At 72.7% G+C, this 114,392-nt stretch carries 106 protein-coding genes, 1 pseudogene and 1 riboswitch (2 of these 108 only partly in view); of the genes and pseudogenes, 79 read left to right on the plus strand and 28 right to left on the minus strand.

Annotated elements, in window-relative coordinates; genetic code table 11:
- On the minus strand, positions 1 to 1,495 hold the 5' portion of the coding sequence (locus tag OG553_RS27910) for an ATP-binding protein (RefSeq protein ID WP_405981604.1). The gene continues 665 nt to the left of window position 1, outside the view; only the first 1,495 of its 2,160 coding nucleotides appear in the window; its start codon is at positions 1,493 to 1,495; its stop codon lies beyond the left edge, outside the window.
- 180 nt (positions 1,496 to 1,675) lie between these two features.
- Between OG553_RS27910 and OG553_RS27915 the strand changes: the two genes are divergently transcribed.
- The 14 genes from OG553_RS27915 to nusB all read left to right on the plus strand — a co-directional run bounded on the left by OG553_RS27915 (position 1,676) and on the right by nusB (position 14,782).
- Positions 1,676 to 2,104: a DUF948 domain-containing protein gene (locus OG553_RS27915; RefSeq protein ID WP_405983158.1), complete on the plus strand. Its 429-nt coding sequence runs from the start codon at positions 1,676 to 1,678 to the stop codon at positions 2,102 to 2,104.
- An 8-nt stretch (positions 2,105 to 2,112) separates the two neighbouring features.
- Positions 2,113 to 2,466, plus strand: a complete 354-nt coding sequence (locus OG553_RS27920; RefSeq protein ID WP_405981605.1) for a DUF6167 family protein — start codon at positions 2,113 to 2,115, stop codon at positions 2,464 to 2,466.
- On the plus strand, positions 2,466 to 5,135 hold the full coding sequence (gene alaS / locus OG553_RS27925) for an alanine--tRNA ligase (protein WP_405981606.1): 2,670 nt from the start codon (positions 2,466 to 2,468) through the stop codon (positions 5,133 to 5,135). Before OG553_RS27920 ends, alaS begins: the two co-directional genes overlap by 1 nt.
- A 2-nt stretch (positions 5,136 to 5,137) precedes the next feature.
- The gene (gene ruvX, locus OG553_RS27930; RefSeq protein ID WP_359121373.1) at positions 5,138 to 5,608 is read left to right on the plus strand and encodes a Holliday junction resolvase RuvX; all 471 of its coding nucleotides are present in this window, start codon (positions 5,138 to 5,140) and stop codon (positions 5,606 to 5,608) included.
- 128 nt (positions 5,609 to 5,736) lie between these two features.
- On the plus strand, positions 5,737 to 7,497 hold the full coding sequence (mltG, locus tag OG553_RS27935) for an endolytic transglycosylase MltG (RefSeq protein WP_405981607.1): 1,761 nt from the start codon (positions 5,737 to 5,739) through the stop codon (positions 7,495 to 7,497).
- Positions 7,498 to 7,504: 7 nt separating this feature from the next.
- Positions 7,505 to 8,332, plus strand: a complete 828-nt coding sequence (locus OG553_RS27940; protein ID WP_405981608.1) for a shikimate dehydrogenase — start codon at positions 7,505 to 7,507, stop codon at positions 8,330 to 8,332.
- Between the two features lie 188 nt (positions 8,333 to 8,520).
- Positions 8,521 to 9,705 (plus strand): chorismate synthase, encoded by a 1,185-nt coding sequence (aroC, locus tag OG553_RS27945; RefSeq protein WP_405981609.1) that lies wholly within the window; start codon positions 8,521 to 8,523, stop codon positions 9,703 to 9,705.
- On the plus strand, positions 9,702 to 10,220 hold the full coding sequence (locus OG553_RS27950) for a shikimate kinase (RefSeq protein WP_405981610.1): 519 nt from the start codon (positions 9,702 to 9,704) through the stop codon (positions 10,218 to 10,220). The genes aroC and OG553_RS27950 overlap by 4 nt, the downstream gene beginning before the upstream one ends.
- The gene (gene aroB / locus OG553_RS27955; protein WP_401248782.1) at positions 10,217 to 11,308 is read left to right on the plus strand and encodes a 3-dehydroquinate synthase; all 1,092 of its coding nucleotides are present in this window, start codon (positions 10,217 to 10,219) and stop codon (positions 11,306 to 11,308) included. The genes OG553_RS27950 and aroB overlap by 4 nt, the downstream gene beginning before the upstream one ends.
- Positions 11,305 to 11,745: a type II 3-dehydroquinate dehydratase gene (gene aroQ, locus OG553_RS27960; protein WP_405981611.1), complete on the plus strand. Its 441-nt coding sequence runs from the start codon at positions 11,305 to 11,307 to the stop codon at positions 11,743 to 11,745. The genes aroB and aroQ overlap by 4 nt, the downstream gene beginning before the upstream one ends.
- Before the next feature lie 46 nt (positions 11,746 to 11,791).
- A complete protein-coding gene (locus OG553_RS27965) occupies positions 11,792 to 12,526 on the plus strand; it encodes an AAA family ATPase (RefSeq protein WP_405981612.1) in 735 nt (244 codons plus the stop codon).
- A gap of 86 nt (positions 12,527 to 12,612) precedes the next feature.
- The gene (locus OG553_RS27970; protein ID WP_405981613.1) at positions 12,613 to 13,722 is read left to right on the plus strand and encodes an aminopeptidase P family protein; all 1,110 of its coding nucleotides are present in this window, start codon (positions 12,613 to 12,615) and stop codon (positions 13,720 to 13,722) included.
- Between the two features lie 59 nt (positions 13,723 to 13,781).
- Positions 13,782 to 14,348 carry an elongation factor P gene (gene efp / locus OG553_RS27975; protein WP_007263034.1) on the plus strand — a complete coding sequence of 189 codons (567 nt, stop codon included), beginning with the start codon at positions 13,782 to 13,784 and terminating at the stop codon, positions 14,346 to 14,348.
- Positions 14,349 to 14,350: 2 nt separating this feature from the next.
- The gene (nusB, locus tag OG553_RS27980) at positions 14,351 to 14,782 is read left to right on the plus strand and encodes a transcription antitermination factor NusB (protein ID WP_405981614.1); all 432 of its coding nucleotides are present in this window, start codon (positions 14,351 to 14,353) and stop codon (positions 14,780 to 14,782) included.
- A gap of 193 nt (positions 14,783 to 14,975) precedes the next feature.
- On the opposite strand, the gene bldD is transcribed toward nusB, so the two are convergent.
- Positions 14,976 to 15,476, minus strand: a complete 501-nt coding sequence (gene bldD, locus OG553_RS27985) for a transcriptional regulator BldD (RefSeq protein WP_007263032.1) — start codon at positions 15,474 to 15,476, stop codon at positions 14,976 to 14,978.
- 249 nt (positions 15,477 to 15,725) lie between these two features.
- Here bldD and pyrR point away from each other — a divergent pair, with 249 nt between their 5' ends.
- The 14 genes from pyrR to OG553_RS28055 all read left to right on the plus strand — a co-directional run bounded on the left by pyrR (position 15,726) and on the right by OG553_RS28055 (position 32,194).
- Entirely contained in the window at positions 15,726 to 16,313 is a 588-nt protein-coding gene (gene pyrR, locus OG553_RS27990; protein WP_405981615.1) for a bifunctional pyr operon transcriptional regulator/uracil phosphoribosyltransferase PyrR, read from the plus strand.
- A gap of 104 nt (positions 16,314 to 16,417) precedes the next feature.
- Positions 16,418 to 17,407, plus strand: a complete 990-nt coding sequence (locus tag OG553_RS27995) for an aspartate carbamoyltransferase catalytic subunit (RefSeq protein WP_405981616.1) — start codon at positions 16,418 to 16,420, stop codon at positions 17,405 to 17,407.
- Positions 17,408 to 17,409: 2 nt separating this feature from the next.
- A complete protein-coding gene (locus OG553_RS28000; RefSeq protein ID WP_405981617.1) occupies positions 17,410 to 18,696 on the plus strand; it encodes a dihydroorotase in 1,287 nt (428 codons plus the stop codon).
- Positions 18,693 to 19,274: a hypothetical protein gene (locus OG553_RS28005; protein WP_405981618.1), complete on the plus strand. Its 582-nt coding sequence runs from the start codon at positions 18,693 to 18,695 to the stop codon at positions 19,272 to 19,274. Before OG553_RS28000 ends, OG553_RS28005 begins: the two co-directional genes overlap by 4 nt.
- Entirely contained in the window at positions 19,271 to 20,413 is a 1,143-nt protein-coding gene (gene carA / locus OG553_RS28010) for a glutamine-hydrolyzing carbamoyl-phosphate synthase small subunit (RefSeq protein WP_405981619.1), read from the plus strand. Before OG553_RS28005 ends, carA begins: the two co-directional genes overlap by 4 nt.
- Positions 20,406 to 23,714: a carbamoyl-phosphate synthase large subunit gene (carB, locus tag OG553_RS28015; RefSeq protein ID WP_405981620.1), complete on the plus strand. Its 3,309-nt coding sequence runs from the start codon at positions 20,406 to 20,408 to the stop codon at positions 23,712 to 23,714. The genes carA and carB overlap by 8 nt, the downstream gene beginning before the upstream one ends.
- A 91-nt stretch (positions 23,715 to 23,805) precedes the next feature.
- The gene (locus OG553_RS28020; RefSeq protein ID WP_405981621.1) at positions 23,806 to 24,915 is read left to right on the plus strand and encodes a quinone-dependent dihydroorotate dehydrogenase; all 1,110 of its coding nucleotides are present in this window, start codon (positions 23,806 to 23,808) and stop codon (positions 24,913 to 24,915) included.
- 5 nt (positions 24,916 to 24,920) lie between these two features.
- Positions 24,921 to 25,763 (plus strand): orotidine-5'-phosphate decarboxylase, encoded by an 843-nt coding sequence (gene pyrF, locus OG553_RS28025; protein ID WP_405981622.1) that lies wholly within the window; start codon positions 24,921 to 24,923, stop codon positions 25,761 to 25,763.
- Positions 25,764 to 26,045: 282 nt separating this feature from the next.
- The gene (locus OG553_RS28030; RefSeq protein ID WP_030234009.1) at positions 26,046 to 26,369 is read left to right on the plus strand and encodes an integration host factor; all 324 of its coding nucleotides are present in this window, start codon (positions 26,046 to 26,048) and stop codon (positions 26,367 to 26,369) included.
- Between the two features lie 61 nt (positions 26,370 to 26,430).
- Positions 26,431 to 26,994, plus strand: coding sequence for a guanylate kinase (gmk, locus tag OG553_RS28035; RefSeq protein WP_405981623.1), 564 nt, complete (start codon positions 26,431 to 26,433; stop codon positions 26,992 to 26,994).
- Between the two features lie 28 nt (positions 26,995 to 27,022).
- Positions 27,023 to 27,295, plus strand: coding sequence for a DNA-directed RNA polymerase subunit omega (rpoZ, locus tag OG553_RS28040; protein WP_004948662.1), 273 nt, complete (start codon positions 27,023 to 27,025; stop codon positions 27,293 to 27,295).
- A gap of 90 nt (positions 27,296 to 27,385) precedes the next feature.
- Entirely contained in the window at positions 27,386 to 28,612 is a 1,227-nt protein-coding gene (coaBC, locus tag OG553_RS28045; protein ID WP_405981624.1) for a bifunctional phosphopantothenoylcysteine decarboxylase/phosphopantothenate--cysteine ligase CoaBC, read from the plus strand.
- 194 nt (positions 28,613 to 28,806) lie between these two features.
- A complete protein-coding gene (metK, locus tag OG553_RS28050) occupies positions 28,807 to 30,015 on the plus strand; it encodes a methionine adenosyltransferase (RefSeq protein ID WP_125817760.1) in 1,209 nt (402 codons plus the stop codon).
- Between the two features lie 79 nt (positions 30,016 to 30,094).
- Entirely contained in the window at positions 30,095 to 32,194 is a 2,100-nt protein-coding gene (locus OG553_RS28055; RefSeq protein ID WP_405981625.1) for a primosomal protein N', read from the plus strand.
- 495 nt (positions 32,195 to 32,689) lie between these two features.
- On the opposite strand, the gene OG553_RS28060 is transcribed toward OG553_RS28055, so the two are convergent.
- A complete protein-coding gene (locus OG553_RS28060) occupies positions 32,690 to 33,202 on the minus strand; it encodes a hypothetical protein (RefSeq protein ID WP_405981626.1) in 513 nt (170 codons plus the stop codon).
- A 247-nt stretch (positions 33,203 to 33,449) separates the two neighbouring features.
- Between OG553_RS28060 and fmt the strand changes: the two genes are divergently transcribed.
- Positions 33,450 to 34,394: a methionyl-tRNA formyltransferase gene (gene fmt / locus OG553_RS28065; RefSeq protein WP_405981627.1), complete on the plus strand. Its 945-nt coding sequence runs from the start codon at positions 33,450 to 33,452 to the stop codon at positions 34,392 to 34,394.
- A 52-nt stretch (positions 34,395 to 34,446) separates the two neighbouring features.
- The gene (locus OG553_RS28070; RefSeq protein ID WP_405981628.1) at positions 34,447 to 35,913 is read left to right on the plus strand and encodes an RsmB/NOP family class I SAM-dependent RNA methyltransferase; all 1,467 of its coding nucleotides are present in this window, start codon (positions 34,447 to 34,449) and stop codon (positions 35,911 to 35,913) included.
- A gap of 4 nt (positions 35,914 to 35,917) precedes the next feature.
- On the opposite strand, the pseudogene OG553_RS28075 reads toward OG553_RS28070, so the two are convergent.
- Positions 35,918 to 36,992: pseudogene (locus OG553_RS28075) on the minus strand (amidohydrolase family protein).
- Between the two features lie 16 nt (positions 36,993 to 37,008).
- Positions 37,009 to 38,262 carry an MFS transporter gene (locus tag OG553_RS28080; RefSeq protein WP_405981629.1) on the minus strand — a complete coding sequence of 418 codons (1,254 nt, stop codon included), beginning with the start codon at positions 38,260 to 38,262 and terminating at the stop codon, positions 37,009 to 37,011.
- Positions 38,263 to 38,396: 134 nt separating this feature from the next.
- Between OG553_RS28080 and rpe the strand changes: the two genes are divergently transcribed.
- From rpe to OG553_RS28105, 5 genes are all read left to right on the plus strand, one after another.
- Complete coding sequence (gene rpe / locus OG553_RS28085; protein WP_405981630.1) at positions 38,397 to 39,083, plus strand: ribulose-phosphate 3-epimerase; 687 nt, start codon at positions 38,397 to 38,399, stop codon at positions 39,081 to 39,083.
- Between the two features lie 138 nt (positions 39,084 to 39,221).
- Positions 39,222 to 40,235, plus strand: coding sequence for a sugar-binding transcriptional regulator (locus OG553_RS28090; RefSeq protein WP_042800630.1), 1,014 nt, complete (start codon positions 39,222 to 39,224; stop codon positions 40,233 to 40,235).
- A gap of 127 nt (positions 40,236 to 40,362) precedes the next feature.
- Positions 40,363 to 40,581, plus strand: a complete 219-nt coding sequence (locus OG553_RS28095) for a CarD family transcriptional regulator (RefSeq protein ID WP_405981631.1) — start codon at positions 40,363 to 40,365, stop codon at positions 40,579 to 40,581.
- 49 nt (positions 40,582 to 40,630) lie between these two features.
- Entirely contained in the window at positions 40,631 to 41,071 is a 441-nt protein-coding gene (locus OG553_RS28100; protein ID WP_405981632.1) for a ribonuclease domain-containing protein, read from the plus strand.
- Positions 41,068 to 41,448 carry a barstar family protein gene (locus OG553_RS28105; protein ID WP_405981633.1) on the plus strand — a complete coding sequence of 127 codons (381 nt, stop codon included), beginning with the start codon at positions 41,068 to 41,070 and terminating at the stop codon, positions 41,446 to 41,448. Before OG553_RS28100 ends, OG553_RS28105 begins: the two co-directional genes overlap by 4 nt.
- 18 nt (positions 41,449 to 41,466) lie before the next feature.
- On the opposite strand, the gene OG553_RS28110 is transcribed toward OG553_RS28105, so the two are convergent.
- The 6 genes from OG553_RS28110 to OG553_RS28135 form a co-directional block, all read right to left on the minus strand.
- The gene (locus tag OG553_RS28110; protein ID WP_405981634.1) at positions 41,467 to 42,186 is read right to left on the minus strand and encodes a DUF4232 domain-containing protein; all 720 of its coding nucleotides are present in this window, start codon (positions 42,184 to 42,186) and stop codon (positions 41,467 to 41,469) included.
- A gap of 186 nt (positions 42,187 to 42,372) precedes the next feature.
- Positions 42,373 to 42,852 (minus strand): group II truncated hemoglobin, encoded by a 480-nt coding sequence (locus tag OG553_RS28115; RefSeq protein ID WP_405981635.1) that lies wholly within the window; start codon positions 42,850 to 42,852, stop codon positions 42,373 to 42,375.
- Positions 42,849 to 43,178, minus strand: coding sequence for a putative quinol monooxygenase (locus OG553_RS28120; RefSeq protein WP_405981636.1), 330 nt, complete (start codon positions 43,176 to 43,178; stop codon positions 42,849 to 42,851). The genes OG553_RS28115 and OG553_RS28120 overlap by 4 nt, the downstream gene beginning before the upstream one ends.
- A 77-nt stretch (positions 43,179 to 43,255) precedes the next feature.
- Positions 43,256 to 43,747, minus strand: a complete 492-nt coding sequence (locus OG553_RS28125; RefSeq protein WP_405981637.1) for a hypothetical protein — start codon at positions 43,745 to 43,747, stop codon at positions 43,256 to 43,258.
- Between the two features lie 55 nt (positions 43,748 to 43,802).
- A complete protein-coding gene (locus OG553_RS28130; RefSeq protein ID WP_405983159.1) occupies positions 43,803 to 45,446 on the minus strand; it encodes an FAD-dependent oxidoreductase in 1,644 nt (547 codons plus the stop codon).
- A 158-nt stretch (positions 45,447 to 45,604) separates the two neighbouring features.
- The gene (locus tag OG553_RS28135; RefSeq protein ID WP_405983160.1) at positions 45,605 to 45,871 is read right to left on the minus strand and encodes a UBP-type zinc finger domain-containing protein; all 267 of its coding nucleotides are present in this window, start codon (positions 45,869 to 45,871) and stop codon (positions 45,605 to 45,607) included.
- Between the two features lie 283 nt (positions 45,872 to 46,154).
- Here OG553_RS28135 and OG553_RS28140 point away from each other — a divergent pair, with 283 nt between their 5' ends.
- The 26 genes from OG553_RS28140 to OG553_RS28265 all read left to right on the plus strand — a co-directional run bounded on the left by OG553_RS28140 (position 46,155) and on the right by OG553_RS28265 (position 71,737).
- A complete protein-coding gene (locus OG553_RS28140; RefSeq protein WP_405981638.1) occupies positions 46,155 to 46,979 on the plus strand; it encodes a type 1 glutamine amidotransferase domain-containing protein in 825 nt (274 codons plus the stop codon).
- A 19-nt stretch (positions 46,980 to 46,998) separates the two neighbouring features.
- The gene (locus tag OG553_RS28145) at positions 46,999 to 48,642 is read left to right on the plus strand and encodes a thiamine pyrophosphate-binding protein (RefSeq protein ID WP_405981639.1); all 1,644 of its coding nucleotides are present in this window, start codon (positions 46,999 to 47,001) and stop codon (positions 48,640 to 48,642) included.
- 66 nt (positions 48,643 to 48,708) lie between these two features.
- Positions 48,709 to 49,140, plus strand: coding sequence for a nuclear transport factor 2 family protein (locus OG553_RS28150; RefSeq protein WP_405981640.1), 432 nt, complete (start codon positions 48,709 to 48,711; stop codon positions 49,138 to 49,140).
- A gap of 13 nt (positions 49,141 to 49,153) precedes the next feature.
- Positions 49,154 to 49,609: a nuclear transport factor 2 family protein gene (locus OG553_RS28155; RefSeq protein ID WP_405981641.1), complete on the plus strand. Its 456-nt coding sequence runs from the start codon at positions 49,154 to 49,156 to the stop codon at positions 49,607 to 49,609.
- Positions 49,610 to 49,625: 16 nt separating this feature from the next.
- Positions 49,626 to 49,997: a nuclear transport factor 2 family protein gene (locus tag OG553_RS28160; protein WP_007262997.1), complete on the plus strand. Its 372-nt coding sequence runs from the start codon at positions 49,626 to 49,628 to the stop codon at positions 49,995 to 49,997.
- A gap of 13 nt (positions 49,998 to 50,010) precedes the next feature.
- Positions 50,011 to 51,615: a GMC family oxidoreductase gene (locus OG553_RS28165; protein ID WP_405981642.1), complete on the plus strand. Its 1,605-nt coding sequence runs from the start codon at positions 50,011 to 50,013 to the stop codon at positions 51,613 to 51,615.
- Positions 51,608 to 52,219, plus strand: a complete 612-nt coding sequence (locus tag OG553_RS28170) for a DJ-1/PfpI family protein (RefSeq protein WP_405981643.1) — start codon at positions 51,608 to 51,610, stop codon at positions 52,217 to 52,219. Before OG553_RS28165 ends, OG553_RS28170 begins: the two co-directional genes overlap by 8 nt.
- Positions 52,219 to 52,650, plus strand: coding sequence for a VOC family protein (locus tag OG553_RS28175; protein WP_405981644.1), 432 nt, complete (start codon positions 52,219 to 52,221; stop codon positions 52,648 to 52,650). Before OG553_RS28170 ends, OG553_RS28175 begins: the two co-directional genes overlap by 1 nt.
- A gap of 1 nt (position 52,651) precedes the next feature.
- Positions 52,652 to 54,475: an AGE family epimerase/isomerase gene (locus OG553_RS28180; protein WP_405981645.1), complete on the plus strand. Its 1,824-nt coding sequence runs from the start codon at positions 52,652 to 52,654 to the stop codon at positions 54,473 to 54,475.
- Between the two features lie 40 nt (positions 54,476 to 54,515).
- The gene (locus OG553_RS28185) at positions 54,516 to 54,854 is read left to right on the plus strand and encodes an STAS domain-containing protein (protein ID WP_405981646.1); all 339 of its coding nucleotides are present in this window, start codon (positions 54,516 to 54,518) and stop codon (positions 54,852 to 54,854) included.
- The gene (glgX, locus tag OG553_RS28190; protein ID WP_405981647.1) at positions 54,851 to 56,995 is read left to right on the plus strand and encodes a glycogen debranching protein GlgX; all 2,145 of its coding nucleotides are present in this window, start codon (positions 54,851 to 54,853) and stop codon (positions 56,993 to 56,995) included. Before OG553_RS28185 ends, glgX begins: the two co-directional genes overlap by 4 nt.
- A gap of 27 nt (positions 56,996 to 57,022) precedes the next feature.
- Positions 57,023 to 57,334 (plus strand): STAS domain-containing protein, encoded by a 312-nt coding sequence (locus tag OG553_RS28195; RefSeq protein ID WP_362468245.1) that lies wholly within the window; start codon positions 57,023 to 57,025, stop codon positions 57,332 to 57,334.
- Positions 57,335 to 57,375: 41 nt separating this feature from the next.
- On the plus strand, positions 57,376 to 57,837 hold the full coding sequence (locus OG553_RS28200) for an ATP-binding protein (RefSeq protein WP_405983161.1): 462 nt from the start codon (positions 57,376 to 57,378) through the stop codon (positions 57,835 to 57,837).
- Entirely contained in the window at positions 57,819 to 59,078 is a 1,260-nt protein-coding gene (locus OG553_RS28205; protein WP_405981648.1) for a PP2C family protein-serine/threonine phosphatase, read from the plus strand. Before OG553_RS28200 ends, OG553_RS28205 begins: the two co-directional genes overlap by 19 nt.
- Positions 59,078 to 59,824 carry an AAA family ATPase gene (locus tag OG553_RS28210; protein ID WP_405981649.1) on the plus strand — a complete coding sequence of 249 codons (747 nt, stop codon included), beginning with the start codon at positions 59,078 to 59,080 and terminating at the stop codon, positions 59,822 to 59,824. The genes OG553_RS28205 and OG553_RS28210 overlap by 1 nt, the downstream gene beginning before the upstream one ends.
- A gap of 69 nt (positions 59,825 to 59,893) precedes the next feature.
- The gene (locus OG553_RS28215; protein ID WP_405981650.1) at positions 59,894 to 60,634 is read left to right on the plus strand and encodes a type 1 glutamine amidotransferase domain-containing protein; all 741 of its coding nucleotides are present in this window, start codon (positions 59,894 to 59,896) and stop codon (positions 60,632 to 60,634) included.
- Between the two features lie 26 nt (positions 60,635 to 60,660).
- Positions 60,661 to 62,145: an aldehyde dehydrogenase family protein gene (locus OG553_RS28220; protein WP_405981651.1), complete on the plus strand. Its 1,485-nt coding sequence runs from the start codon at positions 60,661 to 60,663 to the stop codon at positions 62,143 to 62,145.
- A 26-nt stretch (positions 62,146 to 62,171) separates the two neighbouring features.
- The gene (locus OG553_RS28225; protein ID WP_405981652.1) at positions 62,172 to 62,792 is read left to right on the plus strand and encodes an NADPH-dependent F420 reductase; all 621 of its coding nucleotides are present in this window, start codon (positions 62,172 to 62,174) and stop codon (positions 62,790 to 62,792) included.
- Positions 62,783 to 63,283 carry a (2Fe-2S)-binding protein gene (locus OG553_RS28230; protein ID WP_405981653.1) on the plus strand — a complete coding sequence of 167 codons (501 nt, stop codon included), beginning with the start codon at positions 62,783 to 62,785 and terminating at the stop codon, positions 63,281 to 63,283. The genes OG553_RS28225 and OG553_RS28230 overlap by 10 nt, the downstream gene beginning before the upstream one ends.
- Positions 63,284 to 63,288: 5 nt before the next feature.
- Positions 63,289 to 65,700, plus strand: a complete 2,412-nt coding sequence (locus tag OG553_RS28235; protein ID WP_405981654.1) for a xanthine dehydrogenase family protein molybdopterin-binding subunit — start codon at positions 63,289 to 63,291, stop codon at positions 65,698 to 65,700.
- On the plus strand, positions 65,697 to 66,518 hold the full coding sequence (locus tag OG553_RS28240) for an FAD binding domain-containing protein (protein WP_405981655.1): 822 nt from the start codon (positions 65,697 to 65,699) through the stop codon (positions 66,516 to 66,518). Before OG553_RS28235 ends, OG553_RS28240 begins: the two co-directional genes overlap by 4 nt.
- Before the next feature lie 38 nt (positions 66,519 to 66,556).
- Positions 66,557 to 67,819: an MFS transporter gene (locus tag OG553_RS28245; RefSeq protein WP_405981656.1), complete on the plus strand. Its 1,263-nt coding sequence runs from the start codon at positions 66,557 to 66,559 to the stop codon at positions 67,817 to 67,819.
- Positions 67,816 to 69,291 carry an ATP-binding protein gene (locus tag OG553_RS28250; RefSeq protein WP_405981657.1) on the plus strand — a complete coding sequence of 492 codons (1,476 nt, stop codon included), beginning with the start codon at positions 67,816 to 67,818 and terminating at the stop codon, positions 69,289 to 69,291. The genes OG553_RS28245 and OG553_RS28250 overlap by 4 nt, the downstream gene beginning before the upstream one ends.
- 13 nt (positions 69,292 to 69,304) lie before the next feature.
- On the plus strand, positions 69,305 to 69,646 hold the full coding sequence (locus tag OG553_RS28255) for a nuclear transport factor 2 family protein (RefSeq protein WP_266578305.1): 342 nt from the start codon (positions 69,305 to 69,307) through the stop codon (positions 69,644 to 69,646).
- 82 nt (positions 69,647 to 69,728) lie between these two features.
- Positions 69,729 to 70,373: a TMEM175 family protein gene (locus OG553_RS28260; RefSeq protein ID WP_405981658.1), complete on the plus strand. Its 645-nt coding sequence runs from the start codon at positions 69,729 to 69,731 to the stop codon at positions 70,371 to 70,373.
- A 122-nt stretch (positions 70,374 to 70,495) separates the two neighbouring features.
- On the plus strand, positions 70,496 to 71,737 hold the full coding sequence (locus OG553_RS28265; RefSeq protein WP_405981659.1) for an IS701 family transposase: 1,242 nt from the start codon (positions 70,496 to 70,498) through the stop codon (positions 71,735 to 71,737).
- Between the two features lie 86 nt (positions 71,738 to 71,823).
- Here the strand turns inward: OG553_RS28265 and OG553_RS28270 are convergent, their stop codons facing one another.
- Complete coding sequence (locus tag OG553_RS28270) at positions 71,824 to 72,189, minus strand: hypothetical protein (RefSeq protein ID WP_405981660.1); 366 nt, start codon at positions 72,187 to 72,189, stop codon at positions 71,824 to 71,826.
- Positions 72,190 to 72,428: 239 nt separating this feature from the next.
- Between OG553_RS28270 and OG553_RS28275 the strand changes: the two genes are divergently transcribed.
- A complete protein-coding gene (locus tag OG553_RS28275) occupies positions 72,429 to 73,871 on the plus strand; it encodes a GuaB1 family IMP dehydrogenase-related protein (protein WP_405981661.1) in 1,443 nt (480 codons plus the stop codon).
- Between the two features lie 403 nt (positions 73,872 to 74,274).
- On the opposite strand, the gene OG553_RS28280 is transcribed toward OG553_RS28275, so the two are convergent.
- The 6 genes from OG553_RS28280 to OG553_RS28305 all read right to left on the minus strand — a co-directional run bounded on the left by OG553_RS28280 (position 74,275) and on the right by OG553_RS28305 (position 80,764).
- Entirely contained in the window at positions 74,275 to 75,483 is a 1,209-nt protein-coding gene (locus tag OG553_RS28280) for a sensor histidine kinase (protein ID WP_405981662.1), read from the minus strand.
- Complete coding sequence (locus OG553_RS28285) at positions 75,480 to 77,219, minus strand: cation acetate symporter (protein WP_405981663.1); 1,740 nt, start codon at positions 77,217 to 77,219, stop codon at positions 75,480 to 75,482. Before OG553_RS28285 ends, OG553_RS28280 begins: the two co-directional genes overlap by 4 nt.
- An 84-nt stretch (positions 77,220 to 77,303) precedes the next feature.
- On the minus strand, positions 77,304 to 77,579 hold the full coding sequence (locus OG553_RS28290; protein WP_405981664.1) for a hypothetical protein: 276 nt from the start codon (positions 77,577 to 77,579) through the stop codon (positions 77,304 to 77,306).
- A gap of 175 nt (positions 77,580 to 77,754) precedes the next feature.
- Positions 77,755 to 78,564 carry a LytR/AlgR family response regulator transcription factor gene (locus OG553_RS28295; protein WP_405981665.1) on the minus strand — a complete coding sequence of 270 codons (810 nt, stop codon included), beginning with the start codon at positions 78,562 to 78,564 and terminating at the stop codon, positions 77,755 to 77,757.
- 94 nt (positions 78,565 to 78,658) lie between these two features.
- Positions 78,659 to 79,606 (minus strand): SCO0930 family lipoprotein, encoded by a 948-nt coding sequence (locus tag OG553_RS28300; RefSeq protein WP_405981666.1) that lies wholly within the window; start codon positions 79,604 to 79,606, stop codon positions 78,659 to 78,661.
- A 141-nt stretch (positions 79,607 to 79,747) separates the two neighbouring features.
- Positions 79,748 to 80,764: a GDSL-type esterase/lipase family protein gene (locus tag OG553_RS28305; RefSeq protein ID WP_405981667.1), complete on the minus strand. Its 1,017-nt coding sequence runs from the start codon at positions 80,762 to 80,764 to the stop codon at positions 79,748 to 79,750.
- Positions 80,765 to 81,271: 507 nt separating this feature from the next.
- Here OG553_RS28305 and OG553_RS28310 point away from each other — a divergent pair.
- The 3 genes from OG553_RS28310 to OG553_RS28320 all read left to right on the plus strand — a co-directional run bounded on the left by OG553_RS28310 (position 81,272) and on the right by OG553_RS28320 (position 87,910).
- Positions 81,272 to 82,744, plus strand: coding sequence for an amino acid permease (locus OG553_RS28310; protein ID WP_405981668.1), 1,473 nt, complete (start codon positions 81,272 to 81,274; stop codon positions 82,742 to 82,744).
- Between the two features lie 10 nt (positions 82,745 to 82,754).
- A complete protein-coding gene (locus OG553_RS28315; protein WP_007262967.1) occupies positions 82,755 to 83,210 on the plus strand; it encodes an Lrp/AsnC family transcriptional regulator in 456 nt (151 codons plus the stop codon).
- A 101-nt stretch (positions 83,211 to 83,311) separates the two neighbouring features.
- A complete protein-coding gene (locus OG553_RS28320; RefSeq protein WP_405981669.1) occupies positions 83,312 to 87,910 on the plus strand; it encodes a hypothetical protein in 4,599 nt (1,532 codons plus the stop codon).
- Between the two features lie 9 nt (positions 87,911 to 87,919).
- Here OG553_RS28320 and OG553_RS28325 read toward each other — a convergent pair whose 3' ends face one another.
- Positions 87,920 to 88,234: a WhiB family transcriptional regulator gene (locus tag OG553_RS28325; RefSeq protein ID WP_405981670.1), complete on the minus strand. Its 315-nt coding sequence runs from the start codon at positions 88,232 to 88,234 to the stop codon at positions 87,920 to 87,922.
- A gap of 226 nt (positions 88,235 to 88,460) precedes the next feature.
- A complete protein-coding gene (locus OG553_RS28330; RefSeq protein ID WP_405981671.1) occupies positions 88,461 to 89,156 on the minus strand; it encodes a GNAT family N-acetyltransferase in 696 nt (231 codons plus the stop codon).
- A 279-nt stretch (positions 89,157 to 89,435) separates the two neighbouring features.
- Here OG553_RS28330 and OG553_RS28335 point away from each other — a divergent pair, with 279 nt between their 5' ends.
- Together OG553_RS28335 and OG553_RS28340 are read left to right on the plus strand one after the other, a co-directional pair.
- The gene (locus OG553_RS28335; RefSeq protein ID WP_405981672.1) at positions 89,436 to 90,236 is read left to right on the plus strand and encodes a carbon-nitrogen hydrolase family protein; all 801 of its coding nucleotides are present in this window, start codon (positions 89,436 to 89,438) and stop codon (positions 90,234 to 90,236) included.
- Positions 90,237 to 90,299: 63 nt separating this feature from the next.
- A complete protein-coding gene (locus OG553_RS28340) occupies positions 90,300 to 91,997 on the plus strand; it encodes an NAD(P)/FAD-dependent oxidoreductase (protein WP_125818232.1) in 1,698 nt (565 codons plus the stop codon).
- 451 nt (positions 91,998 to 92,448) lie between these two features.
- Here OG553_RS28340 and OG553_RS28345 read toward each other — a convergent pair whose 3' ends face one another.
- From OG553_RS28345 to OG553_RS28355, 3 genes are all read right to left on the minus strand, one after another.
- Positions 92,449 to 93,126 (minus strand): DUF5995 family protein, encoded by a 678-nt coding sequence (locus tag OG553_RS28345; RefSeq protein WP_405981673.1) that lies wholly within the window; start codon positions 93,124 to 93,126, stop codon positions 92,449 to 92,451.
- A 76-nt stretch (positions 93,127 to 93,202) separates the two neighbouring features.
- A complete protein-coding gene (locus OG553_RS28350) occupies positions 93,203 to 94,615 on the minus strand; it encodes a uracil-xanthine permease family protein (protein WP_405983162.1) in 1,413 nt (470 codons plus the stop codon).
- Positions 94,616 to 94,718: 103 nt separating this feature from the next.
- Positions 94,719 to 95,933, minus strand: coding sequence for an MFS transporter (locus OG553_RS28355; protein WP_405981674.1), 1,215 nt, complete (start codon positions 95,931 to 95,933; stop codon positions 94,719 to 94,721).
- Between the two features lie 56 nt (positions 95,934 to 95,989).
- On the opposite strand from OG553_RS28355, the gene OG553_RS28360 reads away from it, so the two are divergent.
- Positions 95,990 to 97,156 carry an ROK family transcriptional regulator gene (locus OG553_RS28360; RefSeq protein ID WP_405981675.1) on the plus strand — a complete coding sequence of 389 codons (1,167 nt, stop codon included), beginning with the start codon at positions 95,990 to 95,992 and terminating at the stop codon, positions 97,154 to 97,156.
- Positions 97,157 to 97,165: 9 nt separating this feature from the next.
- Here the strand turns inward: OG553_RS28360 and OG553_RS28365 are convergent, their stop codons facing one another.
- Together OG553_RS28365 and OG553_RS28370 are read right to left on the minus strand one after the other, a co-directional pair.
- Positions 97,166 to 97,903 (minus strand): SDR family oxidoreductase, encoded by a 738-nt coding sequence (locus tag OG553_RS28365; protein WP_405981676.1) that lies wholly within the window; start codon positions 97,901 to 97,903, stop codon positions 97,166 to 97,168.
- A gap of 160 nt (positions 97,904 to 98,063) precedes the next feature.
- Positions 98,064 to 100,409, minus strand: coding sequence for a chitinase C-terminal domain-containing protein (locus tag OG553_RS28370; RefSeq protein ID WP_405981677.1), 2,346 nt, complete (start codon positions 100,407 to 100,409; stop codon positions 98,064 to 98,066).
- A 298-nt stretch (positions 100,410 to 100,707) separates the two neighbouring features.
- Positions 100,708 to 100,837: riboswitch (FMN riboswitch) on the plus strand.
- A gap of 151 nt (positions 100,838 to 100,988) precedes the next feature.
- Between OG553_RS28370 and ribD the strand changes: the two genes are divergently transcribed.
- The 10 genes from ribD (at position 100,989) to OG553_RS28420 (ending at position 109,707) form a co-directional block, all read left to right on the plus strand.
- Positions 100,989 to 102,119, plus strand: a complete 1,131-nt coding sequence (gene ribD, locus OG553_RS28375; RefSeq protein WP_405981678.1) for a bifunctional diaminohydroxyphosphoribosylaminopyrimidine deaminase/5-amino-6-(5-phosphoribosylamino)uracil reductase RibD — start codon at positions 100,989 to 100,991, stop codon at positions 102,117 to 102,119.
- The gene (locus tag OG553_RS28380; protein ID WP_405981679.1) at positions 102,120 to 102,743 is read left to right on the plus strand and encodes a riboflavin synthase; all 624 of its coding nucleotides are present in this window, start codon (positions 102,120 to 102,122) and stop codon (positions 102,741 to 102,743) included.
- Positions 102,740 to 103,393 (plus strand): nicotinamide riboside transporter PnuC, encoded by a 654-nt coding sequence (locus tag OG553_RS28385; protein WP_405981680.1) that lies wholly within the window; start codon positions 102,740 to 102,742, stop codon positions 103,391 to 103,393. The genes OG553_RS28380 and OG553_RS28385 overlap by 4 nt, the downstream gene beginning before the upstream one ends.
- On the plus strand, positions 103,390 to 104,685 hold the full coding sequence (locus OG553_RS28390; protein ID WP_405981681.1) for a bifunctional 3,4-dihydroxy-2-butanone-4-phosphate synthase/GTP cyclohydrolase II: 1,296 nt from the start codon (positions 103,390 to 103,392) through the stop codon (positions 104,683 to 104,685). The genes OG553_RS28385 and OG553_RS28390 overlap by 4 nt, the downstream gene beginning before the upstream one ends.
- A 63-nt stretch (positions 104,686 to 104,748) precedes the next feature.
- On the plus strand, positions 104,749 to 105,234 hold the full coding sequence (ribH, locus tag OG553_RS28395; protein WP_007262951.1) for a 6,7-dimethyl-8-ribityllumazine synthase: 486 nt from the start codon (positions 104,749 to 104,751) through the stop codon (positions 105,232 to 105,234).
- 58 nt (positions 105,235 to 105,292) lie between these two features.
- Positions 105,293 to 105,574 (plus strand): phosphoribosyl-ATP diphosphatase, encoded by a 282-nt coding sequence (locus tag OG553_RS28400; RefSeq protein WP_362467458.1) that lies wholly within the window; start codon positions 105,293 to 105,295, stop codon positions 105,572 to 105,574.
- A 98-nt stretch (positions 105,575 to 105,672) separates the two neighbouring features.
- Complete coding sequence (gene hisG, locus OG553_RS28405) at positions 105,673 to 106,521, plus strand: ATP phosphoribosyltransferase (protein ID WP_405981682.1); 849 nt, start codon at positions 105,673 to 105,675, stop codon at positions 106,519 to 106,521.
- A 117-nt stretch (positions 106,522 to 106,638) separates the two neighbouring features.
- Positions 106,639 to 107,103, plus strand: a complete 465-nt coding sequence (locus OG553_RS28410; RefSeq protein WP_405981683.1) for a PH domain-containing protein — start codon at positions 106,639 to 106,641, stop codon at positions 107,101 to 107,103.
- 199 nt (positions 107,104 to 107,302) lie between these two features.
- A complete protein-coding gene (locus OG553_RS28415; protein WP_405981684.1) occupies positions 107,303 to 108,670 on the plus strand; it encodes a hemolysin family protein in 1,368 nt (455 codons plus the stop codon).
- Complete coding sequence (locus OG553_RS28420; protein ID WP_405981685.1) at positions 108,667 to 109,707, plus strand: hemolysin family protein; 1,041 nt, start codon at positions 108,667 to 108,669, stop codon at positions 109,705 to 109,707. The genes OG553_RS28415 and OG553_RS28420 overlap by 4 nt, the downstream gene beginning before the upstream one ends.
- 11 nt (positions 109,708 to 109,718) lie before the next feature.
- Here OG553_RS28420 and OG553_RS28425 read toward each other — a convergent pair whose 3' ends face one another.
- The 3 genes from OG553_RS28425 to OG553_RS28435 form a co-directional block, all read right to left on the minus strand.
- Positions 109,719 to 111,092: an FAD-dependent oxidoreductase gene (locus OG553_RS28425; RefSeq protein WP_405981686.1), complete on the minus strand. Its 1,374-nt coding sequence runs from the start codon at positions 111,090 to 111,092 to the stop codon at positions 109,719 to 109,721.
- Between the two features lie 221 nt (positions 111,093 to 111,313).
- Positions 111,314 to 113,242: an AAA family ATPase gene (locus tag OG553_RS28430; RefSeq protein WP_405983163.1), complete on the minus strand. Its 1,929-nt coding sequence runs from the start codon at positions 113,240 to 113,242 to the stop codon at positions 111,314 to 111,316.
- A gap of 354 nt (positions 113,243 to 113,596) precedes the next feature.
- Positions 113,597 to 114,232 (minus strand): uridine kinase, encoded by a 636-nt coding sequence (locus OG553_RS28435; protein ID WP_405981687.1) that lies wholly within the window; start codon positions 114,230 to 114,232, stop codon positions 113,597 to 113,599.
- A gap of 113 nt (positions 114,233 to 114,345) precedes the next feature.
- Between OG553_RS28435 and OG553_RS28440 the strand changes: the two genes are divergently transcribed.
- Positions 114,346 to 114,392, plus strand: partial view of a peptidase C39 family protein gene (locus tag OG553_RS28440; protein WP_405981688.1) — the 5' portion only. The gene runs 1,387 nt beyond the window's last position; 47 of the gene's 1,434 nt are visible here — the first part of the coding sequence; the start codon lies at positions 114,346 to 114,348; its stop codon lies off the right edge, out of view.

Consider the following 114,392-nt stretch of genomic DNA (forward strand, 5'->3'; position numbering starts at 1 on the left):
GACACCCCAGCCGGTGCACCGCGTACGCGGCCGCCACCCGGTTCCCGGTCCGCTCCGCGCCGTCCCGGCACTCGTGCAGCGCCCCCGTCGAGGCCACCGCGTCACCCTGGAGCGCCGCCACGTACCCCAGCACCCACAGCGCCTTCAGCCGCGAGTCCTCGTACTCCTCGGCCTCCCCCGCCTGCTCGGGGCAGGGCTCCAGGCTGCGCGCCAGCCAGTGCCGGCCCTCGGTCAGCCGGCCGCAGCCCGCCCAGTAGAACCACAGGGTGCCCGCCAGGTACTGCCCCAGGTGCTGCTCCCCGGGCTCCTCCAGGCAGCACTCCAGGGCGAGCCGCAGGTTCGCCAGCTCCGCCTCCACCAGTGCGGCCACTTCCTGCTGGCGCGGACCGAACCAGTCCAGCTCGCACCACGTGGCCAGCCCCACGTACCAGTCCCGGTGCCGCCGCCGCAGCCGCCCGGCGTCGCCCAGCGACTCCAGCCACCCCGCCCCGTACAGCCGTACGGTCTCCAGCATCCGGTAGCGAACCCCCGCCGGCGTCTCCTCCCGGACCAGCACCGACTGCGTGAGCAGCTCCCCGACCAGGTCGAGCACCCCCTCCGCCGGGAGGTCGGGACCCGCGCACACGTACTCGGCGGCGTCCAGGTCGAACCGCCCCGCGAACACCGACAGCCGGGCCCACAGCAGCCGCTGCGCGGGGGTGCACAGCTCGTGGCTCCACCCGATCGCCGTCCGCAGCTCCCGGTGCCGGGGGAGAGCCCCGCGCGCACCGCCGGTCAGCAGCGCGAACCGGTCCTCCAGCCGCGCCAGCACCTGCTCCGGGGACAGCGTCCGCAGCCGGGCCGCGGCCAGCTCCAGGGCCAGCGGGATCCCGTCGAGCCGGGCGCACAGCTCGGTCAGGGCGGGCCGGTTCGCCGCCGTCACCGCGAAGGCCGGGTCGGCGGCCGCCGCCCGTTCGGCCAGCAGCGCCAGGGCCTCGGCCGGGGCGGGCGGGGCCAGCGGGAACAGCGACTCCCCGTCCAGGCCGAGCGGGCACCGGCCGGCCGCGAGCACGCACAGGCCGGGGGAGCGGAGCAGCAGCCCGTGCAGCAGGGCGGCCGTCTCCTCGACCAGCTGCTCGTACCCGTCGAGGACCAGCAGCAGCCGGCGTCCGGCCAGGTGCTCGGCCAGCACCGTACGGGGCGGGCGGACGGTGTGGTCGGTGAGGTGGAGCGCCTCGGCCAGGGTGAACTCCAGCAGCGCGGGATCGCGCACGCCGGACAGCCCGGCCAGCCAGACGCCGTCGCAGTAGCGTTCCTGCGGCTCCCCGGCGGCCGCCCGGGCCGCGGCCAGCGCCAGCCGGGACTTCCCCACCCCGCCCACCCCGGTCACCGTGACCAGCCGGGAGGAGTCCAGGAGCCGCGCCACCCCGGCGAGTTCGGCACCCCGCCCGACGAAGGAACTCAGCTCCGAGGGAAGATTGCCCGACGGCGCACGTCGGGTGGGTCGCTGTCGCATGGGACACGGAGAGTACTGTTCCGGACGCGCCGCGTACAAGGCGGGTCCGCGGGAGCGCGCACCGGACCCGGAATTCCGGTACTGCGGCGGATCTCCGGCGCGATAGGGTCGGAGGAAGACTTTTCTCCGCGGCAGACCCGCGGAGAAACCGTGGGCAAGCAGATCAGGGAGCGGTGCAACGTGTCCGGTGGAGAGGTGGCCGGCATCCTCGTGGCCGTCTTCTGGGCCATCCTGGTGTCCTTCCTCGCCGTGGTGCTGGCGCGGCTCGCGCAGGTGCTCCGCGCGACCACCAAGCTCGTGGCCGACGTCACCGAGCAGGCCGTCCCGCTGCTGGCGGACGCCTCGACGACCGTCCGCTCCGCGCGCACCCAGCTCGACCGGGTCGACGCCATCGCGAGCGACGTCCAGGAGGTCGCCTCCAACGCCTCCGCGCTGTCCTCCACCGTGGCCACCACCTTCGGCGGACCCCTGGTCAAGGTCGCGGCCTTCGGCTACGGCGTGCGCAAGGCGCTGGGCCGCACCGAGGACGCCCCGCAGAAGACCACCCGGCGAACCGTGATCGTCGGCCGTACGGTGCCGCCGGCCCGGCGCCGGAAGCAGAAGGGCTGAGACCGCCGATGTTCCGCCGAGCCTTCTGGTTCACCGCAGGCGCCGCCGCCGGCGTGTGGGCCACCACCAAGGTCAACCGCCAGCTCAAGAAGCTGACCCCGGAGAGCCTCGCCGCCCAGGCCGCCGACAAGGCCGTGGAGGCCGGGCACCGCCTCAAGGAATTCGCCCTCGACGTCAAGGCGGGAATGACGCAGCGCGAGGGCGAGCTGAACGACGCACTGGGGTTGCACCAGGACCCCGAAAGGCCCGACAACGTCACCGCCCTCCCCGGGCCGCGGCGGCTGCGGGCCATCGAGCACCACCAGAACGACCAGAACACCCACCGTTCGAATTTTTCGTACAACCGGAATGAGGACCACTGATGGAGTCGGCTGAAATCCGCCGCCGCTGGCTGAGCTTCTTCGAGGAGCGCGGTCACACCGTTGTCCCTTCGGCGTCGCTCATCGCGGACGACCCGACTCTGCTGCTGGTCAACGCGGGCATGGTCCCGTTCAAGCCGTACTTCCTCGGTGAGACCAAGCCCCCGGCCCCCCGCGCCACCAGCGTGCAGAAGTGCGTCCGTACGCCGGACATCGAAGAGGTCGGCAAGACCACCCGCCACGGCACGTTCTTCCAGATGTGCGGCAACTTCTCCTTCGGGGACTACTTCAAGGAAGGCGCCATCAAGTACGCCTGGGAGCTGCTCACCAGCTCCGTGGCGGACGGCGGCTACGGCCTGGAGCCCGAGAAGCTCTGGATCACGGTCTACCTCGACGACGACGAGGCCGAGACGATCTGGCGCGACGTGATCGGCGTTCCCGCCGAGCGGATCCAGCGCCTGGGCAAGAAGGACAACTTCTGGTCCATGGGCGTCCCCGGCCCCTGCGGCCCCTGCTCCGAGATCAACTACGACCGCGGCCCCGAGTTCGGCGTCGAGGGCGGCCCCGCCGTCAACGACGAGCGCTACGTGGAGATCTGGAACCTGGTCTTCATGCAGTACGAGCGCGGCGCCGGTGACGGGAAGGAAGACTTCCCGATCCTCGGCGACCTGCCGTCGAAGAACATCGACACCGGTCTCGGCCTCGAACGCCTCGCGATGATCCTGCAGGGCGTGCAGAACATGTACGAGACCGACACCCTGCGCGTGGTCATGGACAAGGCCACCGAGCTGACCGGCGTGCAGTACGGCGCCGCGAAGGGCACTGACGTCTCGATGCGCGTGGTCGCCGACCACATGCGCACCTCCGTCATGCTCATCGGCGACGGCGTCACCCCCGGCAACGAGGGCCGCGGCTACGTGCTGCGCCGCATCATGCGCCGCGCCGTCCGCAACATGCGCCTCATGGGCGCCACCGGTCCGGTCGTGCAGGACCTCATCGACGTCGTGATCGACACGATGGGGCAGCAGTACCCCGAGCTGATCACCGACCGCAAGCGCATCGAGACCGTCGCCCTCGCCGAAGAGGCCGCCTTCCTGAAGGCCATCAAGGGCGGCACCAACATCCTCGACACCGCCGTGACCGAGACCAAGGCCTCCGGCGGCACGGTCCTCGCCGGCGACAAGGCGTTCCTGCTCCACGACACCTGGGGCTTCCCGATCGACCTCACCCTCGAGATGGCCGCCGAGCAGGGCCTGACCGTGGACGAGCCCGGCTTCCGCCGCCTGATGCAGGAGCAGCGCGACCGCGCCAAGGCCGACGCCAAGGCCAAGAAGACCGGCCACGCCGACATGTCGGCCTACCGGGAGATCGCCGACGGCTCCGGCGCCACCGAGTTCACCGGCTACGCGACCACCCAGGGCGAGTCCACCATCGTCGGCCTCCTGGTCAACGGCGTCTCCGCGCCCGCCGCCTCCGAGGGCGACGAGGTCGAGGTCGTCCTCGACCGCACCCCCTTCTACGCCGAGGGCGGCGGCCAGCTCGCCGACCAGGGCCGCATCAAGCTCGACACCGGTGCCGTCATCGAGGTCCGCGACGTCCAGCAGCCGGTTCCAGGCGTCTCCGTGCACAAGGGATCCGTGCAGGTCGGCGAGGTGACGGTGGGCGCCTCCGCGTACGCCGCCATCGACGTCAAGCGCCGCCGGGCCATCGCCCGCGCCCACTCGGCCACCCACCTGACCCACCAGGCGCTGCGCGACGCCCTCGGCCCGACGGCCGCCCAGGCCGGCTCCGAGAACAGCCCCGGCCGCTTCCGCTTCGACTTCGGCTCGCCGAACGCCGTCCCCGGCTCGGTCCTCACCGACGTCGAGCAGAAGATCAACGACGTGCTCTCCCGCGAGCTCGACGTCACCGCCGAGGTCATGAGCATCGACGAGGCGAAGAAGCAGGGCGCCATCGCCGAGTTCGGCGAGAAGTACGGCGAGCGGGTCCGCGTCGTCACCATCGGCGACTTCTCCAAGGAGCTGTGCGGCGGCACGCACGTCGGCAACACCTCCCAGCTGGGTCTGGTGAAGCTGCTCGGCGAGTCCTCCATCGGCTCCGGCGTGCGCCGCGTCGAGGCCCTGGTCGGCGTGGACGCGTACAACTTCCTCGCCAAGGAGCACACGGTCGTCGCCCAGCTCCAGGAGCTCGTCAAGGGCCGCCCGGAGGAGCTGCCGGAGAAGATCGCCACCATGCTCGGCAAGCTGAAGGACGCCGAGAAGGAGATCGAGAAGTTCCGCGCGGAGAAGGTCCTCCAGGCCGCCGCCGGTCTCGCCTCGAACGCCCAGGACATCCGCGGCGTCGCCCTCGTCGTCGGCCAGGTGCCGGACGGCACGGGCGCCGACGACCTGCGCAAGCTGGTCCTCGACGTCCGCGGCCGCATCCAGGGCGACCGCCCGGCCGTCGTCGCGCTGTTCACCGTGGCGAACGACCGCCCGCTGACCGTCATCGCCACCAACGAGGCCGCCCGCGAGCGCGGCCTCAAGGCCGGCGACCTGGTCCGCACCGCCGCCAAGACCCTCGGCGGCGGCGGTGGCGGCAAGCCGGACGTGGCCCAGGGCGGCGGCCAGAACCCGGGCGCCGTGCCCGAGGCCATCGCCGCCGTCGAGCGCCTCGTGGCAGAGACGGCCTGACGATGAGCCTGCGCCGCGGCCGCCGACTGGCCATCGATGTCGGAGACGCCCGGATCGGGGTCGCGTCCTGCGACCCCGACGGGGTGCTCGCCACGCCGGTGGAGACCGTTCCGGGACGGGACATCCCCTTCGCCCATCGGCGGCTGCGGCAGCTCGTCGAGGAGTACGAGCCCCTCGAAGTCGTGGTCGGCCTCCCCCGCTCGCTCAGCGGGCGGGAGGGGCCGGCCGCGGCCAAGGTGCGCGCATTCGCGAACGAACTGGCCAAGGGGATCAAGCCGGTGACGGTGCGTCTGGTGGACGAGCGGATGACCACGGTCACCGCCGCCCAGGGCCTGCGGGCCTCCGGCCGCAACGCGAAGAAGGGCAGGTCGGTCATCGACCAGGCGGCCGCTGTGGTTATCCTCCAGAACGCTCTTGAGACCGAACGGGTATCAGGTAATCCGCCCGGCGAGTGCGTCGAAGTGGTTGTCTGATCGCGATACGGTAACGTTCCGCGCGATGAGACGGCATTCGAACAGCCGTCGCTCACCACCAAAGAGGCGGAACCGGGTGTCGCGGCCGAAAGAAGCCGAGGCCTTCGTCTCGCGGCTCTAGGGGACCGATGACTGACTATGGCCGGGGCCACGGCTCCGAACCGTGGAACCCCCAGGACCCCCTCTACGGGGACCAGGGGTGGACCGCGCACCAGACGCAGCAGGCGCAGGTGCCCTACGGCGGGGACCCGCAGCAGCAGTACCCGCAGGAGCCGCAGTACCAGCAGCAGTTCGCGGGCCAGTATCCGCAGCAGTACGACGAGCAGGCCTACGCGCAGCAGCTCCAGTACCAGCAGATGGCCCAGCAGCAGATGGCCGCCCAGCAGATGGCGGCCCAGCAGATGGCCGGCCAGCCGATGGCCCCTCAGCCCATGGCCCCGCAGCCCGTGTACGACGACGGCAGCAACGGCCAGGGCTGGGACACCGGCCAGGCCCAGTACGCGGCCGCCGCCGTACAGGTCGACCCGTACGCGGGCGCCGACCCGTACGCGCAGCAGGCCGTCGGGGCCTACCCCGGCGAGGCGCCCGACCTGTACACCACGGCCGAGGCCTACCCGCCGCCGCAGCCGCCCGGCCTGCGCCACCTGGAACCGGAACCGGTCGAGGAGCCGCTGGAGGAGGAGCCCGAGGAGGCGCTCCTGCCCGTCGGCGGAGGCTCCGGCGACGGCGACGAGTCGCGCGGACGCCGGGCCGGCGGCCGGGCCAAGGGCGGCAAGGGCGGCAAGGGCGGCAAACAGAAGAAACGCAGCGGCACCGCGTGCCTGATCGCCGCCGTGGTGATCATCGGCGTCGTCGGCGGTGGCGGCTACTACGGCTACAACTACCTCCACGACCGGTTCGCCCCGGCCGAGGACTTCGCCGGCGAGGGCACCGAGGAGATCGTCGAGGTCGAGATCCCCAAGGACGCCGGACTCGGCGCCATGGGCCGCATCCTCAAGCAGGCCGGCGTCGTCGCCAGCGCGCAGGCGTTCGTCGACGCGGCCAAGGCCAAGCCCGGGGGCCAGTCGATCCAGCCCGGCGTCTACCCGCTGAAGAAGAAGATGTCGGCGGCCGCCGCCGTCGCCGTGATGATCGACCCCACCAAGCTGAACGTCATCACCATCGGCGAGGGCTGGCGCAACACCAAGATCTACGAGGCGATCGACAAGAAGCTCGGCAAGCCGGAGGGCACCACGAAGGACATCGCCCAGCGCGAGTCCAAGAACCTCGGCCTGCCGGCCTGGGCCGGCAACAACACCAAGATCATCGACCCGCTGGAAGGCTTCCTGCTCCCGGCGCGCTACGACCTGAAGAAGGACAGCACGCCCGAGTCGCTGCTGCGCCAGATGGTCAAGAGCGCGGCGGACAAGTACGCGGAGATGGGCGTCGAGGCCAAGGCCAAGGAACTGAACCTGGAGAACCCGCTCCAGGTGATCACCGTCGCCAGCCTCGTCAACGCCGAGGGCAAGAACCACGACGACTTCCGCAAGATGTCCGAGGTGGTCTACAACCGCCTCAAGAAGACCAACGACGTCACGAACCAGAAGATCGAGTTCGACTCGACGTACAACTACGTCAAGAACCAGAGCGAGATCAACTTCAACCTCAAGGAAGCCCAGAAGTTCGACAACCCCTACAACACGCACTTCGTGAGGGGGCTGCCGCCCGGTCCGATCGGGAACCCGGGCACGGACGCCGTGAGCGCTACGCTCAACCCCGACCACGGCGGCTGGATGTTCTTCGTGTCGGTCGACGGCAACAAGACGACCTTCACCAAGACCTACGACGAGCACCTGAAGCTCGTCGCGGAGTTCCAGGAGCGCCAGGCGCAGAAGAAGAACGGCGGGTAGGCAAGACATGTCACGGATACGGGCCGCGGTGCTGGGTTCGCCCATCGAGCACTCCCTCTCACCGGTGCTGCACCGCGCCGCGTACCGGGAGCTCGGCCTCGACGACTGGTCCTACGGCCGGTTCGAGATCGACGAGGCCGCCCTGCCCGCGTTCGTCGCCGGCCTCGGCCCCGAATGGGCCGGCCTGTCGCTGACCATGCCGCTGAAGCGGGCGATCATCCCGCTGCTCGACGGGATCAGCGACACCGCCGCCGCGGTGGAGGCCGTCAACACGGTGGTGTTCACCGAGGACGGCCGCCGCGTCGGCGACAACACCGACATCCCCGGGCTCGTCGCCGCCCTACACGAGCGCGGCGTCGAGAAGGTGCCCGCCGCCGCGGTCCTCGGCGCGGGGGCCACCGCCTCCTCGGCGCTCGCCGCCCTCGCCCGGATCTGCACCGGCGAGGTCACCGCGTACGTCCGCTCGGCCGCCCGCGCCGACGAGATGCGCCAGTGGGGCGAGCGGCTCGGCGTGGACGTCCGTACGGCCGACTGGTCGGAGGCGGCCCGCGCGCTGGAGGCGCCGCTGGTCATCGCCACCACCCCGGCCGGCGCCACGGACGAGCTCGCCGACGCCGTACCGGACGCCCCCGGCACCCTCTTCGACGTCCTCTACGACCCCTGGCCCACCGCACTTGCCGCCTCCTGGTCCGGGCGCGGCGGCACCCTCCTCGGCGGCCTCGACCTGCTCGTCCACCAGGCCGTGCTCCAGGTCGAGCAGATGACCGGCCGCACCCCCGGCCCGCTGGCCGCCATGCGGGCCGCCGGCGAGGCCGCCCTGCGCGCCCGCCACTGACGCGCCCGCGCGTAGGGAGCCGATAGCCGTACCCGGCACCATCGCGTACGCCCGGGCCGCCCGGGTCGTCCGTCAGCTGGACCGAGATCCGCGGGACGGCCCGGACGTGGGAGGATTCGGGTACGGCCGTCCGGTCCGCGCAGCCGGACGGGTCGTCGCAGTGCCAGGCGCGAGCATGAGGAGCATCGTTGAGCAGGTTGCGTTGGCTGACCGCAGGAGAGTCGCACGGACCGGCACTGGTCGCGACGCTGGAGGGTCTTCCCGCCGGCGTCCCGGTCACCACCGAGCTGGTGGCCGACCACCTGGCGAGGCGCCGGCTCGGCTATGGCCGCGGTGCCCGCATGAAGTTCGAGCAGGACGAGATCACCTTCCTCGGCGGCGTCCGCCACGGGCTGTCCCAGGGTTCCCCGGTCGCGATCATGGTCGGCAACACCGAGTGGCCCAAGTGGGAGACGGTCATGTCGGCCGACCCGGTCGACCCCTCGCTGCTCAAGGAAACCGGCCGCAACGCGCCGCTGACCCGTCCCCGCCCCGGCCACGCCGACCTCGCGGGCATGCAGAAGTACGGCTTCGACGAGGCCCGGCCGATCCTGGAGCGCGCCAGCGCCCGTGAGACCGCCGCCCGCGTCGCCCTCGGCGCCGTCGCCCGCTCCTTCATCAAGGAGGTCGCGGGCATCGAGATCGTCTCGCACGTGGTGGAGCTGGCCTCGGCCAAGGCCCCCTACGGCGTCTACCCGACCCCCGCCGACGTCGAGAAGCTCGACGCCGACCCGGTGCGCTGCCTCGACGCCGACGCGTCGAAGGCGATGGTCGCGGAGATCGACCAGGCCCACAAGGACGGCGACACCCTCGGCGGCGTCGTCGAGGTCCTCGCGTACGGCGTGCCCGTCGGCCTCGGCTCCCACGTCCACTGGGACCGCCGCCTCGACGCCCGCCTCGCCGCCGCGCTCATGGGCATCCAGGCCATCAAGGGCGTCGAGGTCGGCGACGGCTTCGAGCTGGCCCGCGTGCCCGGCTCCAAGGCGCACGACGAGATCGTCTCCACCCCCGAGGGCATCAAGCGGACCTCCGGCCGCGCCGGCGGCACCGAGGGCGGCCTGACCACCGGCGAGCTGCTGCGCGTCCGCGCCGCGATGAAGCCCATCGCGACCGTGCCGCGCGCCCTGGCCACCGTCGACGTCGCCACCGGCGAGGCCACGGTCGCCCACCACCAGCGCTCCGACGTCTGCGCCGTGCCCGCCGCGGGCATCGTCGCCGAGGCCATGGTCGCGCTGGTGCTGGCCGACGCCGTGGTCGAGAAGTTCGGCGGCGACTCGGTCGCCGAGACCCGCCGCAACGTGCGGTCCTACCTCGACAACCTGCAGATCCGGTGACGGGCGGCCCCCTGGTCGTACTCGTCGGACCCATGGGTTGCGGCAAGTCCACGGTGGGCGGCGTGCTCGCCCGCCGGCTCGGGGTCCCCTACCGGGACACCGACGCGGACATCGTCGCGGCCCAGGGCCGGGAGATCTCCGACATCTTCGTCGACGAGGGCGAGCCGTACTTCCGTGAGCTGGAGCGCGCGGCCGTCGCGGCCGCCGTCGCCGAGCACACCGGAGTCCTCGCCCTCGGCGGCGGTGCCGTCCTGGACGGGGGCACCCGCGCCCTGCTGGCCGGCCTGCCCGTCGCCTACCTGTCGATGGACGTCGAAGAGGCCGTGCGCAGGGTCGGGCTCGGCGCCGCCCGCCCGCTGCTCGCCGTCAACCCGCGCCGCCAGTGGCGCGAGCTGATGGACGCCAGGCGCCACCTGTACACCGAAGTCGCGCGCGTCGTCGTGGCCACCGACGACCGCACCCCCGAAGAGGTCGCCCAGGCGGTCCTCGACGCTCTGGAGTTGAAGGACGTATGACAGACCAGGTGACGCGGATCAACGTCGGCGCCAGCGCCGGACACGACGCGTACGACGTGCTGGTCGGCCGGCAGCTGCTCGGCGAACTCGGCACCCTGATCGGTACGAAGGCCCAGCGGGTCGCCGTGATCCACCCCGAGGCGCTGGCCGAGACCGGCGAGGCGCTGCGCGCGGACCTGGCGGACCAGGGCTACGAGGCGATCGCCATCCAGGTGCCGAACGCCGAGGAGGCCAAGACCGTCGAGGTGGCCGCGTACTGCTGGAAGGCGCTCGGCCAGTCCAACTTCACCCGCACCGACGTCATCGTCGGCGTGGGCGGCGGCGCCACCACCGACCTGGCGGGCTTCGTCGCGGCCAGCTGGCTGCGCGGAGTGCGCTGGATCGCCGTCCCGACCACCGTCCTCGCCATGGTGGACGCGGCCGTCGGCGGCAAGACCGGCATCAACACCGCCGAGGGCAAGAACCTCGTCGGCGCCTTCCACCCGCCGGCCGGGGTGCTCTGCGACCTCGCCGCGCTGGAGTCGCTGCCGGTCAACGACTACGTCAGCGGCCTCGCCGAGATCATCAAGGCCGGGTTCATCTCCGACCCGGTGATCCTCGACCTGATCGAGGAGGACCCGGCGGCGGCCCGCACGCCCGCCGGCCCGCACACGGCCGAGCTGATCGTCCGCTCCATCCAGGTCAAGGCCGACGTGGTCTCCAGCGACCTGAAGGAGTCGGGGCTGCGGGAGATCCTCAACTACGGCCACACCCTCGCGCACGCCATCGAGAAGAACGAGCGCTACAAGTGGCGGCACGGCGCGGCCGTGTCCGTCGGCATGGTCTTCGCGGCCGAGCTCGGCCGGCTGGCCGGGCGGCTCGACGACGCCACCGCCGACCGCCACAAGGCCGTCCTGGCCTCGGTGGGCCTGCCGCTGACCTACCGCGGCGACCAGTGGACCAAGCTGCTCCAGACCATGCAGGTCGACAAGAAGTCCCGCGGCAACCTGCTGCGCTTCATCGTCCTGGACGGCCTGGCGAAGCCCACCGTGCTGGAGGGCCCCGACCCGGCGCACCTGGTCGCGGCGTACGGCGAGGTCTCCGCGTGAGCCGCCGGGTGCTGGTCCTGAACGGCCCGAACCTGGGCCGGCTCGGGTCCCGCGAGCCCGACGTGTACGGGGCCACCTCGTACGCGGGCCTCGTGGAGAGCTGCACCGCCCTGGGCGCCGAGCTCGGCTTCGACGTGGAGGTCCGCGAGACCAACGACGAGGGCGAGCTGGTGCGCTGGCTGCACGAGGCGGCGGACGGCAAGGTCCCGGTCGTCATCAACCCGGGCGCCTTCACGCACTACTCGTACGCCATGCGGGACGCGGCCGCGCAGCGCACCGCGCCGCTGATCGAGGTGCACATCTCCAACCCGTACGCCCGGGAGGAGTTCCGGCACACCTCGGTCATCGCGGCCGTGGCGACCGGCACCGTCGCGGGCTTCGGCCTGGGCTCCTACCGCCTGGCGCTGCGTGCGCTGGCGGAAGAGGTCACGGCCTGAGATAACGTTCTCGCATCAGTCGCCTGAACGAGACGGAGTGGCGCGGATGCAGCACGGAGTGGGGGGCTGGGGTCCGCCGGGACAGCACCCGGCGGTTCCCCCGCAGCCGCCGATACCCCCTGCGCAGGGCTGGCCGGTGGCGCCGGTCCCCGACGCGACGGGGCACATCCCGCTGCCTCCCGCCGCGGCCCCCGCGCCCGTGCCGCCCCCGCCCGGTACCGGCGGGGCCGTGCTCGCCGTACTGCTCATCGGCCCGGCCGGCGCGGGCAAGACCACCGTGGCCCGGCACTGGGCGGCCAGCCGCCCGGTGCCGACCGCGCACATCAGCCTGGACGACGTCCGCGAATGGGTCTGCTCGGGCTTCGCCGACCCGCAGGCCGGCTGGAACGAGCACTCCGAGGCCCAGTACCGCCTCGCCCGCCGCACGTGCGGCTTCGCCGCCCGCAACTTCCTGGCCAACGGGATCTCCTGCATCCTCGACGACGCGGTCTTCCCGGACCGGCCCGTGGTGGGCCTCGGCGGCTGGAAGCGCCACGTGGGGCCGGCCCTGCTGCCCGTCGTGCTGCTGCCCGGCCTGGACGTGGTCCTCGACCGCAACGCGGCCCGCTCCGGCAACCGCCGCCTCTCCGACGAGGAGGTCGCCCGCATCCACGGCCGGATGGCGGGCTGGTACGGCTCCGGGCTGCCGATCATCGACAACACCCACCTCGACGTCGAGGGAACCGCGCGGGCCCTGGACGAGGCCCTCGCACGCGCACTGACGAGCCCGCCCCGCTGGTAGCGCCCCCGCGGGACGCCGGCCCGCCCGGCCCCCGTCCGGACGCGCTCGCCGGGCCGGATGCGCGGGGCGCTCGTAGGCTCGAAGACATGTCAGACGTGTACGCGGCCCGCAGGGGCCTGCTCCGCGAGCGCTGCGCCGCCGCGGGCAACTCCGCCGCCCTGGTCACGCGTCCGGCGAACGTCCGCTACCTCGCCGGGGCGTCCCCGCTGGGCGCCGTCCTGCTGGTCGGGCCCGCCGAGGACGTGCTGTTCTGCCCCGGGGCGCCCACCGGCGAGGCTGACGAGGGCCGGCTCGACGAGGGGCTGCGGGTGTCCGTACTGCCCACCCCCGGCGCCGACCCGGCCGTCGCCGCCGCGGACCTGGCCGCCTCCGCTCACCGGGCCGAATCCCTCGCCGTCGAGGAGCACCACCTCACGGTCGGCCGGCACCGGGCCGTGCGCTCGGTCGCGCCCCGGCTGCGGCTGGCCGACCTCGGCACGGCCGTGGAGCAGCAGCGGCTGGTCAAGGACGAGGAGGAGATCGCCTGCCTGCGGATCGCCGCCGAGATCGCCGACCAGGCCCTCGGCGAACTGCTGGAGTCGATCCTGGTGGGCCGGACCGAACGCCACCTTGCCCTGGAACTGGAGCGCCGGCTCGTGGACCACGGCGCGGACGGCCCGGCGTTCCCGACCTCCGTCGGCACCGGCCCGCACTCGGGCCGCTCCCGGCACCGGCCCTCCGACCGGCGGGTGGAGGAGGGGGACTTCCTCTCCGTCTGCCTCGGCGCCAACTACCGGGGCTACCGCTGCGAGATCGGCCGTACGTTCGTGATCGGCACCACTCCGGCCGACTGGCAGATCGAGCTGTACGACCTGGTCTTCGCCGCCCAGCGGGCGGGCCGGCAGGCCCTGGTGCCCGGTGCCGCGTACCGGGAGGTGGACCACGCGGCGCGTTCCGTACTGGACTCCGCGGGGCACGGTGAGGCCCTCGCGGGATGGATGGGACACGGGGTCGGTCTCGAAATCGACGAGGACCCGCAGCTTGCACCTACGGCAATGGGTAAACTGGACGCTTGCGTGCCGGTCACCGTCGAACCGGGGGTTCACCTCCCGGGCCGGGGAGGTGTCCGGATCGATGACACGCTCGTCGTGCGCCCCGAGGCGGACGGCGGTCCCGAGCTACTCACCATTACGACCAAGGAGCTGCTCGCGCTCTAGTCCGCACCGCCGGACCGTGCGCGCATCCCTGGTCTTCCAGTGCAGGAGATTCCGCAACCGTGGCTTCCACGAACGACCTCAAGAACGGCATGGTGCTCAAGCTCGACGGTGACCAGCTCTGGTCCGTCGTCGAGTTCCAGCACGTCAAGCCCGGCAAGGGCCCGGCCTTCGTGCGCACCAAGCTCAAGCACGTGCTCTCCGGCAAGGTCGTCGACAAGACCTTCAACGCCGGCACGAAGGTCGACACCGCCACGATCGACCGCCGTGACATGCAGTTCTCGTACATGGACGGCGACTACTTCGTCTTCATGGACATGAGCACCTACGACCAGCTGATGGTCGACCGCAAGGCCGTCGGCGACGCCGCCAACTTCCTCATCGAGGGCTTCACCGCCTCCGTGGCCCAGCACGAGGGCGAGGTGCTCTACGTCGAGCTCCCGGCCGCCGTCGAGCTGACCATCGAGCACACCGACCCGGGCGTCCAGGGCGACCGCTCCACCGGCGGCACCAAGCCCGCCAAGCTGGAGACCGGCCACGAGATCCAGGTCCCGCTCTTCGTCACCACCGGCGAGAAGATCAAGGTCGACACCCGCACCAGCGCCTACCTCGGCCGGGTGAACAGCTAACCGTGGCTGCCCGGAGCAACGCGCGCAAGCGCGCCTTCCAGATCCTCTTCGAGGCCGACCAGCGCGGCGTGCCCGTGCGCGAGGTCCTCGCGGACTGGATCCGCCACTCGCGGTCGGACGACCGGCAGCCGCCGGTCAACGCCTTCACGATGGACCTCGTCGAGGGCTACGCCGACAAGGTGAAGCGCATCGACGACCTGATCGTCACCTACGCCGTGGACTGGGAGCTCGACCGCATGCCGGTCGCCGACCGGAACATCCTGCGGCTGGGTGCCTACGAGCTGATCTGGGTCGACGAGACCCCGGACATCGTGGCGATCGACGAGGCCGTGCAACTGGCCAAGGAGTTCTCCACGGAAGACTCGCCCGCGTTCGTGAACGGCCTGCTGGCCCGGTTCAAGGACCTGAAGCCGAGTCTGCGCCGGGGCGAATAGCCCGGAGCCGGACGGCTGAGCGGAGGGCCCGCGGCGCATGCGCGCCACGGGCCCTCCGCCGTTCTCCGGCCGGCGTGCGGTCCCCGAGGGGGCTGCTGCCGGCCGAGCGACGAAAAACCGGCGGGTGCCGGCGCCCTGGGGCGCCGGCACCCGCCGGTAACGTTTCTGCTGAGCCGGGACGGCTCTCCTGGGACTAGATGTCCTCGTGGGCCACGGCGCGACGCGCGTCGGCGTCCAGGACGCCCCAGCTGATGAGCTGCTCGGTCAGGACCGAGGGGGACTGGTCGTAGATGACGGCCAGGGTGCGCAGGTCGTCCTGGCGGATCGACAGCACCTTGCCGTTGTAGTCGCCGCGCTGGCTCTGGATCGTCGCGGCGTAACGCTGGAGCGGGCCGGCCTTCTCGGCGGGGACGCCCGCCAGGCGCTCCAGGTCGAGGCGCAGCTTCGGCGGCGGCTCGGCCGCACCGCCGGGGGTCGTGCCCGGCAGCAGTTCCTGGACCGGAACCCCGTAGAAGTCCGCCAGCTCGGCGAGGCGCTGGACGGTCACGGCGCGGTCCCCGCGCTCGTAGGAACCGACCACCACGGCCTTCCAACGGCCCTGGGACTTCTCCTCGACACCGTGGAGGGAAAGGCCCTGCTGGGTGCGGATGGCGCGGAGCTTGGCCCCGAGCTGTTTGGCGTATTCGCTGGACATAACGCTCCCGGACGCTGTGACGCTGTGACTACATGGAGACCATGCGGCTCCGCCGCGCGGCTGGTAACTCACTGTGAGGTTACGCAGCGTTACTTGGATGCGTCAAGCCGAATGCTCTTCCACGCCCTCTTACGAGGGGCGCCGCCGGGCCCCGGTGCGAGGACACCCGCCCGCCCCTGGTACCGTGGACGGCGTACATCAGACGTCCTTTAAGGTCCGTCCCGTGAGGCGGAGAAGGAGGTCCTTTTCATGGACAGCAAGACTTCCCAGGTCTCGGCCGACGCCGAAATGCGCCCCGTTCTGGAGGCGCAGGACATCGCCCGGGTCCTGACCCGCATCGCCCACGAGATCGTCGAACGCGCCAAGGGCGCCGACGACGTGGTGCTCCTCGGCATCCCCACCCGCGGTGTGTACCTGGCCCGCCGGCTGGCCGCCAAGCTGGAGGAGATCACCGGGACGAAGATCCCGGTCGGCTCCCTCGACATCACCATGTACCGCGACGACCTGCGCCTGAAGCCCGCGCGGGCGATCGGCCGCACCGAGATCCCCGCCGACGGCATCGACGGCCGCCTGGTGATCCTCCTCGACGACGTCCTCTTCTCCGGCCGCACCATCCGCGCCGCCCTCGACGCGCTCGGCGACATCGGCCGCCCCCGCGCCGTCCAGCTCGCGGTCCTCGTCGACCGCGGCCACCGCGAACTCCCGATCCGCGCCGACTACGTGGGCAAGAACCTGCCCACCTCGCTGCGCGAGACCGTCAAGGTCCAGCTCCAGGAGGAGGACGGTCGCGACGCCGTGCTGCTCGGCCAGCGGACCGCCCAGGCCGCAGGGCAGTAACCCCCGCGCGTACGGGACCCCCGGAGGGGCCCGTACCGGGCCCTGCCCTGCCCGCACACCCGTCAGCCCCGCCTGCCTGCCCTCCCGACATACGGAGCTCCCAGATGAAGCGCCACCTCATCTCGGCCGCCGACCTCACGCGCGACGACGCCGTCCTGATCCTCGACACCGCCGAGGAGATGGCCCGGGTCGCCGACCGGCCGATCAAGAAGCTGCCCACCCTGCGCGGCCTCACCATCTGCAACCTGTTCTTCGAGGACTCGACCCGTACCCGGATCTCCTTCGAAGCCGCCGAGAAGCGCCTCTCCGCCGACGTCATCAACTTCGCCGCCAAGGGCTCCAGCGTCTCCAAGGGCGAGTCCCTCAAGGACACCGCGCAGACCCTGGAGGCCATGGGCGTGGACGCCGTGGTCATCCGCCACCACGCCTCCGGCGCCCCCTACCGGCTCGCCACCTCCGGCTGGATCGACGCCCCGGTGATCAACGCCGGCGACGGCACCCACGAGCACCCCACGCAGGCCCTCCTCGACGCCTTCACCATGCGCCGCCGCCTGGTCGGCCGGGACACCGGACTCGGCAAGGACCTCGACGGCCGCCGCATCACCATCGTCGGCGACGTCCTGCACAGCCGGGTCGCCCGCTCCAACGTCCACCTGCTGCACACCCTCGGCGCCGAGGTCACCCTGGTGGCCCCGCCCACCCTGGTGCCGGTCGGCGTGGAGAACTGGCCCTGCGAGATCTCGTACAGCCTCGACGAGGTGCTGCCGAAGTCCGACGCGGTCATGATGCTGCGTGTGCAGCGAGAGCGGATGAACGCCGCCTTCTTCCCGACCGAGCGCGAGTACTCCCGCCGCTACGGCCTGGACGCCGCCCGCATGGCCAGGATGCCCGAGCACGCCATCGTCATGCACCCCGGCCCCATGGTCCGCGGCATGGAGATCACCGCCGAGGTGGCCGACTCCGACCGCTGCACGGTCGTCGAGCAGGTCGCCAACGGCGTCTCGATCCGCATGGCCGTCCTCTACCTGCTGCTCGGAGGCTCCGAGCCCGCCGTCACCACCAGCACCCCCGCCCGCACCGAGGAGAACAAGTAACCATGAGCAAGATCCTTATCCGCGGCGCGAAGGTCCTCGGCGGCGACGTGCAGGACGTCCTGATCGACGGCGAGACCATCGCCGAGGTCGGCACCGGCCTGTCCGCCGAGGGCGCCCAGGTGATCGAGGCCGAGGGCCAGGTCCTCCTTCCCGGCCTCGTGGACCTCCACACCCACCTGCGCGAGCCCGGCCGCGAGGACTCCGAGACCGTCCTCACCGGCACCCGCGCCGCCGCCTCCGGCGGCTACACGGCCGTCTTCGCCATGGCCAACACCTTCCCGGTCGCCGACACCGCCGGCGTGGTCGAGCAGGTCTGGCGCCTGGGCAAGGAGTCCGGCTACTGCGACGTGCAGCCCATCGGCGCCGTCACCGTCGGCCTGGAGGGCAAGAAGCTCTCCGAGCTGGGCGCCATGCACGAGTCCGCCGCCCGCGTCACCGTCTTCTCCGACGACGGCAAGTGCGTCGACGACGCCGTGATCATGCGCCGCGCCCTGGAGTACGTGAAGGCCTTCGGCGGCGTCGTCGCCCAGCACGCCCAGGAGCCCCGCCTCACCGAGGGCGCCCAGATGAACGAGGGCGTCGTCTCGGCCGAGCTCGGCCTGGGCGGCTGGCCCGCCGTCGCCGAGGAGTCGATCATCGCCCGCGACGTGCTCCTCGCCGAGCACGTCGGCTCCCGCGTGCACATCTGCCACCTCTCCACCGCCGGATCCGTCGAGATCGTCCGCTGGGCCAAGTCCCGCGGCATCGACGTCACCGCCGAGGTCACCCCGCACCACCTGCTCCTCACCGACGAGCTCGTGCGCTCGTACGACCCGGTCTACAAGGTCAACCCGCCGCTGCGCACCGAGCGCGACGTGATGGCCCTGCGCGAGGCGCTCGCCGACGGCACGATCGACATCGTCGCCACCGACCACGCCCCGCACCCCCACGAGGACAAGGACTGCGAGTGGGCCGCCGCCGCCATGGGCATGGTGGGCCTGGAGACCGCGCTCTCCGTCGTCCAGCAGACGATGGTGGAGACCGGACTGCTCGACTGGGCGGGCGTCGCGGACCGGATGTCGCACGCTCCGGCGCGCATCGGCGGCCTCGCCGGGCACGGCCGGCCCGTCTCGGCAGGTGAACCCGCGAACCTGACCTTGGTCGAGACCTCGTACCGTGGTGTCGTGGACCCCGCACACTTCGCCTCCCGCAGCCGCAACACGCCCTACGAGGGCCGCGAGCTGCCGGGTCGCGTCACTCACACCTTCCTGCGGGGCCGGGCAACGGTCGTGGACGGGAAACTGGCGTGACACCTGCAGTAATCCAACTGGCCGCCGAGGCCGCCGAACGACAGTCGGCGGAGGTGACGGACTGGGGCGCCCGCATCGCGTGGGTGATCGGTCTGCTCGTCTTCATCGCGTTCGTGTACTGGCTGATGCGGCAGGGCTGGAAATGGCGCGGAGCCCTGCAGAGCGATCTGCCCGAGCTCCCCGCCGCCCCCGGCGGTCTCCCCGAGCACCGGCTGGCCCTGACCGGCCGGTACCACGGGTCCACCACCGCCGGGCAGTGGCTCGACCGGATCGTCGCCCATGGACTCGGAGTCCGCAGCCGGGTCGAGCTCACCCTCACCGACGCGGGCCTCGACGTGGTCCGTCCGGGGGCAACCGACTTCTTCGTACCGGCCGCGCAGCTGCGCGGCGCCCGCCTCGACAAGGGAATCGCGGGCAAGGTACTCACCGAGGGCGGTCTGCTCGTCGTCACATGGGCGCACGGCGACAAGCTGATCGACTCCGGATTCCGCTCCGACCGGGCGGCCGAACACGCGGCCTGGGTCGAAGCGATCAACCTCATGAACTCAACCACCACGACGGAAGGCGCCGAACGATGACGACCTCCACCAGGGGAGCAGCCAAAGCTCCCGCCGTACTCGTCCTGGAGGACGGTCGGATCTTCCGCGGCCGCGCCTACGGCGCCGTGGGGGAGACCTTCGGCGAGGCCGTGTTCTCCACCGGCATGACCGGCTACCAGGAGACCCTGACCGACCCGTCGTACCACCGCCAGGTGGTCGTGATGACCGCCCCCCACGTGGGCAACACCGGCGTCAACGACGAGGACCCCGAGTCCACCCGCATCTGGGTCTCCGGCTACGTCGTCCGCGACCCCGCCCGCGTCCCCTCCAACTGGCGCTCGCAGCGCTCGCTGGACGAGGAACTCGTCGAGCAGGGCGTCGTCGGCATCAGCGGCATCGACACCCGCGCCCTGACCCGCCACCTGCGCGAGCGCGGCGCCATGCGCGTCGGCATCTTCTCGGGCGAGGCCGTCGCCGACGACGCGGCCCTGCTGGCCCGGGTCCAGGAGGCCCCCCAGATGAAGGGCGCCGACCTCTCCGCCGAGGTCGCCACCAAGGAGGCGTACGTCGTCCCCGCGATCGGCGAGAAGAAGTTCACCGTCGCCGCCGTGGACCTCGGCATCAAGGGAATGACCCCGCACCGGATGGCCGAACGCGGCATCGAGGTGCACGTGCTGCCGGCCACCTCCACGGTCGAGGACGTCTACGCGGTCTCCCCGGACGGCGTGTTCTTCTCCAACGGCCCCGGCGACCCGGCCACCGCCGACCACGCCGTCTCGGTCATGCGGGGCGTCCTGGAGCGCAAGACCCCGCTCTTCGGCATCTGCTTCGGCAACCAGATCCTGGGCCGCGCGCTCGGCTTCGGCACCTACAAGCTGAAGTACGGCCACCGCGGCATCAACCAGCCGGTCCAGGACCGCACCACCGGCAAGGTCGAGATCACCGCGCACAACCACGGCTTCGCCGTCGACGCGCCCCTCGACAAGGTGTCCGAGACCCCCTACGGCCGCGCCGAGGTCTCGCACGTCTGCCTGAACGACAACGTCGTGGAAGGCCTCCAGCTGCTCGACCAGCCGGCCTTCTCCGTCCAGTACCACCCCGAGGCCGCCGCGGGCCCGCACGACGCCGCGTACCTCTTCGACCGCTTCACCGCCCTGATGGAGGCCGAGCGTGCCTAAGCGCACCGATATCCAGTCCGTCCTGGTCATCGGCTCCGGCCCGATCGTCATCGGCCAGGCCGCGGAGTTCGACTACTCCGGCACCCAGGCCTGCCGCATCCTCAAGGCCGAGGGCCTGCGGGTCATCCTGGTGAACTCCAACCCGGCGACGATCATGACCGACCCGGAGATCGCCGACGCCACGTACGTCGAGCCGATCACCCCCGAGTTCGTCGAGAAGATCATCGCCAAGGAGCGTCCCGACGCGCTGCTCCCGACCCTCGGCGGCCAGACCGCGCTCAACACCGCCATCTCCATGCACGAGCAGGGTGTGCTGGAGAAGTACGGCGTCGAGCTCATCGGCGCCAACGTCGAGGCCATCAACAAGGGCGAGGACCGCGACCTCTTCAAGGGCGTCGTCGAGGCCGTCAAGGCCAAGATCGGCTACGGCGAGTCCGCCCGCTCGGTCATCTGCCACTCGATGGACGACGTCATCAAGGGCGTCGACACCCTCGGCGGCTACCCCGTCGTCGTGCGCCCCTCCTTCACCATGGGCGGCGCCGGCTCCGGCTTCGCCCACGACGAGGAAGAGCTGCGCCGCATCGCCGGCCAGGGCCTCACGCTCTCCCCGACCACCGAGGTGCTCCTGGAGGAGTCCATCCTCGGCTGGAAGGAGTACGAGCTGGAGCTGATGCGCGACACCAAGGACAACGTGGTCGTCGTCTGCTCCATCGAGAACTTCGACCCGATGGGCGTGCACACCGGTGACTCGATCACCGTCGCCCCGGCGATGACCCTCACCGACCGCGAGTACCAGCGCCTGCGCGACATCGGCATCGCGATCATCCGCGAGGTCGGCGTCGACACCGGCGGCTGCAACATCCAGTTCGCGATCGACCCGGTCGACGGCCGCGTCATCGTCATCGAGATGAACCCGCGCGTCTCCCGCTCCTCCGCGCTCGCCTCGAAGGCCACCGGCTTCCCGATCGCCAAGATCGCCGCCAAGCTGGCCATCGGCTACACGCTGGACGAGGTCCCGAACGACATCACCGAGAAGACGCCGGCCTCCTTCGAGCCGACCCTCGACTACGTCGTCGTCAAGGCCCCGCGCTTCGCCTTCGAGAAGTTCCCGGCCGCCGACGCCACCCTCACCACCACCATGAAGTCGGTGGGCGAGGCCATGGCGATCGGCCGCAACTTCACCGAGGCCCTCCAGAAGGCCCTGCGCTCCCTGGAGAAGAAGGGCTCCCAGTTCACCTTCGTCGGCGAGCCCGGCGACAAGGAAGAGCTGCTGGCCACCGCGGTCCGCCCGACCGACGGCCGCATCAACACCGTCATGCAGGCCATCCGCGCCGGCGCCACCCAGGAGGAGGTCTTCGAGTCCACGAAGATCGACCCCTGGTTCGTCGACCAGCTCTTCCTGATCAAGGAGATCGCGGACGAGCTCGCCGCCGCCGAGAAGCTCCACCCCGAGCTGCTCGCCGAGGCCAAGCGCCACGGCTTCTCCGACGCCCAGATCGCCGAGATCCGCGGCCTGCGCGAGGACGTCGTCCGCGAGGTCCGCCACGCCCTCGGTGTCCGCCCGGTCTACAAGACGGTCGACACCTGCGCCGCCGAGTTCGCCGCGAAGACCCCGTACTTCTACTCGTCCTACGACGAGGAGTCCGAGGTCGCCCCGCGCACCAAGCCCGCGGTGATCATCCTGGGCTCCGGCCCGAACCGCATCGGCCAGGGCATCGAGTTCGACTACTCCTGCGTCCACGCCTCCTTCGCCCTCAGCGACGCCGGCTACGAGACCGTGATGGTCAACTGCAACCCCGAGACCGTCTCGACGGACTACGACACCTCCGACCGCCTGTACTTCGAGCCCCTGACGCTGGAAGACGTGCTGGAGATCGTCCACGCCGAGTCGCTGGCCGGCCCGATCGCCGGTGTCGTCGTCCAGCTCGGCGGCCAGACCCCCCTCGGTCTCGCCCAGGCGCTCAAGGACAACGGCGTCCCCGTGGTCGGCACCTCCCCGGAGGCCATCCACGCCGCCGAGGACCGCGGCGCCTTCGGCCAGGTCCTCGCCGACGCCGGCCTGCCCGCCCCCAAGCACGGCACCGCCACCACCTTCGCGGGTGCGAAGGCGATCGCCGACGAGATCGGCTACCCGGTCCTCGTCCGCCCGTCCTACGTGCTCGGCGGCCGCGGCATGGAGATCGTCTACGACGAGACCCGCCTGGAGTCGTACATCGCGGAGTCCACGGAGATCTCCCCGACCCGCCCCGTGCTGGTCGACCGCTTCCTCGACGACGCGATCGAGATCGACGTCGACGCCCTCTACGACGGCTCCGAGCTCTACCTCGGCGGCGTCATGGAGCACATCGAGGAGGCCGGCATCCACTCCGGCGACTCGGCCTGCGCCCTGCCCCCGATCACCCTCGGCGGCTTCGACATCAAGCGCCTGCGCGCCTCCACCGAAGCCATCGCCAAGGGCGTCGGCGTCCGCGGCCTGATCAACATCCAGTTCGCGATGGCGGGCGACATCCTCTACGTCCTGGAGGCCAACCCGCGCGCCTCCCGGACCGTCCCCTTCACCTCGAAGGCGACCGCCGTCCCGCTCGCGAAGGCCGCCGCCCGCATCTCGCTCGGCGCCACCATCGCCGAGCTGCGCGCCGAGGGCATGCTGCCCAAGGCGGGCGACGGGGGCACCCTGCCGCTGGACGCGCCGATCTCCGTCAAGGAGGCCGTCATGCCGTGGTCGCGCTTCCGCGACATCCACGGCCGCGGCGTGGACACCGTCCTCGGCCCGGAGATGCGCTCCACCGGCGAGGTCATGGGCATCGACTCGGTCTTCGGTACGGCGTACGCCAAGTCGCAGGCCGGCGCCTACGGCCCGCTCCCGACCAAGGGCCGCGCGTTCATCTCCGTCGCCAACCGCGACAAGCGCTCGATGATCTTCCCGGCCCGCGAGCTCGTCGCCCACGGCTTCGAGCTGCTCGCCACCTCCGGCACCGCCGAGGTGCTGCGCCGCAACGGCATCAACGCCACCGTCGTGCGCAAGCTCAGCGAGGGCGAGGGCCCGGACGGCGAGAAGACCATCGTCCAGCTCATCCACGACGGCCAGGTCGACCTGATCGTCAACACCCCGTACGGCACCGGCGGCCGCCTCGACGGCTACGAGATCCGTACGGCCGCCGTGGCGCGCAGCGTCCCGTGCCTGACCACGGTCCAGGCGCTCGCCGCCGCCGTCCAGGGCATCGACGCGCTCAACCGCGGTGACGTCGGAGTGCGCTCCCTCCAGGAGCACGCGGAGCACCTGAACGCCGCCCGCGACTAGCAGCATCCCGTAGGGGAGAGGGGGGACACCGGACGCGCGAACCGCGCCGGGTGTCCCCCTCTTCATGAGCGCAGAAGGGACTTTTCGGACGATGTACAAACTGTTCTTCAACCTGGTCTTCAAGCGGATGGACCCCGAGCGGGCCCACTACACGGCCTTCCGGTGGATCCGCCTCGCCGCCCGCACCCCGGTGCTGCGCACCTTCGCCGCCGCCGCCCTGGCGCCCCGGTACGAGTCCCTGCGCACGGAGGCCCTCGGCCTGCGGATGCACGGCCCCTTCGGGCTCGCGGCCGGCTTCGACAAGAACGCCGTCGCCATCGACGGCATGGCGATGCTCGGCTTCGACCACGTCGAGATCGGCACGGTCACCGGCCAGGCGCAGCCCGGCAACCCCAAGAAGCGGCTCTTCCGCCTGGTCCCCGACCGGGCGCTGATCAACCGCATGGGCTTCAACAACGAGGGCTCGGCCGCCGTCGCCGACCGCCTGGCCGCCCGCAACCCGATCTTCCGGACCGTCGTGGGCGTCAACATCGGCAAGACCAAGGTGGTGCCGGAGGCCGAGGCCGCCGCGGACTACGTGGTCTCCACCGAGCGCCTGGCCCGCCACGCCGACTACCTGGTCGTCAACGTCTCCTCGCCGAACACCCCGGGCCTGCGCAACCTCCAGGCCACGGAGTCCCTGCGGCCGCTGCTGACCGCAGTGCGCGAGGCCGCCGACCGCGCGGTCACCGACCGCCGCGTCCCGCTGCTGGTCAAGATCGCCCCGGACCTGGCGGACGAGGACGTCGACGCGGTCGCCGACCTGGCCCTCGAACTGGGCCTGGACGGCATCATCGCCACGAACACCACCATCGCCCGCGAGGGCCTGGGCCTGAAGTCCGACCCGGCCCTGGTCAAGGAGACCGGCGGACTCTCCGGCGCCCCGGTCAAGGAGCGCTCCCTGGAGGTCCTGCGCCGCCTGTACGCGCGCGTCGGCGACCGCCTCGTCCTGGTGGGCGTCGGCGGCATCGAGAACGCCGAGGACGCCTGGCAGCGCATCCTGGCGGGTGCCACGCTCATCCAGGGCTACAGCGCCTTCATCTACGAGGGCCCCTTCTACGCCCGCGCCATCCACAAGGGCCTGGCCGCGCGCCTGGCCGCCAGCCCGTACGCGACCCTGGCCGAGGCCGTGGGCGCCGAGACCCGAAAGGCCGCACTGTGAGCCCCGTGACCCCTGTGACCCCCTTCGGGACCCGCCTGCGCGCCGCCATGGACGCCCGGGGCCCCCTGTGCGTGGGGATCGACCCGCACGCCGCCCTGCTGGCCTCCTGGGGCCTGGCGGACGACATCGACGGCCTGGAGCGGTTCTCCCGCACGGTGGTCGAGGCCCTGGCCGACTCCGTCGCCGTCTTCAAGCCGCAGGCCGCGTTCTTCGAGCGCTTCGGCTCCAAGGGCGTCGCGGTGCTGGAGCGGACCGTCGCCGACGCCCGCGCCGCCGGGACCCTGGTGGTCATGGACGCCAAGCGCGGTGACATCGGCTCCACGATGGCCGCGTACGCCTCGGCCTTCCTGGACCCGTCCTCCCCGCTGTTCTCGGACGCCCTGACGGTCTCCCCGTACCTCGGCTACGGGTCGCTCGCCCCGGCCGTGGAGCTGGCCCGGGAGTCGGGCGCCGGCCTCTTCGTCCTGGCCCTGACCTCCAACCCGGAGGGCGCCGAGGTCCAGCGCGCGGTCCGCGAGGACGGCCGTTCGATCGGCGCGACCATGCTGGCCCACCTGGCGGCGGAGAACGCGGGCGCCGAGCCCATGGGCTCCTTCGGCGCGGTGGTCGGAGCCACGCTGGGCGACCTGTCCTCCTTCGACCTGGACATCAACGGCCCGCTGCTGGCCCCCGGCATCGGGGCCCAGGGCGCGACCGCCGCCGACCTCCCGGCGGTCTTCGGCGCCGCGGTCGTCAACGTGGTCCCGAACGTCTCGCGGGGAGTCTTGAAGCACGGCCCGGACGCCGCCGCCCTGCGCGCCTCCGCGAAGCGCTTCGCCGACGAGGTGCGCGAGGCCGTCGCGGGCTGATCCGGGGGCGCCGGACCGGCGCGTGCACACGCGATCTCGAAAATCGAACGTCTTTCCCCGGACAAAACCGGGGTGATATGTCTGTGATGTACGGTTCAGTGGAGGCTGACCAGGACTTTTCGTCCGTTCTCGCTGACTGGAGCGGCCTTGGCCGCTAGTCTCCGACCAGAGTGAACGAGCAGCGAGCGAATTTCATCGCTGTTCGTGACCTCGCCCGGCGTGGTGCCCACGGGCTCCCCGCCGATCCGTATCCGACAGTTCGACATCCGAGGTGACGTAGGCGTGGCTCTTCCGCCCCTTACCCCTGAACAGCGCGCAGCAGCGCTCGAAAAGGCCGCCGCGGCTCGCCGGGAGCGGGCCGAGGTGAAGAATCGACTCAAGCACTCCGGCGCCTCCCTCCACGACGTCATCAAGACGGGACAGGAGAACGACGTCATCGGCAAGATGAAGGTCTCCGCCCTTCTCGAGTCGCTGCCCGGCGTCGGCAAGGTCCGCGCCAAGCAGATCATGGAGCGCCTCGGCATCTCCGAGTCCCGGCGTGTCCGAGGTCTCGGCTCCAACCAGATCGCCTCTCTGGAGCGTGAGTTCGGCGGTAGCGGCGCCTGAGGCGTCGCCCGAAGTTCTCCCGGCGTTCTCAGGCAGTCCCGAGAACCTGGATAATCGCTCTATGGCAGCAGAGGTTCGTCCGCGGCTGACCGTGCTCTCCGGCCCCTCGGGGGTCGGCAAGAGCACGGTCGTCGCGCATATGCGCAAGGTCCACCCCGAGGTGTGGCTCTCGGTGTCGGCCACCACCCGCAAACCGCGGCCCGGTGAGCGACACGGAGTCCACTACTTCTTCGTCAACGACGACGAGTTCGACAAGCTGATCGCCAACGGCGAGCTGCTGGAGTGGGCCGAATTCGCGGGCAACCGCTACGGCACACCGCGCGGCGCGGTACTGGAACGCCTGGACAACGGCGAACCGGTGCTGCTGGAGATCGACCTCCAGGGCGCCCGGCTCGTCCGCGAGTCGATGCCCGAGGCCCAGCTGGTCTTCCTGGCCCCGCCGAGCTGGGAGGAACTGGTCCGCCGGCTCACCGGCCGGGGTACCGAGTCCGCCGAGGTCATCGAGCGGCGGCTCGACGCCGCCAAGACCGAACTCGCTGCCGAGTCCGAGTTCGACATCACCCTTGTCAACACCTCCGTCGAGGACGTAGCACGTGAGCTGCTAGCCTTGGTGGCAGTTGTCTGATCTTTTATCCATCTTCGGAAGGTAGAGCGTGTCCTCTTCCATCACCGCGCCCGAGGGCATCATCAACCCGCCGATCGACGAGCTGCTCGAGGCCACTGACTCGAAGTACAGCCTCGTGATCTACGCGGCCAAGCGCGCGCGTCAGATCAACGCGTACTACTCGCAGCTCGGTGAGGGCCTGCTGGAGTACGTCGGCCCGCTGGTGGACACCCACGTCCACGAGAAGCCGCTCTCGATCGCACTGCGCGAGATCAACGCGGGTCTGCTGACCTCCGAGGCCATCGAGGCCCCGGCCCAGTAAGGCACGACATCGTCATCACAGGCCCGGCAGCACCGCTGCCGGGCCTGTGGTGTGTCATAGGTACGGATGCAACCGATCACGGGAGAAGCAGTGGACAAGCCGAAGGTCGTGCTGGGGGTCAGTGGCGGGATCGCCGCGTACAAGGCGTGCGAGCTGCTGCGCCGGCTGACCGAGTCCGGGCACGAGGTGCGGGTGGTGCCGACCGCGGCCTCCCTGAACTTCGTCGGCGAGGCCACCTGGGCCGCGCTCTCCGGGAACCCGGCCTCCACCGAGGTCTGGGAGACCGTCCACGAGGTGCCCCACGTGCGGATCGGCCAGGCGGCCGACCTGGTCGTCGTCGCCCCGGCCACCGCCGACATGCTGGCCAAGGCCGCCCACGGGCTGGCCGACGACCTCCTCACGAACACCCTGCTCACGGCCCGCTGCCCGGTGGTCTTCGCGCCCGCCATGCACACCGAGATGTGGGAGCACCCCGCCACCCAGGAGAACGTGGCCACGCTGCGCCGGCGCGGCGCCGTCGTCATCGAGCCGGCCGTCGGACGCCTCACCGGCAAGGACACCGGCAAGGGCCGGCTGCCCGACCCGGAGGAGATCTTCGAGGTCTGCCGCAGGGTCCTGGCCCGGGGTGCCGGGGAGCCCGACCTCGCCGGACGGCACGTGGTGGTCAGCGCCGGCGGCACCCGCGAGCCGCTGGACCCGGTCCGCTTCCTCGGCAACCGCTCCTCCGGCAAGCAGGGCTACGCCCTCGCCCGCACCGCCGCCGCCCGCGGGGCCCGGGTCACCCTGGTCGCCGCCAACACCGCGCTGCCCGACCCGGCCGGAGTGGACGTCGTACGCGTGGGCACGGCCCTCCAGCTGCGCGAGGCGGTACTGGGGGCCGCCGCGGACGCCGACGCCGTGGTGATGGCCGCCGCGGTGGCGGACTTCCGCCCCGCGGTGTACGCCGACGGCAAGATCAAGAAGAAGGACGGGCAGGACCCCGAGCCCGTGGCCCTCGTGCGCAACCCCGACGTCCTCGCGGAGGTCTCCGCCGAGCGGGCACTGGAGGGCCAGATCGTCGTCGGCTTCGCCGCCGAGACCGACGACGTGCTCGACAACGGCCGGGCGAAGCTCCGGCGCAAGGGGTGCGACCTCCTCGTGGTCAACGAGGTCGGCGAGTCCAAGACCTTCGGTTCCGAGGAGAACGAAGCTGTGATCCTCGCTTCGGACGGCAGTGAGACTCCCGTACCGTATGGTCCGAAGGAAGCCCTGGCGGAAGTCATCTGGGACCAGGTCGCCCCGCGACTCGCGCCCCGACGTGATCTTCACCGCGCCTGAGCGTTTTCCTTCTCGTGGGTACCTCCGTGAGTAAGAATGGAGTGCCGCAGGTCACACGGCTCCCATAGGGCGAGACGGGTGGTCCGGCGGACGGTGGCGACCGATAAACTGCACTTGGAACGTGATCGGGCGCAGCCCCCGGTGTGGTTCCGCCAAATGATCAGCCAGCAGCCGCTGCAACCCCAGGGAGCGTTGTGTCCCGTCGCCTGTTCACCTCGGAGTCCGTCACCGAGGGCCACCCCGACAAGATCGCTGACCAGATCAGCGACACGATCCTCGATGCACTCCTCACCGAGGACCCGACCTCGCGTGTGGCCGTGGAGACCCTCATCACGACCGGTCTCGTGCACATCGCGGGCGAGGTGACCACCAAGGCGTACGCGCCGATCGCCCAGCTCGTCCGCGACAAGATCCTCGAGATCGGCTACGACTCGTCCAAGAAGGGCTTCGACGGCGCCTCCTGCGGCGTGTCGGTGTCCATCGGCGCCCAGTCCCCGGACATCGCCCAGGGCGTGGACACGGCCTACGAGTCCCGGGTCGAGGGCGACGAGGACGAGCTCGACAAGCAGGGTGCGGGCGACCAGGGCCTGATGTTCGGCTACGCCACGGACGAGACGCCCGAGCTGATGCCGCTGCCGATCCACATCGCGCACCGCCTCTCGCGCCGCCTGTCCGAGGTCCGCAAGAACGGCACCATCCCTTACCTGCGCCCCGACGGCAAGACCCAGGTCACCATCGAGTACGACGGTGACAAGCCGGTCCGCCTCGACACGGTCGTCGTGTCCTCGCAGCACGCCGCCGACATCGACCTCGACTCGCTGCTCGCACCCGACATCCGCGAGTTCGTCGTCGAGCACGTGCTCGCGCAGCTCGTCGAGGACGGCATCAAGCTGGACACCGAGGGCTACCGCCTGCTGGTGAACCCGACCGGCCGCTTCGAGATCGGCGGCCCGATGGGCGACGCCGGCCTCACCGGCCGCAAGATCATCATCGACACGTACGGAGGCATGGCCCGCCACGGCGGCGGCGCCTTCTCCGGCAAGGACCCGTCGAAGGTGGACCGCTCGGCCGCGTACGCCATGCGCTGGGTCGCGAAGAACGTGGTCGCCGCCGGCCTGGCCGCACGCTGCGAGGTCCAGGTCGCCTACGCCATCGGCAAGGCCGAGCCCGTCGGCCTCTTCGTCGAGACCTTCGGCACCGCGAAGGTCGACGTCCAGAAGATCGAGGACGCCATCGCCGAGGTCTTCGACCTCCGCCCGGCCGCGATCATCCGCGACCTCGACCTGCTGCGCCCGATCTACGCCCAGACCGCCGCCTACGGCCACTTCGGCCGCGAGCTCCCGGACTTCACCTGGGAGCGCACCGACCGCGTCGACGCCCTGCGCGCCGCCGCCGGCCTGTAACACCGGACGAACGCGAACGGCCCCGGACCACGACGGTCCGGGGCCGTTCGCTGTCAGTGGGGTTTGCCAGAATGCCTCTGTGAGCAGCGCCAACGAGTCCCAGCCGGAACAGCTCGCCCTGATCCGGGAGATGGTCGCCGAGGCGAAGGCCAAGGCGCCCAAGGCCAAGCCGCGGACCTGGCGCGGGGCCGCCGTGGCCGAGGAGCTGCCCGTCGCCCGGGTGCTCGTCAACAAGGGCGTGCTCCACCTCGACCGGCTGTTCGACTACGCCGTACCCGCCGAGCTGTCCGAGACCGCCCAGCCGGGCGTGCGCGTCCGGGTCCGCTTCGGTGCCGGCGGGCACCGGGTGCACGGCGGCCGCCGCGAGGGCGGCGGGCTCATCGACGGCTTCATCGTGGAGCGGCGCGCCGAGTCCGACTACAACGGAGCCCTGGCCGCCCTCGCCCAGGTCGTCTCGCCCGAGGTGGTCCTCGGGCCCCGCATGCTGGCCCTCGCCCGGGCCGTCGCCGACCGCTACGCCGGCAGCCTCGCCGACGTGCTCCAGCTGGCCCTGCCCCCGCGCAGTGCCCGGGCCGAGGCCAAGCCCTCGCCCGAGCCGCTGCCGCCGCCCGCCGTGCCCGAGCCCGGCGGCTGGACGCGCTACGCGGCCGGGCCAGCCTTCCTGCGCGCCCTGGCCGGCGGCGGAACCCCCCGCGCGGTGTGGACGGCGCTGCCCGGTCCCGGCTGGGCGGACGAGCTGGCCCGGGCCATGGCCGCCACCCTCGCCTCCGGACGCGGGGCCCTCGCCGTGGTGCCCGACGGGCGCACCGCCGCACGGGTCGACGCGGCCCTCACCGCCCTGCTCGGCGAGGGGCGGCACGCGCTGCTGACCGCCGACTCCGGCCCCGAGAAGCGCTACCGGGAGTGGCTCGCGGTGAGCCGGGGCTCGGTGCGCGCCGTGATCGGCACCCGGGCGGCGATGTTCGCCCCCGTACGGGACCTCGGGCTCGTGGTGGTCTGGGACGACGGCGACTCCAGCCACGGCGACGTCCACGCCCCCTTCCCGCACGTGCGCGAGGTGCTGGAGCTGCGCGCGGTCAGCGACGGCTGCGGCTTCCTGGCCGGGAGCACCAGCTGCACCGTGGAGGCCGCCCAGCTGGTGGAGTCCGGCTGGGCCCGGCCGCTGGTCGCGGACCGGGAGACCGTACGGGCCGCCGCGCCGCGCATCCGTACCGTCGGGGACGAGCTGCTGGCCCGTGACGGGGCGGCCCGCGCGGCGCGGCTGCCGAGCCTGGCCTGGGAGACCGTACGGGAGGGCCTGAAGAGCGGGCCCGTCCTGGTGCAGGTGCCCCGGCGCGGGTACGCGCCCCGGCTGGCGTGCGAGCGCTGCCGGACGCCGGCCCGCTGCCGGGTGTGCGCCGGGCCGCTGGAGGCCCCCGACGAGCGGGAGCTGCACTGCGGGTGGTGCGGGCGGGCCGAGAGCGCCTGGCACTGCGAGGAGTGCGGCTCGTTCCGGCTGCGGGCCCAGGTGGTGGGTGCGCGGCGGACCGCCGAGGAGCTGGGCCGGGCCTTCCCGGCGGTGCCGGTGCGCACGTCCGGGCGGGACCACGTACTGGACGAGGTGTCCGACCGGCCCGCGCTGGTGGTGTGCACCCCGGGCGCCGAGCCGGTCGCGGCGGGCGCCGGGTACGCGGCCGCGCTGCTGTTGGACGGCTGGGCGATGCTGACCCGGCCCGACCTGCGGGCCGGGGAGGACGCCCTGCGCCGCTGGATCGCCGCCGCGTCGCTGGTGCGCGGCGACGGGCAGGTGGTGGTGGTCGCCGAGCCGACGCTGCGGCCGGTGCAGGCCCTGGTGCGGTGGGACCCCGTCGGGCACGCGGTGCGGGAGCTGGCCGAGCGGGCCCAGCTGGGGTTCCCGCCGGTGTCCCGGATGGCGGCGGTCGCCGGGAAGGGGGACGCCCTGGAAGCCTTCCTCGAAGCGGTCGAGCTGCCGGCGGACGCGGAGGTGCTGGGGCCCGTTCCGCTGCCGGGGCGGCGGGGGGAGCCGTCGCCGGGGGAGCGGGCGCTGGTGCGGGTCCCTCCGGGGAGCGGGGCCGCGCTGGCCGCCGCGCTGAAGGCGGCGCAGGCCGCGCGGATGGCGCGGGGCGCGCAGGCGGGGGACCCGATCCGGATCCGGATCGACCCCCCGGACATCGGCTGAGGGCCTTCCCGACGCGCCGCGCCCCTTCCCGACGCGCCGCTCGCGGGGCTCGGCCGCGGGCGGCCTCCCCGGCTTCGCGCCGCTGCGCCGGACTCCGTCCGCCGGGCCCTGGGCGGGGCCGGTTCGGGTGGCGGGGGCCGGTGGGGTCGGGTGCGGGTGCGGGTGGGTGGGCCGCTGCGCGGGGCAGGTCCCCTACCCGCCCTTCCACCGTTCCCAGGGGCTCCGCCCCTGACCCCGGGTACGGGCGCTTCGCGCCCGTCGCCTCAAACGCCGGCGGGGCTATCTACATCCCCGCCGGCGGTTGAGGCGCGGGGGTCCGGGGCGCAGCCATGGGGAACGGGCGAAGGACGGGTAGGGGAACCGCCCCGCGCAGCGGTACCCGGCGCGCAGGTCGGGCCGGGGCGTGCGGGGCCCGCCACCCCCCTGCCGAGACGGGGGTGGCGGGCCCCGGGAAGTACGCCGTCGGGGGTCGGCGGCCCGGCGGCGGGGGTGGGGTCAGCCGTTGCGGGGGCCCGGGAAGGCCGACTGGCGGGCTGCGGCCTGGGCCTCCTCGCGGACGGGCTGCGGGGGCACCGAGCGCGCCGCGGGGATCGTGGGCAGCGGGCCCAGCGTCCGGGTCGTGGTGCCCTCGGCCAGCGGCTCCGCCGCCTCGGCGGCCTGCGCGCGGCGTGCGCCGTAGCGGCGGTGCACGGCCTGCTTGGTGACGCCGAGCGCCGAACCGACGGCGTCCCAGGAGAAGCCGAGGGAGCGGTCGAAGTCCACCGCCGCGGTGACCAGCGTCTCGACGCTGTCCCTCAGTTCCTGGGCGAGCCGGACGGTGGGGGCGGGGGCCCTGCCGTAGACGACGAAGCCCGTGGAGGGCCCGGAGCGGCGCGGGCGGTACACGTTGCCGAGCTGGGCCGTGAGCGTACGCAGTGCGTCCACCTGTCGGCGAACCCGCTCGATGTCCCGCACCAGGAGGTGCAGGCTGGCCCGTGCTTGGGCGTCATGGGTGGCGTGGTCGGCCATGGAGAAGCCTCTCGAACCGGTGCTGGAGAGCGGATCGGGCCGCAGTCACCGTGTTGATCGCGGCCCGTTTCGGTCAATCTCTCTTGACCAACGCGTCACGTGGCGCGTTGGTCACGCACTGGGGGCGTGTCGGCATATGCGAGAGGCGCGCGTGTGTGCGTACGCCCCCCGATACCGCAGGTGGGCCGGGGTGGCCGTCCCATAGACTGGTGCGCTGCTGACAGCCGAGATAGCGAGGTAGGACCCAGTGAAGCTGGTCTTCGCAGGCACCCCCGAGGTCGCCGTACCCGCCCTGGACGCCCTGATCGCCTCCGGGCGCCACGAGGTCGCCGCCGTCGTCACCCGGCCCGACGCCCCCGCCGGGCGCGGCCGCCGACTGGTCGCCAGCCCCGTCGCCGAGCGCGCGGAGGAGGCCGGGATCGAGGTCCTCAAGCCCGTCCGGCCGCGCGACCCGGAGTTCCAGGCCCGGCTGCGGGAGATCGCCCCGGACTGCTGCCCCGTCGTCGCGTACGGGGCGCTGATCCCCAAGAGCGCGCTCGACATCCCCCGCCACGGATGGGTCAACCTGCACTTCTCGCTGCTGCCGTCCTGGCGCGGAGCGGCCCCCGTGCAGCACTCGATCATGGCGGGCGACCAGGTCACCGGCGCCTCCACCTTCCGCATCGAGGAGGGCCTCGACACCGGCCCGGTCTTCGGGGTCCTCACCGAGGAGATCCGCCCGACCGACACCAGCGGCGACCTGCTGACCCGCCTCGCCTTCGCCGGGTCCGGACTGCTGTCCGCGACCATGGACGGGATCGAGGAGGGCAGCCTGCGCGCCATGGAGCAGCCCGCCGACGGGGTCTCCCTCGCGCCGAAGATCACCGTCGAGGACGCCCGCGTCGACTGGAACGCCCCCGCGCTGCGCGCCGACCGAGTGGTGCGCGGCTGCACCCCGGCCCCGGGCGCCTGGACCGTCTTCCGCGGCGAGCGCCTCAAGCTGATCTCCGTCGGGCTGGTCCCGGACCGCACGGACCTCGCCCCGGGCGTGCTGGCCCCGGCCAAGAACAACGTGTACGTCGGCACGGGCTCGCACGCCGTCGAGCTGCTCTGGGTGCAGCCGCAGGGCAAGAAGCCGATGAAGGGCGCCGACTGGGCCCGCGGGGTGCGCATCGCTCCCGGCGAGCGCCTGGGCGCCGCCGACGTAGGCTGATCCCGAGCCGCCCGAACGCAACCGCACCTCGTAACTCCGGAGCACCTTTCACGTGAGCGAACAGCCCCGTCGTCGTCCCGCCCCCAAGACGGGCACCGGCAAGCAGGCCAAGCCCTACCGCCGGCCGCAGAAGGACCCCGTCCGGATGCTGGCCTTCGAGGCGCTGCGGGCGGTGGACGAGCGCGACGCGTACGCGAACCTCGTCCTGCCCCCGCTGCTGAAGAAGGCCCGGCAGGACGAGAAGTTCCAGGCGCGGGACGCGGCCCTGGCGACCGAGCTGGTCTACGGGACGCTGCGCAGGCAGGGCACGTACGACGCGGTCATCGCCGCCTGCGTGGACCGGCCGCTGCGCGAGGTGGACCCGCCGGTCCTGGACGTGCTCTCGCTCGGCGCGCACCAGCTGCTGGGCACCCGCATCCCGACCCACGCGGCGGTCTCCGCCAGCGTGGAGCTGGCCCGCGTGGTGCTCGGCGACGGGCGCGCGAAGTTCGTCAACGCCGTGCTGCGCAAGATCGCCGCGCACGACCTGGACGGCTGGCTGGAGCGGGTCGCGCCGCCGTACGAGGAGGACGCCGAGGAGCACCTGGCGGTGTACCACTCGCACCCCCGCTGGGTGGTCAGCGCCCTGTGGGACGCCCTGGGCGGCGGCCGCGCCGGCATCGAGGACCTCCTGGAGGCCGACAACGAGCGGCCCGAGGTGACGCTGGTGGCCCGTCCCGGCCGGTCCACGCCCGAGGAGCTGGTCGAGGCGCTCGGCGAGGAGTCGGCGCTGCCGGGGCGCTGGTCCCCGTACGCCGTCCGGATGGCCGAGGGCGGCGAGCCGGGCGCGCTGGAGGCGGTCCGCGAGGGGCGCGCCGGCGTGCAGGACGAGGGCAGCCAGCTGGTGGCGATGGCCCTGGCGGCGGTCCCGGTCGAGGGCCGCGACGAGCGGTGGCTGGACGGCTGCGCGGGCCCCGGCGGCAAGGCGGCGCTGCTGGGCGCGCTGGCGGCGGAGCGCGGGGCCTTCCTGCTGGCCTCCGAGAAGCAGCCGCACCGGGCGCGCCTGGTCGAGAAGGCGCTGTCCGGCAACCCGGGCCCGTACCAGGTCATCGCGGCCGACGGTACCCGCCCGGCGTGGCTGCCCGGCTCCTTCGACCGGGTCCTGATGGACGTCCCCTGCTCGGGCCTCGGCGCGCTGCGGCGCCGTCCGGAGGCCCGCTGGCGGCGTCGCCCGGAGGACCTGGAGGGCTTCGCGCCGCTCCAGCGGGCGCTGCTGCGCGAGGCGCTGTCCGCGGTGCGCGTGGGCGGTGTCGTGGGGTACGCGACCTGCTCCCCGCACCTGGCGGAGACCCGGGTGGTCGTCGAGGACGTGCTCCGGGGCCGGGGCGCGGGCAACGCCCCGGTGGCGGCCGAACTGATCGACGCGCGCCCGTACATGGAGGGCGTACCGGCGCTGGGCGACGGCCCGGACGTCCAGCTGTGGCCGCACCTGCACGGTACGGACGCCATGTACCTGGCCCTGCTGCGCCGCACCGCGTAGGCGGTCAGGCGGCGGCGTGTTCCACGCCGCCGCACCAGACGCGCAGGATCCGGCGCGTCGCCCGTACGTCCGCCAGCGGGTCGCCGTCGACGAGCACGAGGTCGGCGCGGCGGCCGGGTACGACCGCTCCCCGGTCGGTGAGGCCGAAGTGACGGGCGGTCAGGGCGTGGCGGCGCGCAGGGCGTGCAGCGGAGGCAGCCCGGCGTCCACGAGCAGTTCCAGCTCGTGGTGCAGGCTGCTGCCGTGCGGCGGGGTGAAGGGCACGCCCGGGGTGGCGTTGGAGTCGGTGCCCGCGAGGACCGCGACGCCGGCCCGGTGCAGGGCGGCGACGCTCGCGCGGGCGTGTCCGTAGTCCACGCCCAGGACCCCGCCGCGGCGAGGCCCTCCATCATGGTCAGGGTCGGTACGGCGGCCCGTCCGCCGGCGCGCATGCGGGCCGCCTCGGCCCGGTCGAGGGCCCGCTCCGCCGGGACGTGGGTGATCACGTCGGCCCCGGCCCGCTGTGCCATCGCGTAGGCCTCGCCGGCCGCCGCGTGGGCGACGACGAGCCTCCCGTGCGCGCGGGCCGCGGCCACCAGGGCGTCGAGGACGGGCTGCTCCAGGGCACCGGGGCCGGGCCGCTCCGCCACGATCTTGATGTAGTCGGCGCCCTCCGCCACCCGGGCCGCGACGAAGCGCTCCGCGTCGCCGGGGCCGGTGACGACGCTGTCCTCGGGGACCCCGGGCATCCCGGAGTGCAGTCCGCCCGCCGCGATGGCGAGCGTGCCGGGGCTGCGGATGTCCGTGAGCCCCGGGACTCCGCGCAGGGAGTCGACCAGGGACGGCGGCCAGGTGGCCATGTCCAGGGCGGTGGTGACGCCGTGGTCGCGCAGCCGCTCCAGGTTCTCGACGCCGTGCAGGTGGACGTGGGCGTCGATCAGTCCCGGCAGCAGGGCGGCGCCGGCGGCGTCGACGACCCGGGCCCCGCGGGGATCGGTTCCGATCAGGGAGCCCTCGATGACCACCGTGGCGGGGGAGAGGAGCCGGTGGCCGTCGAAAACCCGGGCGTTCGTCAGAGCCGTCTTCACGCAGTCCTTCAGGGAGCCGTGGGGACGGTCATTCTCCCGCGGAGCGCCGGGCGCGGATGGGCGACAGCAGGGTCGGCAGGAACGAGAGCGCCACGACGGCCGCGCCGGCCCAGAGGGCGCCGCGCAGGCCGATGAGTTCGGCGAGCAGGCCCGAGGCGGCGGAGCCGAGGGCGATGGCACCGGTCAGCATGAAACGGAAGGTGGCGTTCATGCGGCCGAGGAGCGGGTCCGGGGTCAGGTGCTGGCGCAGGCTGACGCCGAGGACGTTGCCGGAGCCGACGGTCACCGTGGACAGCATCCAGCCCGCCCCGGCCACCCACAGCCAGGGCCCGCGGTCCGCCACCGGGACCAGCAGGGCCGCCGGGGCCAGGCTCAGGGTCAGGGCGCGGCCGTAGCCGGCCCGTGCCGCGAAGGGGCGGGCCAGCCGGGCCCCGCACAGCAGCCCCACCCCGCCGGCGGCCCAGAACAGTCCGAGCGTCGCGGCGGACATGCCCAGCTCGCCGACGAAGAGCACCGGCAGCATGGCGTTGATCACGCCGCCGCCCAGGTTGATCAGGCTCGCGGTCAGCGCGAGCGCGCGCAGCTCCGGGTGGCCCAGTACGTGCCTCAGCCCCTCCGAGACCTGGCTGCGCAGCCGGGTCCGCTCGGTGGCGGGCGGCTTCGGCACCGGCCGGACGCCCAGCATCCGCAGGGCCGAGCAGAGGTGGGCGAGGGCGGCGCAGACGAGGGCGACGGGGGCCGTCAGGAAGGCGATCAGGGCCCCGCCGACTCCCCGCCCGGCGATGTTCGCGACGGCCATCAGGGTCGTCATGGCGGCGTTGGCCCGGACCAGGCCGTCCCGGCCGACGAGCCGGGGCAGCACGCTCTGGGCACCGACCTCGCCGAACACGGCGGCGCAGCCGGTGAGCAGTACGACGGCGTACAGCTGGGCCAGGGTGAGCAGGTCCAGCCACCAGGCGAGGGGCAGGGAGCCGACGAGGGCGGCCCGGGAGAGGTCGGCGGCGATCAGCACCCGGCGGGTGCGCAGGCGGTCGACCCAGGCGCCGGCCGGGAGGCCGATGAGCAGGAAGGCGGCGGTGGACAGGGCGGCGAGGGCGCCGACCTGGGAGGGGCTCGCGTCCAGCGCGGTCAGGGCGAGCAGCGGGACGGAGATGTAGCCGGTGTTCGCGGCGAACTGGCTCAGGGTCGCGGCGCCGAACAGGGCGCGGAAGTCGGGGTTGCGCCAGGGGCCCGCTTCTGGCGGGGGAGAGACGGGGTGACCGGTGGGGGTGGCGGTTGTCATGTCCGTAACGGTGGTCACAGTTCACCGCGAAGGACAAGCGAGTATCCGCGCCATGATCAATTAAGCTCCGCTACGAGGACTCCGAGTTCCGGGGCCGTGGCCGGAAGTGTCCGCAGGCATGGCAGGCTTGGGGCATGGCCGTTCAGATCAATCCCAGCATCCTGTCCGCCGACTTCGCCCGTCTCGCCGAGGAGGCGAAGGCCGTCGAGGGGGCCGACTGGCTGCACGTCGACGTCATGGACAACCATTTCGTCCCGAACCTCACGCTCGGCGTGCCGGTCGTGGAATCCCTCAGCCGGGCCACGGACATCCCGCTGGACCTGCACCTGATGATCGAGGACCCGGACCGCTGGGCGCCGCAGTACGTGGAGGCCGGGGCCGGATCGGTCACCTTCCACGCCGAGGCCGCCGCGGCTCCGGTGCGCCTCGCGCGCGAGATCCGGGCCAAGGGGGCACGGGCGGCCATGGCCCTCAAGCCCGGCACCCCGATCGAGCAGTACGAGGACCTCCTCCCCGAGCTCGACATGGTGCTGATCATGACGGTCGAGCCCGGCTTCGGCGGCCAGTCCTTCCTGGACATCATGCTGCCCAAGGTCCGCCGGACCCGGGAGCTGATCGCCAAGCACGGGCTGGACCTCTGGCTCCAGGTCGACGGCGGGGTCTCGGCCACGACGATCGAGCGGGTGGCGGAGGCCGGCGCCGACGTCTTCGTGGCCGGAAGCGCGGTCTACGGGGCGGTCGATCCGGCCGCCGCGGTCCGCACGCTGCGCGACCAGGCGGGTGCGGCGATCGCCGCGGCGCCCTGGGCCTGCGACCACTGAAGCGGGCGCCAGGGGACGGCTCGGTGAACGGAAGCCGTCCAGGCTGATCAATGGCCGTTGGATCTGACAGGATGAACGGCGAGTCGAGAGTGTGAACACGACAGTGTGAACAGCAGTGAGGAGAGCGCGGTGTCTGCAATGTCGGCGGGACGGTCAGCCCTGCGGATGGGACCCGCGGAGCTGGTGCAGGCGGCGGCCATGGCGCGCCGCTTCTACCTGGAGGGCAAGTCCAAGATCCAGATCGCCGAGGAGTTCGGCGTGAGCCGCTTCAAGGTGGCCAGGGTCCTGGAGACCGCTCTCGAACGGGACCTCGTCCGCATCGAGATCCGGGTACCGGCGGAACTGGACGCGGAGCGCTCCGACGCGCTCCGGGCCCGGTACGGGCTGCGGCACGCCGTCGTGGTCGAGTCGCCGGCCGACGCGAGCGAGGACGCCCCGGACCCGGAGAACCTCGGAGCGGTCGCGGCCGACCTGCTCGGCGAGCTGGTCAACGAGGGCGACGTGCTCGGGCTGGCCTGGGGGCGGTCGACCATCCACATGGCCGCCTCGCTGCACCGGCTGCCGCCGTGCACCGTCGTCCAGCTGACCGGCGTGTACGACGCGGGGACCGCCGAGCGCGGCTCCGTGGAGGCCGTGCGGCGGGCCGCGCAGGTCTCCGGCGGGGACGCGCACCCCATCTACGCCCCGATGCTGCTCCCGGACCCGGCGACCGCGGCCGCGCTGCGCAGCCAGACCGGGATCGCGCGCGCCTTCGAGTACTTCGACAAGGTCACCGTCGCCGCCGTCTCCATCGGCTCCTGGGAGCCGGGGATCTCGACCGTCCACGACATGCTGACCGACGAGGAGCGGGCGCACTACGCCTCGCTCGGCGTCGCGGCCGAGATGTCCGCCCACCTCTTCGACAAGGAGGGCCGCCGGGTCGGCCGGGACCTGGGCGAGCGCTGCATCACCGTCGAGGCCGACCGACTGCGCCGGATCCCCGAGGTCGTGGCGATCGCGGGCGGGCTGCGCAAGGCCTCCGCGATCGGCGCGGTGCTCCGCTCCGGGCTGGTGACGAGCCTGGTGACGGACACGGCGGTCGCCGACTACCTGCTGACCGAGTCCGAGCCGGGCCTGCGGCCCGCGCTGGACCGGGCCGACCCGGACGACTGACCGGCCGCGGCCCGTGCTCCGGGCCCTCCCCGTGGAGGCTCCCCCGCGGGGCGCGTGGGGAATGGTGCTGCAATCGAGACCGTGGGAGTCGCCCCCGGGGCGGCCCCGGGGGCGCATACTGACGTCAATGAGCAAATCAGCAGCACCTCGCCGTCATTTGCCGTCCAGCCCGTTCAGGGCGCCCGTGGAGCCGCCGGTCAGGCGGTTCGACGTAGGGGACCGCGTCAGTCACGACCAGCACGGCCTCGGCCGGGTCATCGGTGTCGAGGAGGAGGCCGTCCTCGTCGACTTCGGTTCCGTGCAGATGCGCGTCCTGAGCCCCTACGGCAAGATGTCCGTCCTCTGACACCGCCGGGCGATTCGCCACCGAATCGGATATTTGGCACGATCGGGGCATGATCCTCAGGAACGTGCCCCGGTCGTCGTCACGCGTGCTCGGGGCACTGTTCCTGTGCGCCGCGCTGACCGCCGCCCTGGCGGGCTGCGGCGGCGGGGCCGTCCCGGCGCGGCCGTCCTCGGCCGCGAGCACGGCCGCGCCCGCTCCCGCGTGGGCGAAGGGGATGGCCACCGTACGGGCCGACGCGCTGCCCCCGCAGGCGCGCGAGGTGCTCGCGCTGATCGACAAGGGCGGGCCGTACCCGTACCGGCAGGACGGGACCGTCTTCGGGAACTTCGAGAAGGTCCTGCCCAAGCAGAAGCGCGGCTACTACCACGAGTTCACGGTGCGGACGCCGGGTGAGCGCGACCGCGGGGCCCGGCGGATCGTGACGGGCGGGGGCGGGGAGTTCTACTACACGGACGACCACTACGAGACCTTCAAGGCGGTCCTGCGATGACCCTCGACCCGCAGCCGCTGGCCCCCGCCCTGGCCGCCGCCGAGGAGGCCGGCTGGAGCGTCGTACGGCTGGACCTGGACGGCGTACGGAGCAAGGCGGCGCTGATGCGCCGGTGCGCGCGTGCCCTCGCGGCACCGGAGTGGTTCGGCGGGAACTGGGACGCGCTGGCCGACCTGCTGGCCGACCTGTCCTGGCTGCCGGAGGCCCCCGGGCGGCTGCTGGCGGTGACCTCCTGGCGCGGCTACGCGGCCGAGCGGCCGCAGGACTGGGACACCCTCACGGAGGTCCTGGAGGGGGCCGCGGACTTCTGGCGGGAGCAGCGGGAGCGCGGCGACGACGCGCCCCCGCCCCCGCTGACGGTACTGCTGTCGGCCTAGCCCCGGCCTAGCCCCGGCCTAGCCCTTGGGGCGGAACAGCTGGTCCTCGACCGCGCGGAGGTCCTTGTTCCAGTAGGTCACCTTGGCGTCGCGCCCGACGTTCAGGTCGCCGGTCCGGGCGGCCAGGCCCTGTTCGAGCCACGCCGATTCCTTGTTGCTGCCGGGCGCGCGGTCCTGGTAGCCCATGGACAGCGCCGTGACGGCGACCGTCTGCTCGCCCCCGCGGAACATGTACACGCCCGCGTACGCCTTCTCCTTCGGCTGGAGCGTGGCGACCGCCCGCGGCGCGGAGCCCAGCGGGGCGAGCGGGCCCTCGACCACCGTGCCGAAACCGACGTACGGGTAGTGGTAGAGGGTGCAGGCCGTGCCGCTGATATTGGTCGCCGTGATCAGGAGGTTCTGCCCCGAGTCCTGCCGCCACAGCGAAGGGGTGATCGACAGGTCGTCGTGGCTGCAGGCCCTGGTGGCGGCCGGCTTCCCGCCGGTGGTGGGGGCGGCCGAGGCGCTCGGCGCGGGGCTCGCCCCGCCGCCCGGGGAGGTGCTCGCGGAAGCGGACGGGCTCGGGCTCGGGGCGGCGCTCGTGCCGGGGGAGGCGGGGGCGGACGCCGAAGGGGAGGCGGAGGCGGTCGGGTTCGTGCCACCGTCCTTGCCGGAGTCGCAGGCGGTGGAGGTGAGGAGCGCGGCGGCGGCCGCCGCTCCCAGGGCGTAGGTCTGCCATCTGTTGCGGGCGGTGCTCATGGTGGGCCCCCGTGTGCTTCGCATGGGTCGAGAGGTGGTGCGACCTCCCGGTTATGCCCCCGCGGAATCCCCTGAGCCCCTCTCCTCGCGCACTGTTGCCGACTCATGACGGGACGTCACCGTTCCGTCCAAGTGGCCGCGGCACGTCCGGTTGGGGGCCGGCCCGGACCGGCCCCCGACCGGGTGTCACTCCGCCTTCGCCGCCTGCGGCTGCCAGGGCGGGGTCTGTCCCCAGGACCAGACCGGGATCTTCGCCGCGTCCACCGGCGGCGGGTTCGGGCCCGAGTAGATCAGGGCCATCCGGGTGCCCCACTCGATGTAGTAGACGAACACCGCCCGGAACTCCGGGTCCGTCGGCAGGTCGACCTCGTCGGCCGTGTCCAGCAGCAGGTCCACCCAGCGGCGGCGCTGGTGCTCGGTGATGCCGCGCCCCAGGTGCTTGGTGGCCATGTGCTGGTGGCCGCCGTGGTGAGCCGAGTACTCGGCCGGGCCGCCGAAGACCTCCGCCAGCCAGACCGCGACGTGCCGGGGGTGCTCCGAGTCCATGCCCGCGAAGACCGGGGCGAGGACCTCGTCGCGCAGCGCATGGGCGTAGAAGGCGTCGGTGAGCCTGTTCAGGGCCTCGGCCCCGCCCATCCACTCGTAGATCGTGGGAGTCGTGCTCATGACTGTCCGGCGGCCTTTCCCGGACCCACCACGTCGGTGACGGAGTAGTGCTGCATCTCCTCGATGTTCGTCACGTACGGGCGGATCGCGCTGAAGAACGCCGGGAAGTGCTCACCCTTGCGGAACCCGTTCAGGTGGGCGTCGACCGAGGTCCAGCGGATGCGGAGGATGTACTTCTCGGTGTCGTCCGTGTTGTGGGCCAGCTCGTAGTCGATGCACTCGGGCGACGCGGCCAGGGCCTCGGCGGCCCTCGCGTACGCGTCCTCGAACGCCTTCTGGTCCTGCGAGGCGATCCGGTAGCGGATGTACTCGACGGTGGTGGTCATGGGTTGCGTGCCTCTCCCTGGGGTCAGGTCGTCCCGGCTACCTTTCCGGGATCATGCGTACCCGGACAGGTTTTCCGTCACTCGGACCCAGACTTCTGGATGTCCGGGCCCTGGGCGCGCACCTGCCGCACCTTGTCGAGGGAGTCCCGCAGCTCGGTGAGCCAGGCGTCGGTGTTGTCGCCGACGAGGCGTACGCACCACGCCAGGGCGTCCGCCCGGCTGCGCGCCACGCCGCCGGCGACCAGGGTGTCGAGCACCTGGCGCTCGGACTGGCGCAGCCGGGTCATGACGGGGACGGCGAGGTGGGTGAAGAGGACCGTCTCCTCACCCGACCGCACGCCCCAGGCGACCTTGCGGCGGTAGAGCTCCTCCGCCTCGCGGGCCACCTCCATCCGATGCTCGCGGGTGCGCTCGCGGAACTCCTTGACCGACTCGGACGCCGGTGCCCTGCCGACGACCGTGATCTCCTCCCGGTCCACGGTGACGGAGACGAGTGACTCGTAGACGTCCACCGGCAGGCGCTCGGCGAACCACGCACGGAGCTTCTCGCTCTGTTCGGCTGTAATCATGTAATCAACGTTGCATCCGCTCTCCTCGTGATCGCAAGGTCCGGGGCGTTCGCTCTCAGCCCATCGAGCGGTAGCGGTGGATCAGGGAGACCGCCATCGCGCCCTCGCCCACGCCGGAGGCGACCCGTTTGACCGAGTGGGCGCGCACGTCGCCCGCCGCGAAGACGCCCGGGACGCTGGTCTCCAGCGGGTACGGGGCCCGCTCCAGGCTCCACTCCGCCGGGAGCTCACCGCCGTTGGCGATCAGGTCGGAGCCGGTGAGGACGAAGCCGTACTCGTCCCGCTCCACCACCCCGGACAGCCAGTCCGTGTGCGGGCGGGCGCCGATGAAGGTGAACATGAACCGCGCCGGGACCTCGCGGTCCTCGCCCGAGTCGGCGTCGTGCAGGGTGATCCGCTCCAGGTGCTCCCCGCCGTGCAGGGCGGTGACGGTGGTGCGGACCTCCACCTCGATGTTGGGCGTGCGGTCGATCTCGTCGATCAGGTAGCGGGACATGCTCGCGTCCAGGGAGGCAGCGCGCACCAGGACCGTCACCCGGGCCGCGTACTTGGCGAAGTGGACCGCCGCCTGCCCGGCCGAGTTGGCGCCGCCCACGATGAACACGTGCTGGGAGATGCAGGCCGAGCTCTCGGTGGTCGCCGCGCCGTAGTACAGGCCCGCGCCCTCGAAGCGGTCCGCGCCGGGGGCCTCCAGCCGGTTGTACGAGACCCCGGTCGCCAGCAGCACCGTCTCCGCGCTGATCTCCGTGCCGTCGGCCAGGGTCAGGATCTTCGCCGGGTCGTCGCGGGTCAGGGAGACCACCTCGACCGGGTGCAGGATCTCGGCTCCGAACCGGGAGGCCTGGATGGTGGCCCGCCGGGTCAGGTCCCCGCCGGAGAGGCCCGAGGGGAAGCCCAGGTAGTTCTCGATCAGGCTGGAGGTGCCGGCCTGGCCGCCGGGGGCGCGGGAGTCCAGCATCAGCGTGGACAGGCCCTCGGAGGCCGAGTACACCCCGGCCGCGAGCCCCGCCGGGCCGGCGCCGACGATGACGCACTCGTAGTGCGGGCGGGAGGCGGTGGTGGCCAGGCCCAGCCGCTGGGCGAGCTCCGTGTCCGTCGGGGCGGCCAGCACCGAGCCGTCCGGGAAGCGGACCAGCGGGAGCGCCGCGTCGGCCTGCGCGGCGGCGATCACCGTCAGCGCCTCGGGGTCCCGCTCGACGTTCAGGAAGCGGAACGGCTGCCCGTTGCGGGTGAAGAAGTCCCGGACGGCGTGGGTGCCGGGGGAGACCAGGTGCCCGGCGACGATGATCCCGTCGTAGGCCGGCCGGTAGGTCGCCAGCCAGTCGGAGAGCAGGTCGTCCAGCACCGGGAAGAGCCGCTCGTGGGGCGGGTCCCAGGGCTTGAGCAGGTAGTAGTCCAGCCGCACCCGGTTGATGGCGGTGATGGCCGCGTCCGTCTCCGCGTACGCCGTCAGCAGGACCCGGCGGGCGTCCGGGAAGCGGCTGACCGCCTCCAGCAGGAACTCCACCCCGGTCACGTCGGGCATCCGCTGGTCGACGAGGAACAGCGCCGGGTCGTGGCCGCGCTCGTCGAGGGAGTCCAGGATCTTCAGGGCGTCGGCGGCCGAGGAGGCGCCGAGCACCCGGTAGCGGTCGCCGTAGGCGCTGCGCAGGTCGCGGCGGACGGCCCGCAGCACCTGGGGGTCGTCGTCCACGGCCAGGATGACGGGCTTGCGGCTCTCGGCGCGCTCGGCCGTGCCCGCGGCGGTGGCCGTGACGGCCGTCTTCGCGCCCGCGGCCGTGGCGCCCGCGGCCGTGGCGCCCGCGTGCGCGGCGGCCGGCTTCGTGGCGGGGGCGGCGGCGCCCTCCGGGGCCGCGCTCACGCCGGGTCCAGCATCAGCTGGTCGGCGTAGCACCAGGCCCAGTCCTCGCCGGGCTCGTGCGAGGCCGCGATCGGGTGAGTGGTGGACCTGTAGTGCCGGGTGGCGTGGCGGTTCTTGGACGAGTCGCAGCATCCGACGTGTCCGCAGCTCAGGCACATCCGCAGGTGCACCCAGCCGTCACCCAGCCGCAGGCACTCCTCGCAGCCCTCCGCGGATGGCTTCACCGGACGTATCTGGTCGATGTGTGTGCACAACAACTCCATCGTCATCGTCCCCGTCCCTCTCCTCGCGCACTCGTACGCCCCGTCGCGCCCGTCCATCACGGCGCGTCCAGACCATAAATCGGGGACCCCGGAACGGTTCACCGATCCGGCCGAGGTCAGGAAGTCCGGCGCGTACTTCCTGACCTTGCCGGACGACTAGGTGAGGTGCCGCCACGACCTTGCCCGCTACCTCACGAAGTCGCATTCGCGCCCTTTGACGAGGGCCCCGGGCACAAGCAGTGTGGGGGACGCAAACGACAACAGGCGGCGCCTGGAGGAATCTGTGAGCAGAAAGATTCTGGTCATTGTCTCCGAACACGGCTACTGGTCCGAGGAACTGATCGGACCCGTTTCCAAGTTCGACGAGCGGGGTTACGAGGTCGTATTCGCCACGCCGACCGGAAAGCGCGCGCACGCACTTCCACCGAGCCTCGACGCGAACTACGTGGACCCCCCGCTGGGCCGCTCGGTCACCACCGAGGAGAACGCCCGGCTGGGCCGCGAGTTCGAGCAGTCGAACCGGCTCGACTCACCGCTCGACATCGAGGCGTGGGTCCCCGAACGCCCCTACACCAGCGACGAGGGGTACCTGCGCAAGCTGGAGCAGTACCACCGGGACCTGGACAAGATCGACGCCGACATCGCGGACTACGACGCGATCCTCATCGTCGGCGGCAGCGGTCCGATCGCCGACCTCGCCAACAACGAGCGGGTGCACGCCCTGATCCTGGCCTTCGAGAAGGCTGGCAAGGTCGTCGCCGCCGAGTGCTACGGCGTCGCCTGCCTGGCCTTCGCCCGGGACTGGGGCGACCGCAAGTCCATCATCTGGGGCAAGCACGTCACCGGCCACTGCAAGGAGTACGACTACAAGGACGGCACCGGATTCCTCGGCACCGACTTCAACATGGGCCCGCCCCCGTATCCGCTGGAGTACATCCTGCGCGATGCGACCGGCCCGCGCGGCGCCTATCACGGGAATTTCGGCCACCCCCTTTCGGTGATCGTCGACTATCCCTTCGTGACCGGCCGCTCGACCCCCGACTCGTACCTCACGGGGCAGAAGATCGTGGAAGTCCTGGAGGACGGTCTCACCCGTTACGGGTGGTAGCGGAAAAGGGGGGAGTCCGATGAATACCGAAGCCACTCCCGGACGGGAAAGGCTCATCGAACAGTTCAAGGCCGACGGTCTGAACGTCATGTTCGGAAATCCGGGAACGGTGGAACAGGGATTCCTCGACGCGGTGGACGCGGCGGCGGACTTCACCTACGTCCTCGCCCTCCAGGAGACCGTGGCCGCGGGCATCGCCGACGGCTATGCCCGCGCCACCGGCGGCGCGGCCCTGCTCCAGCTGCACTCCGGCGTGGGACTGGGCAACGGCATCGGCATGCTCTACCAGTCGCTGCGCGGCCACACCCCGCTCGTGGTGGTCGCCGGCGACGCCGGGGTGCGCTACGACGCCATGGACGCGCAGATGGCCTCCGACCTGGTCGCCATGGCCAAACCCGTCACCAAGTACGCGACCCGGGTCACCGACCCCGGGTCCGTGCTCCGTACCGTCAGGCGGGCCGTCAAGATCGCCCTGACCCCGCCGCGCGGCCCGGTGTTCGTGGCCCTGCCGATGGACGTGCTGGACGAGCTCAACTCCGAGCCCGTGCTGCCCGCCACGGTGCCGCTCACCGACGTGGCGCCCTCCCCGGCCTCGATCGGCCGGGCGGCCGAGCTGCTCGCCGGGGCCGAGCAGCCGGTGGTCCTCGTCGGGGACGGGGTCGCCCTCTCCGGGGCGCAGGCCGAACTCGCCGCCGTCGCCGAGCTGCTGGGCGCCGACGTGTACGAGGTCGACTCGTCCGAGGTGAACATCGCCGCCTCGCACCCGCTGCGCCGCGGCCAGACCGGCCACATGTTCGGCCCGCACAGCAAGGAGCTGGTCGGGCGGGCGGACGGGGTGCTGATCGTCGGCACCTACGTCTTCCCCGAGGTGTTCCCCGAACTGGAGAACCCCTTCCGGCCCGGCGCCAAGGTCGTGCACATCGACCTCAACGCCTACGAGATCGCCAAGAACCACCCCGTGGACCTGGGCCTGGCCGCCGACCCGCGGCACGCGCTGCGCGCCCTGGCCGGCGTACTGGAACAGCGGCTGACCCCGGCCCGGCGGGCGGCGGCGGCCGCGCGGCTGGACGTACGGACCCGCGAGCGGGCCCGGGCCGCCCTGGAGCGGACGGACGACGACACGCCGATGGCCGTCTTCCTACGGACGCTCGCGGAACGCACCGGCGGGGACCTGATCGTCTTCGACGAGGCGCTCACCACCTCCCCGCTCGTCACCCGGTACCTGCCGCCCGAGCGGCCCGGCGACTACCACCTCACCCGGGGCGGCTCGCTCGGGGTCGGCTTCCCGGGGGCGGTCGGTGCCAAGCTCGCCCACCCGGACCGGCTCGTCGTCGGCTTCGCGGGCGACGGCGGGTCGATGTACACGTACCAGGCGCTGTGGACGGCGGCCCGGCACGGCATCGCCGCCAAGTTCGTGGTCTGCAACAACCGCAAGTACCGGCTGCTCGACGACAACATCGCCCAGTACTGGCGGGAGCGGGACATCGCGGAGCACCCCTTCCCGGGCTCCTTCGACCTCTCCCGCCCCGAGATCGACTTCGCCGGGCTGGCCCGGGCACTGGGCGCCGGGGGGACCCGGGTGGAGAAACCCGACGAGGCCGCGGCCGCCGTCACCCGGATGCTGGCCCACCCCGGCCCGTACCTGGTCGACGTCCAGGTCTGAGCAGCGCCCGCACCCGGCCCGGCCGGGGCACACCACGCGACACACCGACGGACAGGAGGAGACCGCATGCCCGCCGAGCGGCTGACCGAGGACGCGATCCGAGCCTTCGCCGAGAACTGGTACGTGGCCCTGGACCGGCACCTCCCGCTGGAGCAGGTCCTCGCCCTGATCACCGAGGACCTCGAGTTCAAGGTCCCCGAGGACACCTTCCTCGGGCACCAGGGCTTCGGCCGCTGGTACGACGCCGTCACCCACCGGTTCTTCGACGAGGTGCACACCGTCACCAAGGTGGAGCCGGTCATCGAGGGCGACCGCGCCATCGTCCGGGTCCTCGTCAACTGGCAGGCCAAGATCTGGGACGCGCCGGCCGCCCGCAGCCAGTGGCTGGGCTTCGACGCCGACCAGACCTGGACGCTCGTGGCCGGCGACGACGGACCGCTGATCAAGCAGTACACCGTCAACGAACTGGCGCCGATGCCCGGTTCGGGCTCGCTCTGAGGGGGGCGGCGCCATGACCGGAGTGACACGCGAGCAGGTCGAGGCCGCCTACCGGGCACTGGGCTCCGGCGACCGCGCCCGGATCCTCGACCACTACGCCGAGGACCTGCGCTGGCTGGTGCCGGGCAACCACCCGCTCGCCGGCTGGTACGAGGGCCTGGACGCCTTCCTGGAGCTGATGGGCCGGACCCACAAGCTCACCGGCGGCACCTTCCGCATGGACCTGGAGGCGGTCCTCGTCGGGGAGGACTGCAGCGCCGACGTGTGCCGCAACGTCGCCCTGCGCGACGGCGCGGACCCGGCGAGCGCCTCGCCGTACGAGCGGATGGACTACCAGGTCTTCCACTTCATGCGGTGGCGGGACGGCCGGATCACCGAGGGCCGCGACGGGCTCTTCGGGGACACGGCGGCCGCCTTCAGCCAGTTCTGGGCACCGTTCGGGCCGGACGGGACCCGCAGGGACCGATAGGGGGATGAGAGACGCGATGGACGCCCGAGAGATCCTGACCAAGTACTACCAGTACGCCAACGCGGGGGACTGGGACCGCTGGTGCGACCTGTTCGCCGACGACCAGGTCATGGACGAGCAGCTCGCCGGACACATCGAGGGCCTGGAGACCCTGCGCTCGATGATGAAGGGCATGGGGACCATGTACCGGGTCTTCCGCAACGAGCCCGTGCACTTCCTGGTCGACGGGACCAAGGCCGCGGCCGTCTCCCACCTCAGCGCCGTCAGCGCCTCCGGCGAGGCGATCGAGGCCGAGGTGATGAACTACTTCGAGATCGTGGACGGACGGATCGCCTACATGGCGAACTACCACGACACCGCCCCCTTCCAGGTGCTGAGCCAGGACTGAGGGGACCGGAATCGTGGCCACGCAGCAGTACGACTACGTGATCGTCGGCTCCGGCACCGCCGGCAGCGTCCTCGCGAACCGCCTCTCCGAGGACCCGGACGTCTCCGTCCTGGTCCTGGAGGCCGGCGGCCCCCGCATCCCGCCCGAGGTGGACGACCCGTCCTCCTGGTACAAGCTGCTCGGCGGGCCCGTCGACTGGGGCTACACCAGCGTCCCGCAGCCCGGCCTCGGCGGCCGCCGCACGTACGAACCGCGCGGCAAGGCCCCCGGCGGCAGCAGCAACCTCTACATCATGATGCACATCCGCGGCCACGCCTCGGACTTCGACAACTGGGCCTACCAGGGCGCGGCCGGCTGGGCGTACGAGGACGTCCTGCCGTACTTCGCCCTGCTGGAGGGCCAGGAGGACGCCACCGCCGCCACCACCGGCACGGCCGGACCGCAGCGGATCACCAACGCCGGCCGGCACGGCCCCAACCCGGTCTCCCGCGCCTTCATCGACGCCGCCGTCGAGCTGGGCCACCAGGAGATCGCCGACTTCAACACCGACGGCCCCCGGCGCGGCCTCTTCGGCACCGGCTGGCACCACATCGACGTCGCCGACGGCCGCCGCCAGGGCACCCTCGCGGCCTACCTGGAGCCGGCGCTCGTCCGCCCCAACCTGACCCTGCGCACCAGCGCCCAGTCCACCCGGCTGCTCTTCGAGGGCGACACCTGCACGGGCGTCGAGTACGCCCAGCTCCAGCCCCCCGCCGACGTCCCGGGCCGCACGGTACGCGACGGCCACAGCACCGCCGCGGCCCCCGGGCTGCACACCGTACGGGCCCGGCGCGAGGTGATCGTGGCGGCCGGGGCCATCGAGTCCCCGAAGCTGCTGCTGCTCTCCGGCATCGGGCACCCCGAGCGGCTGCGCGAGCACGGCATCGCCGTCACCGCGGCCGTCCCCGGGGTCGGCGAGAACTTCCACAACCACGTCCTGACCGGGCTGATGGCCGAGGTCACCCAGGAACTCCCGCCCCCCGCGCAGAACCTGTCGGAGAGCGCCCTGTTCCTGGCCTCCCGGCCCGGACTGCCCGCCCCGGACCTCCAGATCGCCTTCGTCCACGTCCCGTTCGACGTGATCGTCGGCAAGGACCACCCGAACACCGTCTCCATCCTGCCCGGCGTCGTGCGCCCGGTCTCGCGCGGCTGGATCAGGCTCGCGAGCGCCGACCCGCTGGCCCACCCGCTGATCCACCCGAACTACCTGGGCGACCGCTGGGACCTGGAGCGGATGGTGCAGGGCGTCAAGCTCGCCCGGGAGCTCTTCGCGACCTCCGCCTTCTCGCCCTGGTACAAGCAGGAGCTCCAGCCCGGACCGGGCTCCGTCTCCGACGAGGAGCTGCGGACCTTCGTACGGCAGAAGTCCGAGAGCTACCACCACCAGGCCGGCTCCTGCCGCATGGGCATCGACGACCTCGCGGTCGTCGACCCCGAGCTGCGGGTGCACGGCGTACGGAACCTGCGCGTCGTCGACGCCAGCGTGATGCCCGCCGTCCCGTCGGGCAACTGCCACACCGCCATCGCGATGATCGCCGAGCGCGCGGCGGACTTCCTGAGGGGGATCTCCCGTGCCTGACGTGGTCCTGCGCGAGGGGGCGCTGACCGGGACCAGGATCGCGGTCCTGGTCGAGAGCGACTTCTACGAACCGGAGATCTTCTACTACCAGCGCCGCTTCGCCGAGGAGGGCGCCGAGGTCGACTTCCTGACCCGGCTGTGGGGCAACGACTCCATCACCTTCACCGGGCACGAGTACCGCGCGCCCTTCACCGCCACCAAGTCCCTGGAGGGGCTGGACGACGAGGAGCTGCGCCGCTACGCCGCCCTCGTCGTGCCCTCCGGGATGGTCGCCGACCGGCTGCGCTACACCGAGGACGTGGACGTCCTCGCCCCGGCCACCGAACTGCTGCGCCGGGCCTTCGAGGAGCCCACCGTCCTCAAGGGCGTCATCTGCCACGGCATGTGGCTGGCCTCCTCGATCCCGGACAAGGTGCGCGGCCGCAAGGTGGTCTGCCACAACAACCTCATCGGGGACGTCCGCAACATGGGCGCCCAGTACGTCGACGAGGACGTGGTGGTGGACGGGGACCTGGTCACCGGCCGCACCGGCGCCCACCACCACCTCTTCGCCCGCCGGATCATCGAACTGCTCGCGGCGGGCCGGGGCCGGGGGAGCGCCTGATGGGCGCGATGACCTGGTCCCACGTCGGCCTCAACTGCGCCGACCAGAAGACCACCGAGGAGTTCTACACCCGGTACTTCGGCTTCGCCCGGGCCCGGGTCGTCGACCTCGGGGAGTCCCGGATCGTGTTCCTGCGCAAGGGGGACGCGTACCTGGAGCTCTTCGCGGCGGCGGCCGAACCGGCCCGGCCCGCGCACGAAGACGGCCCGTCGGCCCCGGGCCGGATACGCCACCTGGCCTTCCAGACCGACAGCGTCGACGCCTTCCTCGCGGACCTGGGCGACGCGGCCGAGGTGACCCTGGGGCCGCTGGACTTCGACGACTTCATCTGCGGCTGGCGGACCGTCTGGGTGCGCGACCCCGACGGGGTGATCGTCGAGGTCAGCCAGGGGTACGAGGACGACCGCTCACACGACAAGGACGGTGCATGACATGGCGGGCTCGCTGAACTTCTCCTTCTCCGACACGATCGCGGGCTACGTCGTCCGCTTCGACTCCTCCGCCCGGCTGCTGCGGCTGAAGACCACCGACGACCGCGAGTTCGAGGTCTCCCTCGCCTCCGGCCCCAGCGCCGAGCTGGTCCGCAACCTGGACGAGCCGTACGTCGACGCCTCCGGGCACGTCGACGAGATGCTCTCCCCGGGCCGGTTCCTCTTCGCCTACGGGGTCCACTACCCCGAGCAGGGCGGGCGCTTCGACGCCAAGCGGCTGGTGTTCCTGGGCCGCGGCGCCGAGGACTACCGCTTCGAGGAGGCCGGCTGGTGGATCCGGCAGATCGAATCGCTGGCCGACTTCTACAAGCGCGCCCAGTTCGGCGACGGGCCGGTGGACTTCACCGAGTACCGCACCGAGATCCGGCTCGGCGGCGACAAGACCGCCAGCCACGTCCAGGAGACCGACACCATCTCCCGCCTGGTCTACGGCATGGCCTCGGCCTACCTGCTCACCGGCAAGGACGAGTACCTGGAGATCGCCGAGCGCGGCACCGAGTACCTGCGCAAGCACATGCGGGTCGTGGACAGCGAGGAGGACGTGGTCTTCTGGTACCACGGCATCAGCGTCGACGGCGACAGCGAGCGCAAGCTCTTCACCTCGGAGTTCTCCGACGACTACGACGCGATCCCGATGTACGAGCAGATCTACGCGCTCGCCGGGCCCGTCCAGACCTACCGGGTCACCGGCGACGCCCGGATCAGGAACGACGCGGACGCCACCATCCGGCTCTTCGACAAGTTCTTCAAGGACGAGGAGCAGGGCGGCTACTACTCGCACATCGACCCGATCCTCTTCAGCGCCGACCACGAGTCCCTCGGCGAGAACGCCGAGCGCAAGAACTGGAACTCGGTCGGCGACCACGCGCCCGCGTACCTCATCAACCTGTACCTGGCGACCGGCGAGCAGAAGTACGCCGACTTCCTGGAGTACACCTTCGACACCATCGCGGACCGGTTCCCGGACTACAAGAACAGCCCGTTCGTCCAGGAGCGCTTCTTCCGCGACTGGTCGCACGACACCGCGCACAGCTGGCAGCAGAACCGCGCGGTCGTCGGCCACAACCTGAAGATCGCCTGGAACCTGATGCGGATGAACTCGCTGAAGGCCAAGCCCGCCTACGAGCAGCTCGCCCGGAAGATCGGCGAGATCATGCCGGCCGTCGGCAGCGACCGGCAGCGCGGCGGCTGGTACGACGTCGTGGAACGGGTCAAGGAGGGCGACCAGGAGTCGTACCGGTTCGCCTGGCACGACCGCAAGGCCTGGTGGCAGCAGGAGCAGGCGATCCTCGCCTACCTCATCCTGAACGGAACGGTCGGCGGCGACGCCAGCCTGCGCGAGGCGCGGCAGGCCCAGGCCTTCTACAACACCTTCTTCCTCGACCACGACGAGGGAGCGGTCTACTTCAACGTGCTCGCCAGCGGTACGCCGTACCTGCTCGGCACGGAGCGGCTCAAGGGCAGCCACTCGATGTCCATGTACCACTCGGCGGAGCTCTGCTACCTGGCCGCCGTCTACAACAACCTTCTCGTCAACGGCCGGGAGATGGACTTCCACTTCCAGCCCGACCCGACCGACCTGCCCGACCGGATCCTGCGCGTCTCGCCCGACCTGCTGCCCGCGGGCTCGGTGCGGATCGCGTCCGTGGAGATCGACGAGAAGCCCTACGAGGAGTTCGACTCCGAGGCGCTGACCGTCCACCTCCCCGACGTCCAGGGCCGGGTCAAGGTCAAGGTCCGGCTCCGGCCGGTGAACAAGCAGTAGTGCCCACGGGGGGCGCCCCAACAAGAGGGGAAAGCAGGCAATGAGTCTGAACGTGAAGGAACGCCGGAACAAGACGGCCACCGTGCTGGTCGCCACCGGCGAGATCAACAGCGAGACCTCCGGCACCCTGCTGGAGTCCCTGCTGCCGCTGGTCCGCGAGGGCCGGCCGCTGCGCATCGACCTGACCGCCGTCACCTACGTCTCCAGCGCCGGGCTGCGCACGCTGCTCGTCGTCTACCGCGAGGCGCAGCACGCCGGGGTCGCGGTCACCCTGTACGGGGTGAGCGAGGAAGTCCGGTTCGTCATGTCGGCCACCGGGTTCCTCGACTTCTTCGAGACCGGCGAGGCCGCCGCCACCAGGGCCGGGGCCGCGCGATGAGCGAGTCCCGCTCCGAGCAGGTGCTGCGCGTGGACGCGTACCCGACCCACGAAGTGGGCGGGTACCGCGTCCGCGCGGGCAAGCCGTTCCCCTTCGGGGCCAACGTGGTCCCCGGCGGGGTCAGCTTCTCCGTCTTCTCCGACCAGGCGACCTCCATGTCGCTGGTCATCTACAAGCGCGGAGAGCCCGAGCCGATGGCCGAGCTGGAATTCCCCGAGGAGTTCCGCACCGGCAGCGTCTTCTCCATGACGGTCTTCGGCCTCGACCACGAGAACATCGAGTACGGCTACCGGGCCGACGGCCCCTACGACCCGGCCACCGGCCACCGCTTCGACGCCCGGCAGGTCCTCTCCGACCCCTACGCCCGGCTGATCTCCGGCCGCGACGTGTGGGGCGTGGAACCGGACCGCAGCCGCGGCTACCAGTACCGCTCGCGGGTCTGCCTCCAGGACTTCGACTGGGGCGACGACACCCCGCTGCGGATCCCCGCCGAGGACCTCGTCGTGTACGAGGCCCACGTGCGCGGATTCACCCGGCACCCCTCCTCGCAGGTCACGGCCCCCGGCACCTTCGCGGGGCTGCGGGAGAAGATCCCGTACCTCAAGGAGCTCGGGATCAACTGCATCGAGCTGCTGCCCGTCTTCGAGTTCGACGAGAGCGACAACCCGCGCAGCAACCCCGAGACCGGCGAGAAGCTCTACGACTACTGGGGCTACAACACCGTCTCCTTCTTCGCGCCGAAGGCCGGATACGCGGCCACCGGACGCTACGGGATGCAGGGCGACGAGTTCCGCACCCTGATCAAGGAGCTGCACGCCGCCGGCATCGAGGTGATCCTCGACGTCGTCTTCAACCACACCGCCGAGGGCAACGAGCAGGGCCCGACCATCTCCTTCAAGGGCCTGGACAACGCCACGTACTACATGCTCACGCCCGAGGGGTACTACTTCAACTTCAGCGGCACCGGCAACACGGTCAACTGCAACCACCCCGTGGTCCGCAACTACGTCCTGGACTGCCTGCGCCACTGGGTCGCCGACTACCACATCGACGGCTTCCGCTTCGACCTCGCGGCCATCCTCGGCCGGGACCTGGACGGCACCCCGCTGCCCAACCCGCCGCTGCTGGAGATGCTCGCCTTCGACCCGGTGCTGCGGCACACCAAGCTCATCGCCGAGGCCTGGGACGCCGGCGGCCTCTACGAGGTCGGCAACTTCCCGGCGTACGGGCGCTGGGCCGAGTGGAACGGCAAGTACCGCGACACCGTCCGCCGCTTCCTGAAGGGCGACCCCGGGGTCACCGGCGAACTCGCCACCCGCGTGGCAGGCTCGCCCGACCTCTACTCCGGCCGCGGGACCTCGGCCTCCGTCAACTTCCTGACGGCCCACGACGGCTTCACCCTGGCCGACCTGGTCTCGTACGACGACAAGCACAACGAGGCCAACGGCGAGGGCAACGGCGACGGCGCCAACGACAACAACAGCTGGAACTGCGGGGCCGAGGGGCCGACCGACGACCCCGAGGTCAACGCGCTGCGGCTGCGCCAGATGAAGAACGCCCTCGCCATCCTCCTCACCAGCCAGGGCATCCCGATGCTGCTGTCCGGGGACGAGGTCGGCCGCACCCAGCAGGGCAACAACAACACGTACTGCCAGGACAACGAGCTGTCCTGGTTCGACTGGGACCAGGTCGACGAGAACGCCGAACTGCTCCGGTTCACCCGCCAGATGATCGCCTTCCGGGGGCACCACCGCGAGCTGCGCTCCACCTCGCACCCCACCGGACGGCTCCGGGACGGCCTCGGCCTGCCCGACATCAGCTGGCACGGGGAGCGGGCCTGGCAGCCCGACTGGTCGGCCGACGGCCGGCTGCTGGCGGTGGCCCGCTGCGGCACCGGCGACCAGGACGTGGTCTACGTGGCCATGAACTCCCACTGGGAGGCGCACGACCTGGAACTGCCGGCCCTGCCCGGCGGCCGCAGCTGGCACCTGTTCGCCGACACCGGGGCGCAGGCACCGCACGACATCCGCACCCCGGGGGCGGAACAGGAGCTCGACAACGCCGGCAAGTACCTCATCGGCCCGCGCTCGGTCGTGATCCTGGTCGGCCGCGCCAACGACCCCGAACCCCGGGACGACTGACCCGGCCAGACCGAAGGAGACCCTGACATGCCACTTTCCGTGTCCCTGAGCATCGAGGGCGACACCACCGTGATCGAACTGACGGGCGAGCTCGACGCCAAGACCGCCCCGGACTTCCACCAGACGATCGAGAAGGCCGCCGGGCACGGCACCGGCACCGTCGAGATCCGGATGGCCGGGGTCGGCTACATGGCCAGCGCCGGCCTGCGCTCCCTGGTCTTCGCCCAGCAGAAGGTGGGGGGCGAGGTCACCATCAAGGTGACCGGCGCCATCGAGCCCGTCGCCCGGACCATCCGTACGGCCGGGCTCGACCGCAGCATCGTCCTCTCCGATGACTGAGGCGCCGACGACCGGTCAGGGCGCCCGGAACGGTGACTGAGATGGTGGAACTGGCGAGGAAGCCCGCCGTGCTGGACGTGCCCGCGACGGTGGGGGCACTGGGCGAGATCGCCGCGTTCGTCCTGCGGCTGGCCGGCCGGGCGGGCCTCGGCAAGGGGGCCACGTACCGGATCCGGCTGGCCGTGGACGAGCTGGCCACCAACATCGTGATGCACGGGTACCGGGGCGGCGGCGGACGGATCACCGTCCGCGGCCGCTCCGGCCCCGACGGGGTGCGGATCGTCATCGAGGACACCGCCCCCGCGTTCGATCCCGTCGCAGGCCGCCTGCCACCCGCCCCCGGGGTCCCCCCGGAACGGCGCCGGGTCGGCGGCCTCGGCATCCACCTGGCCCTGACCAGCGTGGACTCGTACGCCTATGCCCGCAGGGACGGCCGCAACATCAGCACGCTGACCGTGAAGGCCGATGACGGGACGGACGACCCATGCCCTCCACGACCGTGATCATCCTGGACGTGTACCCGCCGCCGCCCATCGAACTGCTGGACGCGCTGCGGCTGATGGACGCCGAACTCGTCCCCCGCACCCTGGGGGAGCTGCTGCGCGGCCGCCTCGAACTGCTGCCCGTCGCCGACGTGCTGCTCGCCCCCGCCGAAGCCGACGGGGAGATCGTGCGCAGCGCCGTGCGCCGGCTGCGGCGCTGGGCCGGAGCGCCCATCGTCGTCGTCTGGACCGTCCGGGACTTCGCCGCCCTGGAGCGGCACGTCCGCCTCGGCCACGACTACCTCGTCCCGCCCTTCCTGCCCGCCCTCGTCGGCGCCCGGGTGCACAGCTGCACCGAACGGGCCGGACTCGGCCGCACCCTGCGGGAGGCTGACGCCCGCGCCGAACTCATGGGCTACGAGAAGGAACTGGAGATCGGCCGCGAGATCCAGGCCGGCTTCCTGCCCGAAGCCCTGCCCGTACCCGACGGCTGGGAGATCGACGTGCGCTTCCGGCCCGCCCGGCAGGTCGCCGGGGACTTCTACGACGTCTTCGAGATCTCCCGGGGCCGCCGCCTCGCCGTGGTCGTCGCCGACGTCTGCGACAAGGGCGTCGGCGCGGCCCTGTTCATGGCCCTCATCCGCTCCCTGCTGCGCCACACCGCCGAGAACAGCGGGCTCCAGCACCTGATGGCCGCCGGCCGCACCGGCGGCAGCCGCCGCACCCCGGTCGTCGGCGCCACGCCGCTGCTCAACGCGGTCACCGCCACCAACGGCTACCTCACCCGCAACCACCTGCGGCAGGGCTACTTCGCCACCCTGTTCTTCGGCGTCCTGGACCCGCTGACCGGCAGCCTCGTCTACATCAACGGCGGCCACAACCCGCCCCTGCTGCTCTCCGGCGACGGCTCCGTGCCCCGCCCCCTGGAGGTCACGGGACCGGCGGTCGGGGTGCTGCCCGACTGCGTCTACACACTGGGCTACGCCCAGTTGAACCCCGGCGACACCCTCTTCGTGTTCACTGATGGAGTACCTGAGGCCCGCTGCCCCGACGGCAGCTTCCTCGGTGACGAGAGGATGCTCGAACTGCTCGCCGGCCCCCCGGCGAGCGGCCGGGACGCGGTCGACCTGATGGACCGGGCGGTGCGCGAGCACACCGGCACCGCCGAACAGCACGACGACGTCACCATGCTGGCCGTGCACCGGCCGCGTGCGGCGCGGGGGCCGCACGCGGACGACACCGGTTACCGGGTGGTGGCGTGATGACCCGGACCATCGTGGTGCACTCGCACCGCGGCGGCACCGGGAAGTCCTCGGTGCTGGCGAACCTCGCGCTGCTGCTGGCCGCCGGGGGGCGCCGGGTGGGCATGGTCGACACCGACCTCCAGTCGCCCACCCTGCACCAGCTGTTCCGGCTCGGCCCCGGCACCGGCTCGCTGGCCGACTACCTGCTCGGCCGCTGCGAGATCGAGACCGCGGCCCGGGTCACCGCCGTACCCGGGCTGTACGTCGTACCGGCCCGGACCGGGACGGCGGCACTGCGGGAGCTGATGACCACCGGGTACGACGTGGGACTGCTCCCGGAGGGCTTCGACCGGCTGGCGGAGAGCCACGCGCTCGACGTCCTGCTGCTCGACACCCACGCCGGGCTCAACAACGAGTCGGTGACCGCCATGGGCAGCGCCGACATCGTTCTGATCATGGCGAGGGCCGACCGGGTCGACCTCGCCGGAGCGGAGGAGACCATCGCCCTGGCCGGGCGGCTGGCCTGCCGGCGGGCCCTGGTGCTGAGCATGGCACCCGAGGGCGTGGACCGGGAGGCGGTGGCCCGCAGGGCCGAGGAGGTATACGGATCCCCCCTGGCCGGAATTCTTCCGTACGTTCCGGAAATGGCCGCCCTCTACGGAGAGCGCATATTCGCGGAAGCCCTTCCCTACCACCCCCTGGTCGGTGAATTCCGCGCGATCCTCACGGCGTTGGACGCACGTGACGAAGTATCGCGGGCCTGACGCCGTCCCCTTACGCCCCTTGCGAAGGGGCGTGTTGAATCGGCAGCGATCCAGAACAAGGAGAGAATCATGAGGATTCTCGTCGTCTTGACGGCAAAGGCCACCCTCCATCTGCTGGACGGGGAACAGCACCCCTCGGGATTCTGGGCCGAGGAATTCGCCGTTCCCTACACCCTCTTCCGAGCAGCCGGCCACACCGTCGACGTGGCGACGATCGGGGGCGAGGTCCCCACGGTCGACCTGACCAGCATCGACCCCGACTTCCTGCGGTGGGTCCGCCCCGAGGGCTCCCCGGACCAGGACGCGGCCAACGCCGCCGAGTACGTCCGCGTCATCGAGCAGACCCCCCAGCTGAAACAGCCCCTCGCGGTGGAGTCCCTCCACGAGAAGGACGTCGCCGACTACGACGGCATCTACATCAGCGGCGGCCACGGGGCCATCGGCGACCTGCCCAAGTCCGACGAACTGGCGCAGCTGCTGCGCTGGGCCATCGGCCAGGACAAGCCGATCGCCACCGTATGCCACGGCCACACCGCACTGCTGTCCCTGCGGGACGGCGAGGGCCACTGGCCCTTCGAGGGATACCGGATGACCGCCTTCTCGCACGACGAGGAACTGGTCACCAACATGGCCGGCCGGCTCCCGCTGATCCTGGAGGCCGAGCTGACCAGACTCGGCGCCCGCTACGAGAAGGCCGAAGCGATCTGGGACTCGCACGTCGTCGTGGACCGCAGGCTCACGACCGGTCAGAACCCCTACTCCTCCAAGGCCCTCGCCGAGACCTTCTTGCGGCAGCTCTCCGAGGGCTAGCCCCCGCGACACCGGAAGGTGCAGCCATGACCAAGCGCGTGCTCAGCGACCACCCCCTGGCCAACCCCGGGAAGCTGTTCATCGGCGGCCAATGGGTCCCCGCCCGGGACGGCCGCACGGAGCCGGACATCAGCCCGATCGACGGCCAGGAGATCGTGCCGGTGGCCCAGGCCGCCGCGACCGACGCGGACGCCGCCGTCGCGGCCGCCCGCGCGGCGTACGAGGAAGGGCCGTGGAGCCGGCTGTCCGCCCAGGAGCGCGCCCTGCGGCTGAACCGGGTCGGTGAGCTGATCGAACGGGACCTGGAGGAGATAGCCCTGCTGGAAACGGTGGACATGGGCAAGCCGTTCGCCTTCTCCAGCACCGTCGACGCGCCCATGGCCGCCCAGCTGATGCACTACTACGCCGGCGCGGTCACCCGGGTCGACGGCTCCTCCCGGGCCCCCGCCGGCGGACAGCTCGCCTACACCCTGCGCGAACCCCTGGGCGTGGTCTGCGCCATCACCCCCTTCAACTTCCCGCTCCTGCTGTCGATGACCAAGATCGCCCCGGCCCTGGCCGCGGGGAACACGGTCGTCCACAAGCCCTCCCCGGCCACCCCGCTCACCGCCCTGAAGATCGCCGAACTCTTCCAGGAGGCGGAGATCCCCGACGGGGTCCTCAACGTCGTCACCGGTCCCGGGGTCGAGCTGGGCGAGACCCTCACCGGCCACCCCGACATCGACAAGATCGCCTTCACCGGCTCCACCGCGGTCGGCCAGTCGATCATCCGCAAGTCCGCGGGCACCCTGAAGAAGGTCACGATGGAACTCGGCGGCAAGTCCGCCAACATCGTCTTCGCCGACGCCGACCTCGACGCCGCCGAGGAACTCGCCTTCTTCGGCATCTACTACAACAAGGGCGAGATCTGCACCGCCGGCTCCCGGCTGCTGCTCCAGCGCCCCGTCCACGACGAGCTGGTCGAACGCCTGGTCCGCCGGGCCGCCGCCCTCAAGCCCGGCGACCCGCGCGACCCGGAGACCCTCTTCGGGCCGCTCGCCCACCGCGCCCAGTTCGACAAGGTCAGCTCCTACATCGAGGTCGGCGAGAAGGAAGGCGCCCTGCTGCGCACCGGAGGCACCGGCTGGACCCCCGAAGGGGCCTCCAGCCAGGGCCTGTACTTCCTGCCCACCGTCTTCACCGGCGTCGACAACGGCATGCGGATCGCCCAGGAGGAGATCTTCGGCCCGGTCCTGTCGGTCATCCCCTTCGACACCGAGGAGGACGCCGTACGCATCGCCAACGACAGCGCGTACGGCCTCGCCGCCGGGGTCCACACCAAGGACCTGCGACGGGCCCACCGGGTCGCCTCCCAGATCAAGGCCGGGACGGTCTGGGTCAATTGCTACAACCAGTACGACCCCTCGGTGCCCTACGGCGGCTACAAGGCCTCCGGCTACGGGCGCGAGTGCGGACCGGAATCCCTTGAGAGCTACACCCAGACCAAGTCGGTCTGGATCGGCATGGACTGACACCACACCATCGAGGAGAGCCACTCATGCGGACAGGCATCATCGGCACCGGCCGGATCGGCTCGACCCTCGCGAGGATCCTGGTGGCCGCCGGCCACCCGGTCGTCCTCGCCAACGCCACCGGCCCGGGCTCGCTCGCCCCGCTCCTGGCCGAACTCGGCCCCGACGCCACGGCGGCGCACCCCGTCGGAGCGGCGGCCGAGGCCGACCTGCTGGTGCTGATGGTGCCCTTCGCCGGCGTACGCGGGCTGCTGCCCCCGCACGTCGTGCAGGACAAGGTGATCGTGGACGCCACCAACGCGTTCAGCGGCCCCGGCACCCCCGCCGACCTCGGCGGACGCGGCTCCAGCGAACTCGTCGCCGACTGGTACCCCGGCGCCCGGGTCGTGAAGTCCCTGAACACCATGCACTTCGAGACCCTCGCCGTCGCCGGCACCGCCTCCGGCCGCACGGCGTCCGAGCGCCTCGCCCACTACACGGCCGGCGACGACACCAAGGCGAAGGAGATCGTCGCCGGAATCATCACCGACCTCGGATACGCCCCCGTCGACACCGGCCCGCTGCACTCCGGAGGAATCCTCCAGCAGCCCGGCGGTCCCCTCTTCAACCGGTCGCTCACGGAAGCGCAGGCGCTCGCATGGATCTGACGCGCATCGAACTCACCCTGCACGTGAACGGAAGACCCGAGGAGTTCGCGGCCCCGCCGAACGAACTCCTCGTGGAACGGCTCCGCGACGGACTCGGCCTCACCGGCACCAAAGTGGGCTGCGACACGGGCCAGTGCGGCACCTGCGTGGTCCGCCTCGACGGCAGGTCGGTCAAGAGCTGCCTGATCCTCACCGCCTCCGCCGCGGGCTCCGAGGTCACCACCATCGAGGGCGTCACCGCCCCCGGCGGTGAACTGACCGGCCTCCAGGAGGCGCTGCGCCAGGAGCACGGCACCCAGTGCGGCTTCTGCACGCCCGGCATGGTGATGGCCCTCGGCGAACTCGTCGAGACCGCCGCCGGCGGACCGCCCCCCACCGAGCCCGAGATCCGCGAATGGCTCACCGGCAACCTGTGCCGCTGCACCGGCTACCACAGCGTCGTCCGGGGCGTGCAGCGCGCCTGCGCCCCCGCCGAACCCGAGGGGCGGTGACCGCGATGACCACCACCGCCCCCGAACAGGGGTCCCGGGAACCGGACGGCGTCCTCGGCCGGCCCCTCGACAGTCGCGAGGACCCGGGACTGCTGCGCGGCGAAGCCGTGTACGTCGCCGACATCGACCTGCCCGGCACCGCCCACATGGCCATCCTCGGCAGCCCCGTCGCCCACGCCCGGATCCTGTCCATCGACACCAAGGCCGCCGAGCAGCTCCCGGGCGTACTGAAGACGGCCACCGCCGCGGACTTCCCCGACGTGATGCCGCTGCCCTGCATCTGGATACCCGGCGGGGTCGAGAGCCACTTCCCGCCCCACCCCTACGGACTCCCCGGCGCCCGCCCGGTGCTCACCGGCGACACCGTCCGCCACGTCGGCGACCCGATCGCCGTCGTCGTCGCCGAGACCCCGCGCCAGGCCGCCGCCGCGCTCGCCGCGATCTCCGTCGAGTACGAGCCGCTGCCCGTGGTCACCCGCGCCGACCGGGCCCTCGCCGAAGGCGCGCCCCAGCTCCACGAGGCCGTACCCGGCAACCTGAACGCCTACTGGACCTGCGGCGACAAGGACCGCACCGACGCGGCCGTCGCCGCCGCCGAGGTCACCGTCGAGCTGGACCTCGTCAACCAGCGCACCATCAACAGCCCCATCGAGCCGCGCGGAGCCGTCGGCGTGTACGACCCGGCCACCGGCGACTACACCCTCCACGCCTCCACCCAGGGCCCGCACAACCACCGCTTCCTGCTCGCCGCCCTGGTCCTCGGCATCCCCTTCAACAAGCTCCGGGTGATCGCCCCGACCGTCGGCGGCAGCTTCGGCACCAAGGGCTACCTCTACCCGGACATGGCGCTGGTCCTGCTGCTGTCCAAGGCCCTCGGCGGCCGCCCCGTCAAATGGGTCGACACCCGCACCGGCCTGATGAACTCCACCGTCCAGGGCCGCGACCACCGCCAGCACGTCACCCTCGCCGGCACCCGCGACGGCCGCATCACCGCCGTGCGCTGCACCAGCTACGCCAACCTCGGCGCCTACCCCTCCACCATCGGCCCCGGAGTCGCCACCGCCCTGATGGGACGCTCCATCAGCGGCATGTACGACATCCCCGCCGCCTTCTGCGAGGTGTACGCCGCCTTCACCAACACCGTCCCGCTCGGCGCCCAGCGCGGCAGCGGACGCGCCGAGGCCGCCTTCCTGATGGAACGGCTCGTGGACCGCTACGCCGCCGAGATCGGCATGGACCCGGCGGAGGTCCGCCGCCGCAACCTCGTCCCCAAGGAGAAGTTCCCCTACGACAACGGCCTCGGCTGGACCTACGACTCCGGGGACTACCGGCAGAACCTCGACCGGGCCCTCGAACTCTCCGGCTACGAGGGGATGCCCGCCCGCAAGGCGGCCGCCCGCGCCCGCGGCAAGCGCCTCGGCGTCGGCATCGCCACCTACGTGGCCGTCTGCGGCGTCGGCCCCTCCACCCGGATGTCCAAGGAGGGCATGCTCGGCGGCACCTGGGAGAGCGCCAACATCCGCGTCCACCCCACCGGCGAGGTCACCGTCACCGTCGGCTCCGCCTCCACCGGCCAGAGCCACGGCACCGTCTTCGCACAGGTCGCCGCCGACGAGCTGGGCATCGACCCCGGCCAGGTCCAGGTGTACGAGGGCGACACCCTCAAGGCCCCCTACGGGCAGGGCACCTACGGCTCCCGCTCCTACAGCATGGCCGCCCCCGCCATCGCGCTCACCGCCCGCAAGATCAAGGCCAAACTGGTCCGGGCCGGAGCCGTCTTCCTCGGCGTCCCCGAGGACCGGGTGGTCTACGAGAACGGCGGCGTCCACGAGGCCGGCAACCCGGACAACGCCAAGACCTTCGCCGAACTGGCCATGGCCATGTGGTACGGCTGGGGACTGCCCCCCGAGATCGAGCCGGCCCTCGACGAGACCACCCACTTCGACCCGCCGGACTTCAACTACCCCTTCGGCACGCACATCGCCGTCGTCGAGGTCGACGAACTCACCGGCGAGACCGAGGTCGTCGACTACACCGCCGTCGACGACGCGGGGAACATCGGCAACCCGAAGGTCGTCCTCGGCCAGATCGAGGGCAGCATCGTGCACGGCCTGGGCCAGGCCCTGATGGAAGCCGCCGAGTACGACGAGAACGGCCTCCTGATCACCTCCGACCTGGAGAACTACGCCCTGCCCCGGGCCGCAGACGCGCCCTTCTTCACCCTCGGGAAGACCGTCACGCCCTCCCCGCACAACCCGCTCGGAGCCAAGGGCGCCGGGGAGATCGCCACCGTGCCGCCCGCCGCCGCCGTCGTCAACGCCGTCGTGGACGCCCTGTCCGACCTGGGCGTGCGGCACATCGACATGCCGCTCACCCCCGAGAAGGTCTGGCGCCGCCTGAGAGGGGAAGCCCCGTGATCCTCACCGACTTCTACTACGCCCGGCCCGCCGCCGTGGACGAGGCCCTCGCCCTGCTCGCCACCCCGGGAGCCCGGGTGCTGGCGGGCGGACAGAGCCTGCTGCCCGGCCTGCGCACCGGCGCGGAGCGGGCCCGCCTGCTCGTCGACGTACGGCACCTGGAGGAACTGCGCGGGACCACCCGCAGCGGCGGGGGCCTGCGCATCGGGGCCCTGACCACCCTCGCCGAACTCGCCGCGCACCCGCTGGTGCTCGCCGGGGCACCCGAGCTGGCCGCCGCCGCCCGCGCCAACGGCGACCCCCAGGTCCGCAACCTCGGCACCGCCGGCGGGAACCTGGCCGCCACCGGACGCGCCACCGACCTGCCCGTGGCGGCCCTGGCCGCCGACGCCCGGGTGGAGCTCGCCGGACCCGGCGGGCGCGTCACCGTCGGAGCCGAGCGGTTCGCCGCCTCGGGCGTGCCCGACGGATCGGTGGTCACCGCCCTGCTGGTGCCCGCCGCGGGCCCGGCCGCCGCCTTCGAGAAGGCCGCCGACCGGGCCACCCGCTACCCGCTGTGCGCCGCCGCCGTACGCATCACCCCCGACGGGCCGCGGATCGCGGTCACCGGAGCCACCCCCCGCGCCCAGCGCCTGCGCGGGGTCGAGGAACGGCTGCGCGGGGGCCCGTACACGACCGAAGCGGTGCTCGCGGCCTTCCGCGCCGAGCCCCGGGAGCTGTTCGTCCCCGGGCGCGGCACCTCGGCCGAATACCTGGGCCACCTCGCGGGAGTGCTCACCGCCCGCGCGCTGGCCCGGGCGGCCCTGACCACCACCTGACCGCCCCAGGGGCCGCCGGGAGGACGGAGTTGACCGCAGTGGCCGAACCGACCGAGACGAAGGACACGGGAGACGCGGGAGGCACCGCGAGCGGGGGCGCCGCCCGCGCGGCGGGGGCCTCCGGCTTCCGGGTGGTGGGCGCGGTCCTCGTGCTGCTGATGCTCTCCTCCTCCGTGCCCTCGGCCCTGTACGTGCTCTACCAGCAGGAATGGGGGCTGTCCTCCGGGGTGATCACGGTGGTCTTCGCCGTGTACGCCGTCACCGTGCTCGCCGGCCTGCTGCTGTTCGGGTCCCTCTCGGACACCCTGGGCCGGCGGCCCGTCCTGGCCGCCTCCCTGGTCCTGGCGATCGTCTCCATGGGCCTGTTCGCCGGGGCCGGGGGGCTCGGCCTGCTGCTCGCCGCCCGCGCCGTGCAGGGGCTGGCGGTGGGCCTGGCCACCGGGGCGATGGGCGCCGCCCTGCTGGAGCTGAGCCCGCGCTCGCGGCCCGAGCTGGGCGCCCAGGTCAACAGCGCCGGACCGACCGTCGGCATCGGCCTGGGCGGGCTCGGGGCGGGACTGCTCGTCCAGTACGCGCCCGCGCCGACCGTGCTCAGCTACCTCCTGCTGGCCGGGGCCTTCGCGCTCACCCTGGTGGGCGTGGCCCGGATGGCCGAGAGCGCCCCCGGGGCCGACGGCCGGCTGCGGGTGGTGCCCCACCGGATCCGGGTACCGGCCGCCGTGCGGCGGAGGTTCGCCGTACTCGTACTCACCGTGGTCGCCGTCTGGACCGTCGGCGGCTTCTACCTGTCGCTCGGGCCGCACCTGGCCCTCGCCCTGTTCCGCAGCACCAACTACCTGCTCGGCGGGGCCACGGTGGCACTGCTCGCCGGCGCCGCCACCGCAGCCCAGCTGCTCCTGGGCCGCACCGAGGCGCTGCGCACCGCCGTCCTCGGCCTGCTCGGGCTGCTCGCCGGGCTCGCCCTGGTGCTGCTCTCCCTGGGCACCGGCTCGGCGGCCGTGTTCCTCGCCGCCACCGCCGTGCTCGGCAGCGGCTGGGGAGCCGCGTTCCTCGGCTCCTTCCGCGCCCTCAGCTCGCTCGCCGACCCGGCGCACCGCGGCGAACTCACCGCCGCCGTGTACGTCTTCGCGTACCTCGCCATGAGCGTCCCGGCGGTCCTCGCCGGACTCCTGACCAACATCCACGGGCTGCAGCGCACCTCGGTCGGCTTCATGGCGGCCGTCGCCGGGGTGTGCGCGCTGGCCCTGCTGACGACCCTGCGGCTGGCCGCGCGCACCAGGGCCGAGGGGAGCACCGCGTGAAGGACGAGCAACTGCGCACCGCCCTGCGAGGGCTGGAGATCTTCGCACAGATCACCGAGGACCAGCTGGACTGGCTGGCCTCCGTCTCCGACCCCCGCGTCCTCGCCGACGGGGAGGTCCTCTTCCGCGACGGCGAGGAGGCCACCGGCTTCCACGTCCTGCTCTCCGGCGGGCTCGTCGTCACCAAGGTCGTCGACGGCCGGGAGGAGGTCCTGACCCGGCACTCCACCGAGGAGGAGAGCGCGGCCGCCGACGACCACGACGGCAAGCCCTCCGCCGCCCACCGCTTCACCGGGGAACTGCCCCTGCTCACCGACGGCTCCTACGTGGCCACCGCGTCCGCGAGCGGGCCCGCGACCACCGTCGTCGCCTACCCCAAGCCGGTGTTCTTCGAGATGCTGACCCGCTGCCACGGGGTGGCGGCCGTACTCATCCCGGTACTGGCCTGGCGGATCAAGTCCTCCGAGGTCCAGGCCCGCAAACGGGCCACCGTCGAGGCCCTGGGCACCCTGGCCGCCGGCCTCGCGCACGAGCTGAACAACCCGGCCGCGGCGGTCGCCCGCGCCGCGCAGGAGCTGGCGCCCGCCCTGGACCGGCTCACCGCCACCGCCTGCGCGTGGGGCGCGGCCGCCTCCGGCGCGGAGCGCCCCGTACTGGACGGGCTCGCGGAGGAGCTGGACCGGCTGCCGCCGCCGGACACCACCGACCCGCTCGCCCAGGCGGACGCCGAGGAGGAGATCGCCGACTGGGCCGAGGAGGCCGGCGCCGGACGCCCCGGGCTGCTCGGCTCCGGCGCCGCCGACCTCGGGCTGCAGCTGGGCTGGCTCCTGGAGCGGCTGGAGGGGATCGGCGAGGCCGCCCTGCCCGCCGCCCTCGACCACCTGGCGGCGCTGCTGGAGGCCCGCTCGCTGGCCGCCGAACTGCGGGCCGCCGGGCCCCGGATCTCCCAGCTGGTCTCGGCCACCCGGGACTACGCCAACCTCGACCGGGCCCCCGAGCAGCGGTTCTCCGTGCCCGACGGCCTGGAGAACACCCTGATCGTGCTGCGCTCCAAGCTGCCGGGCATCACCATCGTGCGCGAGTACGAGGCCGGGCTGCCGGAGCTGGACGGCTACCCCAGCGAGCTGAACCAGGTGTGGACCAACCTGGTCGACAACGCGGCCGAGGCCATGGAGGGCTCCGGCACCCTGACCCTGCGGGTGCGCGCCGAGGGCGCCTGCCTGGTCGTGGAGATCACGGACACCGGCCGGGGGATCCCCGAGGAGTCCCTGCCGCGGATCTTCGAGCCCTTCTACACCACCAAGGACGTCGGCAAGGGGACGGGCCTCGGCCTGCACCTGAGCTACCGCATCGTGACCCAGCGCCACCGAGGGTCGATCACGGCCCGCTCGAAGCCGGGGGAGACCCGGATGGTCGTCCGGCTGCCGCTGACCGCGGCCGCCGCCTGTGCGGAACCAACCTCCACACCCTGAAAGGGAGTCGAACATGGCCAAGTACGACATCGCCAAGCTGCACCCGGTCTTCGTCCGCCAGATGGAGGCGCTGGCCGCCCTGGACATCGAGGCGGTGATGAAGAACTACACCGACGACGCCGTGCTGCTGCGCTTCGAGGGCGCGTCGGTGGGCATCGAGGCCGTTCGCGAGACGTTCACCGGCTATCTCACCGTGAAGCCCACGCTGGTCGAACTGCAGGAGTACATCGAGACCGAGGACACCATCTTCTACCGCGCGATCATGAACCTGAACGGCGAGCCGGAGCACGCGTTCGGGACGCTCGTCGTCCGCGATGGCCGGATCTGGCGCCAGACGGCCGGCTTCGGCGGCTGACGGCCCTTTCCTGGGTAGCGTGAGCGGGGAGGGCGGCCACGCCCTCCCCGTACGCGTGAATGATTTTCGCAAAGGGGAGGCCATGGAGCAGGAAACCAACCGGGTGGAGGCGTTCAGCGACGGCGTATTCGCCATCGTGATCACCATTCTGGTGCTGGAGTTAAAGGTTCCGGAAGAGCAGGGGTCGGAGCTGTGGCACGGACTCTGGGGGCAATGGCCGCACTACGCGGCCTATATCGTGAGTTTCCTCATCATCGGCGTGATGTGGGTCAACCACCACACGATCTTCAGTCACCTCAAGCGGGTGGACCGGCCGCTGTTGTTCCTGAATCTCCTGGTACTGATGGTGGTATCGGTGATTCCCTACACCACCAACGTGCTCGCCGAGCACCTCACCGACGGGGAATCGGCCAATGTGGCCGCAATCCTCTACAGCGCGTGGACCGTCGTGTACGCTCTCGCCTTCCTGGCCTTCTGGTGGTACGTCACCAAGGTCGGCCACCTGTTCCACGAAACGGTAGACAAGGAAGGGGCCCGGGCCACCCGCGTCCGATTCGGGCTCGGCGCGGTCGCCTACCCCTTGACCGTTTTTCTGTCCTTCTTCTCGGCACCTCTCACTCTCGTCGCACACTTCCTGATCGCGCTCTACTACGCGGCGAACCAAATCCCGATCCCGCTCGTGGTAGAGGAAGAGCGGCTCGAATCTGCCAGCGACCTCAGGAAGTAGCCGCCCGGCCCTACGGCCGTTCTCCGCGGTCCAGTAGGGTCAAGGATCTAGTCTTGGTCGCGGGGGAGGCCCAGATGGTTCGCGCAGTGCTGCCGGAGGATTCCACCAGGGAAATCTCCGAATTGATCGACGAATTGATCTCGCTTTTCTTCGAGTCCTTACCCCGGCGGGACCAGCGAAACTGGGCCCGCGTTTATCTGGACGGGCTCGTCCGCACCGCCGGGAAGAAAACAATCCGAAACATCGCCGGAACAGGGGCGAGTTCCGTCGAGCAGAGCCTCCAGCAGTTCATCAGCAAATCGCCCTGGGACTGGACCCCCGTACGCCGGTCCCTCGCCCAGCACCTCGAACGCACCGCCCAGCGCCCGCTGGCCTGGGTGGTGCAGCCCATGGTCATCGAGAAGGCCGGCGACCGCTCCGTCGGCGTCGGCAGGCAGTTCGTACCCCAGCTCGGCCGCACCGCCAACTGCCAGCAGGCGTCCGGGATCTGGCTCGCCTCCAGCGAGGCCAGCTTTCCCGTCGAATGGACCCTCACCCTCCCCGCCCCGTGGACCGGCGAACTGCTGCGCCGCCGGCGGGCCGGGATCCCCGACACCGCACGGTCCCTCACCCCCGCACAGGACGCCGTGCACGCCGTACAGCGCATGGCCGCGACCTGGCAGCTACAGCGCCGCCCGGTCGTCATGGAGGTCTCCAACACCGACCTCCCGCAGACCATCGAGGCCTTCGCCCTCCAGGACATCCCCTTCGTCCTCAAGGTCGACGGCTCCCTGCCCGTCTCCTTCGGCGGCACCGGACGCCACAAGCCCGGCCCGTACACCGCACCCGCCCGCGAACTGATCGACTCGCTGCGCTCGCAGCGGCGCGTCGTCGAATGGACCCGGCACGGCCGCACCGAGGGAGCGGTGACCCTGCTGACCTCGGCCGCCATACTCGCCACCCCCGGCGAGGAACGCCCCGCGCCCGCGCCGCCCACCCCGCTGCTCCTGATGGGCGCCTGGACCGAGACCTCCCTGCTGCCCTCCGAGTTCTGGATCACCAACATCGGCGACCGGCCGCTCGCCCAGCTCTTCCTGCTGGCCAAACTCACCGACCGGGTCGCGCTGGACTTCACCGAGACCTGCGAACCCGTCGGCATCCGCGACTTCGAGGGCCGCTCCTTCCGCGGCTGGCACCACCACGCCACCCTCGCGAGCGTGGCCCACGCGGCCAGGCTCCTCGGCACCGGCGGGCGGACCCCCGACCCGGTGCCCCGCAGCGCCCCCGCCCGCTACCAGGGCCCCGGAGGCGGCCGGCCGCCGGCCGTACTGCCGCCGAGGCCGCTGATCCCGGGTCAGTCGGCGCGCCGCGCCTACACCCGCTGATGCCCGGCACCACCGCCGGGGGTGACCGTACGCGGTGCGCCGTGCGCGAACCGTACCGGGCACCTCCGGCGGGGTGCCGTCCGCCGCTACCCGCCCCCGCCCTTCACGTGGTCGATGACCTCGCGGAACTCCCTGGTCGGGGAGAAGTCGACGTACTCGGTGTCGGCGAGGGCCACCGGGACGTGCCCCGGACCCCAGTAGAAGGCGTCACCGGCCTCGTACTCCTCGTCACCGTCGGCCGTGCGCATCCTCAGGCGGCCCTTGAGCAGGTACCCCCAGTGCGGGCACTGGCACATGTCTCCGGGCAGGCCCCTGACCGCGTCGGTCATGTCCGTCCCCTCGGGAAGGCGGAAGAACCCCACGCTGAGGTCGCCCCCGATCTCCTTGACCCTGACCTCCAGGCCGCCGCCCTCGATCTCGACGGGCGCCTCTTCCCGCGTCGTCCTCGCCATGGTTCCTCCCGTCCGAACAGGTGGATTCGTCCACCTCCCACTGTCCGCGCGACGCGGCGATCCCGCGCTGCGGGACCAAGGTCCCGTAGGAAAGGACCATGCGGCCCGGAATGTCCTGGACGATCAGCCGGGGCGGCGTGAACGCCAGGTCGTGGGAGAATGAAGTACGTGCGTTTCCTCGGCTGGCTGCCCCGTCGAGGCCGTAGAAAGATCCTTCGATCGACTGGGATGTTCAGCACGTGCGTTTCCTCAATGACCTGAAGCCGCCGTACGACCTGACGTACGACGATGTGTTCATGGTGCCGAGCCGCTCCGCGGTCGGCTCCCGCCAGGGTGTGGACCTCTCTTCGCCCGACGGCACCGGCACCACCATTCCGCTCGTCGTGGCGAACATGACCGCCATCGCGGGCCGCCGGATGGCCGAGACCGTCGCCCGCCGCGGTGGAATCGTCGTCATCCCCCAGGACATCCCGATCGAGGTCGTCACCGACGTCATCTCCTGGGTCAAGACCCGCCACCTCGTGCTCGACACCCCGATCACCCTGGCGCCCACCCAGACCGTCGCCGACGCGCTGTCGCTGCTGCCCAAGCGCGCCCACGGCGCCGGCGTGGTCGTCGACGCGGACAACCGCCCGGTCGGCGTGGTCACCGACCACGACCTCACCGGCGTGGACCGCTTCACCCAGCTCTCCGAGGTCATGTCGAAGGAGCTCCTGCTCATCGACGCCGACATCGACCCCCGCGACGCCTTCAACCAGCTCGACGCGGGCCACCGCAAGCTGGCCCCGGCCGTCGACAAGGACGGCAAGCTGGTCGGCATCCTGACCCGCAAGGGCGCCCTGCGCGCCACCCTCTACACCCCCGCCACCGACGCCAACGGCAAGCTCCGCATCGCGGCCGCCGTCGGCATCAACGGCGACTTCGTCGGCAAGGCCAAGCAGCTCCTCGACGCCGGCGTGGACACGATCGTCATCGACACGGCCCACGGCCACCAGGAGTCGATGATCAACGCGATCAAGGCCGTCCGCGCGCTGGACCCCGAGGTCCCGATCGTCGCCGGCAACATCGTCGCCGCCGAGGGCGTCAAGGACCTCATCGACGCCGGCGCCGACATCATCAAGGTCGGTGTGGGCCCCGGCGCCATGTGCACCACCCGCATGATGACCGGCGTGGGCCGCCCGCAGTTCTCCGCGGTCCTGGAGTGCGCGGCCGAGGCCAGGAAGTACGGCAAGCACGTCTGGGCCGACGGCGGCGTCCGCCACCCGCGCGACGTGGCCATGGCCCTCGCGGCCGGCGCCTCCAACGTCATGATCGGCTCCTGGTTCGCCGGCACGTACGAGTCCCCGGGCGACCTCCAGCAGGCGGCCGACGGCCGCCTGTACAAGGAGTCCTTCGGCATGGCCTCGGCGCGCGCCGTGCGCAACCGCACCTCGGAGGAGTCCGCCTACGACCGCGCCCGCAAGGCGCTGTTCGAGGAGGGCATCTCCACCTCCCGCATGTTCCTCGACCCGGCCCGCCCGGGCGTCGAGGACCTGATCGACTCGATCATCGCGGGCGTCCGCTCCTCCTGCACCTACGCCGGTGCCGGCTCGCTGGCCGAGTTCGAGGAGAAGGCCGTCGTCGGCATCCAGTCCGCCGCGGGCTACGCCGAGGGCAAGCCGCTGCACGCCAGCTGGAGCTAGTCGCCCCCGTCCCGTGGCCCCGCCCCCGCCCTTCCCGGCGGGGCCGGGGCCACGGGCGCACCCAGGGTCCCGCTGCGCGGGGCTTGCTCCCCGCCCCACCCTTCGCCCGTTCCCCGGGGCTGCGCCCCGGACCCCCTGGGGGCTCCGCCCCCAGACCCTCCCCCAGCTACCGCTGGGTGGGACCCCCAGCGCCTCAAACGCCGGCGGGGCTGGATCTTCCAGCCCGCGCTGGGGGCACCTTCCAGCGGTAGCTGGGGGAGTTTGAGCGCAACGGGGTCAGGGGCGGAGCCCCTGGGAACGGTGGAAGGGCGGGTAGGGGACTGCCCCGCGCAGCGGCCGACCACCCGCACACGACTGCCCCGCGCAGCGGCCGACCACCCGCACACGACCCATCAGCCCCCGCTCAGAAGGGCAGCACGCCCGCCCGGTACTTCGGGATGCGGACCGTGACCTTCGTGCCCGCTCCGAGACCCGTCTCCACGACGATCCCGTACGCGTCCCCGTACACCTGCCGCATCCGCTCGTCGACGTTCGGCAGCCCGATCCCCGACGCGGACCCCGCCCGCTCCCCGGCCAGGATCCGCCGCAGCCGCTCCGGGTCCATCCCCACGCCGTTGTCCTCGATGGTCAGCACCGCCTCCGAGCCGGCGTCCCGCGCCGCGATCGTGATCCGGCACTCCTCCGTGGAGTCCTCCACCCCGTGCTTGACCGCGTTCTCCACCAGCGGCTGCAGACACAGGAACGGCAGCGCCACCGGCAGCACCTCCGGCGCCACCTGCAACGTCACCTTCAGCCGGTCCCCGAACCGGGCCCCGGCCAGCGCCAGGTACTGCTCGATCGACCGCAGCTCCTCGGCCAGCGTGGTGAACTCCCCGTGCCGGCGGAAGGAGTAGCGCGTGAAGTCCGCGAACTCCAGCAGCAGCTCCCGCGCCCGCTCCGGATCCGTCCGCACGAACGAGGCGATCGCCGCGAGGGAGTTGAAGATGAAGTGCGGGGAGATCTGGGCCCGCAGCGCCTTGATCTCCGCCTCCATCAGCCGCGTCCGCGCCCGGTCCAGCTCCGACAGCTCCAGCTGTACGGACACCCACCGGGCCACCTCCGTCGCGGCCCGCACCAGCACCGCCGACTCCCGCGACCCGTACGCGACCAGCGCCCCCAGCACCCCGTCCTCACCGGTCAGCGGCGCGAACACCGCCCACTTCAGCGGGCACTCCGGCCGCTGGCACTCCGTCCGCAGGCTCTGGCTGCGCCCCGACTCCAGCATCACCGCCACCCGGGCCATCGCCCGCCGCCCGTGGTGGTCGGCGCCCGGGCCGTCCCAGGCCAGCACCGCCTCCCGGTCCGTCAGGCACAGCGCCTCCGTGCCCAGCAGCGACCTCAGCCGCCGCGCCGCCTTGCGGGCGGCGTCCTCCGTCAGCCCCGCCCGCAGCGGGGGAGCGGCCAGCGAAGCCGTGTGCAGCGTGTGGAAGGTGGCCCGCTCGACCGGCGTGCCCAGGTCCAGCCCCGCCGCCCGCTCCCCGCGCCGGGCCTGCCACCGGCCACCGGCCCAGCCCAGCCCCAGCAGCAGCACCGCCCCGGCCGCCGCCAGCACCCCGAGCGCCGCCCCGCTCACCAGGAGCCCCCCGCGGCACGTTCCCCGGCCACGCCCTCGGGCAGGTGCAGCCGCGCCAGCGCCGCCGCCGTCCCCGCCGGGATCCGGGACCGGGTGGCCAGCGACACCAGCACCATCGTCAGGAACCCCAGCGGCACCGACCACACCGCCGGCCAGGCCAGCAGCGCGTGCGCCCACCCCCGCGGCGCCACCCCGCCCCGCGTCGCCAGGACCGCGCCCAGCGCCGCCCCGCCACCCGTGAGCAGCCCGGCCACCGCACCCGGCGGGGTCAGCCCCCGCCACCAGATCCCGAGCACCAGCAGCGGGCAGAACGAGGACGCCGACACCGCGAAGGCCAGCCCGACCGCGTCCGCGACCGGCACCCGGGTGCCCACCGCCCCACCCGCGAGCGGCACCGCCATCGCCACCACCACCGCCACGCGGAAACTCCCCACCCCGCGCCGCGGCAGCACGTCCTGGTGCAGCACCCCCGCCACCGCCATCGTCAGCCCCGAAGCCGTCGACAGGAACGCCGCGAACGCGCCCCCCGCCAGCAGCGCCCCCAGCAGCTCCCCGAGCAGCCCGCCCAGCATCCGCTCCGGCAGCACCAGCACCGCCGCGTCCGCGTCCCCGGTCAGCGCCAGCTCGGGCGCGTAGATCCGGCCCAGCGCCCCGTACACCTGCGGCAGCAGGTAGAACACCCCGAGCAGCCCCAGCACCACCAGGGTGGTCCGCCGGGCCGCCCGGCCGTCGGGGCTGGTGTAGAAGCGCACCGCGACGTGCGGCAGGCCCATCGTGCCGAGGAACGTGGCCAGGATCAGCCCGTACGTCGCGTACAGCCGGTGCTCGCGGTCGCCCGCCGACAGCGGCTTCGCCCAGCCGGGCGAGTCCGGTGCCGCGCCCGCCCGGGCCGCGGTCTCCGGGACGGCGGTCCCCGCGGCGAACTCCAGCCGGGTGTGCGCCCGTACGGTGTGCCGGCCTGCCGCCAGGGTCAGCGGGGCGTCCGCGTGGTCGAGCCCGTCCACCCGCCCGGTCACCGTCACGGTGAGCGGCTCGTCCAGCGACAGCCGGACGTCCTGCCCGAGGGTGACGGCGGTGTGCTCGCGGAAGACCGCCTGCGCGTCGAAGGAGGCGCGCGGGGCCCCGTCCCCGGCCCACGCGGCCAGCAGGAACAAGGCGGGCACCAGCAGGGCGCAGAGCTTGAGCCAGTACTGGAAGGCCTGCACGAAGGTGATGCTGCGCATCCCGCCCGCCGCGACGGCCGCCGTGACCACGAAGGCGACGACCACCCCGCCCGCCCAGTGCGGGGCCCCCGTCAGCACGGTCAGGGTCAGCCCCGCCCCCTGGAGCTGCGGCAGCAGGTACAGCCAGCCCACCCCGAGCACGAACACCACCGCGATCCGCCGCACGGCCTGTGACTGCAGCCGGGCCTCCGCGAAGTCCGGCAGGGTGTAGGCGCCCGAGCGCCGCAGCGGCGCCGCGACCAGCACCAGCAGCACCAGGTATCCGGCGGTGTAGCCGACGGGGTACCAGAGCATCTCCGGCCCCTGGAGCAGCACCAGCCCGGCGATGCCGAGGAAGGAGGCGGCGGAGAGGTACTCCCCGCTGATGGCCGCCGCGTTCAGCCGGGGGCCGACGGTCCGCGAGGCCACGTAGAAGTCGGAGGTGGTCCGGGATATCCGCAGCCCCAGCGCGCCGACCAGCACCGTCACCAGGACGACGACGGCGACCGCGGTCAGCGCGTACGTCTGGTTCACCGGAGGGTCCTTCGACGGGGGAGGGGATCCTGGGAGTCTACGCAGCGCCCCCGACGGGACGACAGGCCCGTTCCGGCCCCTGGATCACACCGCCGGATCGCGGTGTTCCGCGCAGTCGCGCAGGGCGATCTCCAGCTCCACGTACGACTCCTCCGCGCGCCGGAAGGCGAGCGTCAGGGCCGCCTCCGCACGCGGCGGCAGCACGCGGCGGGTGCCCTCCTGGGCCTCGTACAGCACGTCGGCCCAGCGGGCGGCCGCGCTGCGCAGCCGGGCCAGCAGCTCCTCGGCCTCGGCGGGCCCGGCCGGCCGGGTGCGGGGCAGTCCGCTCAGCGCGTCCAACAGCGCCTGGATCTCGGACATGTCGCTCCTCCCGGGCCGGATGCTCCACGATATGCGTGCCCGTCCCCCGCGACGGGCCGCCGGGGAGGCCCCTGCGGCCGACGGGCCCGGCGGATCGCCGTACGCCCGTCCCGGCGCGACGAACGGCGCGTCGGTACGCCGGGCGGTCGTCGCGGGTGCGTCCGCGGGCGCCGGCTCAGCCGGTCGCCTGCCGCATCAGCAGGTCGCGGAGCTGGCGGGCGTGGCGGCGGCTGACCTGGAGTTCGGCCGGGCCGACGCGGACGCTGGTGGTGCCCGCGTCCAGCCGGAGTTCGTCGATCCGGCCCAGCGCCACCAGGTGCCGGCGGTGGATCCGGACGAAGCCGCGGGCCGCCCAGCGCTCCTCCAGCGTGGACAGCGGGATGCGTACGAGGTGGCTGCCCTCGTCGGTGTGCAGCCGGGCGTAGTCCCCCTGGGCCTCGACGTACGCGATGTCCGCGATCGCCACGAACCGGGTGACCCCGCCCAGTTCGACGGCGATCTGCTCCGGAGCCCGGTCGGCGGGGGCCGATCCGGGTGCGGCCGGGCGCGGCGCCGGGACGGCCGCAGGTTCCCGCTCCGCCTCCCGGGCGGGCCCGCCGAGCAGCTCGCGGACCCGCCGGACGGCCTCGGCCAGCCGCTCGGGCCGCACGGGCTTGAGCACGTAGTCCACCGCCTTGAGGTCGAAGGCCTGTACGGCGAAGCCCTCGTGCGCGGTGACGAACACGATCAGCGGCGGCCGGGCGAACCCGGCCAGCAGCCGGGCGATGTCCAGCCCGGTCAGCCCGGCCATCTGGATGTCGAGGAAGACCACGTCGATGGCGTCGGGCCCGTCCGGGCCGCTCTCCACGGCCCGGGTGATCCGGCGCAGTGCCTCCGTGGCGTCCGAGGCGCCCTCGGCGCTGCGCACCCGGGGGTCGGAGCGCAGCAGGTAGAGGAGTTCCTCCAGGAGCGGCTTCTCGTCGTCGACGGCCAGTACGCGCAGCATGGGGCCGAGTCTAGGCCGAGCGGCGGGAGGGCAGACGGTGCGCGGCCCCCGCCCGGGGGGAGGGAGGCGGGGGCCGCGCGACTGGGGGTGGGGGCTACTGGGCGGTGATCAGGGCGCCGTCGGGGGCGACGGCGTACCAGGTGCCGCCGACGCCCTGGCCGTTGGTGTCGCCGGGCTTCTTGTCGCCGGTGAAGGTGTAGACGGGCCAGCAGTTCACCGTCTGCTGCTTCTTGCCGTCGGGGCGGTCCAGGACCAGGTAGTTCTTCTCGGTGATCCCCTTGGTGTTCGCCCGGTCCACCGGCGCCACCACCGGCCACTTGGCCAGGCAGTCGCCGGTGCACTTGGAGACCATGGGCCAGGCGGTGTCCGGCTTGAAGCGGTAGACGGTCATGCCGTTGCCGTCGACGATGTGGTCGCCCAGCTTGGGGTCCTTGGCCACGGTCAGCGCGCCCGCGGCCTGGCCGGCCCCGGCACCCGCGTCGGCCCCGCCGGGGGCGGGGGAGGCGGTGGCCTTCGCGGCCTTCTTGCCGTCGGGGGCGAAGGCGAACCAGGTGCCGCCGACGCCCTGCCCGTTCAGATCGCCGGCCTTGGTGTCCTTGGCGAAGCGGTACACGGGCCAGCCGGCCACCGTCAGCTGCTTGCCGCCGTCCTTGCGGACCACCTCGCCCAGCAGGGCGGGGTCCATGCCGGCGGCCGCCGTGACCTCGCCCGCCGCGACGGCCGGCCAGGCCTTGGCGCAGTCCCCCTCGCAGTTCGAGACGGGCGGCTTCGCGGTGTCCTTGTCGAACCGGTACAGGGTGAAGCCGGCGCTGTCGGTGAGGACCTGCCCGAGCTGGTCGGTGGCTGCCACGGCCAGCTGCCCGGCGGGCTTGGCGGCACCGGCCTGCTGCGCGTCGGCGTAGGGGTCGGCGGCGGGAGCCTGGGCGGCCGCGGCTCCGGCCGGGCCGGTCGCGCCGCCCTTGACGTTCGTCCCGCAGCCGGTCGCCGCCAGGGTGACGACGACCGCGACCGCTGCCAGGGTGGTTCCGCGCTTGATGCCCATGGTGTTCTCCCACGTGTGTGTCCGCCGGGTCCGGGGCCGGTCCGCCGCGTGCTGCGGGCGGTCCCGGGACCCCGGCTGCTTGTGGGGGACACGGCGCCGCGGGGGCGTCCTGTTCAGCGGGAGCGGTATGGCGTGACTCACTCACCCGCCGTCGAACCCGGCCCGCCTCAGGGCCGTGACCACAGCGAGGCCGAGGACCTGGTGTCCGGCGTCGTTGGGGTGCAGCCCGTCCGCGAGGTGTTCGGGCCCGAGCACGTCCCGGCCCGGCAGCAGGGCCAGCCGGCCGTCCCCGGCGGCGATCCGGTCCCGGACGGCCCGCTCCATCGCGTCCCGGAGGGCGCCCAGGGTGGCGCCCAGGCGGTTGGGGGTGCGTTCGGCGTCGGGGCGCAGCACGGGGGACAGGAGCAGCAGCGGGGTGCGCGGGTGGCCCTGGCGGACCAGGTCGAGGAAGACGCGCGTGGTCTCGTACAGCAGCGCGGCCGTGAAGGGGACGCGGGACCAGCAGTTGGTGCCGAACGCGAGGGTGAGGACGTCGGCGGGGAGCGCGGCGAGCTGTTCGGCGGTGGCGAGCTCGCCGCGCGCGGCGCCCGCGTAGCCGAGGTTGACGGTGTCGAAGCCCAGCGCCCGGCCGGCGACGGCGGGCCAGCCGTGCGCGGGGCGGGTGGACCACCAGCCCTCGGTGATGGAGTCCCCGTGCACCACCCAGCGGGGGGCCGCGGGGGCGGGGGCGAGCTCGCCGCCGATGCCGCGCAGCCCCAGGATCAGCGGGGACTGTGCCTCGGGTGGGTGCAGGGTGAACGGGCCGTGCTGCCGGGGGAGTTCGAGGCGTACGACGGACTCCGCGGCAGGCTCGGTGAAGACCTCGCGGAGCAGCCCGTGCCGGCTCCACAGGGCGAAGCCGTGCGAGAGGTCGCGCAGCGCGTCGGTGGGGCCGGGCACCGTGGCCCGGTAGCGGATCTCCACCGCGTGCGCCGTGCGCGTGGTGAATTCGAGCCGTACGCCTATGGGGAGGGTGGCCCGCTCGCCGGTGTCCCAGGGCAGCCGCATGGTGTCGTCCGGGTCGGCGCGCACCGGGCGGCCCTTGTCCAGCCAGGCGACCCCGCGCAGGAAGGGGCCGGGGTCCTGCCACCGCTCCTCGGGGCCCAGTGGTGGTCTCACTCCGCGTCTCCGATCGTCGGGTACGGAACCTCGCGCCGGCCCCGCGGTCCTCGGCCCGCGGGGTCCGCGGCCCCCCCCGGGGCCACTGCGTTCACCCGTACCCCGCGCGGGCCCGGCTCGACCGCCGCCGCCGACCCGGAGTACTCGCCGCGCCACGTTCCGGTAACGGTCCCCGGGCTCTGCTCCATGGCGGCACGCTGCGACAGATCTGACGAGGTGTCAATGAAACCGCCCGGCGGGGCCCTGTGCAGCGATCGATCATCCGCGCGCAACAAACGACCATGGCGGACGGATCCGCGCAACGATCGTCCGCCAATGTGCAAGGATGGTGCATTACGGGCGGTATCACTCTGCTCGTAGGCTCACCCCCTGTACGTGGAGTGGCGCGGACCGCCTGCTCGGCGGTCCCCTCATGCCCAGACGGGCTCACCCCTGTCTGATAACTGCTCCGGACCGCTGCGGTCGACGCCCGAACCGTCCCCATCCGCAGTGTCAAAGGAGTCCCCCGTGCTCGATCAGGGCCAGGCACCCACGCTCTCCCCGGAGACGCGCAAGCCCGTGAACCCGCTCATGCGGCGCAAGCCGGTCGAGCGGCTCGTCTCCGAGGGCGGGCAGGGCGAGGGCGGCACGCTGCGCCGCTCGCTCACCATGTGGCAGCTGACCATGATCAGCATCGGCGCCACCCTGGGCACCGGCATCTTCGTCGTCCTCGGCACCGCCGCCCCCAAGGCCGGCCCCGCCGTGACGATCTCCTTCGTCATCGCGGGCCTGACCGCCCTGTTCTCGGCCCTCTCCTACGCCGAGCTGGCCGGCTCCGTCCCGGTCTCCGGCTCCTCGTACTCGTACGCCTACGCCACCATGGGCGAGCTCATAGCCTGGATCTGCGGCTGGTGCCTGGTCCTGGAGTACGCCGTCTCCGTCGCGGCCGTCGCCGTCGGATGGGGCCAGTACCTCAACGAGTTCCTCGACGGGACCATCGGCGTCACCATCCCCGAATCGGTCTCCGCGCCGCTGGGCGAGGGCGGCTTCATCAACCTGCCGGCCCTGGTCGTCGTCCTGCTCTCGATGGTCTTCCTGATGCGCGGCGCCAAGGAGAGCGCCACGGTCAACTCGATCATGGTCGCGGTGAAGATCGTCACCCTGCTGCTCTTCATCGGCATCGGCATCATGGGCATCAAGGCCGGCAACTACACCCCGCTCGCCCCGCTCGGCGTCACGGGCATCAGCGCCGCCGCCTCCACCCTCTTCTTCTCCTACATCGGCTTCGACGCCGCCTCCACCGCCGGTGAGGAAGCCAAGAACCCGAAGAAGGACCTGCCGCGGGCGATCATGCTCTCGCTGGCGATCGTCACCGTCCTCTACGTCCTCGTCGCCTTCGTCGCCGTCGGCGCCATGCCGTGGCAGGACTTCGAGGGCACCGAGGCCGCGCTCGCCCAGATCATGACCGACGTCACCGGCACCAGCGTCTGGGGCGTCGTCCTCGCCGGCGGTGCCATCGTCGCGATCTTCTCCGTCGTCTTCGCCGTCCTCTACGGCCAGACCCGCATCCTCTTCGCGATGTCCCGCGACGGCCTCGTCCCCAAGGTCTTCGCCAAGGTCGACGAGAAGACCGGCGCCCCCCGCGCCAACGTGGTGATCGTCTCCCTGTTCTGCGGCGTCCTCGCCGCCTTCATCCCGCTGGGCAAGCTCGCCGACGCCACCAGCATCGGCACCCTCTTCGCCTTCGGCCTCGTCAACGTCGCCGTCGTCATCCTGCGCCGGACCCGCCCCGACATGCCGCGCACCTTCAAGGTGGCGCTCTTCCCCGTCACCCCGATCCTGGGCGTCCTCGCCTGCGGTTACATGATGTTCAGCCTCGATATGGCGACGTGGATGGTCTTCGGTGGCTGGATGATCGTGGGCCTCGTGTTCTACTTCGTGTACGGCGTCCGCCGCTCCCGACTGGCCACCGAAGCAGAAGTGGCCACAGCAGAGAAGTGATCCACCCGCAGTGCGACTGAACGATCTCGACGAACGCATCGTGCACGCCCTCGCCGAGGATGCCCGCCGCTCCTACGCGGACATCGGCTCCGAGGTCGGGCTCTCGGCCCCCGCCGTCAAGCGGCGCGTGGACCGGCTGCGGGCCGAAGGCGCCATCACCGGCTTCACCGTCCGCGTGGACCCGGCCGCGATGGGCTGGGAGACCGAGGGCTTCATCGAGATCTACTGTCGCCACAACACCTCGCCGGACGACATCAGGCGAGGGCTGGAGCGGTACCCCGAGGTGGTGTCCGCGTCGACCGTCACCGGCGACGCGGACGCCCTCGTCCAGGTCTTCGCCTCCGACATGAGGCACTTCGAGCGCGTCCTGGAGCGCATCGCGGGCGAGCCCTTCGTCGAACGGACCAAGTCCGTCCTCGTCCTCAGCCCGCTCCTGCGCCGCTTCACCTCGGGCGCACCCGCGTAAGCCGTCGCCGACGCCCCCGCCGGAACATCCGGCGGGGGCGTCGGCGTACCCGTACGGGACGCCCGGCCGGGCTGTCGGAGGGCCGTGCCACCATCGGGCCCATGAAGATCCAGATCCAGCCGCCGGCCGACCCGCACCTCTCGGCCGCCTACACCGACTGGGCCCGCGCCCACGACCCCGGCTCCGCGCCGGCCGCCGCCCTGCTGCTCGACGAGGCCCTCGGCACCATCCACCGGGCCTACGAGAAGCCCGGCCGCTACGTGGACGGCCTGGAGCGGCGCGTACGGGAACTGGATCCCGCCCACCTGCCCTGGTTCTGGGACACCATCGGCCACAAGCTCATCGCCTGGCACCCGCGCTCCGCCGCCCGCGCCTACGCCCTGGCCCGCAAGGCCGAACGCACCCACCGCCTCCCCGTCGACCCCGACTGGCACCGGGCCAACCTCCTGCTCTTCGCCCGCGCCGGAGCCCTGCCCGCCACCGAGCTCAGCGGCCACCAGGCCTGGCTGGCCGGAGCCCTGGAGCCCGCCGCCGCGCACGAGGAGTACGTACGCGTCCTGCGCACCTGGGCCGCCTCGCCCGGCGAACTCCCCGCCGACCTGGCCCGCCGCATCCGGCTCTCCGCACGCGCCGCCGGCCTCGACACCGCCGAGGAAGCACGCGGCCTCGGCCTCGTCATCGGCGCCGCCCGCGGCAAGGAGCTCCCCGACCGGCTGCTCGACGCCGCCACCCCGCTGCTGACCGCCCACCCCCCGGCGGAGGAGGCCGCCGCCCTGCTCCTCGACCTCTTCCCGGAGAGCCGCGGCGACGCCTCCTCCTGGCTGCGCCTGCTCCTCGGCAGCGGCGCCGCCGAGGCCGCCGCGGCCGGGCGGACCGCCCCCGGGGGCGGCCTCACCGAATGGTTCTCCCGGTACGCCGGCCGCTACGCCCACGGCCGCAGCGGCGGCGGCGTCATGCGCCAGCCCATGCCCGCCGAGCTCTTCGAGCTCCTCACCCTCTTCGCCCCCCGGCTGCGCGCGTCCGACAGCCCGCTGCGGCTGCACGAGGACCGCTACACCTACCGGGGACTGGACGCCGACCTCCTCGACGCCTGCCTCGCCGAGGGCATCGCCGTCCAGGACCCCGGCCCCGCCGTGGAACTGGTGTTCTGGGGCGCCCGCTCCCGCCGCGACCTCAAGGCCCTGGCCGCCGACCCCGTCTTCGGCCCCCGCCTGGAGGGCACCGTCCACGCCGGCCTGCGCGGCTCCGGCACCGCCATCAGCCGCCTCCCGCACAACGCCGGCATCACCGCCGAGGTGCACGGCCGGATCGAGGGCCTGCTCGCGGCCCTGCGCGGCGGCGGCCTCGCGGCGGCCGACGAGGCCGTGGACGAGCTCGCCACCCTCCTCGACCGCCCCACCGCCCGCGCCCTCGACGGCATCGACGGGGCCCTCGCCGAACCGGACCTCACCGGCCCCCTCGGCCGCGCCCTGCGCGCCGGACTGCCCGAGGAGCACGCCTGGCCCGCCCTCGAGGAGGCCGTCGCAGGACTCGGCGGCCCCGACGCCGTCACCGGGGTCACCTGCACCTGGCCCCTGCTGACCGTCTACGGCCCCGACCGGGCCGTCACCGTCGACCACGCGGGCCCCCGCGCCTCCTGCGCCTTCCGGCTCCCCGAAGAAGCGACCGCGCACAGCGTGCACTACGTCGGCGGCGCCTTCCTGGTCGCCTTCGGCACCACCCCCAAGGCCTCCTTCGGGGACCGGGCCTTCTGGGCCGACCGCCCCGAGGACGTCTTCGAGCCCGAGCAGCAGCTCGGCCTGCGCCGCTACGGCAGCAGCGGGGACCTCGGGTACCACTTCCAGACCCCGGACGGCGCGGGCCGCCACGAGGGCGGCTCCGTCCTGCGCCCCGGCGGCCGCGAGGGCATCGGCTCCTACGATTCCCAGATGAGCGACGGCCGGCGCTACTGGAGCTCCGGCGGCGTCGGCCCGCGGACCGGCCGGCTCCTGACCCGCGTCCACCCGGAGACCGGCGAGGTGCTCGACGACACCACGCCCCCGGAGTTCCACACCCCCGCCGGACTCCCGCCCGGCACGCAGCGCTTCTCCTCCTCCTGCCAGACCCTCGCCTCCCTCCCCGAAGGCGCCCCCGCCTCCCCGCTCGGCCAGGACGGCCGGCTCACCGGCTTCCGCGTCCTCAACCACACCCCCTACGCCGGCCCCTCGCCCACCTCGTTCGTCCTGGAGGGCATCGACGGCCGCCGCGCCTCCTACCGCAGCCGCCGCCCGGGCCGCCGGCCCTGGGCCGTCGTACGGATGCCCCAGGGCGGCGAGGACGGGGTGCTCACCGGCCAGGAGGCCATCCGCTGCCACGCCGCCGAGGACAACTCCCTCCTGTGGCAGGTCCACGGCTTCCCCGGCTCCGACGGGCGCCGCACCCCCGGCTTCGGCGAAGGCGCCGGCCCGGTCCCGCCGCCCGCCTTCTGGCACTTCCTCACCCCCCGCTGCACGGCCTCCTCCAAGGCCCTGCGCACCCTCGACGACACCGCCGTACGCGCCCTGCTCGACGCCGCCGTCGCCGGGGACCCCGCCCCCGCCCTGCCCGGCGGCCTCGAACCGCGCATCGCCGCCGGAACCGACCGGGCCGCCCGCCTCGCCGCCGACGTCCTGCGCCGGCTGCGCGAGCTCGCCCGCCGCGTCGCCCTGATGCGGGCCGCGCCGGCCGTCACCCTGCGCACCGAGGTGCCCGACTCCGTCCTGGCCCCCGCCCTCCACCCGCTGCTGCCGCTCCGGCACCGCTACTACGACGACCCCGAGCCCGCCCGGCAGCCCGCTATGCTCACCGCCGTCGCCGCCGACGGGCGCCACCTGCGCGGCGAGATCGACGAGGAGGCCCGCCTGCTGGCCCGGCCCGCCGACCCCGAGCCCTGGGAGCCGCTGGTCGGCCGGATCGGCGCCGTCGCCTGGCGGGCCGCCGCCGCGACCACCCCCGAGGAGCAGCGGACGGCCCTGGCCGCGCTGCTGGACACCTGGAGCGGGCAGCCCTTCGCCGAGGCGGGCGGCACCTGGCGCACCGGCCGGGCGGGCGGGGAGGCGCTGGCCGCCCACCGCGCGGCCGGGCACACCCTGGCCTCCGGGGCCGTCCGCCACGGCCGGGCCTGGTTCCTCCAGCGGGCCGCCGACCCCGCCCCCGAGGGCGCCGAGGACTGCGTGACCACCACCGTCGAGGACGAGGACTCCGTACGCCTGCCCCGGCTGCTGGCACTGCTCGCCGAGCGGGGCCCGCTGCCCGCGGAGCCGGCCGCCCGCGAGGCCTTCACCCGGCTGACCGGGGTCCGCGGGCCCGTGGCGGGCCTGGTCCTGGCAGGGTTCCCGGCGCGCGAGAACCACCGGGAGCACCTCAAGCTGCTGGCCTCGGCGCCGTTCAAGGCCGACAAGTCGCTCGCCGAGGAGTACGGGGAGCTCTCCCGGAAGCTCGGCGAGGAGGGCCGCTGCGCGGTCCTCGCCGCCGGCCTCCCGCAGGATCCGGCCGAGCTGTGGGAGCCGGGCGGGACCGTCCGGGCCGCCGAGCGGATGGCCGCCGTGTGGACCGGCCTGCTGGGCGCCGAGGAGCCCGTGGACGAGGAGCTGGCCGCCGCCCTGGAGGCCGAGCTGGGCCTGCCCCTGCCCTGGGCGCGGGCCCTGTCCGCCGGCCGGACCCCCGACGGTGTGCCCTCCGGCGCGGAGGGCCTCGTACTCGCCGGCAACCGGATGGGCGGGATCCACCTCCACCACGCCGGTCCCGACGGCACCGCCGGGGACTGGATCCACGGGGAACCGGCCCACCACACCGCCGCCTCCGCGATCGCCTGGGCCCTGACGGAACGGCCCGTCGGCGACCCCGGCGCCCGGGGCGCCCTGGCCCTGTACGGGCGGCTGCGGGACCACCTGGACGGCCCGGGCGCGCTCGTCCCGCTCGGCACCTTCTTCGACCAGCTGGCCGGCATCGCGGAGGGCGACCCGGCGTTCACCCCGTACGCGGGGCCCGTCCTGCCCTGCCCCGAGCCGCTGTGGGAGGGGGCCGCAGGCACCTCCACGGCCCTCGACGACGGGGTGTTCGTGGTGGCCGTGCCCAGCGGGGACGTCTTCCTCCGGACGGCGGCCCTCGCCGACCCGCAGCGCAGGGAGCGGGCCGAGCGGATCGCCGCCACGGTCCGGGACGGCTACCTGCTGACCGTCCTGCGCCGCCACCGCGACCTCCAGGACGGCCTCGCCCGGCTGGCCGCCCGCGCCGCGGACACCCCGGTACCCGAGGGCGGATACGAGGCGAACCCGGCGCTGAGCGCCCCCGAGCTGGTCGCTGAGGCCGCGGCGGCCCTGGGGGTCGGCGCGGACGCCGCCGCCCTGTACCTCCAGCTGCTGGCCCTGGTCCGCCCGACGGACCGCGCGGTCCGCCGCTGGAACGGCTGGACGGCGGCCCGGCACAAGGCCGCGCAGGCGGAGCTGGCGGCCTCCGGCGCGGTGGAGAGCGGCAAGCGGGCCCGCGCCGGACGCACCCTGTTCGTCCCGGGCCCGTGGACGGAGCTCAAGGCCCCGCACCTCCCGGTGGAGCACGCCAAGCTGGCCCCGCACCTGGCGGCGGCCTCCGGCACCACGCTGCACCCGCCGCTGCTGCGCATGCTCGCACCGCTGCCCCCGCACGAGCTCTTCGCCCGCGCCTGGGAGCAGCGGCAGCGGTAGACGGGGCGGTCAGCCGGGGGCGGCGCCGGTCGCGGACAGCGGACGGCGGGCGGCGGGGCCGGTGAGCGCGCGGCGCTCCTCCTCCGTCAGCCCGCCCCACACTCCGAAGGGCTCACGGGTGCGCAGCGCGTGCTCCAGACAGGCCGCCCGGACCGGGCAGCGGGCGCAGACCTCCTTCGCCGCCCGGTCCCGGTCGTCGCGTTCCTCCCCGCGCTCGCCGGCGGGGTGGAAGAAACGGTTGGGTCCGAGCGCGCGGCAGGCGGCCCGGGACTGCCACTGCCAGTGGTGGAGGGCGGCGCCGGGCAGGCGTGAGAGGTCGGTCATGACGGCTCCTTCCAGTGGCCTCGCCCCGCGTCTGACCGCTCGACGCCCACTGAAACCCGCCGCAAGAAAACCGGGAGCGCGGCGGCGGTCCGGACGACCGCTGATCTGCTGCGTGTTCATCGCCACGGCCGCTCTTCCGCCGCCCGCGCTCCCGTACCGCCGACGCTACGGGCTACCGCGCCGGCACTCAATGAACCGCGTGTTAAAGCGTGTTACGGAAGATCGTCTACTGCTTCGGGGAGCGCACGCCGATGAACACCGGCTCCCGGCGCAGGGTGAAGCCCATCGACTCGTACAGCCGGATCGCCCCCGTGTTGCCCGCCGCCGCGTGCAGGAACGGCAGGTCGCCGCGGTCCCGGATCACGGCTCCCACCGACCGCACCAGCCGGGCCGCCAGCCCCCGGCCGCGGAAGTCCGGATGTGTGCACACCGCGCTGATCTCGGTCCAGCCCGGCGGCCGCATCCGCTCCCCGGCCATCGCCACGAGCCGGCCCTCGTGCCGGATCCCCAGATAGGTGCCCAGTTCGACCGTGCGCGGCAGGAACGGGCCCGGCTCGGTCAGCTTGACCAGGGCCGTCATCTCCTCCACGTCGGACGGGCCGAGCCGGACCGCCTCCGGCGCGTGCTCGACCCGTACCGCCCGGCCGTCCAGCTGGACCCCGGGCACCACGGCCACCGTCTCCCAGCCCGCCGGCGGCGTCAGCAGACCCGTCAGCCACACCTCCTGCCCCGGGCCGACCAGCGCCGCCAGGTCCGCCCAGGCGGCCGGGTCCTCCGGGTCGCAGAGCGCGGCGAACGGGTTGACGGACAGGAGGTAGCGGGCGGCCCCGCTCCCCGAGGACTCGGCGAAGGCGCGGTGCGCGCCGTTCAGGGAGCCCCACACCGGGTTGTCGAGCGGGGAGGCGGGATTCTCGGCGGACATGTCGGTGCGGGATCCTTCCTGAGGGCCTTGTCGGTCGGGCGCAGGGTAAGCCCCCGGAGCCCGGCTGAGCAGCCGCTTTTCCCCCGGCCGTCAGGTCCCGCCCCGGCCCCCGCACGGGCTCCGGGGCCACCGGAAACGGCCCGCGCAACGAATCGCCGCACTTGCGCCGGAACGCGCAACGAATCGATGCGCCCAGCGCAACGGTCACGGCTTGTCCCGGTCGAACGCGCGAACGTACCGTTTTACGACCCCCACCCCATCTGTCACAGAGGTACGCCCATGCCCCCGCTGCGCACCGCACTCCTCCAGAGCTCCGGACGGCTCGGCGACACCGCCGAGAACCTGAAGCGGCTCGACGAGGCCGCGTCGCGCGCCGCACAGGGCGGGGCCGGGCTCCTCGTGACCTCGGAGATGTTCCTGACCGGCTACGCGCTGGACCTCCAGGAGGTGCCGGGGTACGCCGAACCGGCCGACGGCGAGTCCGCCCACGCCATCGCGGGCATCGCCCGCCGCCACGGGATCGCCGTCCTGTACGGCTACCCGGAGCGGGACGGCGACACCGTCTACAACTCGGCGCAGCTGATCGGCCCCGACGGCGCCCGGCTGGCGAACTACCGCAAGACCCACCTGTTCGGCTGCTTCGAGCAGGACGCCTTCACCCCCGGCGACACCCCCGTCGTCCAGGCGGACCTGAACGGCCTCCGCGTCGGCATCATGATCTGCTACGACGTGGAGTTCCCCGAGAACGTACGGGCCCACGCGCTCGCCGGGACCGACCTCCTCCTGGTCCCGACCGCGCAGATGCACCCCTTCCAGTTCGTCGCCGAACAGCTGGTCCCCGTACGGGCCTTCGAAAACCAGATGTACATCGCGTACGTCAACCGGACCGGCCCCGAGGGCGAGTTCGAGTTCGTCGGCCTCAGCTGCCTCGCCAGCCCCGACGGGGTCACCCGCACCCGGGCCGGCCGCGGCGAGGAAATGGTGTTCGGGGAGGTCGACCCGGAACTCCTGGAGGCCTCCCGCGAGACCAACCCGTACCTGCGCGACCGCCGCCCGGGACTCTACGACTCCCTCGTCTGAGACCCCAGCTCCGCCCCCCAGCCCTCCCGCCCTGCCTGCTCTGCCGCAAGGAGACGTGCCCCCATGACGTCCACGGTGCCCACCACCGCCGTTCCGCACAGCGACGGCCAGCCCCCGATCACCATGTTCGGGCCGGACTTCCCGTACGCCTACGACGACTTCCTCGCCCACCCGGCGGGCCTGGGCCAGATACCGGCGACCGAGCACGGCACCGAGGTCGCCGTCATCGGCGGCGGCCTGTCCGGCATCATCTCCGCCTACGAGCTGATGAAGATGGGCCTCAAGCCCGTCGTGTACGAGGCCGACCAGATCGGCGGCCGCCTGCGCACCGTCGGCTTCGAGGGCGCCGGCACCGAGGGCCTCACCGCGGAGATGGGCGCCATGCGCTTCCCGCCGTCCTCCACCGCGCTGCAGCACTACATCGACCTCGTGGGCCTGCAGACCCAGCCCTTCCCGAACCCGCTGTCCGAGGCCACCCCCTCCACGGTCGTGGACCTCAAGGGCGAGACCCACTACGCCGAGACCATCGCCGACCTCCCGCAGGTCTACCGCGACGTCGCCGCCGCGTGGAACGCCTGCCTCGACGAGGGCGCCGACTTCTCCGACATGAACACCGCGATGCGCGAGCGGGACGTCCCGCGCATCCGCGAGATCTGGGCGAAGCTCGTCGAGAAGCTCGACGACGAGACCTTCTACGGCTTCCTCTGCAAGTCCGAGGCCTTCAAGTCCTTCCGCAAGCGCGAGATCTTCGGCCAGGTCGGCTTCGGCACCGGCGGCTGGGACACCGACTTCCCGAACTCCATCCTGGAGATCCTGCGCGTCGTCTACACCGAGGCGGACGACCACCACCGCGGCATCGTCGGCGGCTCGCAGCAGCTGCCGCTGCGCCTGTGGGAGCGCGAGCCCGAGAAGATCCTGCACTGGGCCCAGGGCACGTCCCTGTCCTCCCTGCACGACGGCACCCCGCGCCCGGCGGTCACCCGCCTGCACCGCACGGCCGGCAACCGGATCACCGTCACCGACGCGTCGGGCGACATCCGCACCTACCGCGCGGCGATCTTCACGGCCCAGTCGTGGATGCTGCTGTCGAAGATCGCGTGCGACGACACGCTCTTCCCGATCGACCACTGGACGGCGATCGAGCGCACCCACTACATGGAGTCCTCGAAGCTCTTCATCCCCGTCGACCGGCCGTTCTGGCTGGACAAGGACGAGGAGACGGGCCGCGACGTCATGTCGATGACGCTGACCGACCGCATGACCCGCGGTACGTACCTGCTGGACAACGGCCCGGACCAGCCGGCCGTGATCTGCCTGTCGTACACCTGGTGCGACGACAGCCTGAAGTGGCTGCCGCTGTCCGCGAACGAGCGGATGGAGGTCATGCTGAAGTCCCTCGGCGAGATCTACCCCAAGGTCGACATCCGCCGCCACATCATCGGCAACCCGGTGACCGTGTCCTGGGAGAACGAGCCCTACTTCATGGGCGCGTTCAAGGCCAACCTGCCGGGTCACTACCGCTACCAGCGGCGCCTGTACACCCACTTCATGCAGGACCGCCTCCCCGAGGACAAGCGCGGCATCTTCCTCGCGGGCGACGACATCTCCTGGACGGCCGGCTGGGCCGAGGGTGCGGTGCAGACCGCGCTGAACGCCGTCTGGGGCGTCATGCACCACCTGGGCGGGTCCACGGACGCCGCCAACCCGGGCCCGGGCGACGTCTTCGACGAGATCGCCCCGGTGGAACTCCCCGAGGATTAGCCCCTCTTGACGCACCGCTCGCGCGGTGCGGCGCCAGGGCGCCTTACCGGCTTCGCGCCGCTGCGCCGGACTCCGTCCGGCGTGGGCGGGGCGGGGCCGGTTCGTGCGTCCGGGGCCGGTGGGTCGGGTGCGGGTGGTGTGCCGCTGCGCGGGGCCGGTCCCCTACCTCCCCCAGACTCCGTCCGGGGGGACCCCCACTTCCACCGTTCCCAGGGGCTCCGCCCCTGACCCCGTACGCCTCAAACGCCGGCGGGGCTATGAATAGCCCCGCCGGCGTTTGAGGCGCTGGGGGTCCCCCCAGCGGTAGCTGGGGGAGGGTCTGGGGGCGGAGCCCCCAGGGGGTCCGGGGCGCAGCCCCGGGGAACGGGCGAAGGGTGGGGCGGGGAGCAGCCCGCGCAGCGGCGACCGGCGGCGCCACCGGTACGGCCGGGCAGCCCCGCGCAGCGGAGGGTCACCACGCGCCCGGGCCGCACCGCGCAGCGGAGCGGCGGGCCGTCGGAGTGAGGAGGCAGCGCCCGACCAGGCCGACACCTGCGTCGAGGGACTCCTCGAACTCCTCCGCGAGCTCGGGGGAGCGGCGCAGCGTCCACAGCAGACGGGCCGACGCCCAGGCCCCCGCCCGGGCCCGCTCCAGGCTCCAGGAGCCCAGCAGGTGCGTCAGCGGGTCGGCGACCTCCAGCAGGTCCGGGCCGGGCATCAGGTCCTCCCGGATGCGTTCCTCCAGGGAGACCAGGGTGTCTCCGACCTGGTGGAAGTCGGCTTCGAGGGCCGCCGGCGGGCAGTCCAGCGCGCGGCAGGCGGACACCACCGCGAGGGCCAGGTCGTGCCCGATGTGGGCGTTGATCCCGGCCAGCGCGTGCTGGAGCGGCCGTACGCCCGGGTGGCGCCGGTACTGGAGCAGCGGGCGCCAGCAGGCCGGCGCCCGGTCCGCCTCCACCGCCGTCAGGTACCGCTCGGCGAACCGCACGGCCAGGGTCTGCGCCCGCCGCGGCGCCGGGAACTCGCCCTGGCCGATCCGCCGGTGCAGGGTCTGCGTCACGGTCATGTACACCCGGTTGAAGACGGCCACACCGTCCTGCGCGGGGAGCCGCTCGTCGAGGGCGCGCATCCGCGCGAGTACCGCTTCCATGCAAGGCAGCGTCCCAGCCGGGACGGCCCGCGCGGGGAACTTGGCCGTGCGCTTCGCCGGTTCGGGCGAAGCCCCGTCAACCGCGCTTGTCGCCCCCGGCCCCGGTGTCCGTGTCCGCGTCGGCGTCGTAGTCCGACGTGCCGGAGTCCAGCAGCGGCTCCTGCTCCTTCAGGTGTGCGGGGGCGAAGTAGCGCAGCGCGTGGTAACCGGTGATCACCACGATCGTGCCGAGCGCGATGCCGCCCAGCTCGAAGCTGTCGGTGAAGTGCAGCTTGACCCCGCCGACGCCGATGATGATGCCCGCCGCGGCCGGCACCAGGTTCAGCGGATTGCGCAGGTCCACCCGGGCGTTCAGCCAGATCTGCGCGCCGAGCAGGCCGATCATGCCGTACAGGATCACGGTGATGCCGCCCAGCACCCCGCCGGGGATCGCGGCCACGACCGCGCCGAACTTGGGGCAGAGCCCGAAGAGCAGGGCGAATCCGGCCGCCGCCCAGTAGGCCGCCGTGGAGTAGACGCGGGTGGCGGCCATGACGCCGATGTTCTCGGAGTACGTGGTGTTCGGCGGGCCGCCGACCGCCGTGGACAGCATGGAGGCCGCGCCGTCGGCGGCGATGGCGGTGCCGAGCTTGTCGTCGAGCGGGTCACCGGTCATCTCGCCGACGGCCTTGATGTGCCCGGCGTTCTCGGCGATCAGCGCGATCACCACCGGCAGCGCGATCAGGATGGCCGACCACTCGAAGGACGGCGCGTGGAAGGACGGCAGCCCGATCCAGTCGGCCTTGCCCACGCCCGAGAGGTCCAGCCGCCAGTGGTCCACCGCCTCGAGCCCGCCCACCGTCGAGTGGATCTTGCCGAAGACCAGGTCGAAGACCCAGGAGACGGCGTACCCGAACACCAGGCCCAGGAAGATCGCGATGCGCGACCAGAAACCGCGCAGGCAGACCACCGCGAGTCCGGTGAACAGCATGGTCAGCAGCGCCGTCCACTGGTCCTGCGGCCAGTACGTCGAGGCCGTCACCGGCGCCAGGTTGAAGCCGATCAGCATCACGACCGCGCCGGTGACCACGGGCGGCATCGCCGCGTGGATGATCCGCGCCCCGAACCGCTGGACGGCCAGGCCCGCCAGGAACAGTGCCGCGCCGACGACGAAGACCGCGCCGGTGACCACCGCGCTGTCCCCGCCACCGGCCCGGATCGCCGCCGCGACGCCCACGAAGGAGAGCGAGCAGCCCAGGTAGGAGGGGACCCGGCCGCGCGTCGCGAGGAGGAAGATCACCGTCGCGATGCCCGACATCATGATCGCCAGGTTCGGGTCCAGGCCCATGAGGACCGGGGCGACGAAGCTGGCACCGAACATCGCCACGACGTGCTGGGCACCGAGCCCGGCGGTGCGCGGCCACGACAGCCGCTCCTCGGGCCGCACCACCGCGCCGGGAGCGGGCGTCCGCCCGTCTCCGTGCAGGGTCCAGCGCACGCCGAAGCCCATGTCCCACCACTTCCGTTCCGTCGGCCGATCAAGGATCCTGGCCGCCTGCCGGTGGATCTCCCGGATCATCCGTGGAGATCACCGCAGCGGGCCAGCGCATATATTACGGCCGGATAGGGGCTGGTTCGTCCCGGTTGGCGGGACCGGCCGCGCCCGGTACCCGGCCGGTCCGCAGCACCCCCGCCGCCGCGGTCAGCGCGCAGGCCAGCAGGGTGACCAGCCCGAACGAAACCACCAGCGAGGTGGCGTCCGCCACCGCCCCGATCGCCGACGGCGCGATCAGCCCCGAGGTGTAGGTGATCGTGGCGACCCCGGCGATGGCCTGGGCCGGAGCCGGCCCGCTGCGGGCCGCGGCCGCGAAGGCCAGCGGCACCACCACCGCGATGCCGAGCCCGATCAGGGCGAAGCCCGCCATGGCCGCCGCCGGATGCCGCACGCCGACCACCACCAGCCCGCCCGCGACGGCCAGCACCCCGCCCGTCCGTACGGTCCGCACCGCCCCGAACCGGTCCACCACCCGGTCCCCGGCCAGCCGGGCCAGGGCCATGGTCAGCGCGAACGCCGTGGTGGAGGCGGCGGCCGGACCGGCCGCCGTGCCCAGCACGTCCCGCAGGTACACCGCCGACCAGTCCAGGCTCGCCCCCTCCGCGAAGACCGCGCAGAATCCCACCCCGCCGATCAGCAGCGCCGCCTTCGGGGGCCGGGCGAACCGCGGCGGGGCCTCCTCCTCGTGCTCGGCGCGCAGGTCCAGCACCCCGCGTACGGCGACCAGCCCGGCGGCGGTCAGCGCCAGTGCCGCGACCAGGTGGTGCAGCCGGGCGTCGGCCCCCGCGTGCGCGGCGACCGTACCGGCGGCCGAACCCAGCAGCGCGCCCACGCTCCACATGCCGTGCAGCGAGGACATGATCGAGCGGCCGAGCCGGTTCTCCGTCTCCACGCCGAGGGCGTTCATCGCCACGTCGGACATCCCGGCCGTGGCCCCGTAGACGAAGAGGGCCCCGCACAGGGTCCACAGGTTCGGGGCCAGGCCCGGCAGGACCAGCGACAGGGTCCACAGCGCCAGCAGTCCGCGCAGGGCGGCGCGGGCGCCGAACCGGTGGCTGATCCGGCCGGCCAGCGGCATCGCCAGCGCCGCGCCGAGGGCCGGGAAGCCGAGGGCCAGGCCCAGGGTGCCCGAGCCGAGCTGGGCGTGCTCCTGGATCCAGGGGATGCGCGTGGCGAAGGAGCCGGTGACGGCGCCGTGGACGCAGAAGACGGCGGCGATCGCGAAGCGGGCGTGGCGCAGGCGCGCCGGGCTGAGGTCGGGTTCCCCGGTCATGGCCATTAAACTATCAGGGAGCCTGCCTGATAGTTAGAGTCCTTTCCCTCCCTAAGATGGGCGCCGTGACCCCTGCCAAGGTGCTGACCCCCGCCGCGACGGCCGCGCCGTCCCCCGCCTCGCCGAGCACGGCCCGGGCCATCAACGACCGCCTCGCCCTCGAACTCCTCCAGGAGGAGGGGCCCCTGACGGCCGCCCAGCTCAAGCGGCTGACCGGACTGTCCCGCCCCTCCGTCGCCGACCTCGTCGAGCGGCTCGGGGCGGCCGGCCTCATCGAGGTCGTGGGGGAGTCCGGCGAGCAGCGCCGCGGCCCCAACGCCCGGCTGTACGGGATCGTCGCCGGCCGCGCCCACCTGGCCGCCCTGGACGTACGGACCGACAGCGCGACCGCCGTCGTCACCGACCTCCTCGGCCACCCGCTGGCCCGCGCCTCCCTGCCCGTCGACGCGGTCGGCGAGGCCGTGGCCCGGCTGGCGGAGCTGGCCCGGGAGGCCGGCGCCCGCGAGCTGCACACCGTCGTCGTCGGCGCCCCCGGGCTGGTCGCCCCGGCGAGCGGCGAACTGCGCGACACCGGCGGGCTGCCCGCCTGGCACCGGGACCTGGTGGCCGCCCTCCAGGAGGCCCTGCCCGCGAGGGTGGTGGTGGAGAACGAGACCAACCTGGCGGCCCTCGCCGAGCAGCGCGTCGGCGCCGCCCGGGACCTGGACTCCTTCGTGCTGCTGTGGCTCGGCGCGGGCGTCGGCGCCGCCGTCGTCCTGGACGGGCGGCTGCGCAGGGGCGCCTCCGGCGGGGCCGGCGAGATCGGCTTCCTGCCCGTCCCCGGGACCACCGGGCTGCCCTCCGCCACGGACTGCGGAGGCGGCTTCCACTCCCTGGCCGGACGTGCGGCGGTGGCCGCCCTGGCGGCGGAACACGGCTTCACCGGGCCCGTGGAGGAGGCGGTGGCCGGAGCGGCGGGGGAGGTCTTCCTCGACGCCCTCGCCGAACGGCTCTCCCTCGGGGCGGCGGCCGTCGCCGCCGTCCTGGACCCGGGCTGCGTGGTCCTCGGCGGGGAGCTCGGCCGCGCGGGCGGCCCCGGCCTCGCCGCCCGCGTCGCGGACCGGCTGGCCGCCCTGGCCCCCGTCCCGACGGAGGTCCGCGCCACCGTGCTGGGCGGCCCGGCCGTCCTGGAGGGAGCCCGCCTCGCCGCCCGCGCGGCCGCCCAGGACGAGCTGTTCGGCTGAGCCCCCGGCTCACTTCCTCCGCTGCAGGAACTCCCCGAAGGTGATCCGGCCCACCGCCCGCTCGGGGGCCAGGTTCCCGCCGCGCCGGAAGCCCGCGTACGCCTTGCCCGCGAGCGGCAGCGGGACCACCCGCCGCCTGCTCCCGGTCGCCGCGAGGTAGGCGCGGCCCCACTCCGCGAGCGTGCGGGTCTCCGGGCCGCCCATGTCCGGCACCCGGCCCGCGGGTGTGGGCACGGCCAGCTCCGCGAGCCGGTCCGCCACCTCCTCGACGGCCACCGGCTGGACCCGTACACCGCCCGGCAGCGGCACGACCGGCAGCTTCGCCGCCGTTGCCACCACCTGTGCCACCAGGTCGTGGAACTGGGTCGTGCGCAGGACGGTCACGCCCAGCCCGGAGTCCTCCAGCATCCGCTCCACCCGGCGCTTCACCGCGTAATAGCCGAGCGGCACCACGTCCACCCCGACGATCGAGATGTAGACGATGTTGGTGACGGTCCCGCTGCGCCGGGCCGCCGCGATCAGGTGCCGGGCCGCGACGTCGTCGCCGCCACGCGGCGAGCTGGCGCAGTGCACCACCACCCGCGCGCCCGCCGTCGCCGCGTCCAGCCCGCTGCCGTCGCGCAGGTCCACGGGGAACTCGGGGGAGTGCCGGCTCAGGACCCGGACCTCGTGGCCCCGGCCCCGCAGCCGGTCGACCACCAGTGCCCCGAGGTTCCCGGTGCCGCCGGTGACGAGGATCGTGCTCATGGGGGTGTCCTTCCGCGTGGGAGTGCCTTCCCCCAGGTGACAGAACAGGGCCGCGGAATGTGACGTGCCGCGCGCCGGGGGCCCCGTACGCGCGAGGACCCGGTGGCCGCCGGGCCACCGGGTCCTCACTCACTCATTCACTCGTGCTCGGCTGCCGGGGTCAGCAGGCGCCCTGGTCCTTCCAGACGCCCCACTGGCCGGTGGTGCCGGGCTCCTCGTTCTGCGTCCACCACTGGGCCTTCCAGGTGTGGCCCTTGTGCGAGACCACGGTCCCCGAGTTGTAGACCGTGCCCGCCACGTACGCCGGGGAGGTGCAGGTCCCGGGGGTGGTCGGCGGGGTCGTCGGGGGAGTGGTGGGCGGGGTGGTCGGCGGGGTGCTGCCGCCGCCCGGCTCGCCGGTGGTGGTGCCTCGCGCCAGGTCACCGGCGAGGGCGTAGGTGGTGCCCGAGATGTTCACGGTCCAGTTGGAGGGCGTGGACACCGGCAGGTAGTAGTTGAACGCCAGGTCGACCGAGGCGCCGGGGGCCAGCGTCTGCCAGGCCGGGAGCTTCAGGGAGACCCGCTGGAAGTCGCCCTTCAGGCCGCCGACGTTGTTGCCGCTGTGGCCGGTGGCGATCACCTTCGTACCGAAGCCGGACTGGTCCGAGGCGTTGGCCGGGGCCGAGGTGCCGTAGTCGAACTGGAACTCGGTGCCGCCGGGCAGCGTGCTCTTCGTGTTGTTGGTGATCTTGAGCTTCGGGGTGATCGGGTAGTTGGAGTCGCCCAGCTTGAACTCGGTGAACTCCGTCTTGATGTCCACGGCCTGCGTCGGCAGGGCGGTGGCGCCCGCCTTCTTCGCACCGTACGGGGTGGCGGCCTTGAACTTGTCGTACATCAGCGAGGTGAGGGTGTCGCCCGTCTCGTACTGGCCCTTGGCCGCGTTGTAGGCGTAGTCGCCGGCCAGCTCCCAGACCATCGTGCCGCCGATGCCCTTGTCGACCACGTAGTCGGCCTTGGCCGCCACCGACTGCTCGTCCTCCGTCGACAGGAAGACCTTCTTCTGCGCGTTCCACAGCCACGGCGCCACGAGCGTGGAGTCGTACTTGCGTGCGTAGCTGCCGGTCAGGGTGGTGTTCGCGGGGAAGCCGTACTTGGTGACGTAGTCGCCGACGACGCCCTTCTCCAGGTTCTTGGCGTGCCACATCGGGTTGGAGCCCGCCGGGGACTCGACCCCGTTGGCGTCCTTGTCGTGCCACAGGTTGTCGATGCCGACCGCGCCGTCACCGCACTTGGTCAGACCGGCGCCCGCCGGGCAGCTGGTGGCCGGGGCCTTGCCCCACAGGCCGTCCGTGCCGCCCTGCACGTTCTTGAAGCCGCGGGTGTAGTACGGCAGGCCGATGTTGATCCGGCCCGACGGCATCGAACCGCGGAAGTAGTGGTAGGCCCAGTCGGTGTTGAGGTAGCCGACGCCGCCGTACTGGGAGGTGGAGTAGACGCCCGCGGCCGCCAGCTCGGCGTCCTTGCCGTCGTCGAAGAGCGAGGCGTTGGGGCCGACGTACTCGTTCCAGGCGCCGTGCAGGTCGTAGGACATGATGTTGACGTAGTCCAGGTACTTCTGCATCTGGAACGTCTCCATGCCCCGCAGCAGGTAGCCGGAGGAGGGGGCGGCGACGGAGAGCAGGTAGTGCTTGCCGTCGGCGGCGCCCGCGCGGTCGAGCTTCTCGCGCAGGGTCTTCATGAGGACGTCGTAGCCCTTGACCAGTCCGGCCCGGCGGGCGTTGGACAGCTGCCAGTCCAGGGGGTTGCCGGCGTCCTTCATGGTGGTCGGGTACTCGTAGTCGATGTCGACGCCGTTGAACCCGTACTTGCGGATGAACTCCACCGAGGAGTCCGCGAAGGTCTCGATGCCCGCCTGGTTGACCGAGCCGTCGGCGTTGGTGGCCATCGAGTAGAAGCCGCCGGAGGCGACCCGGTTGCCGTCGTCTCCGAAGTAGCCGCCGGTCTCCGCCCAGCCGCCGACCGAGATCAGCGTCTTCACGTTCGGGTACTGCTTCTTGAACTTGTTCAGCAGGTTGAAGTGGCCCTTGTACGGGAGGGCCGGGTCCATCTCTGCCCCCGCGACGCCCGGCCAGGTCATCCCGGTGGCGGCGTTGTTCGCGTTGTCCGCGCCGACCGAGACCTTGTTGTCGGCGCCGACGTGGGCGAAGGCGTAGTTCAGGTGGGTGACCTTGGACCACGGGATGTTGTTGGCGAGGTAGGCGGGGCTGCCGTCCTTGCCGGTGCGCCAGCCGGTGAAGTAGCCGATGACGCGGCGCTGGTGGTCGGCGCCCATCTTCTCGCGGCCTTCGGAGTCGTAGACCGAGCAGTACGGGACGTCGACGCCGGTCGTCTTGTAGAGCCCGTCCGGGCGACAAGTCTCGTTGTCGGCGGCGTGCGAGACGCCGGCCGAGAGCCCGCCGACCAGCAGTCCGGCGATCGCGGCGCCGGATGCCAGGAGCATCGCTCTCGTACGTGTGGGGGACAGCATGGTGCCTCCTGGGGAGGGGAGGATGGCAGGGCCAAAGTGCGGCAACAGGCAGAAAAGTGGCGCTGGTTGGCCCGTGACGTGCGCACGTCGGCAGGCCGGCTCCCGGGGAAGATGAAGGGAACGTTAAGAGGACTAGACCAACCCGTCAATAGGTCTGGACCAAAGCTGCGCAGGGAGGGATCGCGACACCGGTGGCGCAATAGGAACGCTCAAGGAAGGCGTTCCTGTGAGCCAGGCCACAGCGCTTCACCCGCATGGCCCCCGATCCCCCGTGGCACACTGGGCCTAGTACCAGTAGCAGCGCACTCCGGGGTCGGTGTAATTCCGAACCGGCGGTATAGTCCGCGACCCGTCCGCATCCAGCGGCCGGTTGACCAGGTGAAATTCCTGGACCGACGGTTAAAGTCCGGATGGGAGGCAGTGCGCGGCGGGCCAGTCACCGGTACGCCGCCGTCGGCGGTCCATCGGCGTATTCCCAGCGGATACGTGTCGGACGGACCGTTTTCCCGGCCTCGGCGTCCCCGCGTGCGCTACCCGCTTCATCTGTCGTATCCCGACAGGCCCCGGAGTCCGTGCCCGATGAGGCAGGAGGACCCGGTGGCGACACACGCCGCGCAGGCAGCACCCGACCCGAGCATCACCGCGATGCGCCGGGCCATCGAGCTGGCCTCCCGCGGACTCGGCTCCACCAGCCCCAACCCCGTCGTCGGCTGCGTCATCACCGACCCCGCGGGCGCCGTCGTCGGCGAAGGCTGGCACGAGCGGGCCGGCGGCCCGCACGCCGAGGTCCACGCCCTGCGCGCGGCGGGAGACGCCGCCCGCGGCGGCACCGCCTACGTCACCCTCGAACCCTGCAACCACACCGGTCGTACGGGCCCCTGCGCGCAGGCCCTCATCGACGCCGGCATCGCCCGCGTGGTCTACGCCGTCTCCGACCCGGACCCGCAGGCCCGCGGCGGCGGAGCCACCCTGCGCGCCGCCGGGATCGCCACCGGGGCGGGGCTCCTGGCCGACGAGGCCGAGCAGGGCAACGCCGCCTGGCTGACCTCCGTACGCCTCGGCCGTCCCCACGTCACCTGGAAGTACGCCGCCACCCTCGACGGCCGCAGCGCCGCCGAGGACGGCAGCAGCCGCTGGATCACCTCCCCCGAGTCCCGCGCCGACGTCCACCGGCTGCGCGCCGAGGCGGACGCGGTCCTCGTCGGCGGCGGCACCCTGCGCGCCGACGACCCCCACCTCGCCGTCCGCGGGGTCGAAGGCGCCGTCCAGCCGCTGCGCGTCGCCCTCGACACCCGCGCCGGCCTCCCGGCGACCGCCCGCATCCTCGACGACGCCGGCCCCACCCTGATCGTCACCGGCGAGGACGCCGACACCGCGCACCTGCCCGGCACCGAGGTGCTCCGGCTGCCGCTGCGCGACGGCCGCCTCCCCCTCGACCGCCTCCTCTCCGAGCTGTACGGGCGCGGCGTGCGCTCCGTCCTCCTCGAAGGCGGCCCCACCCTCGCCGGAGCCTTCCTGGAGGCCGGGGCCGTCGACCGCGTCGTCGGCTACATCGCCCCGGCCCTCCTCGGCGCCGGCCCCGCCGCCCTCGCCGGCGCCGGCATCACGAACATCGCCCGCGCGGTGCGCCTCGACATCACCGAGGCCGTCCGCACCGGCCCCGATCTGCGCATCACCGCCGTCCCCACCAACGCCCCCAAGGAGCACTGAGTGTTCACCGGAATCGTCGAAGAACTGGGCGAGGTCACCGCCGTCGAGCAGCTCGCCGAGGCCTCCCGCTTCCGCCTGCGCGGCCCCGTCGTCACCGACGGCGCCAAGCACGGCGACTCGATCGCCGTCAACGGTGTCTGCCTGACCGTGGTCGAGACCGAGGACGGCGAGTTCACCGCCGACGTCATGCAGGAGACCCTCAACCGCTCCAGCCTCGGCGCCCTCGCCGCCGGCTCCCGGGTCAACCTGGAGCGCCCGATGGCCCTCGGCGGCCGGCTCGGCGGCCACCTCGTGCAGGGACACGTGGACGGCACCGGCCGGATCATCTCCCGCACCCCCTCGGAGCACTGGGAGATCGTCAAGGTCTCGCTGCCGGAGAACCTCGCAAGGTACGTCGTAGAGAAGGGCTCTATCACTGTGGACGGCGTCAGCCTCACCGTGGTCGAGGCCGCCGCCGACTACTTCACCATCAGCCTCATCCCCACCACCCTCGCGCTGACCACCCTCGGCATCAAGCAGAGCGGCGACCCGGTCAACCTCGAGGTCGACGTCCTCGCGAAGTACGTCGAGCGCCTGCTGGCCGCCGGCGTGAACCCCCTCCACGCGAAGGAGACGGAGCAGTGACCGCCCTGACCTGGCTCAACACCCAGGCCTTCGAGGTGTTCGGCCAGAAGGTCATCTGGTCCGACATGATCGGCAACCTGATGGGCCTGGCCGCCCTCGCCCTCGGCTGGCGCCGCTCCATATGGACCTGGCCCGCCCAGCTCCTCTCCGGCCTGATCCTGGTCGCCGCCTACGCTTCCGCCCACCTCGCGGGCGGCGTCGGCAAGCAGCTCCTGGTGATCTCCGTCGCCGTCTGGGGCTGGCGCGCCTGGCAGCTCGGCCGGCAGAAGGCCCAGGACGGATCCATCGCCGTGCGCACCGCCACCTGGAAGGAGCGCGGACTGCTCCTCGCCGGGGCGGCCGCCGGCACCCTCGCCGTGGGCGGCCTGTTCACCCTCTTCCCGAACCTGTCGTGGAGCCCGTGGGCCGACGCCTACATCTTCGTCGGCACGATCGTCGCGATGGTGGCCCAGGCCCGCGGCCTGGTCGAGTTCTGGTTCGCCTGGCTCCTCGTCGACCTCGTCGGCGTCCCCCTCGCCTTCAACAGCGGCCTGGCCTTCTCCGGCCTCGTCTACGTCGTCTACTTCGCGCTCGTCCTGTGGGGCGCCTACGACTGGTACCAGCGTTCGCGCACCACCCCCGCCCCGGCCCTCGAAGGAGCAACGGCATGACCACCATCCTCAAGTCCGTGCCGGACGCGGACGACCAGGAGACCTTCCGCCTCGACCCCGTCGAGCAGGCCATCCGCGACATCGCCGCCGGCCGCCCCGTGGTCGTCGTCGACGACGAGGACCGCGAGAACGAGGGCGACCTCGTCATCGCCGCCGAGAAGGCCACCCCCGAGATCGTCGCGTTCATGATGAGCGAGTGCCGGGGCCTGATCTGCGCGCCGATGGAGGGCCCCGAGCTGGAGCGCCTGGAGCTCCCGCAGATGGTCCAGAACAACACCGAGTCGATGAAGACCGCCTTCACCGTCTCCGTCGACGCCACCGCCGCGCACGGCGTCACCACCGGCATCTCCGCCGCCGACCGCGCCACCACCCTGCGGCTGCTGGCCAACGGCACCTCCGAGGCCGGCGACTTCGTCCGCCCCGGCCACATCTTCCCGCTGCGCGCCAAGCCCGGCGGCGTCCTGGTCCGCAACGGCCACACCGAGGCCGCCGTCGACCTCGCCCGCCTCGCGGGCCTGCGCCCGGCCGGCGCCATCGTGGAGATCGCCGGCGAGGACGGGGTCATGCTGCGGCTGCCCGAGCTGATCCCCTTCGCCCGCAAGCACGGCCTGACGATCATCTCCATCGAGGACCTGATCGCCTACCGCCGCTCCTCCGAGCCGACCGTGCGCCGCGAGGCCGAGGTCAGCCTGCCGACCGCCGCCGGCGAGTTCACGGCGTACGGCTACCGCTCCACCGTCGACGGCGTCGAGCACGTCGCCCTCGTCCACGGGGAGATCGGCGACGGCAAGGACGTCCTGGTCCGGATGCACTCCGAGTGCCTGACCGGCGACATCTTCCAGTCCCAGCGCTGCGACTGCGGCCCCCAGCTCCAGGCCGCCATGGCCAAGGTCCAGTCCGAGGGCCGCGGGGTCATCGTCTACCTGCGCGGGCACGAGGGCCGCGGCATCGGACTGCTGTCCAAGATGCGCGCCTACGAGCTCCAGGAGCGCGGCCGCGACACCCTGGACGCCAACCTGGAACTGGGCCTGCCCGCCGACGCCCGCGACTACGGCGCCGGCGCCCAGATCCTCGCCGACCTGGGCGTGCACACCGTCCGGCTGCTGACCAACAACCCCGACAAGGCAGCCGCCCTGGAGGACCACGGCATCTCCGTCGCCGGCCGGGAGCCCATGCCCGTCGAGGCCGGCGAGCACAACCTGCGGTACCTGCGCACCAAGCGGGACCGGATGGGCCACGACCTGCCCTGGCTGGAGGGTGCCGTACCCACCTCCGCCTGCGGCAACCAGTAGCCGGCAACCAAGAACCACGCAGACACACCACTCGTACGAACCGAAACACCGAGGAGCAGAGCTGTGAGCGGCAAGGGCGCACCCGAACTGAGCGTGAAGAACTGCGGAGACCTCCGGGTGGCCGTGATCGCGGCCCAGTGGCACGAGAAGGTCATGGACGGTCTGGTCGACGGCGCCCTGCGGGCCCTGCACGAACTGGGCATCGACGAGCCCACCCTGCTCCGCGTCCCCGGCAGCTTCGAGCTCCCGGTCGTGGCGAAGGTGCTGGCCGGCCGCGGCTACGACGCCATCGTCGCCCTCGGCGTGGTCATCCGCGGCGGCACCCCGCACTTCGACTACGTGTGCCAGGGCGTCACCCAGGGCCTGGTGCAGGTGTCGATCGACACCGGAGTCCCCGTCGGCTTCGGCGTCCTGACCTGCGACAACGACGAGCAGGCGCTGGACCGCGCCGGACTTGAGGGCTCCAACGAGGACAAGGGGCACGAAGCGGTCACCGCCGCCGTCTCCACCGCCATGACCCTGCGCACCGTCAGCGAACCCTGGCGGTAGTCCAAGGAGTGAACCCGGGCACCGGCGGACGGGGGAGAGCCCGTACTCTAAGGGCATCATGGCGAACGAACCCACCAAGAGCTTCGAAGAGCTCTTCACGGAGCTCCAGCACAAGGCCGCCAACGGCGACCCCAGCACCTCCCGCACCGCCGAGCTCGTCGGCAAGGGCGTCCATGCCATCGGCAAGAAGATCGTCGAGGAGGCCGCCGAAGTCTGGATGGCCGCCGAGTACGAGGGCAAGGACGCCGCCGCCGAGGAGATCTCCCAGCTGCTCTACCACGTCCAGGTGATGATGGTGGCGCGCGGGATCTCCCTCGACGACGTCTACGCGCACCTCTAGGCCGGAGCCCGCAGTACCGGAGCTCGCATTACCGGAGCCCGCAGTACCGGGGCTCCCGCCCGCCCACACCCTTCGCAACTACGCACAAAAGGAAGCCCATGCTGCGCATCGCCGTCCCCAACAAGGGTTCACTCTCCGGACCGGCGTCGGCGATGCTCCATGAGGCCGGCTACCGCCAGCGCAAGGAGTCGAAGGAACTCGTCACGGTCGACCCCGACAACGAGGTCGAGTTCTTCTACCTCCGCCCGAAGGACATCGCGATCTACGTCGCCTCGGGCAAGCTGGACATCGGCATCACCGGCCGCGACCTGCTGCTCGACTCCGGCGCCAACGCCGAGGAGATCCTGCCGCTGAACTTCGGCCGGTCCACCTTCCGCTACGCCACCAAGCCCGGCACCGCCAAGGGCCCCGAGGACTTCGGCGGGATGACGATCGCCACCTCCTACGAGGGGATCGTCGCCAAGCACCTCGCCGACCAGGGCATCGACGCCTCCGTCGTCCACCTGGACGGCGCCGTCGAGACCGCCATCGAGCTCGGCGTCGCCCAGGTCATCGCCGACGTCGTCGAGACCGGCACCAGCCTGCGCAACGCCGGCCTGGAGGTCATCGGCGAGCCGATCCTCAAGTCCGAGGCCACCGTCATCCGCCGCACCGGCGCCGACAACGAGGACCCCAAGGTCGCGCAGTTCCTGCGCCGCCTCCAGGGCGTCCTCGTCGCCCGCAGCTACGTGATGATGGACTACGACTGCCGCGCCGAGCACCTGGAGCGCGCCGTAGCCCTCACCCCGGGCCTGGAGTCCCCGACGATCTCCCCGCTCCACAACGAGGGCTGGGTCGCGGTCCGCGCCATGGTCCCCGCCAAGGAGGCCCAGCGGATCATGGACGACCTGTACGAGCTCGGCGCGCGCGCGATCCTCACCACCTCGATCCACGCCTGTCGCCTCTAGGACGGTCCCGCCGGCGAGGGGTCCCACCCGGACCCCTCCCGGCCCCGCCGCCCACCCGTACGGCGCACCACCCCCGCGCCGTCCTCCCGTACGCCACCCCAGAAGGCCCAGCGCACCATGAGCGAGTCCGCCGCCCACCCCGCAACCCCCGCCCTGCCGGTCACCTTCCGGCCGAACCGCACCCGGGCGGTGCTGCTCAGCGTCGGGACCGCCATGTTCGCCACCATCACGGCGATCGCGCTCCTCCTGGAGAACCTCAGCCCCGGCGAGCGGGTCAGCTTCGTCTTCACCGCCGCCCTGATGGCCTCCGTCCTCGTCCTGCTCAGCCGCCCCAAGGTGGTCGCGGACGAGACCGGCGTCACCGTGGTGAACCTCACCACCACCCGCCGCCTGGAGTGGGCGCAGATCCTCCGCGTCAACCTCCGCCCCGGCGACCCGTGGGTCTTCCTCGACCTCAACGACGGCACCAGCCTGCCCGTCCTCGGCATCCAGCCCGGCGTGGCCAAGGCCCGCGCCATCGGCGACGCCCGCGCCCTGCGCGCCCTCGCCGAAACCCGCGGAACCGGCACAAACGACCACTGACCCGGCCGGGCCCCGTCGCTGCGTCCCATTGCGGCGGCGATCTCAATGACTACCCTGGTGGCGGGGCGCGCCCGTGCGCCCTCCCACCGCCCCGGGACCCCGTGGCCCGTGGGCACCTGCGACCAGAGGAGTGACTCCCTCCAGCAATGGACGGATCGTCCGGTAGTACCCGCGCCGCCCTCCCCACGGAGGCGGCGGCATGACCATCCCGCTACTGCTGCTCGTGGCGGCCTTCGCACTGATCCTCGCCAACGGTTTCTTCGTGGCGGCCGAGTTCGGCCTCGTCACCGTAGAGAAGCCCGAGGCCGAGCGCGCCGCAGCCGAGGGCGACCGCCGTGCCCGCACGGTCGTCGAAGCCCTGCGGGAGCTGTCCTTCCAGCTCTCCGGCACCCAGCTCGGCATCACCATCACCTCACTCGTCGTCGGCATGCTCGCCGAACCGGCCCTCGCCGCCCTGCTGTCGGGGCCGCTCTCCGCCACCGGCCTGCCCGCCGGAGCCGTCTCCGGCATCGCCGTCTTCACCGGCATGCTGCTCGCCTCCGCCGTGCAGATGGTCGTCGGCGAGCTCGTACCGAAGAACTGGGCGGTCTCCCGGCCGCTCCAGGTGGCCCGCTTCGTGGCCGGCCCGCAGCAGGCCTTCTCGCGGGCCTTCCGGCCCGTCATCGCCGGCCTCAACTCCGTCGCCAACCGCCTCGTGCGGGCCCTCGGAGTGGAGCCCGCCGAGGAGATGGCCTCCGCCCGCACCCCCGGCGAACTGGTCTCCCTGGTCCGCCACTCGGCCCAGGCCGGCGCCCTCGAACAGGACACCGCCGACCTCTTCGTACGGACCCTGTCGCTGGGCGAGCTCACCGCCCAGCACGTCATGACCCCCCGGGTGAAGGTCAGCGCCCTCCAGGACACGGCCACCGCGGCCGACGTGCTGAACCTGACCCGAGCCACCGGCCTGTCCCGCTTCCCGGTCTACCGCGAGCGCATCGACGAGGTCACCGGCGTCGTCCACCTCAAGGACGCCCTCGCCGTGCCCGAGTCCGAACGCGCCCGCACCTCCGTCGGCCGGATCTGCGTCGCCCCGCTGCTGGTACCCGGCTCCCTGCCGGTCCAGCCGCTGCTGGAACGGCTGCGCAGCGAACAGCCGATGGCCGTGGTCGTCGACGAGTACGGCGGCACCGCCGGCGTGGTCACCCTGGAGGACATCGTGGAGGAACTCGTCGGAGAGGTCCGCGACGAGCACGACCTCGCCGAGGACGACAGCCCCGAACTGGCCGCCGTACCCGGCGAGGACGGCCGGCCGTCCTGGGAGGCCGACGGCAGCTGCCGCGTGCACACCCTGCGCCGGATAGGCCTCGAAGTGCCCGAGGGGCCCTACGAGACCGTCGCCGGGCTCGTGGCCGACCTCCTCGGCCGGATCCCCTCCCCCGGGGACCGGGCCGAGCTGCCCGGCTGGAGGCTGTCCGTCCGCCAGGTCCGGCGCAACCGCGCCGAGCGGGTCCGTCTGGTGCGCCTCACGGCGGTACCGGCCCCCGCGAGCGGCCGCCCGGCCGCCGAGCTGGAAGGCGCCGCCCGGTGAACGCGCTCCAGCTCCTCTTCGCCCTGCTGCTCGTCCTGGCCAACGGCTTCTTCGTCGGCGCCGAGTTCGCGCTCGTCTCCGTACGCCGCAGCCAGATCGAGCCGCTCGCCGCGGAGTCCAAGCGGGCCCGCCAGGTGCTGTACGGCCTGGAGAACCTGCCGCGCATGATGGCCGCCGCCCAGTTCGGCATCACCATGTGCTCGCTCACCCTCGGCGCCGTCGCCGAGCCCACGGTGGCCCGGCTGCTGGAGCCCGTCTTCCACGCCCTGCACGTGCCCGAGGGCCTGATCCACCCCCTCGGCTACGTGGTCGCCCTGTCGGCGGTGGTCTTCCTGCACCTGGTCATCGGCGAGATGCTCCCGAAGAACCTCGCCATGGCCGCCCCGGAGAAGACCTCCCTGTGGTTCAGCCCCGGGCTGGTCGCCTTCGCCCGCGTCTGCGGCCCCGTCACCACGGCGCTCGGAGCGTGCGCGGCGCTCGTCCTGCGGCTGTTCAAGGTCGAGCCGAAGGACGAGGTCGAGGCCGTCTACACCAGCGCTCAGCTGGGCCGGCTGGTGGAGGACTCCCGGCAGGCCGGGCTCCTCGAACCGGTCGAGCAGGAGCGCCTGGAGGACGCCCTGGAACTGGGCAGCCGCCCGGTCACCGACGTCCTGCTCCGCCGGGACCGCCTGGTCACGGTGGGCCCGGCCGTCACCCCCCGGCAGATCGAACAGCTGACGGTCAGGACCGGCTACTCCCGCTTCCCCGTCCGCTCCGACACCGGGGCCTTCATGGGGTACCTCCACGTCAAGGACGTCCTCGACCTGGACGACCGCGAGCGGGCGGTGCCGCAGCGGGTGTGGCGCCGGATGACCACGCTGTGCTCCACCCTCCCGCTGGACGACGCCCTCAGCGTCATGCGCCGCGACGCCACCCACCTGGCCCAGGTGGCCGACCCGTCGGGCCGGATCCTGGGCCTGGTGGCCCTGGAGGACGTCCTCGAAATGCTGGTCGGCGAGGTCCGCGACCCCGCCCACCGGCCCTTCGCCCGCGCCTGACCCGGTCCGGCTCAGCCCGGGACGAGTGCCTCCCACTCGTCCCGGGTCGGGCCGTCGTGCGCCGGGGAGAAGTCCGGGTTGGCCTCCAGCCAGGCGGTGACGTGCCGGTCCACCTCGTCGCTCCCGTAGGCCTCGGCGGCCGGCAGCAGGAGGTGGCGGACCTGGGCCCGGGCCCGCATCACCACCGGGTCCTCGAAGGCACAGACGCCCACGGCGGCGGCCCGCCGGTCCGAGAGAGGGGCGCCCTCGGCGAGGCGCTGCTCGTTGCCCCGGTCGGCGGCCACCTGGTCGTCGAACCAGGGGCGCAGGCTCCGGACCGTCCAGTCGTGGTACCCGGCCGGGTCCGCGGCGGTCTCGTCGGCGTGGGCGGCCAGGTACTGGGCGGAGCGCAGGCCGAAGGCGACGCCGTGGCCCAGCGTGGGGTTGGTGTGGACGAGGCTGTCGCCCGTGTTCACCAGGCCGGTGACCACGGGCCCTTCGGCGTCGGTGAGGGAGGTCCACCGGTTGGGCAGGCCCGCCATGGGCAGGACCGGCGACCGCGGTTCGGGGTCCAGGTCGAGCCAGGCCGCCGCGGCGGGGAACCGGCGGGCGGCGGCCTCGAACACGGCCGGGTCGGTGACCGCGCTCCGCGTCGGATCGCCCGTGGAGAGCACCAGGTGCAGCGCGAAGGTGTCGTTGTCGGAGGGGAACACCCCGGCCAGCGCGAACGGCGAGGCCGAGCCGGGCTTCACCTTCCCGGGGCTGCGCGGACCGTCGGCCCGCAGCTCGTACCAGCGGCAGAAGTACGCGAGACCGGTGCGGTGGCTCTCGACCACGGGCGGCCGGCAGCCGGCCGCCTCGACCCAGGCGGGCACCGGCGAACGCCGCCCGGACGCGTCGACGACCAGGTCCGCCGGGTGCTCGGCGGCCCCCACCCGTACGCCGGTGACCCGCGGCGGGCTGCCCTCGGTGAAGGCGAGGCCGCTCACCCGGCTGCCGTGCCGCACCTCGACGGCGGCCTCCCGGCGCACGGCCGAGGCCAGCGCGGCCTCCAGCACGATGCGTCGGGTCCGCAGGGTCACCAGCTCCTCGTCCCCGTCCCGGACGGGCGGGTGCTCGGCGAACCAGTCGAAGTCGTGGTACTCCCGGGCACCGCGCGCCAGCAGGTCGGCGTAGACGTCGGGGGTCTCGGCGCGCAGGACGGTGCGCACGGGGGCGAGGAAGGAATGCGGCTGCACGGCCTGCGGGACCCGGGGCCGCTCCCAGTCGTAGAAGTCCCGGTCGAGGTCCTCGCCGGCGCCCCGTCCGTCCTGCTCGTACAGGGTGACCACATGGCCCCGCCGCCCGAGCATGAGGGCCGTTCCCAGCCCGCTGATACCCCCACCGATCACCGCAACCCGCGCCACCTGGGCTCCCCTCCGCGTCGTGTCGCGCACCGACCCTACCCGCAGCTGTTCACCACCCGCCAACGGGCATTCCCAGGCGCGGGGTCTGGGGGCGGAGCCCCCGGGAGGGGGCCGGGCGCAGCCCTGGGGGTACCTCCCAGCGGTAGCTGGGGGAGGAACGGGCGAAGGGCGGGTAGGGGACTCCGCACCGCGCAGCGGCCACGGCCCGCCCTCCGGGGAGGTCAGGAAGGACTCGGCCCCCGCCCGGACAGCACCTCCCCGTACGCCTGCATCAGGTCCGGCAGCCGCAGCGTGGCCAGGTCCTCACGGGACGGCTCCCCGGCGAACCCCGCCAGCCGCAGGTCCCGGTACGCGCAGCTCTTCTCGTACAGGGTCCGCAGGAACCGCCCGTTGCCCAGTTCGTCGATCCAGCCCTGCTCCACCACGTGCCCGCTGATGCTGCGCAGCTCCTCCCGCGCCTCCTCGTCCCAGCAGTCCCCGTTCGCCTCGGCCAGCACCCCGCCGATCGAGGTCAGTTCCGCCGGCCGGTAGCTCGGGAAGTCGACCCGTGTCGTGAACCGCGAGGACAGCCCCGGATTGGCGGCCAGCAGCCGGTCCATCCCCGCCGGGTAGCCCGCCAGGATCACCACGAGGTGGTCGCGGTTGTCCTCGGCCCGCTTCAGCAGCACCTGGAGGGCCTCGTCGCCGTACGCGTCGCCCTTGCTGTAGCCCGAGTTGGACAGGCTGTACGCCTCGTCCACGAACAGCACCCCGCCGATCGCGGAGTCGATCAGCTCGTTCGCCTTGACCGCCGTCTGCCCGAGGAACTCCCCTACCAGGTCGGCCCGTTGGGCCTCCACCAGGTGGTCCCCGCCGAGCAGCCCCAGCGCGTAGAAGACCCGGCCCAGGATCCGGGCCACCGTGGTCTTGCCCGTGCCCGAGGGCCCCGAGAAGACGAAGTGCCGCTTCGGCGGCTGTACCGGCAGGCCCTGGGCCGCCCGCAGCCGGGCCATGTGCAGCTGCGCCGACAGCGCCTTGACCTGCCGTTTCACCGGCTCCAGGCCCACCATCCGCTCCAGCTCCGCCAGCGCCTCGGCGAGCAGCGCCGGATCGGCCGGCCCGGCCGGCAGTCCGGTCGGGGTGCCCTGCGGGGGCACCGGCAGCCGGTGCCGTACGCCCTCCAGCCGTCCCGTTCCCGGCGGCTCCCCGGGCGTCGGCGGATCGGCGTCCACCTGCCCGTCCGGCGCGATGTCCTGGACCGGGCCGCCACCGCCGCCCCCGCCCCCGCCGCCCAGCGCGACCGCCGCGTAGTGGCCGGCGAGCCCCTCGCTGAGCTGGCCGCCGTACCCGCCGTACCCGAAGGCGTCGGCCAGGCCGGCCATGTCGTCGGGGTCGGTGCTGTCCTCGATGGCCGTCAGCCGGGCCGCGGTGTCCATGAAGGCCGGGTCCACCCGGTGCACGGCCCGGTACAGCGGAAGCGCCGCCGCGCTGCGCCCGGTGCCCTCGCGGGCCCGCGCCAGCCAGTACCGCAGTTCCTTGCGCTGGGGCTGCTCGCTGCGGCACCGCATCAGCGCGGCCGACAGCATCGGTTCCGCCTGCCCGTACATCTCCAGCCGGACCCGGGCCATGCCGCCGAAGAGCCCCGCCTCGATCCCGAGCAGCGGGTCGAGCACGAGCGGCTCGGTGTGCCGGACGAGTTGCTCCCAGTCCTTGACCAGGTAGGCCCGGCAGGCGTGCAGGAACCGGACCTGGGGGTCGGTGTCCACGGGCGGCAGCGCGGCGAGGGCCTGGTCCAGCTCGGGGACGTGGCGGCCGTCCAGCCAGTGCGAGGCGTGGGCCAGCAGCAGGTCCCGGCGGCTCTCCAGCACGGGCTGCACCCACCAGCCCAGCCAGTACCAGGAGTTGAGGGTCCGCCGGTGGCGGGCGCGCTGTTCGCCGAAGCGGTCCCGGTGGGCGTACATGCGCAATAAGGCGTTGGTGGTGTCCACCCGCAGCGCGTGGAGTCCCAGCCAGGCGTCGGCCATGGTGGGATCGAGCCCGACGGCCGCCCGGAACTCCTCCTCGGCCTGCGGGTAGGCGCCCATGGTGCAGGCGTCTACCCCGCGGAGCCAGGCGAGTTCGGCCGGAGCGTGTGCGCTGCCCGGCATGCCGAAGTCCATCACATCCCCCACAAGCATGCCCCGTGGTGCGCGGCAAACTCCGCGTCGCGCACCAGAGTTGTCGACCCCGCCGATGAAATCAGGGCTGCATCGTACCTGCGGTGACGCACCTTACCCAGGGTGCGGTGGGCACGGGTCGTGGGCGTGCCCCGGAAGCGCAGGGTAACTCAGGGTGAAGAACGGCGGGCGGCGCGACGCGCGCCGCACCGGCCCGGGGCAGAACGAAGCCCCCGATCACGGGGGAACAATCGGGGGCTTCGCGTCCGCGGCGGCCTTCGCAGACCGCGCATTCAGAACGTACGGCGGTTGCCGGGCCCGGGTCAAGCGGGTCGGGGAAGCCCCGTGCGGCCGTCGGCGCGCGACCGCTCAGGTCTGGGGGAGTCCGTGACGGTCGGTGACGGAAGCGGCCGTTCCCGGGGTCGCAGAAGCCCCGGAAGTCCACTCGTATCCCGTACCACTCTGGTGTACCAAGGTGTCCGCGAAGGGGCGTGAAGGGTCGTCGGAGAAGTGCGCGAGTTCCGCGCGCTCCCATCCGTCCCAGAAGTCGGAAAGTTCCTGCCCGTCCCGGTTTCGGCCGCGTCCCCAGGACGTCATCCGGGGGGTCTCCATCCACAGGAGGTGCGCGAGACGGGGCCGCAGCGCCCGCCGGCCCGCCCCGACGCCCTCGACGAGCAGCACGGGCGCCGGATCCAGCACCCGCTCGGCGCCGAAGCGGCGCTCCACCCAGTCGTACGGGGTCCAGTGCGCGGCCCGTCCGGCGGCCAGCGGCTCCAGGACCTGCGCCCGCAGCCGCTCCGCCCAGTCGAACAGCTCCTCGTGGGTGGCCACGTCGTCCAGGTGCAGTACCGGCGCGCCGCCCAGGGACACGGCGAGCCGCTCAGCGAAGGTGCTCTTGCCCGATCCGGCATGTCCGTCGACGCCGATCAGCCGCACCGGGCCGAGCGAGGGCGGCAGGGCGGCGAGCTCCCGCGCGAGTGACTCAAGTGACTGCTGTGGCTCCACCCGGCCAGGGTACGGGCCGCCGACACGGGCCCCGGGCTTCGCCGCCGCGCGGCCGGGAACTGGAAGGGTGGAGCAGCCGCACCACCAGACCGACCCCCTGGGGGAAGAAGCCGATGACCGCACCCACACCACGCAGGGCCCTGCTGGCCGTCGCCCTCGC

This window comes from Streptomyces sp. NBC_00158, assembly GCF_045160885.1.
GTDB lineage: Bacteria > Actinomycetota > Actinomycetes > Streptomycetales > Streptomycetaceae > Streptomyces.

Excerpts from the sequence above, each read along its gene's own strand:
- OG553_RS27920 (WP_405981605.1), top strand. The coding sequence starts at position 2,113 with ATGTTCCGCCGAGCCTTCTGGTTCACCGCAGGCGCCGCCGCCGGCGTG.
- alaS (WP_405981606.1), top strand. The coding sequence starts at position 2,466 with ATGGAGTCGGCTGAAATCCGCCGCCGCTGGCTGAGCTTCTTCGAGGAG.
- ruvX (WP_359121373.1), top strand. The coding sequence starts at position 5,138 with ATGAGCCTGCGCCGCGGCCGCCGACTGGCCATCGATGTCGGAGACGCC.
- mltG (WP_405981607.1), top strand. The coding sequence starts at position 5,737 with ATGACTGACTATGGCCGGGGCCACGGCTCCGAACCGTGGAACCCCCAG.
- OG553_RS27940 (WP_405981608.1), top strand. The coding sequence starts at position 7,505 with ATGTCACGGATACGGGCCGCGGTGCTGGGTTCGCCCATCGAGCACTCC.
- aroB (WP_401248782.1), top strand. The coding sequence starts at position 10,217 with ATGACAGACCAGGTGACGCGGATCAACGTCGGCGCCAGCGCCGGACAC.
- OG553_RS27965 (WP_405981612.1), top strand. The coding sequence starts at position 11,792 with ATGCAGCACGGAGTGGGGGGCTGGGGTCCGCCGGGACAGCACCCGGCG.
- OG553_RS27970 (WP_405981613.1), top strand. The coding sequence starts at position 12,613 with ATGTCAGACGTGTACGCGGCCCGCAGGGGCCTGCTCCGCGAGCGCTGC.
- bldD (WP_007263032.1), bottom strand. The coding sequence starts at position 15,476 with ATGTCCAGCGAATACGCCAAACAGCTCGGGGCCAAGCTCCGCGCCATC.
- pyrR (WP_405981615.1), top strand. The coding sequence starts at position 15,726 with ATGGACAGCAAGACTTCCCAGGTCTCGGCCGACGCCGAAATGCGCCCC.
- OG553_RS27995 (WP_405981616.1), top strand. The coding sequence starts at position 16,418 with ATGAAGCGCCACCTCATCTCGGCCGCCGACCTCACGCGCGACGACGCC.
- OG553_RS28000 (WP_405981617.1), top strand. The coding sequence starts at position 17,410 with ATGAGCAAGATCCTTATCCGCGGCGCGAAGGTCCTCGGCGGCGACGTG.
- carA (WP_405981619.1), top strand. The coding sequence starts at position 19,271 with ATGACGACCTCCACCAGGGGAGCAGCCAAAGCTCCCGCCGTACTCGTC.
- OG553_RS28020 (WP_405981621.1), top strand. The coding sequence starts at position 23,806 with ATGTACAAACTGTTCTTCAACCTGGTCTTCAAGCGGATGGACCCCGAG.
- gmk (WP_405981623.1), top strand. The coding sequence starts at position 26,431 with ATGGCAGCAGAGGTTCGTCCGCGGCTGACCGTGCTCTCCGGCCCCTCG.
- OG553_RS28060 (WP_405981626.1), bottom strand. The coding sequence starts at position 33,202 with ATGGCCGACCACGCCACCCATGACGCCCAAGCACGGGCCAGCCTGCAC.
- OG553_RS28080 (WP_405981629.1), bottom strand. The coding sequence starts at position 38,262 with ATGACAACCGCCACCCCCACCGGTCACCCCGTCTCTCCCCCGCCAGAA.
- rpe (WP_405981630.1), top strand. The coding sequence starts at position 38,397 with ATGGCCGTTCAGATCAATCCCAGCATCCTGTCCGCCGACTTCGCCCGT.
- OG553_RS28090 (WP_042800630.1), top strand. The coding sequence starts at position 39,222 with ATGTCGGCGGGACGGTCAGCCCTGCGGATGGGACCCGCGGAGCTGGTG.
- OG553_RS28095 (WP_405981631.1), top strand. The coding sequence starts at position 40,363 with ATGAGCAAATCAGCAGCACCTCGCCGTCATTTGCCGTCCAGCCCGTTC.
- OG553_RS28100 (WP_405981632.1), top strand. The coding sequence starts at position 40,631 with ATGATCCTCAGGAACGTGCCCCGGTCGTCGTCACGCGTGCTCGGGGCA.
- OG553_RS28105 (WP_405981633.1), top strand. The coding sequence starts at position 41,068 with ATGACCCTCGACCCGCAGCCGCTGGCCCCCGCCCTGGCCGCCGCCGAG.
- OG553_RS28110 (WP_405981634.1), bottom strand. The coding sequence starts at position 42,186 with ATGAGCACCGCCCGCAACAGATGGCAGACCTACGCCCTGGGAGCGGCG.
- OG553_RS28115 (WP_405981635.1), bottom strand. The coding sequence starts at position 42,852 with ATGAGCACGACTCCCACGATCTACGAGTGGATGGGCGGGGCCGAGGCC.
- OG553_RS28120 (WP_405981636.1), bottom strand. The coding sequence starts at position 43,178 with ATGACCACCACCGTCGAGTACATCCGCTACCGGATCGCCTCGCAGGAC.
- OG553_RS28125 (WP_405981637.1), bottom strand. The coding sequence starts at position 43,747 with ATGATTACAGCCGAACAGAGCGAGAAGCTCCGTGCGTGGTTCGCCGAG.
- OG553_RS28135 (WP_405983160.1), bottom strand. The coding sequence starts at position 45,871 with ATGGAGTTGTTGTGCACACACATCGACCAGATACGTCCGGTGAAGCCA.
- OG553_RS28145 (WP_405981639.1), top strand. The coding sequence starts at position 46,999 with ATGAATACCGAAGCCACTCCCGGACGGGAAAGGCTCATCGAACAGTTC.
- OG553_RS28150 (WP_405981640.1), top strand. The coding sequence starts at position 48,709 with ATGCCCGCCGAGCGGCTGACCGAGGACGCGATCCGAGCCTTCGCCGAG.
- OG553_RS28155 (WP_405981641.1), top strand. The coding sequence starts at position 49,154 with ATGACCGGAGTGACACGCGAGCAGGTCGAGGCCGCCTACCGGGCACTG.
- OG553_RS28160 (WP_007262997.1), top strand. The coding sequence starts at position 49,626 with ATGGACGCCCGAGAGATCCTGACCAAGTACTACCAGTACGCCAACGCG.
- OG553_RS28175 (WP_405981644.1), top strand. The coding sequence starts at position 52,219 with ATGGGCGCGATGACCTGGTCCCACGTCGGCCTCAACTGCGCCGACCAG.
- OG553_RS28180 (WP_405981645.1), top strand. The coding sequence starts at position 52,652 with ATGGCGGGCTCGCTGAACTTCTCCTTCTCCGACACGATCGCGGGCTAC.
- OG553_RS28185 (WP_405981646.1), top strand. The coding sequence starts at position 54,516 with ATGAGTCTGAACGTGAAGGAACGCCGGAACAAGACGGCCACCGTGCTG.
- glgX (WP_405981647.1), top strand. The coding sequence starts at position 54,851 with ATGAGCGAGTCCCGCTCCGAGCAGGTGCTGCGCGTGGACGCGTACCCG.
- OG553_RS28195 (WP_362468245.1), top strand. The coding sequence starts at position 57,023 with ATGCCACTTTCCGTGTCCCTGAGCATCGAGGGCGACACCACCGTGATC.
- OG553_RS28200 (WP_405983161.1), top strand. The coding sequence starts at position 57,376 with ATGGTGGAACTGGCGAGGAAGCCCGCCGTGCTGGACGTGCCCGCGACG.
- OG553_RS28205 (WP_405981648.1), top strand. The coding sequence starts at position 57,819 with ATGCCCTCCACGACCGTGATCATCCTGGACGTGTACCCGCCGCCGCCC.
- OG553_RS28210 (WP_405981649.1), top strand. The coding sequence starts at position 59,078 with ATGACCCGGACCATCGTGGTGCACTCGCACCGCGGCGGCACCGGGAAG.
- OG553_RS28215 (WP_405981650.1), top strand. The coding sequence starts at position 59,894 with ATGAGGATTCTCGTCGTCTTGACGGCAAAGGCCACCCTCCATCTGCTG.
- OG553_RS28220 (WP_405981651.1), top strand. The coding sequence starts at position 60,661 with ATGACCAAGCGCGTGCTCAGCGACCACCCCCTGGCCAACCCCGGGAAG.
- OG553_RS28225 (WP_405981652.1), top strand. The coding sequence starts at position 62,172 with ATGCGGACAGGCATCATCGGCACCGGCCGGATCGGCTCGACCCTCGCG.
- OG553_RS28230 (WP_405981653.1), top strand. The coding sequence starts at position 62,783 with ATGGATCTGACGCGCATCGAACTCACCCTGCACGTGAACGGAAGACCC.
- OG553_RS28235 (WP_405981654.1), top strand. The coding sequence starts at position 63,289 with ATGACCACCACCGCCCCCGAACAGGGGTCCCGGGAACCGGACGGCGTC.
- OG553_RS28255 (WP_266578305.1), top strand. The coding sequence starts at position 69,305 with ATGGCCAAGTACGACATCGCCAAGCTGCACCCGGTCTTCGTCCGCCAG.
- OG553_RS28260 (WP_405981658.1), top strand. The coding sequence starts at position 69,729 with ATGGAGCAGGAAACCAACCGGGTGGAGGCGTTCAGCGACGGCGTATTC.
- OG553_RS28270 (WP_405981660.1), bottom strand. The coding sequence starts at position 72,189 with ATGGCGAGGACGACGCGGGAAGAGGCGCCCGTCGAGATCGAGGGCGGC.
- OG553_RS28290 (WP_405981664.1), bottom strand. The coding sequence starts at position 77,579 with ATGTCCGAGATCCAGGCGCTGTTGGACGCGCTGAGCGGACTGCCCCGC.
- OG553_RS28295 (WP_405981665.1), bottom strand. The coding sequence starts at position 78,564 with ATGCTGCGCGTACTGGCCGTCGACGACGAGAAGCCGCTCCTGGAGGAA.
- OG553_RS28300 (WP_405981666.1), bottom strand. The coding sequence starts at position 79,606 with ATGGGCATCAAGCGCGGAACCACCCTGGCAGCGGTCGCGGTCGTCGTC.
- OG553_RS28320 (WP_405981669.1), top strand. The coding sequence starts at position 83,312 with ATGAAGATCCAGATCCAGCCGCCGGCCGACCCGCACCTCTCGGCCGCC.
- OG553_RS28325 (WP_405981670.1), bottom strand. The coding sequence starts at position 88,234 with ATGACCGACCTCTCACGCCTGCCCGGCGCCGCCCTCCACCACTGGCAG.
- OG553_RS28330 (WP_405981671.1), bottom strand. The coding sequence starts at position 89,156 with ATGTCCGCCGAGAATCCCGCCTCCCCGCTCGACAACCCGGTGTGGGGC.
- OG553_RS28335 (WP_405981672.1), top strand. The coding sequence starts at position 89,436 with ATGCCCCCGCTGCGCACCGCACTCCTCCAGAGCTCCGGACGGCTCGGC.
- OG553_RS28340 (WP_125818232.1), top strand. The coding sequence starts at position 90,300 with ATGACGTCCACGGTGCCCACCACCGCCGTTCCGCACAGCGACGGCCAG.
- OG553_RS28345 (WP_405981673.1), bottom strand. The coding sequence starts at position 93,126 with ATGGAAGCGGTACTCGCGCGGATGCGCGCCCTCGACGAGCGGCTCCCC.
- OG553_RS28350 (WP_405983162.1), bottom strand. The coding sequence starts at position 94,615 with ATGGGCTTCGGCGTGCGCTGGACCCTGCACGGAGACGGGCGGACGCCC.
- OG553_RS28355 (WP_405981674.1), bottom strand. The coding sequence starts at position 95,933 with ATGACCGGGGAACCCGACCTCAGCCCGGCGCGCCTGCGCCACGCCCGC.
- OG553_RS28360 (WP_405981675.1), top strand. The coding sequence starts at position 95,990 with ATGGGCGCCGTGACCCCTGCCAAGGTGCTGACCCCCGCCGCGACGGCC.
- OG553_RS28365 (WP_405981676.1), bottom strand. The coding sequence starts at position 97,903 with ATGAGCACGATCCTCGTCACCGGCGGCACCGGGAACCTCGGGGCACTG.
- OG553_RS28370 (WP_405981677.1), bottom strand. The coding sequence starts at position 100,409 with ATGCTGTCCCCCACACGTACGAGAGCGATGCTCCTGGCATCCGGCGCC.
- ribD (WP_405981678.1), top strand. The coding sequence starts at position 100,989 with ATGAGGCAGGAGGACCCGGTGGCGACACACGCCGCGCAGGCAGCACCC.
- OG553_RS28390 (WP_405981681.1), top strand. The coding sequence starts at position 103,390 with ATGACCACCATCCTCAAGTCCGTGCCGGACGCGGACGACCAGGAGACC.
- OG553_RS28400 (WP_362467458.1), top strand. The coding sequence starts at position 105,293 with ATGGCGAACGAACCCACCAAGAGCTTCGAAGAGCTCTTCACGGAGCTC.
- hisG (WP_405981682.1), top strand. The coding sequence starts at position 105,673 with ATGCTGCGCATCGCCGTCCCCAACAAGGGTTCACTCTCCGGACCGGCG.
- OG553_RS28410 (WP_405981683.1), top strand. The coding sequence starts at position 106,639 with ATGAGCGAGTCCGCCGCCCACCCCGCAACCCCCGCCCTGCCGGTCACC.
- OG553_RS28415 (WP_405981684.1), top strand. The coding sequence starts at position 107,303 with ATGACCATCCCGCTACTGCTGCTCGTGGCGGCCTTCGCACTGATCCTC.